Raw genomic sequence first — 114,491 nt, forward strand, 5'->3', positions numbered from 1 at the left:
ACTCGGTGGCGCAGCATCGCAGCCACGTGCAGCGCGACCTGCTGGTACGGCATACCGCCGGGCGCGGTGCCCTCGACGGAATCGACTGGGCAGCGGTCGATGCCGATGTGCTCGCGCGCTTGCCGGTGCTGGAGGAAATGGCAGGGTGAGCGCCAGCTTCCTGTTCTACGACCTCGAGACCTTCGGCGCGGATCCGCGCCGCAGCCGGATCGCGCAGGTCGCGGCCGTGCGTACCACGCCCGCGCTGGAACTGATGGAGGAGCCGGTCAGCTTCTTCGTACAGCCAGCGGATGACCTGCTGCCCTCGCCCATCGCCACGCTGATCACCGGCATCACGCCGCAGCAGGCATTGCGCGACGGCGTCAACGAAGCCGAAGCCTTCGCCCGCATTGCCGACGAGATGGGGCGGCCGGAAACCTGCACGCTGGGCTACAACAGCCTGCGCTTCGATGACGAGTTCGTGCGTCACGGCCTGTTCCGCAATTTCCATGAGCCCTACGAGCGCGAGTGGCGTGGCGGAAACTCGCGCTGGGACCTGCTGGACGTGATGCGGCTGATGCATGCGCTGCGGCCGGACGGCATCGTGTGGCCGAAGCGGGACGACGGTGCAACGTCCTTCAAGCTGGAACACCTGGCGCTGGCCAACCGCGTCCGCGAAGGCGATGCGCACGAGGCTCTGTCGGATGTGTACGCCACCATCGGCCTGGCCCGGCTGATGCGGCAGGCCCAACCCCGCCTGTGGGACTACGCATTGCAACTGCGCGACAAGCGCTTCGCCGCGCGCCTGCTGGATGTGACGGCCATGCAACCGGTACTGCATGTCTCGCAGCGCTATCCCGCCAGCCGCCTCTGTGCGGCGCCGGTGCTGCCGTTGGCGCGGCATCCGCGCATCGACAATCGCGTGGTGGTGTTCGACCTGGAAAGCGATCCGGCCGCGCTGCTGGCCTTGGCGCCCGACGAGATCGCCGACCGTCTCTACACCCCGGCCGCCGATCTGCCGGACGGCGAGCAGCGGATCCCGCTGAAGGAAGTCCATCTGAACCGTGCACCGGCGCTGGTCGCCTGGTCGCATCTGCGCCCCGCCGACATGGACCGGCTCGGCATCGATCCCGTGCGCTGCGAGCGCCATGCGGAAGTCCTGCGCGAGGCCGGCCCGGCGCTTGCGGAGAAGGTGCGGCAGGTGTTTGCCGGCGAGCGGCAGTTCACTCCCGGCGATGTGGATGCCTCGCTTTACGATGCTTTCCTGGCGGACGCGGACAAACGCCGGTTCACCGAGGTACGGACCACGCCGCCTGCGCTGCTGGGCCAACGCGATTTCGGCTTCCGCGATGCCCGCCTGCCCGAATTGCTGTTCCGCTATCGCGCGCGCAACTGGCCCGGCTCGCTGTCTCCCGCCGAGCGCCAGCGTTGGGACGACTATCGCCGGCAGCGCCTCGCGACCGACAGCGGGATGTCCGAATACAGCTTCGCCAGCTTCGACGCCGAACTTGCGGAACTGCGGATGACGCACGCCGCCGATGCGGACCGGCTCGCGCTGCTGGACAGGATCCAGCAATGGCGCCAGGACCTGCAGGCCGGCCTCTAGTACGCCAGGCGACATCGAGGGCAGCCTTGTCGGCCTGATGACGCCGGCTTGTCTAGAATGGCGGCCATGGCCACCTACTTCTCCGATGCCAGCTTCAAGTTCCTGCGCGGGCTGGCCCGCCACAATGACAAGACCTGGTTCAACGACCACAAGGCGCAGTACGAGGATCACGTCCGGCAGCCATTCCTCCGGCTCCTGACGGACCTGCAGCCCGACCTGGCGGCAGTGAGCCTGCACTTCCGCTCCGAACCGAAGACGGTAGGCGGGTCGCTGTTCCGCATCTATCGTGACGCACGCTTTTCCAACGACAAATCCCCGTACAAGTCCTGGCAGGGTGCACGTCTGTTCCACGAGCGCCACAAACAGGTGCCCGCGCCCTCGTTCTACCTTCACCTGCAGCCAGGCGAATGTTTCGTCGGTGCCGGACTCTGGCATCCCGAGCCGGACACGCAGCGGCGGGTGCGGCAGTTCATCCTGGACAACCCGGGCAGTTGGAAGAAGGCGGCGCACGATGCGCCTTTCCGGCGGCGCTTCGAGTTCGAAGAGAGCGAGAAACTGGTCCGCCCTCCGCGCGGGTTTCCCGCCGACTTCGAGTTCATCGAAGACCTGAAGCACCGCAATTTCGTGTTCTGGCGCTCGCTGGACGACGCCACCATGACCGGTCCGAAGCTGCGCCAGACCGTGGCGGCCGATCTCAAGGCGCTTGGCCCGTTCGTCGACTACCTGTGCGCTGCGCTGGACCTGGAGTTCTGACCCGGAGGTTTGCCGATGAAGAAGTGGCTCGTGATCGGAGTGGTGGTCGCCCTCCTGCTGGGGTTGGCGGGCTATGTGGCGGCCGGGCCCTACCTGGCCATCCACGGCATCCGTACGGCGCTGGCGGAGCAGGACACCGGCAAGCTGCAGAAGCATGTCGATTTCGCTTCGTTGCGCGTGAACCTGCGCGCGCAGGTGGAGGACTCGCTCGCACGGCGCGCCGGACCGGAGCTCAGCGGCAACCTGTTCGGTGCCGCGGCGCTTTCGATCGCCAACAGCGTGCTGGGGCGCGGGGTGGATACGATGGTCACGCCAATGGGTATCGCCGCGATCCTGGAAGGCCGCGCCACATGGAAACGCGCCGTCGGCGACACCGTGGGCGGCGACACCTACGCCCCGCCGACGCCGGTAGATCCGCTCAGGCAGGCCAGCCACCGATACGAGTCGTTGTCCCGTTTCACTGCCACCGTGCACGACGATGAGGGCGACCCGGTGGTGTTCGTCTTCACGCGCCAGGGCCTGCACTGGCGGCTCACCGACATCCGCCTGCCGCTTTAGGGCGAGTGAAGGCCCGCCCTACGGGTTCGCCACCCCGTGCGGAACATGACCCGCGGCCACATGGTGGCGCGCGCTGTCGATGTTGTGTTGCGAATCGTCGAAGAAGATGTCGGCGCCGAAGGCTTCCAGGAACGGCCCCTTGTGGCGGCCGCCGAGGAAGAGCGCTTCGTCCAAGCGCACGCCCCACTCGCGCAGCGTACGGATCACCCGCTCGTGCGCCGGCGCGGAACGCGCGGTGACTAGGGCGGTGCGGATAGGCGAACGCTCATCGGGCGGGAATACCTGCTGCAGCTGGTGCAATGCCGACAGGAAGTTGCGGAACGGACCACCGGACAAGGGCTCGCGTGCGCGCTGTTGCTCGTGCCGGCCGAATGCCTCCACGCCCTGTTCGCGGGAAATGCGCTCGCTCTCGTCGCCGAAGATGACCGCGTCGCCATCGAACGCGATGCGCAGCTGATGTTCGTGGCGCTGCTGCGGTGCGCCTGCCGGCAGGATGGTCGCCGCCGCGATGCCGTGCTCCAGTGAGCGCCGCACCGATTCCGGGTTGGCCGACAGGAACAGGTCGGTGCCGAACGGCTTGACGTAGGGCCAGGTGGGCTCGCCGGCCGTGAACGTGGCACGCACGATCCCCAGGCCGTAGTGCTGGATGGAGTTGAAGATGCGCAGGCCGGTATCGGCCGAGTTGCGCGAGAGCAGGATCACTTCGACGCGCGGCGCTTCCGGAGGCGCCCCCACGTTGAGTGCCAGCAGCTTGCGCACGACGGGATAGGCGATGCCCGGCGCCAGCACATCGTCTTCGTGCGTGCGCTGGTAGTCGGAATAGGCCTGTACGCCCTCGCGCTCGTACAGCGCGTGGCTTTCCTCCAGATCGAACAGGGCGCGCGACGTGACCGCGACGGTCAGCAAACGGGGGGTGTTGTCGGCCATGCGCACAGTATCGGCGATCTGTGGCGCATGACGCGAGACGCCGTGCCCCTATCCCCCCGGTGCAGCGGCGATACGCACCTGTGCCGGCGGCCCCCTGCGATTGTCGGGCGTGATGGCGCGCACTTCGACCAACAGGTCGATCGGCGACTGTTCCGAAGGCGGTCCATCGCGCCAGAGGAACACGAACTCGCTGCGACGGCCCTCAACGCGCCCCGCCACCGGCTCGCGGGGAAAGATCGCAAGGGCGTCCTCACCGAGCACGCGGAACTCGAACCCCAGTTCACGCAGCTTGTAATCCGTGCCGCGAGGCCATTCCACGCCCAGCGTCAGCAGGCCGCTGGCATCGCACGAGGCGTGTCCGTCCACGCCGCGCGTCAGGCTGACCACCTCCAGCAAGGGCGGCTTCAGGGTGCCGTCTTCGACCAGCGCCGACGACGCACCGCCGGGCGCGAACGCGGTGGTGCCGGTGGACAGATTGCAGGCCGCCACGTCGGTCGCGGCAAGCATGGCGCACAGCGCCAACGCGCACTTCAACTGCATCGTGACCCCTCCCCGGGCGGATGCGAACCGAATCGCTATGGGGCGCTGGATACCACGCGTGGGATGACCCGGCAAGCCGCAATGCGGCGAAACCACGATGTCCGCCGGGACAATCCTCAGGTCATGAACTGCTCGCTGAGGATGCGTTCCTCGAGATTGTGTTCGCGGTCGAACAGCAGGGTGACCGTGCGGTCACGCGACTCGCGGATGGTCACCTCCACCACGTCCCGCACCTCGTGCGAATCGGCAGTGGCACTGACCGGGCGCTTGTACGGGTCGAGCACGCGGAACCGGATCTCGGTATCGGCCTTGAGGATGGCGCCACGCCAGCGGCGCGGACGGAACGGCGCGATCGGCGTCAGCGCAATGGTGTGCGAACCCAGCGGCAGGATCGGCCCGTGCGCGGAGAAGTTGTAGGCGGTGCTGCCCGCCGGCGTCGCGGTCAGCACGCCATCGCAGATCAGCTCGTCCAGGCGGGTTTCGCCGTTGAGGTCGATCTGGATGTGCGCCGCCTGCCGTGTCTGGCGCAGCAGCGACACTTCGTTGTAGGCCAGGGATGAGGTGGACGTGCCGGACTCGGTCAGTGCCTGCATTTCCAGCGGCCGCAGTTTGGCCGGTTCCGCCGCGGCAATCCGGTCGAACAGGCCGTCCGAGCGATAGTGGTTCATCAGGAAACCCACGGTGCCCAGCTTCATGCCGAACACCGGCTTGCCGAGCGCGCCGTGCCGATGCAGCGTCTGCAGCATGAACCCATCGCCGCCCAGCGCACACAGCACGTCCGCCTGGTCGGGCACATGCGCACCGTGTTCGCGCTGCAGTGTCGCCAGCGCTTCCTGTGCCTCAGGCGTGGGACTGGCGAGGAAGGCGATGCGGGGTGTGGACATCCGTGGCTCCATCGTGGCCTGCACAGCGTACAGAAAAAAACGCCGGGAGCGTTTTTCGACAACGCGCAGCGTTGGCCCACCGGGTGGCTGCCATGGAAGGCGGCCACAAAAAAGGCGGCCCGAAGGCCGCCCCGTTCCACTCACATGACGTGCAATCAGCCCTGGGACGCCAGCTGCCCCAGCCGCTGCACCGCCACCGATGCGGTGGGGTAGTCGAGCGTCTTCTGCGCGGCCAGCTCGTTGAGCATGTTCAGCGTGAAGCGCAGCCCGGCGTCGTCGCGGCCCAGCCAGGCCTTGACCTTGGCGTCGGCGTTGCCGCCCGGCAGCGACAGCAGCTGGTTGGTCAGCGTGCGCTGGTGCGCCGCCAGTTCATCACGCAGCACACCGCGCGCGACGGCATGCCAGCGGCCATCGACCTTCAACGCTTCGATCTGGTCCTGCAGCCACGGCAGGTGCAGCGCCTCGCCCAGGCGGTAGTGCGCCTTCGACACCTCGACCGGCTTCAGCTTGCGCGCCCGGGCCAGTTCGATGATGTCGCAGGAGGGCTCTAGGTACGGCAGCGCCGCGATCTGGCCGGCCAGCGCAGGCGGCAGACCCTTGTCCTTCCATTCCTGCAGGCTGGCGTTGTACGCCGGGCGCAGCGAGTCCGGCAGCACACCGTCGGCCGCACGGATCTCGTTGAAGCCGTCGTGATAACGCTCCACCGCGGTGGCGATGGCCGGGATCGGACCCTGGCGGGTCAACAGCCAGCGGGTGAAGTTGCGCTGCACCTGCCAGATGACCTGCAGGGCGTCGATCTGCACCGATTCCGGCACCTTGCCGTCCAGCGCGTCGATCTGGTTCCACAGCGCCCGCGCGTCCAGCGTCTCGCGGGTGATGGTGAAGGCCTTGGCGACTTCCGCCGGCGAGCGGCCCGTGTCTTCCTGCATGCGCAGCAGGAAGGTGGCCCCCATCCGGTTGATGGTGGTGTTGGTGACCGCCGTGGCGATGATCTCGCGCTTCAGGCGGTGCTTCTCCATCTCCGAGGCGTACTTCTTCTGCAGCGGCTGCGGGAAGTAGCGCTGCAGCTCCTTCGACAGGTAAGGATCCTCGGGGATGTCGGATTCCAGCAATTGCTGGAACGCCACCAGCTTGGAGTACGACAATAGCACCGACAGTTCGGGACGCGTCAGGCCCTGTCCACGCGCCTTGCGCTCGGCCAGTTCGGCGTCGGATGGCAGGAATTCGATCTGCCGGTCCAGCAGGCCCTGCGATTCCAGTGTCTGGATGAAGTGCTGTTTCGAGCCCAGGCGCGAGACGCTCATGCGCTCCATCAGGCTGATCGCCTGGTTCTGGCGGTAGTTGTCCCACAGCACCAGCTCGGCCACTTCGCCGGTCATGTCGGCCAGCAGCTTGTTGCGCGCATCCATGCCCAGTTTCTTGGCCTGCACCACGCCGTTGAGCAGGATCTTGATGTTCACCTCGTGGTCCGAAGTGTCCACGCCGGCCGAGTTGTCGATGAAGTCGGTGTTGAGCAGCACACCATGCTGCGCGGCCTCGATGCGGCCCAGCTGGGTCAGGCCCAGGTTGCCGCCCTCGCCCACCACCTTGCAGCGCAGGTCGCGGCCATCGACGCGCAGCCCGTTGTTCGCACGGTCGCCCACATCAGCGTGGGTCTCGCTGGCGGCCTTGACGTAGGTGCCGATGCCGCCGTTCCACAGCAGGTCGACCGGCGACTTCAGGATGGCGCTCATCAGCTCGTTGGGCGTCATCGACTTCACGCCATCGGCGATGCCGAGTGCGGCGCGCACCTCGGGCGTGATGTCGATCGACTTCGCACTGCGCGGATGGATGCCGCCGCCCTTGGAAATCAGCTTGGCATCGTAGTCGGCCCAGCTGGAGCGCGGCACCTTGAACATGCGGTCGCGTTCCTTGAACGACTTCGCCGCATCGGGGTTCGGGTCCAGGAAGATGTGGCGGTGATCGAACGCGGCCAGCAGGCGGATGTGTTCCGACAGCAGCATGCCGTTGCCGAACACATCGCCCGACATGTCGCCGATGCCGACGCAGGTGAAATCTTCGGTCTGGCTGTCGCGATTCATCGCGCGGAAATGGCGCTTGACCGACTCCCACGCGCCGCGCGCGGTGATGCCCATGCCCTTGTGGTCGTAGCCCACCGAGCCGCCGGACGCGAACGCATCGCCCATCCAGAAACCGTGCGCGATGGCCAGGCCGTTGGCGATGTCGGAGAACGTGGCCGTGCCCTTGTCGGCGGCGACCACCAGGTACGGGTCGTCCTGGTCGTGGCGCACCACGTCCACCGGCGGCACGATCCTGTTGCCGACGATGTTGTCGGTGATGTCCAGCAGGCCCTGGATGAAGAGCTTGTAGCAGGCGATGCCTTCGGCCAACACGGCGTCACGGTCGCCGCCGGCGGGCGGACGCTTGACGAAGAAGCCGCCCTTCGCGCCGACCGGCACGATGACGGTGTTCTTGACCATCTGCGCCTTCACCAGTCCCAGCACCTCGGTGCGGAAGTCCTCGCGGCGGTCCGACCAGCGCAGGCCGCCACGCGCCACCGGGCCGAAGCGCAGGTGCACGCCTTCCACGCGCGGGCCGTACACGAAGATCTCGCGATAGGGACGCGGCTTGGGCAGGTCCGGCACCTTGGCGGAGTCGAACTTGAAGCTGATGGTGTGTGCCGGCTGCCCGTCCTTGCCGCGCTGGTAGAAGCTGGTGCGCAGCGTGGCTTCGATAGCGCCCATGAAACCGCGCAGGATCCGGTCCTCGTCCAGGCTGGACACGCGATCCATCAGCTTGATCAGCGCCCGGTGCGCAGTCTCGACCTGCAGGTCGCGCTTGCCACCGCGCGCGTCGACCAGCATGGTCAGGATCTTCTGCGCGGCGTCGTCATTGCCGGCCAACGCCTTGAGTTCGGCAGCGAAACGGTCCTGGCCCTCCTTGATCTGCGCCTTGCTCTCGCTGCCGGTGGCGGGATCGAAGCGTGCCTCGAACAGTTCCACCAGCAGGCGCGCAAGCAGCGGATAGCGGTTGAGGGTTTCCTCGACGTAGCTCTGCGAGAACGGCACACCGGTCTGCAACAGGTACTTGCAGTAGCCGCGCAGCAGGGCGACCTGGCGCCAGGCCAGGCCGGCGCCCAGCACCAGCCTGTTGAAGCCGTCGTTCTCCGCATCGCCGCGCCACACCCGGGCGAAGGCCTCCTCGAAGGTGGAGGCCAGGCGCGCGATGTCGAACTCGCCGCTGAGCGGTTCCACCTCGAATTCCTGGATGTAACGCGCGCCCTGTCCCGTCTCCAGACGGAACGGATGCTCGGAGATCACGCGCAGTCCCATGTTCTCCATCAGCGGCAGCGCATCGGACAACGGGATGTCGGTTTCCTGGCGATACAGGTTCAGGCGCAGGCGACCCTGTCCTGGGCGCTTGCGGCGCGACTCGTGCAGGCTCAGGCGCAGGTCGTCCGGACCGGTGAGTGCAGCGAGATGCTCCACGTCGCGCGCGGCACCTTCCGGCGACACCACTTCGATGTAGCCCGCCGGCAGCGCACGGCCATAGCCGCCCGCCAGCAACAGGCCCTTCGACTCGCCGTGGCGCGTGATCAGGGTTTCACGCAGGTCGTCCTGCCAGTTGCGCAGCAGGTGGGCGATGTCGCCTTCCAGCGCGGAGGTGTCGACTTCGACCTGCTCGCCCGCCTTCGGGCGAATTGTGATGTGCAGCTGCGCCAGCGGCGACTCGCCGAGCAGCACACTGCTGTCGACGTACTCGCCCCGCATGGCGTCCTTCAGCAGCGATTCGATGCGCAGGCGCACATCCGTGTTGAAGCGCTCGCGGGGGATGTAGACCAAGGCCGAATAGAAGCGGCCATAACGGTCGCGGCGCAGGAACAGCTTGCTGCGCACGCGCTCCTGCAGGCCCAGGATGCCTATCGCCGTGCGGTAGAGCTCTTCGTCGCTGGACTGGAACAGTTCCTCGCGTGGCAGCGTCTCCAGGATGTGGCGCAGCGCCTTGCCGCTGTGGCCGCTGGGCGACAGGCCGGACTTCTGCATCACGTATTCGTGGCGCTCGCGCACCAGCGGGATTTCCCACGGACGGCGGTTGTAGGCGCTGGACGTGTACAGGCCGATGAAGCGCTGCTCGGCGATGGGGTTTCCCTTCGCATCGAACTCGAGCACGCCGATGTAATCCATGTTGCCCGGGCGGTGCACGGTGGAACGGCGATTGGTCTTGGTGAGGATCAGCGCATCCACCGAACCGCCCTGCGGCAGGTAGTGCGCGGCCAGCGTCTTGATGTTGCGCGGCGGCGTGGTATCGCCTTCGCGCAGCAGGCCCAGGCCGCTGTCCTCGACGGCCGCCAGGATGCCGGTGCCCTTCTCGACCCGGTATTCGCGATAGCCGAAGAAGGTGAAATGGTCGGCGGCGGCCCAGCGCATGAACTCCTGCGCTTCGCGACGCCCGTCGTCATCCACCGGCATGCGGCGGGTGGCCATGTCGTCGGCGAGCGACAGCATCTTCTCGCGCATGGCGCTCCAGTCGCGGACGATCGCCCGGACTTCCTCCAGCACGGCACGGATGCGCTTCTCGATGGCCGTCATTTCATCGGGTGGCAGGCGATCGATCTCCAGCAGCATCAGCGATTCGGGCTTGCCCTCTCCCACGGCCTGCACCTTGCCCGCCTTGTCGCGCGTGAAGCGCACCAGCGGATGGCCCAGCACGTGTACACCCACCCCCATCTCGGCCAGCGCCATGCTCACGGAGTCCACCAGGAACGGCATGTCGTCGTTGACGATCTGCAGCACGGTATGCGGCGATTCCCAGCCATGCGATTTCAGCATGGCATTGAAGATCCGCACATTGGCGGTGCCGGGCTTGCGGGTGCGCGCGAACGCCAGGGTGTCGGCGGCGATCGCCGCCCATCCGTCCGCCGTGTGGTGCGGATACTCGTCTTCTTCCATGCGCTTGTAGAACGCTTCGGCGAATGTCTGTGCCTCGGCCTGCGCGGAGGCCCCCGACACCCGCTTGCGGATCGCCGCGAGGATCGGCGACAGGGAGAACGCGTCGGCCGCCGCCTTGCCCTTCTCCACCGCGGCCTTCGCCGCCTTCACCGGTCGGGCGGCCACCTTCTTGGTGGGCGTCGCCTTCGGGGTCACCGATCTGGTGGCCTTGATGGCTTCCGGTTTGGGCGTCTTTTTCGAGGCTTTTTTCGGGCTGCGCACAGCGTTCATGCAGAGAGTGGCTCAACAATTGGTAGTCGAATGGTCATTGTATCCCCCGGCGCCATGACAAAACTTGCTGCGAGGCGTCATAAGCAAGGCTTGCAATCGCGCGGATGATTGTTTAGCTGCACACGCTCCGTGACCTCCGCCGCGTGCGAGCAGTGCCCATCGCAAGACGCACCGTGCGCCGCCGCATGGACGGAGCGCCGGATCGTCACGCGGTCTTTACCGGGCGAGCGGCCTCTTTGTGCACGGAAATGCCACAAATACAAGGCTGTCGTAATTCTAAACTGGACGGTATAGTCTAGCCCGCATGCAACCCGCCACCACTCCCGCGCTCGATCAGCGTCGCAGCCGTGTCCACGACGCTGTGCGCGAGCTCATGGCCGAGCAGGGCTTCCGCATCAGCATGGATGCCGTGGCCGCACGCGCGGGCTGTTCGAAGCAGACGCTATACGCGCACTTCGGCAGCAAGCAGGAACTGCTGCGCAGCGTGATCGCCGAACACCAGGAACCCGCCACGGCCCGCCTGTCGCCCGCGGTCGAAGACCCGCGCCAGGCGCTGCTGGCCTTCGCCGAAGAACACCTGCGGCGCCTGTGCGATCCCTCGGTGGTCGCCACGCGCCGGCTGCTGATGGCAGAAGCGCACCAATTTCCCCAGGAAGCGCAGGCGCTCTACCGTGACGCCTGCGATACTCTCGTGCAGCGCCTTGCCGCCTGGCTGCAGCACGCGATGGACCAGGGCAGGCTGAGGCATGACGACCCGCACTACGCCGCGGAGCTGCTGCTCAGCATGATGACGGGACTCGATTTCGACAGGCAGCATTTCGGCGTACCGCATCGCGCCAGCGCGAAAGCGCGCGGCCGTTGGGCCGGGTTTGCGGTCGATGCCTTCCTGCGCGCCTTCGCTCCCGCCACGCCAGACCACGAAAGCCCCACGCCTGCAGTGCCCGGCCGGCGCCTGCGATCCCTGCCTACCCCTTCCCCGACATCAAGAAAAAGAAACGGAGCTTCCCCATGACCGCCCCCATCCGTTCCCTGGTACTGGCCAGCGCCCTGTTCGCGGCCCTGGCCGCGTGCAGCAAGCCCGAACAGCAGCAGATGCCCCCACCCGAAGTGGTGGTGATGAGTGCGACGCCAAAGGACGTGCCGCTGGAGCGCGAGCTGGTGGGTCGCCTGTCGCCGTTCCGCAGCTCCGATGTCCGCGCCCGCGTGGCGGGCGTGGTGCAGAAGCGCGTGTACCAGGAAGGCAGCGACGTGAAGGAAGGCCAGACCCTCTTCCTGATCGATCCCGCCCCGCTGCAGGCCTCGTTGAGCGCCGCGCAGGCCAATCTCGCGTCGGCCCAGGCCACCTACGCGAATTCGAAGGCGGCCGCTGATCGTGCGCGCCAGCTGGCGCCGCAGAAGTTCGTCTCTAGGTCCGACCTGGACAACGCGGAAGCCGCCGAACGCAGCGCCGCCGCTGCCGTGCAGCAGGCCCGTGCCAACGTGCAGACCGCGCGCATCAACCTGGGCTACGCCAGCGTCACCGCGCCGATCTCCGGCCGCGCGGGCAAGCAGCAGGTCACCGAGGGCGCCCTGGTGGGCCAGGGCGATGCCACGCTGCTGACCACCATCGACCAGATCGATCCGCTGTATGCGAACTTCTCGATGAGCTCGAGCGAGTTGCAGACATTGCGCCAGGCGCAGGGCGCAGGCCAGGTGCAACTGGCCGCCGAAGGCCAGCGCACGGTGCAGGTCCTCCTGCCTAACGGGCAGGCCATCGACCAGACCGGTACGTTGGACTTCTCCGACACCGTCGTCGACCCCGCCACCGGCAGCGTCTCCCTGCGCGCCACCGTCCCCAACCCGGACCGCACCCTGCTGCCGGGCACCTTCGTCACGCTGCGTGCCACGCTGGGCGAACAGAAGGGCGCCTTCCTGATCCCGCAGAGCGCGATCCAGCGCGACACCGTCAGCGCTTACGCGATGATCGTCGGCAAGGATGGCAACGTCGTGCGCAAGAACGTGACCACGCAGCAGGCCGTCGGCAATGACTGGCTCATCACTGACGGCCTGGCCGCCGGCGACCAGGTGATCGTCGAGGGACTGCAGAAGGTCAAGGAAGGCGCGCCCGCCAAGGGCATCACCGCCGAGCAGGCCGCTGCCGCCAAGGCTGCGCAGGCCAAGGCCGCCCCGGCGCAAGGCAAGGCCGAGTAAGAAGGACCCCCCATGCCCAAGTTCTTCATCAACCACCCGATCTTCGCCTGGGTCGTGTCGATCCTGATCTCGCTCGCCGGCGTGATCGCGATCCTCAACCTCGGCGTCGAATCCTATCCTTCCATCGCGCCGCCGCAGGTAACGGTCAGCGCGACCTACCCCGGCGCCAGTGCCCAGACCACCGAACGGTCGGTCACCCAGGTGATCGAGCAGCAGCTGACCGGCATCGACAACCTGCTGTACTTCAGTTCGAGTTCCAGTTCCTCCGGCCAGGCCTCGATCACGCTGACCTTCGAAACCGGCACCGACGCGGACATCGCCCAGGTGCAGGTGCAGAACAAGGTGTCGCTGGCCACGCCGCGACTGCCCAGCGAAGTCACGGCCCAGGGCGTGGTGGTGGCCAAGGCCAACGCCGGCTTCCTGATGGTGGTGGGCCTGCAGTCCGACAACCCCAGCATCGACCGCAATCGCCTGAACGACATCATCGCCTCGCGCGTGCTGGACCAGATCTCGCGCGTGCCCGGCGTCGGCAGCACACAGCACTTCGGCTCCGAGTACGCCATGAACCTGTGGCTGGACCCGGGCAAGCTGCAGGGCTACAACCTGTCGGCCACCGAAGTCCTGGCCGCCGTGCGCGGCCAGAACGTGCAGTTCGCCGCGGGCTCCATCGGTGCGGACCCGGCTCCCGAGGGCCAGGCCTTCACAGCCACGGTGTCGGCGGAGGGCCGCTTCAACTCGCCGGAGCAGTTCGAGCAGATCATCCTGCGCGCCAACAGCGACGGCTCCACCGTGCGCCTGAAGGACGTCGCGCGCGTGGAGTTCGGCGCACAGGGCTATGGCTTCGACACGCAGTACAACGGCAAACCGGTCGGTGCCTTCGCGGTGCAGCTGCTGCCCGGTGCCAACGCGCTGAACGTGGCCGAGGCCGTGCGCGCCAAGCTGGATGAGCTCCAGCCCAGCTTCCCGTCGGGCGTCAGCTGGTTCTCGCCGTACGACACCACCACCTTCGTGAAGATTTCCATCGAGGAAGTGGTCAAGACGCTGATCGAAGCCGTCATCCTGGTGTTCCTGGTGATGCTGGTGTTCCTGCAGAACTTCCGCGCCACCATCATCCCCACCCTGGTCATCCCGGTCGCGCTGCTCGGCACGTTCTGGGGCCTGAGCCTGATCGGCTTCACGATCAACCAGCTGACGATGTTCGCGATGGTGCTCGCCATCGGCATCGTGGTGGACGACGCCATCGTGGTAATCGAGAACGTCGAACGAATCATGGCGGAGGAAAAACTGCCGCCGCGGGAAGCCACGATCAAGGCCATGGACCAGATCACCGGCGCGGTGATCGCGATCACCGTGGTGCTGGCGGCGGTGTTCATCCCGTCCGCGCTGCAGGGTGGCGCCTCGGGCGAGATCTACAAGCAGTTCGCCCTGACCATCGCCATCTCGATGGCCTTCTCGGCCTTCCTGGCGCTGGGCTTCACGCCGGCACTCTGCGCCACTTTCCTGAAGCAGCACGAACACGACAGCCACGAGAAGAAGAATATCGTCTTCCGCGTCTTCGAGAAGTACTACGGAAAGGTCGAGAAGACCTACGTGGGCCACATCGGCTCGGCCATCAAGCACGCGCCGCGCTGGATGGTGGTGTTCGCCCTGCTGACCGTGCTGTGCGGCTTCCTGTTCACGCGCCTGCCGAGCAGCTTCGTGCCCGAGGAAGACCAAGGCTATGCCCTGGCTATCGTGCAATTGCCGCCGGGCAACACCCTGCAGAACACCAAGCAGGTGTTCAACCAGGTGCGTGGCACGCTGCAGCAGATGGACGGGTTCGAAGGCGTGATGGAGATCGCGGGCTTCAGTTTCGTCGGCCGCGGCGAGAACGTCGGCATGGCCTTCATCCGGCTCAAGGCCTGGGACGACCGCGACGTGACCGTGCCGGAGTTCATCCAGCAGGCCAACCAGCGCCTGTACGGGATCAAGGGTGCTCAGATCTTCGTGGTGAACCTGCCGACCATCCAGGGCCTGGGCCAGTTCGGCGGCTTCGACATGTGGCTGCAGGACCGCGCGGGCCTGGGCGAGGAGGCGCTGATGGCCGCCCGCAACCAGTTGCTGGGCGCGGCGGCGCAGGACTCGAGTTTGATGGCGGTGCGTCCCAACACGCTGGAGAACGCGCCGCAGCTGCAGCTGCATGTGGACCGCGTGCAGGCGCAGGCAATGGGGCTGTCGGTCAGCGACATCTACAACGGCATCCAGCTGATGCTGGCGCCGGTGTACGTCAACGACTTCTTCTACGAAGGCCGCATCAAGCGCGTGAACATGCGCGCCGACGCCGCCTACCGCACCGGCGCCGATTCGCTTTCGCGCATCTACACGCCGAGCAGCCAGCAGACCGACGCCAGCGGCGGTCGCGCGATGATCCCGCTGTCCAACGTGGTGCAGTCGCAGTGGGCTTCCGTGCCTCCTTCGCTGTCGCGCTACAACGGGTATTCGGCGGTGAACATCAACGGTTCGGCGGCGCCGGGCGGTTCGTCCGGGCAGGCGATGACCACGATGGAGAACATCGTCACCGACCAGCTGCCGCAGGGCTTCGGTTACGACTGGAGCGGCATGTCCTACCAGGAGATCCTGGCCGGCAACAGCGCCACCCTGCTGATGGTGCTGTCGCTGGTGGTGGTATTCCTCTGCCTGGCGGCGTTGTATGAGAGCTGGTCCATCCCGGTGGCGGTGCTGCTGGTGGTCCCGCTGGGCGCCCTGGGCGCGCTCGCGTTCACGCTGCTGCGTGGCCTGTCCAACGATCTGTTCTTCAAGATCGGCCTGATCACCATCATCGGCCTGGCGGCGAAGAACGCGATCCTGATCGTCGAGTTCGCGGTGATGGAGCGCAAGCAGGGCAAGACGCTGCGCGAAGCGGTGATCTCGGCCTCGCACCTGCGCTTCCGGCCGATCCTGATGACCTCGTTCGCCTTCATCATGGGCGTGGTACCGATGGCGATCTCGACCGGCGCCGGCGCCAACGCGCGCCATGCGATCGGCACCGGTGTCATCGGCGGCATGTTCTTCGCCACGTTCCTGGGCCTGCTGCTGATCCCGGTGTTCTTCATCGCCGTGCGGCGCATGCTGGGCGACAAGATGGACGAGCCCTCGAAGGAGTACCTGCTGGAGCAGGAAAACCCCGCCTCACGCTGAGACGGGTGGAGGTGCAGAAAGCCCCGGCCATGCCGGGGCTTTCCTTTTGCGGGCCACCCCATCGCGGGCACGGAGCTCGCCCTGCTGTCCGCGAAGCCGCTCCATCCCGGGCCTCCGGGGCCGCGGACAAGCGTGCTGGCCAGCGCCCGGCCACGCGCCATGCCCTCCTGCACTATGTGCGCCGGTCTCGATCCGTGATAATCGCGCGCCTGATCATGTCGATCGCGCCATCGCTCGTTCGTCGACCTGACGACTTCCCCCGACTTGACGAAGACCCCTCCATGACACGGAAAGATCCGCACGCAAGGAAAACGCCCTCCACCACCCGCCGCATGATCCTGATGCTGATCGCCGTCGTGGTGATCTTCGGCGGCGTGTTCGCCGTCAAGGCGATCATGGGCAAGGGCATGAACGATTTCTTCGACAACATGCCGCAGCCGGCCGCGGCGGTGACCGACTGGACCGCCAAGCAGGAGGAATGGGTCGACGCCCAGCAGGCGGTCGGTACGTTCGTGGCCATCAACGGCACCGACGTGACCACCGAAGCCGGAGGCGTGGTGCGCAGCCTGTCCATCGACGTCGGCAAGCCGGTCAAGGCCGGCACCGTGCTGGCCCAGCTCAATACCGCCAACGAACTGGCCGTGATGAAGTCGCTCGAAGCCTCTGCCAGACTGGCAGCGGTGCAGCGCGACCGCTGGCAGGCCCTCGCGCGCGACAAGCTGGTCTCGCAGGCCGAGGCCGAAGAGCGCGCCACCGTGGCCGCGACATCGCTCGCACAGGTGGAGGCCCAGCGCGCCCTGATCGCGCAGAAGACCATCCGCGCCCCGTTTGACGGCGTGCTCGGCATCCGCAGGGTCAACCTAGGCCAGTACCTCACGCCCGGCGATGCCATTGTCAGCCTGCAGGCACTGGACCCCATCTACCTCGACTTCACCCTGCCCGAGCAGCGCGTGGGCCAGATGCTGCCGGGGGCGAAGATCCGTGCCACCGTCGACGCCCTGCCCGGCCAGGTGTTCGAAGGCGAAGTCACGGCGGTGGAACCGCAGGTCGACCCGGCCACGCGCAACTTCAAGGTGCAGGCGACGCTGGCCAATCCCGAATACAACCTGCGACCCGGCGCATTCGCGCACGTGGGCTTCGATACCGGCGACAGCCGCAAGGTGGTGGTGGTGCCGCAGACCGCGATCAGCTTCAACCCCTACGGCAACGCGGTGTACGTGATCCAGGAAGTCCAGCGCGCCGAAGGCGAAAAGGACATGCAGGGCAAACCGCTGACGGGCAAGAAGCTGGTGGTACGCCAGCGCTTCGTGAAGACGGGGACCACCCGCGGCGACCTGATCGCCGTCACCGAAGGGCTGAAGCCCGGCGAACGCGTGGCCACCAGTGGCCTGCTGAAGCTGCGCAATGACGCCGAAGTGGTGGTGAACAACAAGGTGCAGCCGGTGACCGAGGCCCAGCCCAAGCCCGAAAACCGTTGACGGAGCGACGGCATGAAATTCACCGACATCTTCATCAACAAACCGGTGCTGGCGATCGTCGTCAGCCTGTTCATCCTGCTGTTCGGCCTGCGCTCGTTCACCGAGTTGAACGTGCGCCAGTATCCCGAGCTGCGCAACGCCGTGGTGAACATCAGCACCACCTACTACGGTGCCGACGCCGACCTGATCCAGGGATTCATCACCACGCCGCTGGAACGCGAGGTGGCGAGTGCCGAAGGCATCGAGTACCTGAGTTCGACCAGTTCGGCCGGTGTCAGCCTGATCCAGGCCTACATCAAGCTGGACCAGGATCCGAACGAGGCACTCACGCAGATCGCCGCCAAGGTCAACAAGATGCGCGGCCAGCTGCCGCCGGAATCCGAGGATCCGGTGATCGACCTGCAACAGGGCCAGCAGATCGCGGCGATGTACGTGTCCTTCGCCAGCGAGACCCTGGACAACAACCAGATCACCGACTACCTGACCCGCGTGGTGCAGCCCAAGCTAGTGACGGTCTCGGGCGTGCAGCGTGCCGACATCCTCGGCGCCGGCACGTTCGCCATGCGCGTATGGTTGAAGCCTGACCGCATGACGGCACTGCAGGTGACCGCCAGCGACGTGGCCACGGCGCTGTCGTCCAACAACGTGCTGGCCGCGGTCGGTTCGACGAAGGGACAGATGGTCGCCATCGACATGACCGCGCGCACCGACCTGCGCAATGCCGACGAGTTCCGCCAGCTGATCATCCGCGAGCAGAACGGCGCCATCGTCCGCCTGGGCGACGTGGCGGACGTGCAGCTGGGCTCGGAGAGCTACGGCACGTCGGTCCGCATCAACGGCGAAGCCGCCACGTTCATGGGCATCTTCGTGTCGCCGGACGCGAACTCGCTGGACGTCATCAAGGACGTGCGCACGCTGTGGGACAACGAGATCGTCCCCCAGCTGCCGGAAGGCATCAAGGCCACGATCCCCTACGACAGTACCGAGCAGATCCAGGATGCCATCGACGAGGTCGTCAGCACCATCGTGGAAGCGGTGATCATCGTGATCGTGGTGATCTTCCTGTTCCTGGGCTCGCTGCGCAGTGTGCTGATTCCCGCGGTGACGGTGCCGTTGTCGCTGGTGGGCGCGCTCTTCCTGATGCTGCTGATGGGTTTCACCATCAACCTGCTGACCCTGCTGGCGATGGTGCTGGCGATCGGCATCGTGGTGGATGACGCGATCATCGTGCTGGAGAACATCCACCGCCACATCGAGGAAGGCATGTCGCCGTACGAGGCGGCGATCAAGGGCGCACGCGAACTGGCCTGGCCGGTCGTGGCGATGACCACCACGCTGGTGGCGGTGTACCTGCCGATCGGCTTCCAGGGCGGCATGACCGGGGTGCTGTTCACCGAGTTCGCCTTCACCCTGGCCGGTTCGGTGCTGCTGTCCGGTGTCATCGCGCTGACGCTGACCCCGATGATGTGCGCCAAGATTCTCAAGCCGCACAGCGAAGGCGGCAAGGGCAAGCTCGAGAAGTGGCTGGACGAGCGCTTCGAGAAGATCAATGCCGGCTACCAGCGCCGCCTGCACGGCACGATGGAAACCAAGTCGGTGATCGGCGTGTTCGGCATCCTGGTGCTGGTGTCGTGCGTGTTCCTGTACATGACCGCGCCCAAGGAGCCGGCGCCGCTGGAGGACGAAGGCTTCATCTTCTCCGTCGCCAGCGCGGACCCCTACTCCACGCTGGACTATGTCGAGCGCTACACCGAGGAAGTGACCGCCATCGCCAAGGGCGTGCCGGAAGTGCAGGACTACTTCCTGTTCAACGGCGGCTTCGGCGGCAGCGGCGGCGGAGCTAGCCCGATGGCAATGGCCGGATTCGTGCTGAAGCCCTGGAGCGAGCGTGATCGTTCGACCAACGCGGTGCTGCAGCAGGAACTGCAGCCCAAGATGAGCCAGGTCAGCGGCCTGAACATCTTCGCCCTGGTGCCGCCCTCCCTGCCCAGCGCGGGCGGCGATGGCGGTGGTGGCGAGTTCGTCATCGGGGGCGTGGGCGACCTGAGCCAGTTGGCGGAACTGGCCGACCAGATCCTGATGAAGGCGATGGAGAGCAAGCGCTTCATCTTCCTGGACAAGGACCTGAAGATCGACAAGCCGCGCATCGAGGTCAACATCGACCGCGACAAGGCGGCCAGCCTGGGCATCGACATGCGCACGCTGGCGGCCGACATGGCGGCGATGCTGTCCGGCGGCTATACCAACCGCTTCGCGATGCAGAACCGCTCGTACCTGGTGATCCCGCAGGTGCAGCGCAGCGATCGCCTCAATGCCAGCGACCTGGAGAACTATTACACGCGCACCCGCGACGGCGAACTGATTCCGCTGTCGACCCTGGTCACGCTGAAGGAAAGCGCGCAGCCGCAATCGCTGAAGCGGTTCCAGCAGCTCAACGCGGTGTCCATCACCTTCGCCCCGCGCCCCGGCGTGAGCAAGGGCGAGGCGCTGGCCATCCTGGAGCAGGCCGCGAAGGAAGTGCTGCCACAGGGATACTCGGTGGACTACGCGGGCGAGTCGCGACAGTACAAGCAGGAAGGCGCGGCGATGCTGGTCACGCTGGCACTGGCGCTGATCGTGATCTTCCTGGTGCTGGCGGCGCAGTTCGAGAGCTTCCGCGATGCGCTGATCATGCTGTTGACCGTGCCGATGGCGATCTGCGGCGCGCTGTTGACGGTGAACGTGCTGGCGATCCTCAGCGGCATCCTGGGCATGATGCAGATCGAAGCCTTCCCCGGCATGAGCATCAACATCTACACCCAGGTGGGTCTGGTGACGCTGGTCGGCGTGATCTCCAAGCACGGCATCCTGATCGTGGAGTTCGCCAACAAGCTGCAGATCGAGCGAGGCCTGTCCAAGCGCGAAGCGATCGAAGAAGCGGCCGCCATCCGCCTGCGCCCGGTGCTGATGACCACCGCCGCGCTCGTGTTCGCGATGATCCCGCTGCTGATTGCCAGCGGCCCGGGTGCGGCGTCGCGCTTCTCGATGGGCGTGGTGATCGCCTCGGGCATGACCATCGGTACGTTGTTCACCCTGTTCGTGCTGCCGGCGTTCTACCTGTACCTGGCCCGCGACCACGCGCACGACCGCAAGGATGCGGATGACGCGTCGCCATCAGTGGATGCTGAGCCCGTGCACGGGCATTGACCAGGCATGCGGTCGATGGAATGAAGAAGCCCCGGCCATGCCGGGGCTTTCTTGTAGGAGGGGCTTCAGCCCCGACAGCCGACGAGACAGGTACACGATCAGGGCTGAAACCCCTCCTACAGAGGGTTACTTGGGCGCGTTGGTCGCCGGCGCCACGTACGCCCTGCGCGCCGCACGCACCTCATCGTGATGGTCCGAAGCCCACTGCGCCAGCATCTCCACCCGCTCGAAGAACGACAGCCCCAGTGACGTCAGCGCGTAATCCACGCGCGGCGGCACCGTCGGGAATACCTCGCGGCTGACCAACCCGTCCTGTTCCAGGTGCCGCAGCGTCTGGGCCAGCATGCGCGGCGAGATGTCGGCGATGCGCTTGCGGATCTCGGAAAAGCGCAGCGTCCCCGCCGACAGCTCGTGCAGGACCAGGACCGTCCAACGGTCGCCCAGCCGGTCCAGCACATCGCGGATAGGGCAGTTTTCGACGAGGATCAGCGATTGGCGATGCAGGGTCATGGTCCGACTCCAGGGCATGGTTACTGACCGGTAACCCGGTTACTTCACGCTCCCTGCTTGTGGGTGCGGCAGCCTTTACTACCATATCGTAACCAACATCCTTTCCGTTACCAAAACAGGAGCCTGTCATGAACGCCCCCGCCCCCACCCTGCTGGTCACCGGCGCTTCCGGACAGCTCGGCAGCGCCGTCGTCCGCCATCTGCTGGATACGCTGCAGATTCCTGCCGACCGGCTTATCGTCACCAGTCGCACTCCGGAATCGCTGGCGGACCTGTCTGCGCGCGGCGTGATCGTGCGTGCCGCCGATTTCGACCAGCCGGCCACGCTGGCGGCCGCCTTCGCCGGGGCCGACCGGCTGCTGCTCGTCAGCACCGATGCCTTGATGGAACCGGGCAAGCGCCTCGCCCAGCACCGCGCCGCCGTGCAGGCCGCTGCGGACGTGGGTGTCGGGCATGTCGTCTATACCTCGCTGCCGTCGGCCGCCACATCGCACGTGTCATTCGCGCCCGATCACTGGGGCACCGAGCAGGCGCTGTCCGCGTCGTCCCTCGGCTGGACGGTACTGCGCAACGCCTGGTACTTCGAGAACCTGGCCTATTCCCTGCCGGGCGCCTTGGCATCCGGAGAGTGGGCGACGGCGGCGGGCGAAGGACGCATCGCCTACATCGCGCGCGAAGATCTGGCGCACGCCGCAGCGGTAGCACTGTCATCCGAGGATACGTCAAACCAGATCCTCACCTTGACCGGTGAACAGGCGTGGTCGGCGCGCGACGTCGCCGCGCGCGCCTCGGCACTCACCGGCAAGCCGCTTGCCGTCGTCGACATCACGCCAGAGAAGTTGATCGAAGGCCTGAAAGCGCACGGCTTTCCGCCGGTGCTGGCAGACATGTTCGCCTCGTTCGACGCCGCGACCGCTGCCGGCGATCTCGGCGAGGTCACGGACGACTACCGCCAGCTCACCGGCCGGTCGCCGACCGCATTGGATGCGTGGCTGCCGGCAAACCTCGACCTGCTGACCAAGGCGCACTGAGTCCGAAAACAAGAACCCCGGCGCAACGCCGGGGTTCTCGGTATCACTGAAGATCGATGATCAGGCCGGCTTGGCCGCCTTCTGCTTCGCGATCCACTGATCAACGCGACGCTCCAGCAACGTCAGCGGAAGCGCGCCCCCGCCGAGCACGGTGTCGTGGAATCCCTTGATGTCGAACTTGTCGCCGAGTTCGGTTTCCGCCTTCCTGCGCAGGTCCTGGATCTTGATCATGCCGATCTTGTAGGCCGTGGCCTGCCCTGGCATGATCAGGTAGCGCTTCACTTCGGACTCGATCGCCGCCCGCGGCACCGCGCTGTTGGCATCGAAGTATTCCACCGCCTGCTGCTCGGTCCAGCCCTTGGCGTGCAGTCCGGTATCCACCACCAGGCGGATCGCGCGCCACATCTCGGAACTCAGGCGACCGAACTCGGAGTACGGGTCCTTGTAGGTTCCCGGCATTTCCTTCGCCAGCCACTCCGAATACAGGCCCCAGCCTTCCGCATACGCGGTGACGCCGTACTGCGTGCGGAACTTCGGCACGCCGGTCAGCTCCTGCGCGATGGCGATCTGCATGTGGTGGCCCGGCAGGCCCTCGTGGTAGGCGATCACCTCCAGCTCGGGCTTGGGCATCGCGCCCATGTCCGACAGATGCGCGTAGTACACGCCCGGGCGCGAACCATCCGGCGTCCCCGGGTAGTAGTGCTGGGCGGCGCCGTCCTGCTCACGGAACGGCTCCACGCGCTTGACCACCAGGTCGGCCTTCGGCAGCAGGCCGAAGTAGTCCGGGAGCACCTTCTTGATGTTGTCGATGGCCGCCGTGGCGTCATCGATGTAGGCCTGGCGGCCGGCGTCGGTATTGGGGTACTTGAACTGCGCATCGCTGTCGATGAAGGCGAAGAAGGCATCCAGGTCACCCTTGAAACCCACCTTGTCCTTCAGCGCCGTCATCTCGCCCTTGATGCGCTCCACTTCCTTCAGTCCCAGCGCATGGATCTCGTCCGCGGTCATGCCGGTGGTGGTCATCTGGCGCAACTGGTACTCGTAGTACGCCTTGCCGTTCGGATGCGTCGCGCCCACGCCGGTGGCGTTGACGGCAGCCTTCGGAAGCTCCTCCTCGCTCCACGCGATCAGGCGGTCGTACGCAGGCTTGAACTGCTCCAGCAACGCCTTGCGCGCCTCGTCCTTCAGCGCGGTGGCGCGGGCGGCATCGATCTTGCCGGCCTTGACCAGCGCATCGGCCTTGGCCTGCGCGTCAGCCCAGATCGCGGAATCCTTGCCGGCCGAGAACGGCGCACCGGCGATGACCTTCCTGGCCTGTTCCATCACGCCTTCATAGGCGAACTTGGGCGGACGGATACCCTGCCCGGCCGATGCGCGCGCGCGCTCCAGCAACTGGTCGAAGGCGCGGCTGGTCGCCTTCAGGCGGGCGATGTAGGCGGTGTAGTCCGCTTCCTCGTCGACCTTGTGGAAACTGATCAGGAAGGTCGGCCAGAAACCCTGGGCACCATTCATCTGGTCGAAGGCGTAGCCGTCCTGCAGGAAGGCCAGTCCGTCCCTCGCGTTTTCGTACTGGAGCTTCCACAGGTCGTAGGAGAACTTGGCCTCATCGTCGAGCTTGGCGTAGTCGAAGGTCTTCTCCATCTCCTCGACGCTGGCCTTGGCCCAGGCCACCTGATCGCGCTGCGACTGTTCGGACATGTCGTCCACCTGGTCGTACAGGTCCTTGCGACCCTGGAAGGTCAGCTGGATCGGGCTGAACTTCAACTGTTCCTCGTACTTCGTCTCGAACCAGGCATTCAGCCGCTGGCTTTCGGCGGCGATGTCGGCGGCGGACGCAGCGACCGCCGGGGCGCCGGCGGCGCCGGTCTCCGGCGTGGCGGCGCGGTCGCAAGCGGTCAGGGCAAGTGCGAGGGCACAGGCAATCAGGGTTTTGCGCATCGGGGTCTCCAGGAAGGATACGGAGGACAGACCCCCGCATTCGGACACTCTACCCAACCCGCCCCGCCCCGTCCCATGACCAAAGATGGGGGTCGTGATGTGGCCTCGCTCACGGATCTGCGGACAAAAAAACGCCGCCCGTAGGCGGCGCTCGTTTTCCGGAGGCGCTGGATTCAGCGCAGGCCGGTCTCATTGCGGGCGATGACCAGGCGCTGGATCTCGCTGGTGCCTTCGTAGATCTCGGTGATCTTGGCATCGCGGAAATAGCGCTCGATCGGCATTTCCTTGGAATAGCCCATGCCACCATGGATCTGCAGGGCCTGGTGGGTGATCCACATGGCGGCCTCGGACGCGGTCAGCTTGGCGATCGCCGCCTCGTTGCTGAAACGCTGGTCCTGGCCCTTCACCCACGCCGCGCGCAGCGTCAGAAGCGTGGCCGCGTCCAGCTTGCACTTCATGTCGGCGATCTTGGCCTGGGTCATCTGGAACGTGCCGATCGGCGCGCCGAACGCCTTGCGCTCCTTCACGTAGGCGATGGTGGCCTCGTAGGCGGCGCGGGCGATGCCGATGGCCTGGGACGCGATGCCGATGCGGCCGGCATCCAGCACGCCCATGGCGATCTTGAAGCCCTCGCCTTCCTTGCCCAGCACGTCGTCCGCCGTAGCCACGTAGTCGGTGAACTCGATCTCGCAGGTGGCCGAGGCACGGATGCCGAGCTTGGGCTCGGTCTTGCCGCGGTGGAAACCGGCCTTGGCGGTATCGATCAGGAAGGCCGTGATGCCGCGCGCGCCCTTGTCGGGTTCGCTCATCGCGAACAGCACGATGTACTTGGCCACGGGGCCGGAGGTGATCCAGCTCTTCTTGCCATTGATGACGAAGCTGCCATCGGCCTGCTTCACCGCGCGGCAACGCATCGCGGTGGCATCGGAACCCGACTGCGGCTCGGTCAACGCGAACGCACCGATCTCGCGGCCTTCGGCGATGGCGCGCACGCAGGTCTGCTTCTGCTCCTCGGTACCGAACTTCAGGATGCCGTTGCAGAACAGCGAATTGTTGACCGACATGATGGTCGAATGGGCCGCATCGCCTGCGGCGATCTCGATCATCGCCAGCACGTAGGCGATCGGATCCATGCCCGCCCCGCCGTACTCGGCCGGCACCTCGATGCCCATCAGGCCGTTCTCGCCCAGCAGGCGGATGTTGTCCAGCGGGAACTCGCCGGTCCTGTCGTGGTGCTCCGCGCTGGGCGCGATCTTTTCCTGGGCGATCCGGCGCGCGACGTCCTGGATCATCAACTGCTCTTCGGTGAATGCGAAATCCACGGGTACCCCTCGGCATACGTACTTGAATACCAATTGTAACCCGCGACCATCCGCGGGCGTATGCCACTGGTTGACCTTGGCGCCGCCGCAGGGGCAGAATATCTCTATATCGCGATAGGAAGATATTTATGGATCTGGAGGCTTGGTCGACCCGACTGAAAGTCTTCGCCGACGCCACCCGCGTGCGCCTGCTGGCGCTGCTGTCGCGCGAAGAGCTGACTGTCGCCGAGTTGTCGGCAATCACCCAGTTGGCCCAGCCGCGCGTCTCGACCCACCTAGCAAAATTGAAGGAGGCCGGGCTGGTACGCGACCGTCGCGCAGGCGTGTCGGCCTACTACCGTTTCGACGAAGACAACTTGGACACGGTGCAGCGTGAACTGTGGCGCAGCCTGCGCGATGGCAGTGACGATCCGCTTCTGCGACAGGACGCCGAGCGCGTGGCCAGCGTGCTGGCCAACCGTGCCGCCGACCAGAACTGGGCCGACAGCGTGGCCGGCGACATGGAGCGCCACTATTCGCCCGGCCGCACCTGGGAGGCCCTGGCCCGGACCGCCCTGCCGCTGCTCGAGACCGGCGACGTGCTGGACATCGCATCCGGCGACGGCGTGCTGGCCGAGTTGCTCTCGCCACATGCGAGCCGCTACGTCTGCATCGACACCAGCACGCGCGTGGTGGCTGCCGCCGGAGAACGCCTGCGCCGCTTCCCGAACGTGGAAGTGCGCGAGGGCGACATGCACGCATTGCCGTTCAAGGACGGCAGTTTCGACCTGGTCGTGCTGATGCATGCGTTGACCTATTCAAGCAAACCCACACAGGCCGTGGCCGAGGCCGCACGCGTGCTGCGCAAGGGAGGCCGCCTGCTGCTCAGCAGCCTGGGCAAGCACGAGCACCGCTCGGTCGTGGAAGCCTACGGGCACGTCAATCTCGGGTTCTCGGACAGGGAGCTCCGCAAGTTCGCCGAGAAGGCCGGGCTGGAGATCGCCAATGCGGAAACCGTCACCCGTGAACGCCGGCCACCGCATTTCGAAGTCCTTTCCCTCACGGCGGTAAAGCCATGAACGTCCTGCCCTGGTTGAATCCCGCCCGCGTGTCCCTGCTGCTCAAGGCGCTGGAAGAACGCATCCTGATCATCGATGGCGCGATGGGCACCATGATCCAGCGTCATGGCCTGCAGGAAGCCGACTACCGCGGTACCCGTTTCGCCGAGGGTTGCGATGCGCAGCACACGCATGAGCACGGCGCGGGCTGCGGCCACGACCTCAAGGGCAACAACGATCTCCTGCTGCTCACCCGGCCTGAAGTCATCGCCGGCGTGCACAGCGCCTACCTGGAGGCAGGTGCCGACCTGGTCGAAACCAACACCTTCAACGCAACCTCGATAAGCCAGGCCGACTACCACCTGGAACACCTGGTCTACGAGTTGAACAAGGAGGGGGCGCACGTCGCGCGCCAGTGCTGCGACGCCATCGAGGCGACCACGCCGGACAAGCCCCGCTTCGTCATCGGCGTGCTGGGACCGACCAGCCGCACTGCTTCGATCAGCCCGGACGTGAACGACCCCGGCTACCGCAACACCAGCTTCGACGCGTTGCGCGCCACCTATCGCGAGGCCATTGAAGGCTTGATCGATGGTGGCTCGGATACGTTGATGGTGGAAACCATCTTCGACACGCTCAATGCCAAAGCCGCCCTGTACGCCATCGAGGAAGTCTTCGATGCGCGCGGTGGACGATTGCCGGTGATGATCTCGGGCACGATCACCGACGCCTCCGGCCGTACGCTGTCGGGACAGACCGCCGAAGCGTTCTACACGTCGGTCGCGCATGGTCGCCCGCTGTCCGTCGGGCTCAACTGCGCGCTGGGTGCGAAAGACCTCCGCGAACACGTCGAAACCCTCTCGACCGTCGCCGACGCGTATGTCAGCGCACACCCCAACGCCGGTTTGCCGAATGCGTTCGGCGAGTACGACGAGACACCCGAGGAAATGGCGGCCACGTTGAAGGAGTTCGCACAGTCCGGCCTGCTCAATCTCGTCGGCGGCTGCTGCGGCACCACGCCCGCACACATCCGGGCCATCGCCGACGCCGTCGCGGGCGTCGCGCCCCGCCGCCTGCCTGCCCTGCTGGAGGCCGCCGCGTGAATACCCGCGTCCGCCACACCCGCCTGTCCGGCCTTGAACCGCTGGTCATCACCCCGGACCTGCTGTTCGTCAACGTGGGCGAGCGCACCAACGTCACCGGCAGCGCCCAGTTCCGCAAGCTGATCAAGGAAGAGCGCTACGAGGAAGCGGTCGAGGTCGCGCGCCAGCAGGTCGCCAGCGGCGCCCAGATCCTCGACGTCAACATGGACGAAGGCCTGATCGATTCCGAGAAAGCGATGGCCCGCTTCCTCAACCTGATCATGTCCGAACCCGACATCGCCCGCATTCCGGTGATGGTCGATTCATCCAAGTGGAGCGTCATCGAAGCGGGCCTGAAGTGCCTCCAGGGCAAGAGCGTAGTCAATTCGATCTCGCTGAAGGAAGGCGAGGAAGCCTTTGTCGAGCATGCCCGCAAGGTGCTGCGCTACGGCGCGGCCGCCGTGGTGATGGCCTTCGACGAAACCGGCCAGGCCGACACCTGCGCGCGCAAGGTGGAAATCTGCACCCGCGCCTACCGGATACTGACCAAGGAAGTCGGCTTCCCGCCCGAAGACATCATCTTCGACCCCAACATCTTCGCGGTCGCCACCGGCATCGAGGAACACGACAACTACGCCGTCGACTTCATCGAAGCCACCCGGATCATCAAGCAGACGCTGCCGCATTGCCATGTCTCGGGCGGCGTGTCGAACGTGTCGTTCTCGTTCCGCGGCAACGAGCCCGTGCGTGCTGCGATCCACTCGGTGTTCCTGTACCACGCCATCCAGGCCGGCATGGACATGGGTATCGTCAATGCGGGCGGCCTGCCCGTCTACGACGACCTCGACGCCGAGCTCCGCGAACGCGTGGAGGACGTGATCCTCAACCGCCGCAAGGATTCGACGGAACGGCTGCTGGAGATCGCCGAGCGCTACAAGGGCAGGAAAGGCGAAGCGCCGGTGGAGAACCTGGCCTGGCGCGAGAAGCCGGTGCGCGAGCGCCTGGCGCACGCGCTGGTGCACGGCATCGACGCCTTCGTCGACCAGGACACCGAGGAGGCACGCGCGCAGGCTGCGCGCCCGCTGGACGTGATCGAAGGCCCGCTGATGGACGGCATGAACGTGGTCGGCGACCTGTTCGGCGCCGGCAAGATGTTCCTGCCGCAGGTGGTGAAGTCCGCCCGCGTGATGAAGAAGGCGGTGGCCTACCTGCTGCCCTACATCGAAGCCGAAAAGCTGCGCACCGGCGACGTGGGCAAGTCGAACGGCAAGATCGTCATGGCCACCGTCAAGGGCGACGTGCACGACATCGGCAAGAACATCGTCGGCGTGGTGCTGGCCTGCAACAACTTCGACGTGGTGGACCTGGGCGTGATGGTGCCCACGCAGAAGATCCTGGACAGCGCAAAGGCCGAGAACGCGGACCTGATCGGCCTGTCCGGCCTGATCACGCCGTCGCTGGAGGAAATGACCCACGTGGCGCGCGAGATGCAGCGGCAAGGCTTCTCCATGCCCCTGCTGATCGGGGGCGCGACCACCTCCCGTGCGCACACTGCGCTGAAGATCGATCCGCACTACGATGCGCCCACCGTGTGGGTGAAGGATGCCTCGCGTGCCGTGGGTGTGGCGCAATCGCTGATCTCGCGCGACATGCGCGCGGCGTTCGTGGCCGCCAACGATGCCGACTACGCGGAAATCCGCGAACGCCACCGCAACCGTGGCGATGCGAAACGGCTGGTCTCGCTGGAAAAGGCGCGCGGCCAGAAGTTCAACGGCGGTTGGGGCGACTATTCACCGCCCGCGCCCAACCAGCCCGGCCTGCACGTCTTCGAGGACTACCCGCTGGCGGAACTGGTCGAGTTCATCGACTGGACGCCTTTCTTCCAGGCATGGGAGCTGGCGGGCAAATATCCCGCCATCCTGACCGACGACGTGGTGGGTGCGCAGGCCAGCGAGCTGTACCAGGACGCGCGGACAATGCTGGGGCGCATCGTTGCCGAGAAATGGTTGACGGCGAAAGCGGTATTCGGCCTGTGGCCGGCCAACAGCGTCGGCGATGATGTCGAACTCCAGCACGCGGGCACCACCGAGCGCCTGTGTTTCCTGCGCCAGCAAGTGGACAAGCCTGCCGAGCGTCCGGACTTCTGCCTTGCGGACTTCATCGCACCGAAGGATTCAGGCAGGCAGGACTGGATCGGCGCCTTTGCCGTCACCGCCGGCATCGGCATCGATGAACATGTCGCCCGGTTCGAGGCCGACCACGATGACTACAACGCCATCCTGCTGAAAGCCCTCGCCGACCGGCTTGCCGAGGCCCTCGCCGAGCGGCTGCACCAGCGCGTGCGCAAGGAGTTCTGGGGGTTCGCGTCCGACGAAGCATTGGGCAACGAGGCCTTGATCGCCGAGCAGTACCGCGGGATCCGTCCGGCACCGGGTTATCCCGCCTGCCCGGAACACAGCGAGAAAGCCACCCTGTTCCGCCTGCTGGATGCGCCTGGCAATGCCGGCATGTCGCTGACGGAGAGTTTCGCGATGCTGCCGACGGCGGCGGTGTCCGGCTACTATTTCAGCCACCCGCAGAGCCAGTACTTCGTCGTAGGTCGAGTATCGAAGGAGCAGGCGGCCGACTACGCGAAACGCAAGGGCGTGGAGCTGGCGCAGGTGGAAAGATGGCTGGCGTCCAACCTGGACTACGACCCGGAATAAGCGCCATCGCGCGCAGCGGCGCGTTCACCCCCTTTCGAGAGGCCCGGCAGAGCGGAGCGCAATGCGCGCTCCGCTAGAATGTGCATCCCGCCCGCGCCTGCGTCCCTCATGCCACCCTCGCCCGCTGCCGAAGGCCGGACGTCATCCGTCGCCGCATATCGAGCAGCGACATGAGGGATGCCATCCCGCCGACCGCGTATCCCGCGGTCCGCCTGTCGAGCTTCTACTTTTCGTACTACGCGGTACTGGGCGCCTTCACACCGTACTGGAGCCTGTACCTGGAATCGCGCGGCCTCAGCGTGGCCGCGATCAGTGTGCTGATGAGCCTGTGGTACGCCACGCGTATCGTTTCGCCCAGCCTGTGGACCACGCTGGCCGCGCGCTCGCCGAATCCCATCCGCTGGCTGCACCTGGGCTGCGCGCTGGCATTCGGCTGCTTTGCGCTGTTCCTGCTGCCCCTGGAACACGCAGGCCTGTTCGCGGTGATGCTCGGCTTCTGCTTTGCCTACAACGCCGTGATGCCGCAGTTCGAGTCGATCACGATGTCGCATCTCGGTGCGCGCAGCGACCGCTATGGCCTGATCCGCGTGTGGGGCTCGATCGGCTTCATCCTAGTGGTATCGCTGTTCGGCTGGCTGATCGACGCACGCCGGCTGGGCGTGGGTGCGTTGCCATGGCTGATGCTGCCGGTGCTGGCGGCCGTCTTCGCATCTGCGTTGTCGAACCGCTACGCACGCGAGCCGGAACACCACCCGATCGATCCGCAGGACGGCTTCCGCGCGCGATTGCGCAGGCCACGGGTGATCGCGTTCTTCGTGGCGGCGTTCCTTACCCAGATCTCGTTCGGCCCGTTCTACACGTTCTTCTCGATCTACCTCTCGGAACACGGCTACACGACCGCGACACAGGGCGTGCTGTGGACGGTCGGCGTACTGGCCGAGATCGGCGTGTTCTTCCTGGCCAGCCGCATCTTCCGGCGCTGGGATGCCAGTCGCGTCCTCATGGTCGCGCTGCTCAGTGCGTCGGTGCGCTGGCTGGTTACCGCCCTGTTTCCCGATAACACGCCGGTGATGGTGCTGGCGCAGCTGACGCATGCGCTCAACTTCGGCGCGTTCTTCGCGGCCGCCATGCAGTTGCTGGTGCGCTTCTTTCCCGGCCGCATGAACGGCCACGGCCAGGGCGTCTTCTATGGCCTGTCGTCGGGCGTCGGCGGCGTGTGCGGCGCCTTGCTCGCGGGCCAGTTGTGGCGTGCTGGTGGCGAAGCCGCCTTCCTGTGTTCGTCGGTCATCGCGCTGGTGGCCGCTTTCATCGTATGGCGGTGGCTGGTGCGGAGTCCCGCAACGGCCTAGCCGCGTGCACCGTCGTGCAGTGGGGCGAGCAGCCGGCAGATTTCGGCGGCGGCAGGTACCGGCGCCATCTGGAACAGGAAATGCGGCGCATCGATCACCGCATGACGCGCGTTGCGTGCCAACCGCAGGACGTGTACGGCCCTATCAACCTGTCGTGTCTGGCCTGCAGATACAACACCGGCATGTCCAACGCCACCAGTTCCCCGGTGACGTCCACGTGCAGCGCCGCCTGGGCGCGCTGTCGCAACACGTCGAGCGGGATGCTGTCCATGATCGCCTCGAACTCCGCGCGCAACGGTGCCGGCAACCCACTGCCCGCAAGCACGTGTTCGAGCGCGAACATGGGTGGGGCAATCGCGGGGAGCCGCTGCAGAAGCGCTGCTCCCATCACGCTGAAGGGCAACGGAGCACGGACGAAGCTCACCGCCATCACCAGGGCACGAACACGCCCGGGATGGCGATGGGCGAGCAGTACGCCGAGTGGACCGGCGAAGGATTCCGCCACGAGGACCACTTCGCCGTGACGTTGCAGTGCCGGGGACAGCGCATCGGCGAGGGCAGGATAGCCATGGAAACGTGTGCTGTCGTAAGCCAGCACCTCGACATCGCCCATCCCGGCCAGCGCCGAAGCCGGCAGCCCATAAAGGCGTCCCGTTCCGTCCAGACCCGGCAGCAGGCAAAGCCGTGGCCGGTCGGGCGTTGTCACCACACCAGGTCGTCTGCTTCCATAACCAACGGTCTCTTCGCCCTCACCTGCGCCATGATCACCTGTATCAGATATCACCACGACGCTATGCGAGGTGGCCACTCGTGTCAGCGGGAATGACTAGGATGCTGGTCCCGTAGACGCCAAATGGGTACGGAACGACGGCAGGAGATGACGGTTGGCGTAACCGCTCAAATGGTCGCCATCGAAAAACAGCGGATGTCCATCCCGGCTGGGCAAACACTCAGAGCCCGAGCACAACAGTGGCAGCGGATCCCAGATGCTGGCACTCGGCAGCGCTGCGGCCACCTCTTGCAGGGCCGCCAGGGCCGGCGCCCGCAAATGTTCGATCTGCGCACGCGGCGTGGACATGCCCCGTGCACAGATCGGGTTGGACCGATTGAATACGTCCGAACAACGATAGGGTGGCGCCTGCAACAGCGGCTTCGGGGCTTCCAGTACAACATGTACACCACGTTCGGCCAGCGGCATCAATTCGGCGATGGCCTGAGCAACCTCGGCCTGACGCGCCGCTCTGGCTTCCTCGCTGTAAGGAACGGCCATTACCTGCGCCGTATCAAACAGCATGTATTGCTCAGCCAGACGCGGCGTGCGCAGACCGGGCAGAAACAGCACATCACCCGGCTTTGCATGGCGAGCAATGTCCTCAAGCGTGTTGCGGCTGTAGGCCTCACACGGCGGGTTGGCCCTCCGCATGCCTTGGAGCCCCACTAGGGCACAGCCACCGAAGCCATACAAACGCACCTGCCCGCCTTCTGCCAGCACATAGCGGCGCAGCATCTCTGTGTAGTTCAGTGCATGCGAGTCGCCGGCGACGAAGACTTGCCTCGAAACGTGCGGTGCCCCAGGACAATGACCACGTTCGAACAACTGCGCACGGGCGCCGGCAACCTGCAGCTTTCCGATACTCAAGCTGCAATCCGGATACTCCCGCTCCAACCCTTTGGCGTAGGGATACCAGTCTTGAGGATGACGGCTGACGCTACTGAGCGAGACATGCGGTGACAGCTTGTCCATCTGTGACTGCAGGAACGCGCCTGCAATTAGCACAGCTACGCCACAGACCACCCAACGCGTATCGCTGGTCCGCCAGCGCGCGCCGAAACGAAACGGCTGTTCAATGAAGCGCCATGACAGCCACGCCAGAATCACGGTGCAAACGACCGCGGCAGCGCGGCCAAGAGCGCCGTCCAGACCGATACTCCAACGGAATAGCACGAACACTGGCCAGTGCCAGAGGTACAAGGAGTAGGACAGACGCCCGATCATGACCAAGGGCGGACTCGACAATCCGCGCCCGGTCCAGCCACCCGATGCCCAGTGCAGCAGGCCCAACAATCCCAATGTTGCGATCACCGGCCATAGCCCGTCGATCCAAGGCGAGTGACCGGGCCGGGCCGTGACCATCGCGTAGCCCAGAAGTGCAGAGCTCGCCAACAACAACGGGGACCACCAACCCCAGCCCCGCGACATCCGCTGCATGGCGCCCGACACGCCAGCCAACGCCAACACCTGGAACAGCAGCACGCCCGCCCCAAGCTGCCAGAAGCGCGTCGCGGTCAGATAGAAGGCATCGATCTCCTGCTCGCCCTGGCGCGCCCGCAACACCGCGTACACCAATGATGCCCCTGTCGCCAGACCTAACAGCACCAATGACAACCAACGACTACTGCGGCTCTTCGCCCACGCAAGGAACAGCAGCGGGAACACCAGATAGAACTGCTCCTCCACGCCCAGTGACCACGTATGTGCGTAAGGATTGAAGTCCGTCCTAGGTGAGAAATAGTCCGAACCGGTCTTGACCAGCACCCAGTTGCTCAGTCCGACAAAAGCCATTCGCCCGGTCTTGCTGCTGGCATCGCTTAGCCAGGACTCCGGGATTAGCAATGTGCTCAGGACGGCAGTTGTGAGCAGGGTGGTGACCAACGCCGGCATGATCCGGCGGAGCCGACGGGCGTAGAACCGCATCATCGAGGGCCAAACGCCAACGTCCGGAGAACGCGCGAGGGAAGCACTCACCACGAAACCGGAGATGACGAAGAACACGTCGACGCCTACGAAGCCCCCAGGCAACCAACTCGCGTCTAGGTGGTAAACGATGACAGCGATGACCGCAATCGCGCGCAAGCCATCGATATGGGGCGAATACTCGCCTGAGTTCACGTCCGTGCGCATCACCGCTCCTTGTGTACTGCGGACGCCAATGGGCGCCGATGGAATGCCCCAGAAACAGTCCTCACCACACCAGGTCGTCGGGCACCTGGTATTGCGGATCGGCATAGGGGTCCTGATCGGCCGGGGCATCCGGATCGACTTTCAGCGCGACGGCGGGTGCGAAGATCGCTTCGGCTTCGGCGAGCACCGCGGCGGTGACCAGCAGGTAGCGGCCGTTCTGCTGCACCACGCCCAACTCGCCGGCATTCAGGGCCTTCAACTGTTCGGCGTTGACATAGATGCGCTTGATCTTGCCGCCATACGGGAAATGGCGTGCGATGTCGGCTTCCGCGTCATTGAGGCCCTTGTCCTGCAGGAACGCATCGAGTTTCGCCCTCGCTTCGCGGCGCAGGCGTGCTTCCTCCTGCTTCACACGCTCGGCTTCGATGCGCTCGTCCTTCTCGCGCTGGGCGCGGATGGCGTAGGCCTTGGCGAGGTCGATGTCTTCCTGGCTGCGCTTGGGCCTGGGCTTGCCTCCACCCTGCGGCGGGCGCGGCTTGCCGCCGTGGCCCGGTTTCGGGTGCGCGGCACCCTTGCCGGTCGGCTTCTGCGCGTCGCGCCGCTGATCGGGCCGACGGTCGGGTTTGCGCTCGGGCTTCGGTGCGGGCTTGAAGCCCAGGCCCAACAACTGGTCGCGGAGTGAATCGGTCATCGGTCTTTCGTGGGGACTGCTGTGTCCCAAGCGTATCAATAATGCGGCGGCGGCGGTTCGTTGGCAGGGTCCTCGAACAGCGAGGTACGTACCTTTCCGAGCTCCTCCACCATGTGCCGGAGCAGCAGCGCGGTGCGCTGGTTCTCGGCCCGTGCGTCCGCCAGCGCCTCGCTCAGCTCGTTGAGCGAATGCTCCTGGAACGCCAGTCGGGTTTCCATTTCCACCAGGCGGCGCTCGAGCGTGTCGCCCTGCAACGGCAGGTCAGTCTGCATGCACGGACCTCCCGCGCCCGATGCCGTAATACGCAATGCCCGCGGCTTCCACTTCGCCGGGGTCGTACAGGTTGCGGCCGTCAAAGACCACCGCATCGCCGAGGGTGTCGCGCAGGCGCGCGAAATCCGGGCTGCGGAACTGCTTCCACTCGGTCACCACCACCAGCGCATCGGCACCCTCAACGGCCGTGCGTGCGTCATCGCAAAGCACCAGGTCGTCGCGCTCACCGAAGATCCGGGCGGCTTCCTCGCGGGCCTCCGGGTCGTAGGCGCGGACCTTCGCACCGGCGTCCCACAACTCCGCGAGCAGCCTGCGGCTGCTGGCTTCGCGCATGTCGTCGGTGTTGGGCTTGAACGACAGCCCCCAGACCGCGAACGTCCTGCCACGGATGCCCTCGTCCTCGCCGCGGTCATAGTGGCGCTGGATCAATTCGAACAGATGGGCCTTCTGGCGGTGGTTGACGGCCTCCACGGCCTGCAGCAGTTCGGCCTGGTAACCGTGCTGCTGCGCGGTGCGTGCCAGTGCCTGCACATCCTTGGGGAAGCAGGAGCCGCCGTAGCCTGCGCCGGGATAGATGAAATGCCAGCCGATGCGCGGGTCGGAACCGATGCCCTGCCGCACATGCTCCACGTCGGCACCGACGCGTTCGGCGATGTTCGCGATCTCGTTCATGAAGCTGATCTTGGTGGCCAGCATCGCGTTGGCGGCGTACTTGGTCAGCTCGGCAGAGCGCACGTCCATGACGACAATGCGCTCATGGTTGCGATTGAACGGCGCGTAGAGACGACGCAGTTTCTCCACGGCCTGCGGATCCGACGCGCCGATGACGATGCGGTCAGGGCGCATGCAGTCGTTGACCGCATCGCCTTCCTTGAGGAACTCGGGATTGGAGACGACATCGAACGCGATCTCCACGCCGCGCGCCGCGAGTTCGGCGTCGATGGCCGCCCTCACCTTGTCGGCGGTGCCGACCGGCACCGTGGACTTGTTGACCACGATGCAAGGCTGCTGGAGGTTGCGGCCGATGGTGTGGGCCACCGACAGGACGTACTGCAGGTCGGCGCTGCCGTCCTCGTCGGGAGGGGTACCCACGGCGATGAACACCACGTCACCGTGCGCGATGGCCTCTTCCGCAACGGTGGTGAACCGCAGGCGCCCCGCGGCATGGTTGGCCTTCACCATCGGCGACAGGCCGGGCTCGTAGATGGGGACGACGCCGTGATTGAGGCCATCGACCTTCGCGGGGTCGATGTCCATGCAGACCACGTCATGCCCGACCTCGGCCAGGCAGGTGCCTGTCACCAGCCCGACGTAACCGGTACCGAAGATCGCAACGCGCATGAAAGCACTTCCTGGCCGGGGGAGCCGCGATTACACCAACGACTTATTGCAGCACGCCCATCAATTCGACGTCGAAGGTCAGCGTCGCATCCGGGCCGATCTTGCCGCCGGGTGCACCATTGGGACCATAGGCCAGGTTGGACGGGATCCAGAAGCGGTACTTGGCGCCCACGGGCATCAGGGCCACGCCTTCGGTCCAGCCCGCGATGACCTGGTTCAGGCCGAACTCGGCCGGCTCACCCCGCGCATACGAACTGTCGAAGACTTCGCCGTTGAGCAGCTTGCCTTCGTAGTTCACGCGCACGCGGCTGGTGGACATCGGCCGCTGTCCGTTGCCCTGGCGCAGCACCATGTACTGCAGCCCCGACGGGGTGGTGACCACGCCGGGCTTGGTCTTGTTGGCGGTGAGGAACTTGGCGCCCTCGTCGCGATTGCGCTGCGACGCCCCGGCCTGGCGCTTGGCGATGTAGGCCTGCATCTCGGCCTGCGCCTGCTCCACGCTCAGCAGGGGCGTGCCGCTCTTGCTGGTCAGCGTCCGCACGGCCTGGGCGAGCACGGCCGTGTCCAGCTCATCCTTGAACGGCATCAGCGAGGGGCCCACCACATAGGTGCCCAGGAACAGGCCGACCTTGGTCTTGTCGACCGCCGGCGGCGTGCTGCCCGGCGGCATGCCGGGGACCGGCTGGCCTTCGGCCACGGCGAGGTTCACCCGCAGCAACTGGTCGGTCGCCTGCGCTTCCTGCTCGGAGATCAGCGCGGGCTTGCCGGCGAACGTGTTGGTGATCGCGCGCTCGAATGCGGCCACATCGAGGAATGGCCCCACCGGCTGCAGCGAATTGCCCACATCCACGCCAATCGCGTAGCTCACCTTGTCGCGCTCGGTGACCAGCGCGGTTTTTTCCTGTGCAGACACGCTGCCTCCCAGCATCGAAAACGAGATTGCCAACAACACGGCTGCGCCGCGGACCGACCGCTTCATCCTTTCTGCTCCTGGAACCTGCGCCACGATGGCGGCGCCAAACCCGTATTGTGGCATGCCAGCCACCCGCGAAGGCACTGCATCAACGCGCGGCGCGCGAGGCCTTCAATTCGCGCTCGATCGCTTCCACCACGGCGGGGTCTTCGGGCGAGACCTTGCTGGGGAAATTCGCGACCACGCGACCGTCGCGGCTGATCAGGTACTTGTGGAAGTTCCATCCCGGGGCAGTGCCCGTGGCCTGCGCCAGCGAACGGTAAAGCGGCGTCGCTTTCTCGCCCGTCACCACCACTTTCTCGAACATCGGGAACTTCACGCCATAGGTCAGCGTGCAGAACTCCTGGATCTCCTTCTCGCTGCCCGGCTCCTGACCCTTGAAGTCGTTGGAGGGGAAACCGAGTACCGCGAATCCCTGACCGGCATAGCGCTTGTGCAGCGCCTCCAGCCCTTCGTACTGCGGCGTGTAACCGCATTTGCTGGCAGTGTTCACCACCAGCAACACCTGGCCCGCATACTTTTCCTTCAGGTTGACGGGTGCCTTGCCGGCCAGTGGGCGGTAGGCGACGTCCAGCAAACCGGCTGCCAGCACGGTCGCGGAGACGCTCACGAGCGCAAGAAATGACAGCATTTTCAACGACTTGAACTTCATGACCTCACCCCGCTATTACGAACATGACAAGTATGCCTTCAGTTGGGTGACAAAACCCGGTCACCCCGTTGACGCCCTGTGTTTTGGTGTTATAGTTGAATACAACACCACTCACCCAACTCACGGGGGGATGCCATGAACCAGAAATTGACCCACGCCCTGCCCAGCATCGCCGTCGGCGGCCTGCTGCTGGCGGTGGGCGCGCTGGCGGCCGTCACCGGCGCACGCACGGCCGAGGTGGAGTCCGCCGCGCTGGTGGGCGCGCTGGAATCCGAAGCCCTCGAGATCGTAGGCGACGACGGCAAGCCCGAAGCCCGGCAGCACAAGCGCCGCACCCGGGCATCGCTGGCCATGCCCTATTTCTCCTTTGGCCAATCACTGCGTCCGAGGAGCTGAGCCATGACATCCATCCAATGGAGCGACGGCGCTCCCATCTACCGCCAGCTGAAGGATCGCGTGATCGCGATGATGCTGGACGGCATCCTGAAGCCGGGTGACGCGCTGCCCTCCGTCCGCCAGGTGGCGGCGGAGTACCAGCTCAACCCGATCACCGTTTCGCGTGCCTACCAGGAGCTGGCGGATGAAGCCCTGGTGGAGAAGCGCCGCGGCCTGGGCATGTTCGTCACCGACGAGGCGGCCAAGAAGCTGCGCGGCACCGAGCGCGAGCGGTTCCTGACCGAGGAATGGCCCGCTGTCGCCGAGCGCATCGAGCGCCTGGGCCTGTCCATCGAAGATCTGCTGCAATCCAAGGGGAATAAGTGATGAATGCCGCAATCGCCAACGCCGTGGTGTCGGCCCACGGCCTGCGCAAGGCCTACAGGAACAAGCTTGCGCTGGACAACACGAGCTTCGAGATCGAAGCGGGCAAGATCATCGGTCTGATCGGTCCCAACGGGGCCGGCAAGACCACCGCGCTGAAGGCCATCCTGGGCCTGACGCCATTCGAAGGCCAGCTGAAGGTGCTGGGCATGGATCCGCGCAAGGACCGCGACGAGTTGATGAAGGATGTCTGCTTCATCGCCGATGTGGCGGTGCTGCCGCGCTGGATGAAGGTCAAGGAGGCCATCGACTTCGTGGGCGGCGTGCATCCGCGCTTCGACCGCGCCAAATGCGAGCGATTCCTCGCCAATACCCAGTTGAAGCCCAACCTGCGCGTGCGCGAAATGTCCAAGGGCATGATCGTGCAGCTGCACCTGGCGCTGGTGATGGCCATCGACGCGAAGCTGCTGGTGCTGGACGAACCCACGCTGGGCCTGGACATCCTGTACCGCAAGCAGTTCTACCAGCGCCTGCTGGAGGACTACTTCGACGAACAGAAGACGATCATCGTCACCACCCACCAGGTGGAAGAGATCGAGCACATCCTCACCGACGTCATGTTCATCCGCGACGGCAAGATCGTGCTCACGTCGCAAATGGAGGACATGGCCGAGCGCTACACCGAAGTGCTGGTCAGTGGCGAGGCGGTCGACCAGGCCCGCGCCCTGAAACCCATCGACGAACGCGCCCTGCCCTTCGGCAAGACCGTGCTGCTGTTCGACGGCGTGCCGAAAGGACATCTCGCCGCCCTCGGCGAAACCCGTACCCCTGGTCTGGCTGACCTGTTCGTCGCCATCATGAAAGGAACCTACGCATGAACGCCGTGACTTCGACGTTGGGCAAATCCTCCAAGCCGGGCGCGTTCACGTGGCTGCTGAAGCGCGAATTCTGGGAGAACCGTGGCGGCTTCTTCTGGGCACCCGTCATCACCGGCGGCATCTTCGTGGTGCTCAACCTGATCCTGGCCATCATTGGCAGCATCGCCGCACGTGGCCAGATGAACGGCGGTGGCTTCAGCGTTGAGGAGGCGCCGGAAAAGGCCCACCAGATCGTCGGCGGCATCGGCGACGGCATGCTGCTGGGCGGCGTGATCCTGGCCTGCGTGGTCCTCGCCTTCGTAGTGTTCTTCTATGCGCTGGGCACGCTGTACGACGACCGCCGCGACCGTAGCGTGCTGTTCTGGAAGTCCTTGCCCATCTCCGACACGCACATGGTGCTGTCCAAGCTGGCGTGGGCACTGCTGCTGGCGCCGTTGCTGGCGGTGGGCGTGGGCATCCTGATCGGCGTGGCGATGTGGCTGATCTCGGCGCTGACCATTTCGATCAACGGCTTGCCGGCCGGCGGCGCGGTGTTCACCCACTCGCATCCGCTGCGCATCATCGGCGGCGTGCTTGCCTCCCTGCCCGTCTACGTGTTCTGGGCGTTGCCGGCGGTGGGCTGGCTGATGTTCTGCTCGGCCTGGTCGCGCAGCAAGCCGTTCCTCTGGGCGGTGCTGGTGCCGGTGCTGGCGTGCGTCATCATCAGCATGACCGACATCCTGCCGGGCCTGGAGGTCCGCCACGATCTGATCTGGTACACGGTGGTCTACCGCGGGCTGGCGAGCGTGATCCCGGGCGCGTGGTTCCCCACCCTGCCGGGCGGAGCCACCAACCCGCATGCCGACTTCAACTCCCCGGACGAGCTGGCCAATGCCATCGACCTGACCCGCAGCTGGCAGGCCTTCGCCACGGCCGATCTGTGGATCGGCGCGGTGATCGGCGTGGCCCTGATCATCGGTGCCATCTACCTGCGTCGCTGGCGCGAAAGCGAATAAGCCTCCCCGGGGCGGCGCTCCCCACCGCCGCCCGCTTTGATCCGACACGACAAGGGACATCCCATGCGCAAGAACGCTCTACTGGCCCGCAGCGCCTCCATCGCCGCCGTCCTGCTGCTGGCGGCCTGCCAGCCGGCACAGGACAAGCAGGACAACGCGCCCACCGGCATCGCCGCTGAAGCGATGGGCGAAGTGGCCAAGGGCCTGGGCGAGGCCAGCCAGGAAATGGAGAAGGCCCGCGAGGAAATCGCCACCGCGCGAGAACGCCTGGCGCGCGAGAACCTGTCGCTCAACCGCAACGAAAACGAATCCCTGCCCAAGGCCGAGATAACCCCGACCGGCGATCTGTTGATCGAAGGCAAGGCGGTCGTGACCACGCCGGAACAGAAGGCGCTGGTGCTGGCCTATCGCGGCGAACTGCTGGGCGTGGTCGGCGACGGCATGGCCATCGGCATGGAAGGCGCCCGCGTAGGCATCGATGCTGCGGCCTCGGCCTTGAAGGGTGTGCTGGCTGGCCAGTCCGGCGACGAGATCGGCCAGCAGGTCGGTGAACAGGCCAAGGCGAAGATCAAGCCCATGGTGGCGCAGCTGTGCACACGCCTGCCTGGACTGCTCAACGCGCAGCAGGCGCTGGCCGCCGCACTGCCCGAGTTCAAGCCTTACGCGGGCATGGACCAGTCCGACGTGGATGACTGCGGCGATGCCAACGGCGACGGCAACTGGAGCTTCTGAGTTTTCTGCCGTCGGCCGCATCATGCGCGGCACGCAAGCCCCGGGGGATTCGCGCAAGACGCGCACAGATCCCCCATACGAAGGAGATCCGACATGCATTCCACACGCATCCACCGCGCCCTGATGCCCCTGCTGCTGGCGAGTCTGCTGCCGCTCGCCGCGCAGGCCGCGAACACGAAGGAAGGCAGCATCGACCGCGAGATCAGTGCCGACCTGGCGAGCGCGCGCAACGAGGTGCGGGCAGAACTGGCCGTTGCCCGCCGTGAGCTGGAAACCGGCAACCTGCAGCTGGGCGATAACATGCGCTTCGGGGCATCGTCCGGCAACCGCGCCGACGACAAGGACACATCACTTCCGAAGGCGGAGATAACTCCCCTTGGTGACTTCCTGATCGAAGGCAGGCCGGTCGCCATCGACGGCCGCCAGCGGCAGGAACTGCTGCTTTATCGCGGCCAGATGATCGACATCGCCAAGGCCGGCATCGATATCGGCGAGCGCAGCGCGCAAGCGGCGTTGGATGTGGTGGACCGGGGCATCTTCAGCCTGGTGTTCGGCGCCATGACCGGCAGCCTGGAGCGCCGCGTGGAAAAGACCGTGAGGGAAACCATCGAACCGGGCGTTCGGCAGATCTGCCACAGCCTGCCTGCGTTGCTGGACAGCCAGGAACGCCTGTCCGCCAGCCTGCCGCCATTCCGTCCCTATGCCACGCTGGAAGCGGACGATGTCGAAGACTGCGAGAAGGAAGTCCGCCGCGAGTTTGCCAAGCGGTAACCCCCATTGAGTCCGCCGGGCGCGCCGCCCCTCGCCGCCGGCAGCTTCCGCATGACTGACCTGATTCCGGAGACCCGCCGATGCGTACCGCCCTTATCGCTTCCCCGCTGCTCGCCCTGCTCTCCCTGTCCGCACCCGCGCTGGCGTCGGACAGGTACTGCAAGCACGAAGCGCCACGCCAGCTGACGCTCGACATCGGCGACGCAAAGACCGTGGTGTTCGAGGTCGGCCCGCACGATCTGACGGTGGAGTCGCGCGCCGGTGCGCCTGCCGCGATGGATGGCAGGGCCTGCAGCAGTCACGCCGACCGGCTCGCTCGCCTGAAGATCGAACAGCGGCGTGCCGGCGACAAGCTGATCGTGAGGATGTACCAGGAAGGCAGCTTCAGCGGTCTTTCGTTCGGCAGCAACTACGCCTACATGAACCTGACGGCGACCCTGCCCGACCACCTGCCCGTGCAGGTGAAGGTCGGCTCGGGCGAAGCCGAGGTCATGGGCGCGCCGGTGTTCAGCGCCGATGTCGGCTCCGGCCACGCCGTGGGCCGCGACATCCGCGGACTCGCCGCCACCTCGGTGGGCTCGGGCGATATCGATATCCAGGGTGCCGGCAGCCTGAAAGTGGTGTCGATCGGCTCGGGCGATGTGGAGGCGCACAAGGTGCGTGGCACGACCCATGTCGGCAGTATCGGATCGGGCGGCTTCAGCCTGGCGGGCAGCGGTGACGTCGAGATCGGCTCGATCGGCTCCGGCGGCGCGGATCTGCGCGACATCACCGGTGACGTGGTAGTCGGCTCGGTTGGCTCCGGTGGCGTGGAGGTCCGCAACGTCAGCGGTGGCCTGACCGTCCGCTCCGTCGGCAGTGGCGACATTGACCACGAAGGCGTCAAGGGCGCGCTCGACATTCCCAAGCATCACTGACTTTCAAGGAACGACATGAACCGCATCATTCCGATCGCGTCGGCACTCTCCCTCCTGTTGCTGGCCGCGTGTTCCCGGGGCCCGCAGTCCGGCGACAGCGCCGAAGTATCCGGTGCCTTGTGGGGCCAGAACCTCAAGCTCAACGCCACCGGTCACCCGAAGGCGGAGATCTCGGCCAAGGGCGACTTCATCATCGACGGCAAGACGGTCGAGGTGACCGATGCCCAGCGCACGCTGCTGGTGGCGTACCACCGTGAACTCGGCGGCATCGCCGATGCGGGCATCGCGACGGGCAAGGAAGGTGCCAAGCTGGCGGGCAAGGCCGTCGGTGCTGCAGTGAAAGGCATCTTCAGCGGCAATCCCGACCAGATCGAGCAGCAGATCGAGTCTGAAGCGAAGAAGGTGGAAGCCGAGGCCATGAAGATCTGCGAGCGCCTGCCCGGCCTGTACAAGGCGCAGCAGGATCTCGCCGCGTCACTGCCCGCGTTCCAGCCGTACGCGACGATGGACCTGGATGACGCCGAGGATTGTCGCAGCAGCCAGAGCAGCAGCTATGCCGCAGGTGAAGACGTCGGACGCGCGATCGGCGAAACCATCCACGGTGATACGAAGGACGGCTCGAACGTGAACGCGGCGGCGGAAGCCGATGCGGCCGCAGCCGCTGAGCCGGCGGAATCCCCCTCCCGTTGACGCCTCCCGCGCCGCCCGGGCGGCGCGCCAGCGCCCTAGTGCGCATACCAACCCTGCGGGAAACGACATGAAGACCCTATTGCCCATCGCCCTGGCTGTCGCCCTGGGTATCTCCACCGCGCATGCGGCGGATGCTGCCGATCCAGTGCGCGAACGCGCGTTCCAGGACCATATCGCCTACGTCGCGACGTTCGCGATGCCGGTGTTGATCGAGAAGTGTGTCGCGACCGATGCCACCTACCTGCAGCGCGCCGCGCCGGCGTACTTCCGCTACGTCAACACCCATCAGGACCAGATTGAACGAGGACGGCTGCTGACACTGGCCGAATTCGAACCCGGCGACACGCTGGCCGGATACCGGGAGCGCACCCTGGCCCAGCGACTGGGCCGGCTGGACACCGGCACGCCCGAGCAGAAGCAGCAGATGTGCGAAGGCGCGCTGGCGATGCTGTCGGGGACGAAGATCCCGGGCGAGTGGCCGCCGCGCGACTGACGCGCGGCGACACCCTCAACCGCCCCCGCCACCCGGCTTGCCATGGATGCCCCCCTTGGCCAGCACGGCCGGGTCCAGCAGCGGCCTGAGCGTCTTTTCCGGCAGCCCGGTGACTTCGCGCGCCACATCCAGCACCGGCCGGTTCTGCTTGTAGGCCTGCTTGGCGATGGCGGCGCCCTTCTCGTAGCCGATCACCGGGTTCAATGCCGTCACCAAGATCGGATTGCGGTCCAGCGCTTCCTGCACACGGTCGCCACGCACCTTGAGGCCGGCGATGCAGTCATCCGCCAGCAGCCGCGTCACGTTCGACAGCAGTTGGATGCCGTCCAGCAGGTTGTTCGCGATCAGCGGCAGGGTGACGTTCAACTGGAAGTTGCCGGTCTGGCCGGCCACCGTCACGGCGGTGTGGTAGCCCATCACCTGCGCGCACACCATCACCGTGGCCTCCGGGATCACCGGATTCACCTTGCCCGGCATGATGGAACTGCCCGGTTGCAGCGCCGGCAGTTCCACTTCGCCCAGGCCCGCCAACGGCCCTGAGTTCATCCAGCGCAGGTCGTTGGCGATCTTGGTCAGCGCGACGGCCAGCACGCTGAGCTGGCCGGACAGTTCGACCGCGTCGTCCTGCGCCGCCAACCCCTCGAACTTGTTCTGCGCACTTTCGAAGCGCGTACCGGTCCGCGTGGACAACACCTTTGCCACGCGTGTGCCGAAGCGCGGATCGGCGTTGATGCCGGTCCCGATCGCCGTGCCGCCCAGCGGCAGCCGGCGCACGCGCGTGAGCGTGTCCTCGATGCGCGCCTGGGCCGAGGACAGCTGCGCCGACCACGCGGAGAACTCCTGGCCGAAGGTCAGCGGCATCGCATCCATCAGGTGCGTGCGGCCGGTCTTGACCACTTTCGCCAGCGCCTTGCCACGCGCATCGATGGTCTTGCGCAGGTGCCTGATGGCCGGCAGCAGGTCCTCCATCACCGCCAGTTGCGCCGCGACGCGCAAGGCGGTCGGGATGACATCGTTGGAGCTCTGCCCCAGATTGACGTGGTCGTTCGGATGCACCGCCGCCTTGCCCGTACGCGTCGCCAGCGTGGCGATCACCTCGTTGGCGTTCATGTTCGACGAGGTGCCCGATCCCGTCTGGTAGACATCGATCGGGAAATGCGCGTCGTGCGCTCCGGAAGCAACCTCCTGCGCAGCCGCCTGCACGGCCTTGGCGATACCCTTGGGCAGCAGGCCGAGGGCGGCGTTGACGTCGGCGGCGGCGGCCTTCACCAGCCCGAGCGCACGGATGAACCCGCGCGGCATCGGCCGCCCGGAAATCGGGAAGTTCTGCACGGCACGCTGGGTCTGCGCACCCCATAGCGCGTCCACGGGCACCTGCAGTTCGCCCATGCTGTCGTGCTCGATACGGGTGCGTGCGGCGCGGGGCTTGCCTGCGGTCTTCTTCTGGGTCATCACCGTCTCCTGGAGGGATTCACGGCTTGCGCGACGGCAAGGAAGCCGGCGGCTGGCGGGGGCCACAGGATACGCCAGGCCGGATCGCCGCTTTCCCGGGGTAAAATGGAACGCTCCCTTTCAGCTCCCTCCCCCGCGCCCATGTCGGATTCGTCCCTGCTCGCCCTGTCCCCCCTCGATGGCCGCTACGCCGGCAAGGTCGATGCGCTGCGTCCGATCTTCTCGGAATACGGCCTGATCCGCGCCCGCGTGAAGGTGGAGGTCGAGTGGCTGCTGGCGCTGGCCGCCGAACCTGGCATCGTGGAGCTGCCCGCCTTTTCCGCGGCGGCGACGGCGAAGCTGCGCGCGCTGGCCGACGGCTTCAGCGTTGCCGACGCCGCACGCGTGAAGGAAATCGAGCGCACCACGAACCACGACGTCAAGGCGGTGGAGTACTTCATCAAGGAACAGCTGAAGGACGATGCCGGACTGGCGCCGGCGCTGGAATTCGTCCACTTCGCCTGCACGAGCGAGGACATCAACAACCTGTCCTACGGCCTGATGCTGGAACAGGCGCGCCGCGAAGTGCTGCTCCCCGCACTGGACGGCGTCGCCGCGACGCTGCGCACGCTGGCCCATGCGCAGGCCGCACAACCGATGCTGTCCCGCACGCACGGCCAGACGGCATCGCCCACCACGCTGGGCAAGGAGATCGCCAATGTGGTGGCGCGCCTGGAGCGCCAGCGCGCGCAGATCGCCGCAGTCGAGCTGACCGGCAAGATCAATGGCGCGGTGGGCAACTACAACGCCCACGTGGCCAGTTACCCCGACGTGGACTGGCCCGCCTTCGCGCAGCGCTTCGTCGAAGGCCTGGGCCTGGTGTTCAACCCCTACACGACCCAGATCGAGCCGCATGACAACGTGGCCGAAATCGGCGACGCCGCGCGCCGCGCCAATACCATCCTGATCGACCTGGCCCGCGACATCTGGGGCTACATCTCGCTGGGCTACTTCAAGCAGCGCCTGAAGGAAGGCGAAGTCGGTTCGTCGACGATGCCGCACAAGGTCAATCCGATCGACTTCGAGAATGCGGAAGGCAACTTCGGCATCGCCAACGCGCTGTTCGAGCATTTCAGCGCCAAGCTGCCGATCAGCCGCTGGCAGCGCGACCTGACCGACTCCACCGTGTTGCGCGCATTGGGTACGGCCTTCGGTCACACGCAGGTGGCGCTGGATTCGCTGGCCAAGGGCCTGGGCAAGCTGGAAGTGAACCCGCAGCGCCTGGACGCCGACCTCGACGCCGCCTGGGAAGTGCTGGCCGAAGCCGTGCAGACGGTGATGCGTCGCCACGGCCTGCCGAACCCGTACGAACAGCTCAAGGCGCTGACCCGCGGCCAGGGCATCACGGCCGATTCGATGCGTGCGTTCATCGAAACGCTGGAGCTGCCTGAAGATGCCAAGCAGCGCCTGCGCAAGATGACACCCGGCAGCTACACCGGCCTGGCGGAACGACTGGCGCGCGGCATCTGACCGGGGCCGAGCCGGACGGGACGACGATGCACCTGCTGATCAACATCGACGTACCCGATCTGGCCGCAGCGGAAGCGCTCTACACGCACGCATTCGGCCTGGCCGCCGCGCGCCGTTTCGGCGATGGTGGCGTGGAACTGCTGGGTGCGCAGGCACCCATCTACGTGCTGCAGAACGCCGCGGGTTCCGTCGCGACGACGGACGCGCAGCGCGACTACACCCGCCACTGGACGCCCGTGCACCTGGACGTGGTGGTGGAATCCCTTGAACCTGCCCTCGACCGCGCCCTGCAGGCGGGTCTGGTACAGGAAACCTCCATCCGCGAGACGCACTGGGGCCGCATCGTCCGCCTGGCCGACCCTTGGGGCCATGGCTGGTGCCTGCTGCAGTTCGTCAATCGCGGCTACGACGAGATTGCCACATGATGCTTCGCGCCACGCTGCTCTGCGGTTTGCTTGCCCTCGCCCTTCCGACCGCCGCGCTCGCCTCCGACACGCCTGCCGCCAAGGCCTGCACCGATGACGCCGGCTGGAACGACCCTGCCACGCCGCTGCGGGTCTACGGCAACACGTGGTACGTCGGCACCTGCGGCATCAGCGCACTGCTGGTGACCTCCGACGAAGGCCACATCCTGGTCGACGCCGCCACGCCGCAGGCCGGCGCGCAGATCCTTGCCAACATCCGTACGCTCGGCTTCAAGCCGGAGGATGTGCGCGCCATCGTGTTCTCGCATGAGCACTACGACCATGCCGGCAGCCTGGCGGAGTTGCAGCGTGCCACCGGCGCGCCCGTGTATGCGCGCGCACCCGCCGTGGACACGTTGAAACGCGGCATGCCGGACCGCCGTGACCCGCAGCTGGAGGTGGCGGAACCCATCACTCCGGTCGGGCATGTCATCACGCTCGCCGATGACGGCGTGGTGCGCGTCGGCCCGCTGGCGCTGCAAGCGGTCGCGTCGCCCGGGCATACACCCGGCGGCACCAGTTGGACCTGGCGCTCCTGTGAAGGCGACGCCTGCCACCCGATGGTCTACGCCGACAGCCTGACCGCGATCTCCGACGATGTGTATCGCTATAGCGACGACGCCGCGCATCCAGGCTACGTCGCGGCCTTCCGCGACACGCTGGCACGCATCGCCGCGCTCGATTGCGGCATTCTCGTCACGCCCCACCCGTCCGCGAGCCGCCTATGGACGCGGATCGGCCCCCGTGCGGACAGTCCGCTCGTGGACGCCGCCGCCTGCCGCGCGTATGCGCAGTCCGCCACCGTGCGCCTGGACAAACGGCTCGCCGATGAAGCCGCCACGCCATCGCCCTGACGAGTGCGCTGCCTTGATCGGCATCAATGCCCGGCGCCTCGTCCTTCGCGACGCTGGCCACCCTCTCCCATGCCCGGTTTGCCGCCGCGCGAATCCGAACCCATGAACAAGAAAAAGTCCTCGCGGTCCTCCTCCCTTCCCTTCGAGATCGATGCGACCCGCGATTTCCCGCTCGGCATGCCTGCCGAACGCTTCCTGCGCGATTACTGGCACAAGCGGCCACTGCTGATCCGCAATGCGTTCCCGGATTTCGAGACCCCGGTGCAGCCTGAAGACCTCGCCGGGCTGGCCTGCGAGGAAGGCGTCCTGGCCCGGCTGATCAGCCTGGACCGCGACACCGGCACGTGGAATGTACGCACCGGCCCCTTCCAGGAAGAGGATTTCCCCGGCCTGCCGCACCATGACTGGACCCTGCTGGTGCAGGACGTGGACAAGTGGGACCCCGACGTACGCGCGCTGCTGGAGCAGTTCCGCTTCCTCCCGCGCTGGCGTGTGGACGACATCATGATCAGCTTCGCCGCCACCGGCGGTTCGGTCGGCGCGCACGTGGACCACTACGACGTGTTCCTGCTGCAGGCACAGGGCGAACGGCGCTGGATGATCGATGCGAGCGTGGCGATGGGAAATGCCGCCCCCAACCTGGCATTCCAGGACGATGTGGCGATCAAGCTGCTCCGCGACTTCAATGCCACGCACGAGTGGGTGTTGTCGCCAGGCGACATGCTCTACCTGCCGCCGCTGGTGCCCCACCACGGCGTGGCGGAAAACGCCTGCCTGACGTTCTCGGTAGGCATGCGCGCGCCCTCGTCGGCGGAACTGATCGGCGACTACCTGGACACGCTCATCGCCGATGCCGACGAGGCCGTGCGTTATCACGACGAAGACCTGACGGCTCCGCAGGACCCCAACGAAATCGACGCCCGTGCGATGGAGCGCGTGGTCGAGGCGCTGAATGCCCTGCGCATGAACGACCCCGACCTCGTGGGGGACTGGTTCGGCCGCTTCATCACCACGTATCGGGCGTCCGGCGATGTCATGCCCGCGCCGGAGACGCCGTCCCGCATCGAAATGGAATGGGACCTGCAACAGGGAGCACGCCTGTTGCGTCATCCTTTCTCGCGTTTCGCATGGCGCCGCCGCCGCCAGGGCGCCAGCCTGTTCTGCAATGGCCTGGACTATGCCCTGCCGGTGAAGGACGCCCAGCAGTTGGCGGCGCTGGAAGGACTGGACAGCACCACGTACGGCACGCTCAGCGATGCCGGCCGCGACGCGGTGATGGCGCTCGCCGCGCAGGGCCACTATCAGCTGGCGTTCGACGACGACGATCCCGACCCGCAGGACGAAGACGCATGAAGGCCGCGCAGGACTATCACGTCGAAGCCGTCGACTACGCCACCACTTCCTCGCCGCTGCACGAGGTGCGGGATGCCGTATTCGTGCAGGAACAGCAGGTCCCCCGCGATCTGGAACGCGATGCGCTGGACCCGCTCAGCCATCACGTGCTCGCCCGCGACGGCGCCGGTCATGCCATCGGGACTGCGCGCCTGACGCCCGACCACCGGATCGGTCGCATGGCGGTGCTCCCGGCCTGGCGTGGCCGCGGTGTCGGCGCGGCCATGCTGGGCGCGCTGCTGGAGGAAGCGCGCCGTCGCCACTGGCCCGACGTGTCACTGCACGCACAGGTCGATGCCGAAGGCTTCTATGCCCGCCTGGGTTTCCTGCCCGAAGGCGAGCGCTTCTTCGAAGCCGGCATCGAGCACCAGGGCCTGCGCCGCACATTGTCCGGACCCGCCACCATCGCCCATCGCGCCGAAGCGGTCGCCATCACCACGGCCATCGTGGCCCAGGCCCGGCGGACGCTGGTGATCTGCAGCCGCGCGCTGGACCCGGGCCTGTGGGATGCTCCCTCCGTAGTGGATGCAGTCCGCCATTTCGCCACCCGCCAGACAGGCGCACAGATCCAGGTGCTGCTGCAGGATGCCGGCACGCCCCAGCGCATGCTGGCTCCCCTGATCGGGCTCGGGCAGCGCCTGCCCAGCGTGTTCGCCTTCCGCGAAGTGCAGGACCCGGTCGACCTGTCTTATACGGCCGCCTTCGTCGCCAACGATGATCACGGCTACTATCACCGCCCGCTGGGCCATCGCTTCGACGGCGAAGCCGGCCTGACGCATGCCGGCCGTGCCCGCCAGCTGAGCGACGAGTTCACCCGGATGTGGGAGCGTGCGCGTCCCGTGACGGAATACCGTGCGCTGGGCATCTGATCAGGCACCGCCGTCGCCACGCCCGGCCGCATCGCCTGCCCGCAACCTGCGCCTTTAGTCCAATCCGGTTACGCCCCCCTCCCGGCATGGGGGTATAATTTCCGGGTTTTCGTCCATGCGCGTGAGACACAGCGCGATATGGGCCGCAAGCGCCCCCTCGACTACCCACAGCACGCCATCGCCATCGTGGACAATCTCCTGAAGCAGTTCGCGCAATCCTCGCAGCTCAACGGGGGCAACGCCTCCTACGTCGAAGACCTGTACGAGCAATACCTCGTCGCCCCGGACAGCGTGGGCCCCAAGTGGAAGGCCTACTTCGACGGATTCAAGGGCCACGAGGCGGGTGATGTCCCGCATTCGGTGGTGATCCAGCAGATCACCGACGCCGCCCGCCAGGCCGCCAACAACGGCCATGTCGTGGCCGCCGGCGGCGACGAGCGCGAGCGTAACGTCGGTCGCCTGATCACCGCCTATCGTTCGCGCGGGCACCTGGGGGCGCAGCTCGACCCGTTGGGCCTGACCCCGCCGGTCAATCCGCCGGACCTGGACCTGGCCTTCCACAACCTGTCCGAGCGCGATCTCGACAGCGAGTTCAGCACCGGCAATGTCGGCGGCAACACGCGCATGAAGCTGCGTGACCTGCTGGCTCGGCTGAAGGCGGCCTACACCGGCCCCATCGGCGTCGAGTTCATGCATATCCCGGAAGTCGACCAGCGCCAGTGGCTGTACCAGCGCCTGGAAACCGCCGGTGGCCAGTTCGGCCTGTCCGCGGAGGCCAAGCGCCGCACGCTGGAGCGCCTGACGGCGGCCGAGGGCCTGGAACGCTACCTGCATACCAAATACGTGGGCCAGAAGCGCTTCTCGCTGGAAGGCGGCGACGCGCTGATCCCGCTGCTCGACACCATGATTCGCAGCGCGGGCGAAGGCGGGGTCAAGGACATCGTGGTCGGCATGGCCCACCGCGGCCGCCTCAACGTGCTGGTCAACACCCTGGGCAAGAGTCCGCGCAAGCTGTTCGACGAGTTCGAAGGCAAGTTCGAACATGACAACAGCCTGGCCCACGCCGGTGACGTGAAGTACCACATGGGCTTCTCCGCCGACATCGCCACGCCCGGCGGCCCGGTCCACCTGGCGCTTGCCTTCAACCCGTCGCACCTGGAAATCGTCGACCCGGTCGTGGCCGGCAGCGTGCGTTCGCGCCAGGAGCGCCGCACCGACGCCGCGCGCCAGACCGTGCTGCCGATCATCATGCATGGCGACGCCGCGTTCGCGGGCCAGGGCGTGGTGATGGAGCTGTTCCAGATGTCGCAGGCGCGCGGCTTCGCCGTCGGCGGCACGCTGCATGTCGTGATCAACAACCAGATCGGCTTCACCACCAGCAACAAGGAAGACGCCCGTTCCACCATGTACTGCACGGATGTCGCCAAGATGGTCGGCGCCCCCGTGTTCCATGTGAACGGTGACGATCCGGAAGCGGTGGTCTTCGTGGCGCAGATGGCGTACGACTTCCGCCAGCAGTTCAAGAAGGACGTGGTGATCGATCTGGTGTGCTACCGCCGCCACGGCCACAACGAGGCGGACGAACCCGCTGCGACGCAGCCGGTGATGTACCAGACCATCCGCAAGCACGCGACCACCCGCGAGATGTATGCCGCCAAGCTGGAAAGCGCGGGCATCATCCCCACCGAGGGCGGCAAGGCGCTGGTGGACGAGTACCGCAACAAGCTGGATTCGGGCGAGTACACCACCGAATTGGCCAAGCAGAAGGGCGACGAGCTGGCGATCGACTGGTCGCGCTACCTGTCCGGCAAGCTCAGCGATCCGGTCGACACCAAAGTCAAGCGCACGTCGCTGGATTCGCTGGCGAAGATCATCACCACGATCCCGGCCGGCGTGGTGCTGCATCCGCGCGTGGCGAAGATCTACGAAGACCGCGTGAAGATGGCCGCCGGCCAACAGCCGGCCGACTGGGGCTTTGCCGAGAACCTGGCCTACGCCACGTTGCTGGCCGAAGGCCACGGTCTGCGCCTGGTCGGCCAGGATGCGGGGCGCGGCACGTTCTTCCACCGCCACGCGATCCTGCACGACCAGAAGACCGACAGCTACTACCTTCCGCTGCGCCAGTTGGTGGAGCAGCCGGAACAGGCGACCGTCATCGACTCGCTGCTCAGCGAGGAAGCGGTAATGGCATTCGAGTACGGCTTCTCGACCACGGATCCCAACACGCTGTGCATCTGGGAAGCGCAGTTCGGCGACTTCGCCAACGGCGCGCAGGTGGTGATCGACCAGTTCATCGCCGCCGGCGAAGCCAAGTGGGGCCGCATCAGCGGCCTGACCCTGCTGCTGCCGCACGGCTACGAAGGCCAGGGCCCCGAACACAGTTCCGCGCGCCTGGAGCGCTTCCTGCAACTGTGCGCGCTGGAGAACATGCTGGTCTGCGTGCCGACCACGCCGGCCCAGTGCTACCACATGCTGCGCCGCCAGATGCGCATGACCACGCGCAAGCCGCTGGTGGTGATGACGCCGAAGTCGCTGCTGCGCCACAAGCTGGCCGTGTCCACCCTGGACGAACTGGCCAATGGCGAATTCCAGCACCTGATCCCCGACGCCGGCGCCGATGCCAAGAAGGTCAAGCGCGTCGTCGCGTGCTCGGGCAAGGTCTACTACGACCTGGTGGAAGACCAGCAGAAGCGAGGTCAGGACGACGTCGCCCTCCTGCGCATCGAGCAGCTCTACCCGTTCCCGCGCGAGCAGCTGGCTGCCGAACTCATGCGCTACGGCAAGGCCACCGAAGTGGTCTGGTGCCAGGAAGAACCGCAGAACCAGGGCGCGTGGTACCAGATCAAGCATCACCTGCAGGCATGCCTGGCGGACAAGCAGTCGCTGCACTATGCCGGCCGCCCGCGCTCACCCTCGCCTGCCGCCGGCCATTTCGCCGAGCATGTCGAGGAACAGCTGAAGCTGGTCGCCGATGCGCTGGTCAACAAGCTCGGCAACGACAACGTTGCCGAATAAACCCCAAAATTCCTAGAACAACACCACCAGGACGTCCCATCCCATGGCCACTGAAGTCAAAGTTCCGGTTCTGCCCGAGTCCGTCTCCGATGCCACCATCGCCGCCTGGCACAAGAAGGTGGGCGACGCGGTCAAGCGCGACGAGAACCTGATGGACCTGGAAACCGACAAGGTCGTGCTGGAAGTGCCCTCGCCCGTCGATGGCGTGCTGAAGGAAATCAAGTTCAAGGAAGGCGACACGGTGACCAGCCAGCAGTTGCTGGCCATCATCGAAGAAGGTGCCGTGGCCGCCGCCGCGCCCGCTGCCGCCGAAGAGAAGAAGCCTGCCGCCGGTGCGCAGGAAGTGCAGCCGAAGGCCGAAGCCGCCAAGGCCGACGCGGCCGCGCCGTCCAGCACCAAGCCGTCTCCGGCTGCCGCCAGCACCGACGGCCTGCCGCCGGGCGCCCGCTTCACCGCCGTCACCCAGGGCATCGACCCGGCCAACGTCGAAGGCACCGGCCGCAAGGGCGCCGTGACCAAGGAAGACCTCATCAACTACGCCAGCGGCAAGACCGCCGGCGTCAGTGGTGGCGCGCGTCCGGAAGAACGCGTGCCGATGACCCGCATCCGTACGCGCATCGCCGAGCGCCTGATGCAGTCCAAGAACTCCATCGCCATGCTCACCTCGTTCAACGAGGTCAACCTGGCCAAGGTCATGGAGATGCGCAAGGAGCTGCAGGACGACTTCGTGAAGGCCAATGGCATCAAGCTGGGCTTCATGAGCTTCTTCGCCAAGGCCGCCGCCAATGCGCTCCAGCGCCACCCGATCGTCAACGCCTCGGTCGACGGCAACGACATCATCTATCACGGCTACGCCGACATCTCGATCGCGGTATCCACCGAGAAGGGCCTGGTGACGCCGGTGCTCCGCAACGTCGAGCGCATGGGCTTCGGCGACATCGAGAAGGGCATCGCCGAATACGCCAAGAAGGCGCGCGACGGCAAGCTGGGCCTGGACGACCTGCAGGGCGGCACCTTCACGATCACGAACGGCGGCACCTTCGGTTCGCTGATGTCCACGCCCATCGTCAACCCGCCGCAGAGCGCCATCCTGGGCATGCACGCCATCAAGGATCGCGCGATCGTCGAGAACGGCCAGGTCATCGCCGCGCCGATGATGTACATCGCGCTGAGCTACGACCACCGCATCATCGACGGCAAGGACGCGGTGCTGTTCCTGGTGGATATCAAGAACCAGCTGGAAAACCCGCACCGCATGCTGCTCGGCATGTGATGCACCGAGCCCCTCTCCCTCCGGGAGAGGGGTTGGGATGAGGGTACGACCGCGGCCGCGTCGTCCGGCATCCCTGCTCCGCCACACCCTCATCCGGCGCTTCGCGCCACCTTCTCCCGGCGGGAGAAGGGACAAGCAAAGGACTTCCAAATGGCTGAACAATTCGACGTCGTCGTCATCGGTGCCGGCCCGGCCGGCTACCACGCCGCCATCCGCGCCGCGCAGCTGGGCATGAAGGTCGCGTGCATCGACGCCGCGCTGGGCAAGGACGGCAAGCCCGCGTTGGGCGGCACTTGCCTGCGCGTGGGCTGCGTGCCTTCCAAGGCGCTGCTGGATTCCTCGCGCCAGTTCTGGAACATGGGCCACCTGTTCGGCGACCACGGCATCAGCTTCAAGGACGCGAAGATCGACGTCGAAGCGATGGTTGGCCGCAAGGACAAGATCGTGAAGCAGTTCACCGGCGGCATCGCGATGCTGTTCAAGGCGAACAAGATCACCCCGTACTACGGCTTCGGCCAGCTGCAGCCGGGCAACGTGGTCAAGGTGAAGCAGCACGACGGCAGCGAAGTCGAGCTGAAGGGCACCAACGTCATCATCGCCGCCGGTTCGGATTCCATCGAACTGCCGTTCGCCAAGTTCGACAACGAGACCATCGTCGACAACGTCGGCGCGCTCGACTTCACCGAAGTGCCGAAGCGCCTGGCCGTGATCGGCGCCGGCGTGATCGGCCTGGAACTGGGCAGCGTGTGGAAGCGCCTGGGCGCCGAGGTCGTGATCCTTGAAGCCCTGCCCGACTTCCTGGCCGCCGCCGACGCTGAAGTCGCCAGGACCGCCGCCAAGGAATTCAAGAAGCAGGGCCTGGACATCCGCCTGGGTGCCAAGGTCAGCAAGACCGAAGTCACCGGCAAGGGCAAGAAGAAGGAAGTCGTGGTCACCTACGCCGATGCCGAAGGCGAGAAGACCCTGACGGTCGACAAGCTGCTGGTCGCGGTCGGCCGCAAGGCCGCCAGCAAGGGCCTGCTGGCCGACGGTACCGGCGTGAAGCTCAACGAGCGCGGCCAGATCGAAGTGGACGACCACTGCCACACCGGCGTGGATGGCGTGTGGGCCGTCGGCGACTGCGTGCGTGGCCCGATGCTGGCGCACAAGGGCTTCGAAGAAGGCATCGCGGTGGCCGAACTGATCGCCGGCCTGCCCGGCCACGTCAACCTCGACACCGTGCCGTGGGTCATCTACACCGAGCCGGAAATTGCGTGGGTCGGCAAGACCGAGAAGCAGCTCAAGGACGAAGGCATTCCGTACAAGGCGGGCAGCTTCCCGTTCGCGGCGATCGCACGCGCCGTTGCCATGGGCGAACCGGCCGGCTTCGTGAAAGTGCTCGCGCATGCCGAGACCGACCGCATCCTCGGCCTGCACCTGGTCGGCGTGGGTGTATCGGAGCTTGTGCACGAAGGCGTCATCACGATGGAGTTCAACGGCTCCGCGGACGACCTGGCCCGCATCTGCCACGCGCACCCCACCCTGTCCGAAGCGATCCACGATGCGGCCATGGCGGTGGACAAGCGCGCGATCCACAAGGCCAACTGATCCTGATGCTCCGCACCAACGGCCCGGTCTTCCGGGCCGTTCTGCTTCCGGGACTCCACCGCCGACGGAAAACCATGTTCTCCTTGCTGCTCCTGATTCCCCTGACGACATCGGCCACCCCCATGACATCTCCCGACGGGCACGATGATCCGCACGCAAGATGCACGCTGGTGGACGTGGGCATGAACCTTCGAGAAGCGCTGGCAATCATGCGACGCCCACCCGACAGCACGCTCAGTGGCCACAGCGCCGCCGGCGCGGCCGGTGATCCACCCGCAGGCAGCTTCGCGATCGACTTCTGGCAGACCACCGATGCACAGGGCGTCCGCCGCACGTCCGCATTGCGTTACAGCGGCGGCACCATCGAAAGCGTGGACTGCGGCCGCGTCGACGTCGCGTCCGCCGTCCCCTCGCCCTTGAAGGAAGACTGACCCATGCGTTCCCTCTGCGTTTACTGCGGCTCCAATGCGGGCAACAAGCCCGCCTACACCGAACGCGCCATCGCCTTGGGCGACCGCATCGCGAAGGAAGGCCTGCAGCTGGTCTACGGTGGCGGCAACGTCGGCCTGATGGGCATCGTCGCCGACGCGGTGCTCGCTGCTGGCGGTGAAGTCATCGGGGTGATTCCCGAACAACTGGTGGGCTGGGAAGTCGCGCACAAGGGCGTCACCCGGCTGGAAGTGGTCGCCAACATGCACGAACGCAAGAAGCGCATGTTCGACCTGTCCGACGCTTTCGTTGCTCTCCCCGGCGGTTTCGGCACGCTCGACGAGATGTTCGAGATGCTGACTTGGCGCCAGCTCGGCATCGGCGACAAGCCCTGCGCGTTCCTCGACGTGGAAGGCTTCTACGCGCCGCTGATGGGCATGATCGACCGCATGGTGGAGGAGCGCTTCCTGCACCCCGAGCAACGCAACGACCTCTGGCATGGCGACGACCTCGATGCGATGGTCGCCTGGATGCGCGCCTACTCCCCGGCGCAGGCCGACAAGTGGATGGACGAGAAGCGGCGCAAGTCGTTGCGCTGAGCTGCGTCTCCGTCGTCCCAGTGAACGCCGGGACCGATCTTGCTCTTGCGGCGACCACCACGGCGCTCACGACCAATGGATTCCAGCGTTCGCTGGAATGACGGTTCGGGCGGATCATGCGCCAGCACTCCTCCTTCGTCGTCCCAGCGAACGCTGGGACCCATCTTGCTCTTGCGGCATTCACCACGACACTCACGGCCAATGGATTCCAGCGTTCGCTGGAATGACGGCTTCGGGCGGATCACGCGCCAGCACTCCTCCTTCGTCGTCCCAGCGAAGGCTGGGACCCATCTTGCTCTTGCGGCGATCACCACGACACTCACGGCCATTGGATTCCAGCGTTCGCTGGAATGACGGGGTCGGTCTATAGTCCACTGACGAAACCAAGGACAGGCAAAGGAGAGCCTGCATGCCACGGGAACGGATTCCCTGCGTCTACCTGCTGTCCAGCCAACCACGAGGCACCCTCTACGTCGGTGTAGCGTCCGACCTTCCAGCACGTATCTGGCAGCACAAGCATGATCAGGTCGATGGCTTCACCCGACGCTATGGCATCCATACTTTGGTCTGGTATGAGGTCCACGCGCAGATGGAATCTGCGATCCTGCGCGAAAAGACACTGAAAGCCTGGAAGCGGATGTGGAAAATCCAACTGATCGAGGATGTGAATCCGACGTGGCGCGATCTTTACCAGGACATCCTTTGAGACGATAGAGACACAACAACGATGACCCTCACCACCTTCAACGCCTTCCGCATCCACAACGACGCCGCCGGCTATCGCAGCGGCATCGAGGCGCTGACGCTCAGTGCGCTCAACCCGGGCGAAGTGGTCATCAAGACCGCGTACTCGTCGGTCAACTACAAGGACGCGCTCGCCGGCACCGGCGAAGGCAAGATCCTCCGCAAGTTTCCGCTGGTGGGGGGGATCGACGTGGCCGGGCATGTCGTGGCCTCCACCGATCCCGCTTTCCGGGAGGGCGATGCCGTACTCGTCACGGGTTGCGGCCTGAGCGAGACGCGCGATGGCGGCTATGCCGAGTACGCCCGGCTGGAGGCGAAGTGGGTCATTCCCCTGCCCGCCGGCCTCAGCCTGCGCGAGAGCATGATCCTGGGCACCGCAGGGTTCACCGCCGCGTTGGCGCTGTTCCGCATGCGCGAGAACCGGCAGACCCCCGACCTCGGTCCGCTCGCCGTAACCGGTGCCACCGGCGGCGTGGGCTCCCTGGCGGTGGACATCTTCAGCAAGGCGGGCTTCGACGTGCATGCGATAAGCGGCAAGCCTGAGAACACGGACTATCTGAAAGCCATCGGTGCCCGCGAAGTGCTGGGGCGCGACGCGTTGGCGACGGCGCGACCGATGGAGACCGCGCGCTTCGGTGGCGGGCTGGACAACGTGGGTGGGACGATGCTGGCCAGCCTGCTGGCCCAGACCGTGCCCTATGGCAATGTGGCCACGGCCGGGCTGGCCGCCAGTGCCGAGCTGCCGACCACCGTCATGCCCTTCATCATCCGCGGAGTATCCCTCCTGGGGGTGGCCTCGGCCGGCACCGCGCGCGACATCCGGGACGCGGTCTGGCAGCACCTGGCGAGCGACTGGAAGCCCGCCCACCTGGAGACCATCTGCACCCGCGAGACCCGCCTGGACGAGCTGCCCGACGTATTCCGCACCATGTTGGCCGGCGGCTCCTTCGGCCGCACGCTCGTGCGAATGGGATGAACGGCAGTGGCGGTACGACGGGCGTCATGTGCTGGCCGCGTTCCCCATTTGTCTTGTCTCGAACACGCTCTACAATCGACGGCGGGGACAATCTGGGGAACTCCATGGCAAAAATTCTGATCGTCGACGATTCACCGTCGCAACTGCTGGGCATCCAGCGCATCGTCGAGAAGCTGGGGCACGAATCCATCACCGCCGAGGACGGCGCGGCCGGCGTGGAAGTCGCCAAGCGCGAGCTCCCGGACATGGTCCTGATGGACGTGGTGATGCCCAACCTCAACGGGTTCCAGGCCACGCGCACGCTCAGCCGCGAAGCCACGACCAAGCACATCCCCGTCATCCTGGTGACCACCAAGGACCAGGACACCGACCGCATGTGGGGCCTGCGCCAGGGCGCCAAGGCCTACCTGACCAAGCCGTTCTCGGAAGACGAACTGGCCGAGGTGATCGAGCGCATCTTCAACGCCCGCGAGCTGCCGTCGCCGCCCTCCGCCTGAACCGGCAGGACATCCACCGACATGCGAAGAGCAGGCCCCGGCCTGCTCTTTCCGTTCCAGCGCTTCATCTTGGCGCCACGTAGCCTCCGGGGACGCCGCGCGGTGACAGCACGACCTGCCAGAGCTGGGACCGGCGACTGCGGAAGGTGGCCATCGACACTGCAAGATAGAACCGCCACATCCGCCGGAAGCGCTCGTCGTAGCGCGCATCCAGTGCATCCCACGCCGACTCGACGTTCTCGCGCCACGCCTGCAGTGTGCGGTCGTAGTCCGTTCCGAAGTTGTGCCAGTCCTCCAGTACGAAGCGTCCTTCGATGGCCTGCGTGATCTGCAGCGCGGATGGCAACATCGAATTGGGGAAGATATAGCGCGCTATCCAGGGATCGGTGCGGTTGACCGACCGGATTCCGCCGATGGTATGCAGCAGGAACAGGCCTTCCGCCGGCAGGCAACGGCGCACCACATCGAAATAGCCGGCGTAGTTCTTCATGCCGACATGTTCGAACATGCCCAGCGAGAACGCGGCGTCGAACGACTCGTCCACCTCCCGGTAGTCCTGCAACCGGATCTCGATCGGCAACCCCGCGCAGAGTGCGGTGGCGTACTCCGCCTGTTCGCGGGAAATGGTGATGCCGACACCGCTTGCGCCGTAACGCTCGGCCGCGAACTTCAGCGCCTCGCCCCAACCGCAGCCGATGTCGAGCACGCGCATGCCTGGCTGCAGGCGAAGCTTGCGGCAGACAAGATCCAGCTTGGCTTCCTGGGCGGCATCCAGGTCCTTCGCCCCACGCCAGTAGCCGCAGCTGTAGACCAGCCGGCGGCCCAGCATCGCGCGGTACAGATCGTTGCCCAGATCGTAGTGGCGTCGCCCGACTTCGCGACTGCGGCGTGGCGATTGCAGGTTGGTCAGGCGCGCACGCAGCGCATCGAAGACCTCGCCTGCGCGGTGCACGCGTTCGTCCAGGCGGGCCGCCAGCAGGCGGAACAGCAGACCGTCCAGCGAGGCCGTGTCCCACCAGCCTTCCATGTAGCTTTCACCCAGGCCCAGCGAACCCTGCCCCAGCACGCGCGCATGGAAGCGCGCATCGTGCACCTGCAGGTCCCACGGCCGGTCCCCTCCGATCAGCACATCCGCTTCGGCCAACAGGTCCGTGATCCTGCGCTGGAAGCGGTGATGTGGCATTGCGGCATCAGCGGGCGAACAGCCCCGCGTACTCAGGTGCCACGTGCGGCAGCAGCACGGCGGCCGGCACATCGACCGCCTGGGTACCGTCCGCGTAAGGGCCCACTTGGTAAGGGGGGAAGACGAAACGCAGCGCCGTGATGCGGCCCGCAGCGTCCAGCACGGGTACGAACTCGCTGAAATTCCCGGCGTCGGGCTCGGTGCCTTCGTCGATCATCCGCGCGGTGCTCTTGATCAGCGCGGCCCGATCCGTCGGCGCCAGTTCGTCCTCATCGGCCCGGGTCACCACCGCCGTGTGCAGCTGCTCCCGCACGTAGTCGCTGATGGCACGCCACCCTGCAGAACCCGGCACCAGCGCCGCTGCCGTCAGCCGCGTGTCCTGCTGCGGCAGCCAGACGAAGCGCGCGATCAGCGGCTGACCATGTGCGCCCCCGGTATAACGGCTGCCGTCCGCAGCGACCGCCACGATCTGCGGTGTATCCACCACCTGCTCGAACGCCAGCGACAACTCGTACGGTGCGGTGGGCTTGTCGTTGCCGAAGGCCTCCACCGCTTCCATCAGTTCGGCGCGTTCTGCCGTCGCATAGTCCGACAGTGCCTTGGCCAGGCCGGGATACCGGTTGACCGAGGCCGGATAACTGATTCCCACCACATAGCGGTCCGTACTTTCGATGACATCCTTCAGCTCGACCGGCGGGGCAGGCGCGTCAGCGGGCGCCGCGCCAGGCGGGGCAGGATCACCGGAGGCGGTGGGCGGTACGGCGGCCTCGCGCTTGCAGGCGGACAAGGCCAGGACCGCCATCAACAGCAAGGCGGTCCGGAGGAAGGGGGGTGGGGAAATGTTGGGGGACACGTTCGGGCTCCTTCCGGGTGTGTGATGGCCGTCATTCTAGGCCGCGCCATTGCCTTCCTCCAGATACATCAGGCATCCACCAGATCGACGTACTCGGGATGCCGCTGAACGTATGCGGCGGAGTACGAGCACGCGGGCACGACACGCCAACCCTGCGATCGCGCATGGTCCAGCGCGGCCTTGACCAGGGCAGCGGCGACGCCGCGCCCGCCGATGGCGTCGGGCACGCCGGTATGGTCGATCACCATGCGGCCATCGCGCAGCGAGTACAGCAATTCGGCTTCCCGTCCGTCCAGCCGGGCGGCAAAGCGGCGGGCGGCCGGGTCGTGATGCAGGTCGAGGGAGGGCTGGTCACCGGTCATGGCGTCTCCGTGGCAGGGGGCTCAGGGGCATTGTGACCCAATGCCCAGACGTTGCTGTGGCAGAACTGGACGCATCGCGTCACATTCATGCTTGTGAAGGATTCGATGTCCGGGATAAACGTGACGGACACCTCATAACGCATGTTGGCACGATTGCTGCGTGGTACGGCTCAAACGAACTGCAATCCGGAGCCCGCCATGAGCCTGATCGAAGAACTGCCCGACGTCTCCAGCGCCAGCGATTTCACCCTGCTGGAAGGCCTGTACCAGCTCACCGTCACCGGCCACACCAAGGACTGGGAGTTCGAGCGTCTCAACAACGCCGTGTACGAGCGCCTGATGTCCACCTACTCAAGCAGCGACAACGCCGGCGTGCACGCCGTCCACTCGCTGGTGGATTGATCGCACGACCTTTCTACCGGGTGCTCCGGCGCGGCGCAGGGGTCCGCCTTCGGGTGTGACTGCCGCGCCGGAGTCCCGTCCCGGCCGCATCGCCTGACGCGGCCAGCACGCAGTTCCACCTCCCCTTTCTCCAGGGCGTCGCAAGTCACTCGCCGCGATGGTCGCGCTTGCCCTGGTTGCGCCGGTCCTGTGTTCCCGCGCTGCCCTGGATGGCTTTCATCCTGCTTTCGGCAGCATGCAGCTCCAGCGCCTTGCCTGCGGCTTCCGAAGAGACGAATCCCGCACCCGTCGCCGCCCCCTGATCGTGGTGATCGAGCTGTTGCCACGGCGCAGGTTGCCGATCCAGTTCGTGCTTCTGTTCCAGTAACGCGCGTGCTGTTTCAAGCGCCTGCGTCGGCGTGATCCTGCGCGGCGCGCGTTTGCGGGCCGGCGTCTTGCGTGCTGCAGGCTTCCCAGCGGTCCGGGATCCTGCCGCGCTGCCCACCGTCTTCTTCACGGGTGTCGCCGCGGACTTCCTCGCGATCTTCTTCGCGACACCCTTGCGCGCGGGCTGGGGGCCGCCAACCTTGCCTATCGTCTTCTTCGCCGAGACCTTCCTGGTTGCTACCTTCGTTGTCGCTGCCTTCTTTGTCGCGATCTTCTTCGGGGCGGCGCCCGCCTTCCGGGTGCCGACGCGCGGAGTCGCCTGCTTCGTGGCCGCCTTGCCGGTCGCGGTCTTGCGCGTGGCCTTCGTCGTACTCTTCGCGACCTTCCTGGCCACCTTCTTCGCGGCTGCTTTCTTCGCGACCTTCCTGGCGGGCGCTTTCTTCGTGGCGGGCTTGCTCGCGGTCTTGCGGGTTGCCTTGCGTGTCTTTGCAGTTGCCATGCGCTGCTCCACGTGTGAGACGTGGCACCGGGATAACACGCAGGACCTTCAGCGCAGGTGAGCGCTACTGCAATGACGGCTTAACCGAAGCTTGGCTGTGACAGTGCTTCCAGGAAATGGCCCAGCACGCGAGGCTCCATCGCCGCGAGGAACAGCACGCCGTAAGCGGCCCCCGCCAGATGCGCGCCGTGGTTGATGTTGTCGCCGCCACGACGGTCCATCCAGATGCTGTAGGCGATGTAGAGCACGGCAAACACGATGGCGGGCATGGGGATGAAGAACACGCCTATCCGCGCCCACGGGTCGATCAGGATGTAGGAGAACAGCACCGCCGATACTGCACCGGACGCACCCAGGCTGCGGTAGTTGGGGTCGTTCTGGTGCTTCAGGTAGGTCGGCAGGATCGACACCACCAGCGCGGAGAAATAGAACGCCACGAAGGTCAGCCGACTGCCGCTGATCTGGGTGATCACCTGTTCCATCAGTCGCCCGAAGAAGAACAGCGTGAACATGTTGAACAGCAGGTGCCAGAAATCCGCGTGGATGAACCCGTAGGTGACCAGCCGGTCGTACTGTCGGTGGCGATGGATCGCGGGCGGCCACAGGATAAGCCGCATCAGCAATGACGGTGTGCGGAATGCGATGAAGCTGACTACGCAGGTCACTGCGATCAGCAGCAGGGTAATGGGTGCGCTCATCCCTCGTCCTTACGCCGCGGTGCGGTAGTTGTCCTGCATGGGATACGTACGCGCGTACAGCGCGAATGCCAATGCCGCCACGAAAGCGAAACCGGCGAAGAAGAACATCAGGAACGCGTTCTCGGTCCAGCCCTGCGTCTGGATCCAGCCGATCACCGCCGGGTCGCGCACGCTGGCGTTGGTCAGCAAGACCCACAACCCGCCGAAGGTGCTCGTCAGGTACCAGAACGCCATGATCACGCCCTTCATGGCCATCGGCGCCTGGCTGTAGGCGAACTCAAGCGCGGTCGCAGATACCAGCACTTCACCGAACGTCAGCAGCAGGTACGGCAGGGTCTGCCAGGCCAGGGACACCTGCTGACCATCGTCCATCTGCAACTGCAGCAGGCCGGCCACGACCCACGACAGCGCGGAGATGGCGATGCCCCATCCCATCCGCCGCAGCGCGGTGACGTTGAAGCCCATCCGGCGCAGCGCCGGATACAGCACGAGGTTGTTGAACGGAATCAGCAGCATGACCATCAGCGGATTCAGCGCCTGCATCTGCGTAGCGTCCTTCACCAGCCGGCTCGGCCACCACCATGCGTCATGCGGGATCACCATATCCTTGCCCTGGATGACCCAGGTCGAGGCCTTCTGATCGAACAGCGACCAGAACGGCGTCACCAGCGCGAAGACGATCAGGATACGGAGCACGGAGCGAACGCCTTCGATGGCGGCATCCGGATGCAGGCCACGGGCGCGCTCCAGTTGCAGCGATGCGCCGAAGCCGACGCCGGCGATGATGGCACCCAACGCCAGACACGCCGTAATGACGAACCCCCACGCCTCCGGCCATGCTGCGACCTCGGCGAACTTCAGCGCCCACAACGCAAGCATCACCACGGCGCCTATCATCCCGATCGCGGCGACCAACGTGCCGATGCCCACCCCTTTGCCCAACAACGCGCTACGCACGATGTTGAGGAACGAATCCGGGTCGGTCCCGCGCGACGGCGGCACGTTGACGTACTTCTTGCGCCCCGCCCAGAAGATCAGCGTGGCGATGAACATCAGGATGCCCGGAATGCCGAACGCCCACGCTGGCCCCCAACTGGCCAGCACCAGCGGCATCAGCAGGGAGGCGAAGAACGAACCGAAGTTGATGATCCAGTAGAAAGCGTCGAAGACAATCTTCGCCTTGCTCTTGTTCGTCTGGTCGAACTGGTCGCCACAGAACGTCACGACCAGCGGCTTGATGCCGCCCGACCCCAGCGCGATCAGGAACAAGCCGGTATAGAAACCGGTGGCGTTGCTCTCGAACAGCGCCAGGCAGGCGTGGCCGGCGCAGTAGATCAGCGAGAACCACAGGACGGTGTTGTACTTGCCGAAGTAGCGGTCCGACAGCCAGCCGCCCAGCAGCGGGAAGAAATACACACCGATGACGAAACTATGGAAGATGTCCTTGGCCGCACCATTGCGCGACGCTTCGTCCGGTAGGTAGGCCAACAGCACCGAACTGATCAGGAACGGCACCAGGATGTTGCGCATCCCGTAGAAGCTGAACCGTTCGCACGCCTCGTTGCCGATGATGTAGGGAATCTGGCGGGGCATGCGGCCCTGGCTGGCTTCTGCGGTCGTGCTCATCCGATCTTCCGGTGAAAAAGTCCCGGAAGGGTACCGTATCCGCCCGCGCAGGGTCGAACCACCCGCGTGCCGGGCACGCGGACAACGGGGACTGGGACTGACCGCGATTGCGCGGCATCATTCGCCCCTGCCCTGTTCAGGATTTTTCCATGCTGCGTCCCCTCTATGCCGTGTTGTTGCTGGTCCTCGCACCAGTGACGCATGCCACGCCTTCCCTCGCTACCGTCTCAGAGCGCTCTGGGTTCGTTGAAACCGGGCGTTACGACGAGGTCATCGCGTTGTGCGACGCGTTTGCGCGCCAGTACCCCAAGGCGGTGCGCTGCCATACCTTCGGCACCTCGCCGGAGGGACGCCCGATGAAGATGCTGGTGGCCTCGACCAGTGGCGCGCTGACGCCGGACCTGGCACGCAAGCACGGACTTCCCGTCGTGCTGGTGCAAGGCGGCATCCATGCCGGCGAGATCGACGGCAAGGACGCCGGTTTCGTGGCGCTGCGCGAGGTGCTCGAAGGCAAGGCAGCGAGCGGTGCGCTGGAGAAGCAGGTGTGGCTGTTCGTGCCGGTGTTCAACGTGGACGGCCACGAGCGCTTCGGCGCATGGAACCGGCCCAACCAGCGCGGCCCGAAAGAGATGGGCTGGCGCACCACCGCGCAGAACTTCAACCTCAACCGCGACTACCTGAAAGCCGACACTCCGGAGATGCGGGCGATGCTGCAGCTCGTACAGCGTTGGGATCCACTGGTCACGGTGGACCTGCACGCGACCAACGGCGCGCAGTTCGAGCACGACATCTCGATCCAGGTGGAGCCCGTGCATGCCGGCGATGCGGGGCTGCGGCAGGCAGGCCTGGCCCTCCGGACGTCGGTGATCGGCGATCTCGCCGCGCAGGGTTCACTGCCCCTCCCCTACTACCCGTCCTTCGTCGTCAGTGACGATCCGACTTCGGGCTTCGAGGACAGCGTGGCACCGCCCCGCTTCTCGCATGGCTACTTCCTGCTCCGCAACCGGATCGCGATGCTGGTCGAAACGCATTCCTGGAAGGAGTACCCGGTACGGGTGAAGATCACCCGCAACACGGTGGTGTCGGTACTCGAACAGGTGGCGGCGCACGGCCGCGACTGGCTCGCAAGTGCACGGGAAGCCGATGCCGCCGCCGCGCAACTCGCCGGCCACCCCGAGCCACTGACCTATGTGGCCGCGCCCGCCGCGCGTACCGTGGATTTTCGCGGATACGCCTACACGCGCACCCGCTCGGACGTCTCCGGCGCACTGATGACACGCTACGACGAGACAACACCGCAGCTCTGGAAGGTGCCGCTGAAGGATGACATCCGACCCGCCCTCGTCGTCGATGCGCCCGGAGCGGGCTACCTGGTGCCCGCCGCGGAAGCGTCCTGGGTTGCCGATGTACTGAAGACGCATGGCGTGGAATATCGCCTCCTGGGCAAGCCCTGGAAGGGTGACGTGGCCGCGTTTCGCGCCACGAAATCCAGCTTCGGCAGCAGCCCGGTGGAAGCCCGCCAGCGCCTGACAGTGGAAGGCGACTGGAGGCAGGAAGCGCGCAGCGTGCCGGCCGGCACGCTGTTCGTGCCCATCGCGCAGGCGAAGTCGCGCCTGGTCATGGCGCTGCTTGAACCGCTGGCGCCCGATTCGTTGCTCGCCTGGGGCCGCTTCAACAATGCGTTCGAGCGCAAGGAGTACATGGAAGACTACGTGGCCGAGAGCGTGGCACGCGAGATGTTGCGCGACCCCGCCGTGAAGGCCGAGTTCGAACGCCGGCTGCGTGAAGACAAAGTCTTTTCCGACGATCCCGCTGCACGGCTCGAATTCTTCTACCGCCGACACCCGTCATGGGACGAACGCTATCGGCTCTATCCGGTATTGCGCGTCGACACCAACCCGTGATGCCCCGATGGGATTGCAGGAGCGGGCCGTCACTCCTTGCACCGCTGCTGCAGAAGTTGCTGACCGGAATCCCTCACCCCAGCCGCATCACGCCATAGCGCGGCGCCGCATTGCCGCAGGTCGTGTCGGTGAGGGGCGCTCCCATCTCCGCAAGTACCGCACGCTGCTCCGGGAGCGGCGTGCGCAGGGTCCGCTCTTCGTAGCCCGCCAGTGCCTGGAACGGCGGCAACGCCCAGGCACGCGCAAGGAAGGCGGCGGTACGCGGCCATCGCTGCGCGTCGACGTGGTACTTCACGAACACCGCATTGCGGAATAAAGCGGCGATGCTGATGTCGGCGATGGAAATGTCACCGAACAGCCAACCGGCGACGGGCATCCGTGCTTCCAGATAGTCCAGCGCAACCGGCAGCTCTTCGTCCCGGGCCCTGCGCACCACGTCTTCGTCGGTGCCTTCGTTGAACAGGAACCGGCGCACGCCTTTCTGGAAGAACATGCGCCAGACGATCACATCACCCAGGTAGGAATCCGCGTATTCCTCCAGCCAGCGTGCCTGTGCCCGCTGCACGGGATCGGCCGGATACAGCGATGGCTGGGGGAACCTGTCCTGCAGGTATTCGCAGATCACCGTGGAGTCGTTGAGCACCAGGTCACCGTCGCGCAGTACGGGGATGCGGCGCAGGGGGCTGATGCGGCTGAACTCCGCGTCCCCCACGAAGGGGGCGATCGGATCGATCCGGTACGGAATGCCTTTCAGCTCCAGACAGACCAGCACCTTGCGCACGTAAGGCGAGATGTAATTGCCGATGATCGTCAACGGTTCGGACATGCCATTCTCCAGCGAGGACAACGGCAGCGTGGGCACGCCGCGCCTTGGGGTCAACCCAATGCCGTGTCCAGCGCCATCATCAGGCAGAAGCCCAGCGCAAGCCCGAACGATGCGATGCCGCCGTGGCCGTGCCGGTTCGACTCGGGGATCACGCTGTGGCCCACGGCGATCAGCATGGCTCCCGCCGCGAACGCCAGCCCCCACGGCAGCAGCACCGACGAAATGCCGACTGCCCACGCGCTGGGAATCGCGGCCAGGGGTTCGGCCACGCCCGACAGCGCGCCCAGGAAGACCGCCTTGCTCCGCGCCATGCCCGCCGTCGCCAGCACAAGGGCAACCACCAGGCCTTCCGGTATGTCCTGCAGGGCGATCCCGATCGCCAGCCCGGCCGCGCCGCTGAGCACGCCGCCGGCCGCCACGCCCACCGCCATGCCTTCCGGGATGTTGTGCAGCACGATGGCCAGCACGAAGAGCATCACCCGCGAGGGTACGAGGCGACGCTGTGCGTCCAGTGGGTCGTCGACCAGGCCACGGTCGAGTGCGAGCAGCGCGCATGCGCCCAGCAGGGTCCCGGCACTCACGAGGCCCGCCGCACCCCAAGGCGAGAAACCCTGCGTTTCCGCCGCCGCCAAGCCCGGCAGCACCAACGAGAACGCCGTGGCCGCCAACATCACACCGGCCCCGAAGCCGAGCAACCCGTCTGCCAGTCGCTGCGGAATCGTCCGCATCACCAGCACCGGCAACGCACCGATCGCCGTGGCAGCGGCGCACAACGCACCGCCGCGCAGCGCGAGTCGCATGCCGCTTTCCTGCCCGGGCGGCGCGAGCCACAGCACCCACAACGACGCACCCACAAGCGCGATGACGGCCGCGATGTAGGGCCAGGCCACCGCGGCACGGGTGTAGGCAAAGGGTCGCAGGACGCGATTCATGCCAGGGGTCTCCGGCGCGCGCAGGGGCGCGCGCAGTGCGATGACGGGGGTTCGGTGGCTTGCGACCGATACTACCCGTCCGCAAACCACATCGTCATCGCAATACTGAATCGCCCCGATGGGCGCGGCCTATGTCGCCCGATGCGGACTCAGCGTGCCCGGTACTTCCAGTGGCGCATCTTGCCTTCCGCCATCCACGCGACCGCCTGCGTCAGTCTTCGCTCACGCGTATCCGTCCGTTTGGCCCCGATGATCCATTCGATGTACTCGTGCCGGGCACTGGGGCTGAAGCCATCGAATGTCGCCTTCGCTTCCGGGTTGCCGGCAAGCGCATCGCGGAGATCCGCCGGCGTGCGCAGCACGGGACGCGCAGCGGCCCTGGTTGAGACGGGCGCCGATGAAGCCGCAGGAGTATCGATCAGCGCCATCGCCTTGCGCACCAGTGCAATCAGTTCCCCCCTGGGCGGCAGATCTTCCAGCGACACCAGTTTGCCCAGGCTCCCCATGCCGTCGCGCGCCTTGCCGTCCGTGACCTGCGTGTGCTGCCAGAAGCCGAACGATGCGTGCCGCTTGAATGCGGCCATGTTGCACAGGATGCGTCCGCCGTACTGGAACGACGGCATGCTCCACTTGATGGTCTCTTCCACCTGCGGACATGCTTCGTGCACCACGCTCCGCAAGCGTTCGAGGACCGGGCGCGCGAACTCGGCAGCCATCGCGATGTAGGCATCCACTCTCGGATCGTGCAACGGCATCCCGGCGGCCTCCGTGTCCCGGCGCGACTGTAGCGCGACGGCCGCGTGGGCGCGAACCGGGACCGCACCACGACCCTTTCCGCGTTGACGAACCATTACACCGGCCACCGCTAAGCTGGCGGCCAGCCACGATCACCCCAAGGAGCGCGCGCGATGTTCCGTCCGCTGTTGACCACCGCCTACCTGCTGACACTCGCTGCCTGCCAGTCGCCGCCCACCGGCAGCGGAGCCCCGGCACAGCCTGTCGCGGCGATCCATGGGCGGGCCATCTATCTCGAACGCATCGCGCCACCGCCAGGCGCGACACTCAGCGTGCAACTCGTGGACAACCAGCTTGCCGATACACCGGCTGCCGTGGTCGCCAGCGCCGACTTCAGCGACCTGAAGGGCCCGCCGTTCGCTTTCACCCTTCCCTATGACCCGGCCAAGGTGCGCCCGAACGGCATGTACGGCCTGCACGCGGGCCTGCGCGACGCGCAGGGCAAGCTCTGGTTCGTCACCGATACGCGCGTCCCTGTGACGCCGGGTGCGTCTGCGCCGGTCGAGTTCAGGATGGTGCGGGCCGGCGGAAAGCCCTCTCCCCCAGCGGCAGGGACACCCTGGGAGCAGGCCAAGGCACGCGGCAGCATTTTCCGCGGGATCGGCACCGAACCCGGCTGGTCCGTAGAGGTCGGTAGTGGCGCGACGCCCCGCCTGAGTGCCGACCTGGATTACGGCGAGCGCAAGGTCGACGTCGCCCGGGCCCGCAAGACGGGAGAGGGTTATGTGGGCAGCACCGCCGATGGCCTGGCCGTGTCGCTGACGACGAAGAAGGAAGTCTGCAGCGACGGCATGAGCGACAACGAGTATCCCGCCTCCGCGACCCTGACGGTGGGTGGCAAGGTCTACCGCGGCTGCGGCCGCTTCCTGACGGAATGATCCACGCATGAGTCGACGTTCCCGCGCCCGCCGGCAGAGCCGGCAGCGTCTCCCCCTGATCGCATTCCTCGCCCTGCTGGTCCTGGGTGCAGGCGCATGGTGGTGGTCACAGCGCGACGATGCCCCCGCGCCGGCTGCCGAAACGCAGGAAGCCACCCATCCTCAGCGCACGAACGCCGAACTCGCGCTTCCGCCGGTGGAACAGACGCGCCCCGACGGACCCGTGGGAGATCCGCCTGCCGCTGCCCTGCCGACGCCGGGTGCGGACCTTCCGGCCTTCCTGCCGGCGGAGGCACGACAGACACTGGCGCTGATACGCAGCGGAGGCCCGTTCCCGCATCGGCAGGACGGCTCAGTCTTCCAGAATCGCGAGGGCCGGCTGCCACGTCAGTCGCGCGGCTATTACCGCGAGTACACGGTCGACACGCCCGGGCTCGACCATCGCGGTACACGCCGCATCGTCACCGGCGGCCAACCACCGCGCGAGTACTACTACACCGACGACCACTACGAGAGCTTCCGCCGGTTCGAGATCGGCAACGGAACCCTGCAATGAGCGAATCCGGTTTCGATCCCGGCCTGGCCGATCCCACGCGCGCGGGCGTCTTCTTCGTGACCGAGGATGATCTCGATCCGCTGGCAGCGGTCGGCCGCGATGCCGGGCTGCTGTCGCGCCGGATAGACCTGTCAGGCTGCGACAGCAAGGGCGCCCTGCTGCTGCGCATCGCCACGGTGCTGGACTTCCCGCAGTCCTCCGGGCGCAACTGGGATGCGCTGTCCGACAGCCTGCGCGACCTGTCGTGGCTGGAGGCGCCCGGCTACGTCCTGCTCTTCGAACAGGCCCACGAACTGCGCGAACGCACCGAGGCCGATTTCGACACCCTGCTCGACATCCTGGACGAAGTCTCGCAGTTCTGGACGTCCAACGAGGTCCCGTTCTGGTCGTTCATCGCGCTGCCCGAGGAAGATTTCCCCGACCTGCAATAGGTTTTCCGGCGGCAACCGCGCCAATCTGCGAAAATGCCGCATGCTCGATTTCACTTCTCTTCCGCTGGCACCCGGCCTGCAGCAGGGTGTCCAGGCGCTGGGTTACGCCCGGCCGACCCCCATCCAGGCCCGCAGCCTGCCCGCCATCCTCGATGGCCGCGATGTCATCGCGCAGGCACCCACCGGCAGCGGCAAGACTGCTGCCTTCGGCCTGGGCCTGTTGCACCGGCTCGATGTCGCCACGGGGCGCACGCAGGCCCTGGTGCTGTGCCCGACCCGCGAACTCGCCGACCAGGTGGCGCAGCAGTTGCGCAAACTGGCCGTGGGCATCCCCAACCTCAAGGTCCTGACGCTGTGTGGCGGCATGCCGCTGGAGCCGCAGCTGCGCTCGCTCGAAGCGCACGACCCGCACGTGGTCGTCGGCACGCCTGGGCGCATCCAGGAACTGTTGCGCAAGAAGGCGCTGCACCTGGGTGGCATCCGCACGCTGGTGCTGGACGAGGCCGACCGCATGCTCGACATGGGCTTCGAGGAGCCGATCCGCGAGATCACCGGCAAGACACCGAAGGATCGCCAGAGCCTGCTGTTCTCGGCCACCTTCACCGACGCCATCCGCGGGATTGCCCGCAACACCCTGCGCGATCCGCTCGAAGTCACGGTGGATGCGCCACAGGAACAGGCGGTCATCGAGCAACGCTTCGTGCGCGTGGATCCGGAACGCAAGCAGACCGCGCTGGCGGGCCTGCTGGCGCAACGCGGCGTGGAGTCGTGCGTGGTGTTCTGCAACATGCGCAAGGACGTGGACGAAGTCGCTGGTTCGTTGCAGCACTTCGGCTTCTCCGCGCTCGCCCTGCACGGCGACATGGAACAGCGGGACCGCGACGAAGTGCTGGTGCGCTTCGCCAACCGCAGCTGCAACGTGCTGGTCGCCAGCGACGTGGCCGCGCGCGGACTGGACATCGAGGACCTCGTGCTGGTGGTCAACTACGACATGCCCAGCGACGCGGATACCTACGTGCACCGCATCGGCCGCACCGGCCGCGCGGGTCGCGATGGCCTGGCGATCAGCCTGTGCACGCCGCGCGAACTGCCGCGCGCCGCCGTGATCGAGGAACGCCTGGGCGCGCCGCTGTTGTGGGACCGCAATGTCCCCACACCCCCGAAGGCCAATACCGCGCCGCCCGCCGCGATGACCACGCTGCGCATCGACGCCGGCAAGACCGACAAGCTGCGCCCCGGCGACGTGCTCGGCGCACTGACCGGCGACGCCGGCCTGTCCGCTTCCGTGATCGGCAAGATCAGTGTCTTCGCCACGCGTACCTACGTGGCCGTCGCGCGCGACAAGGCCGGCGCGGCACTGGCGCGCTTGAATGCCGGCAAGATCAAGGGCCGAAGCTTCCGCGTACGGAAACTCTGAACCGTCGTCCCAGCGAAAGCCGGGACCCATCTTGCTGTTGTCTCCCCTGCCGGGCGGCAAGAACTGTCGTGTTGACGGCCAATGGATTCCAGCGTGCGCTGGAATGACGGCATGAACCCAGCTGGCATGACCGTAGACGTCGTCCCAGCGAACGCTGGGACCCATTTAGCCGTTGCCTTCCCCGCCGAGTTGGCAAGAACTGTCGTGCTGACGGTCAATGGATTCCCGCTTGCGCTGGAATGACGGCAGCGGTTGCGAGTGCGCTCCGCGCTCCGTCTCGCGCACCACGTCATCCTCTGGCCAGCCCACAAACAAAAACGCCGGCGCTTGCGCACCGGCGTTTTCTTGAACCGTAGGGTTCAGCGCTGGATTACAGCGGCTGCACCTGGTCGGCCTGCATGCCCTTCTGGCCCTGCACGGCGACGAAGGAGACCGCCTGGCCTTCCTTCAGCGACTTGAAGCCATTGCCCTGGATCGAGCGGAAGTGCACGAACAGGTCGGGGCCGCTCTGCGGGGTGATGAAGCCGAAGCCCTTGGCGTCGTTGAACCACTTGACGGTACCGGTCTGACGATCAGACATCTTTACTAACTCCTGAAACATGGATGAAAGGACCACAACCCCGGGGAAACCGGGACGGGACTGGGTTTGCAGGCGTTGGTAAAGCGGGAAGATGTAGCAGATGTATCTACCGCATCAGGCTCACGATTCACGGTGACCCTGGCAAGCACAGTGCCGGCACTCTACCGGGGTTTCCGGAGAAAAGCGAATCCTTCCCGCTCGCAAGCTGAACAGGGAGGTCCGAGCGGTCCGGTTGACCGGTTGCCGGCATTCGGGGGGCGCCCCTCCATGCGGCGTATCATGACGCCCCCTTGCCCGAACCCCCACCATGGCCCTCAAGTCCACCGTCGTCAAAGCCGAACTCCAGATCAGCGACATGGACCGTCATTACTACGGTGCCCACGGCCTGACCCTGGCCCAGCACCCGTCGGAGACCGACGAGCGGCTGATGGTGCGCCTGCTCGCCTTCGCGCTGCTGGCCGAGGACCGGCTGGAGTTCGGCAAGGGCCTGAGCAACGAAGAAGAACCCGACCTCTGGCGCAAGGATTACACCGGCCTGATCGAGCAGTGGATCGACCTGGGCCAACCGGACGAATCCCGGATCCGCAAGGCCTGCGGACGTGCCCGCGAGGTCGTCGTGGTCAACTACGGCGGCCGCGCGGCCGACCTCTGGTGGGACAGGAACGCGGCGCTGCTGGCACGTCATCGCAACCTGACCGTGCTCGACATCGCGCCGGAGGCGGTAGATGCCCTCACCGCGCTGATGGTGCGCAGCATGCGGTTCAACGTGATGATCCAGGACGGCGAAATGCAGTGGATGACCGACGATCGCGTGGTCAGCGTCATCCCCGTGGTCCGCCAGACGGGGCTCGCGCGGGCTGCCTGAGCGCATGGCGCCCACTCACGACGTACTGGTGATCGGCGGCGGCGCGGCCGGTCTCATGACCGCACTCACGGCGGGCCAGCGCGGCCTGCGCGTGCTTGTCATCGAACATGCCAACAAGGCCGGCAAGAAGATCCTGATGTCCGGCGGCGGGCGCTGCAACTTCACCAACACCGGCACCACGCCTGCCAACTTCCTGTCGGCCAATCCGCATTTCTGCAAGTCGGCGCTGGCGCGCTACACGCCGGGCGATTTCATCGAAATGGTCCAGCGCCATCGCATTGCCTTCCACGAGAAGGAGCTGGGGCAGCTGTTCTGCGACGTGTCGTCCAAGCTCATCGTGAAGATGCTGGTGGACGAATGCGTCGCCGCAGGCGTACGCATCGAGACGGGCTGCAGCGTGCAGCAGGTCCACCACGACAGCGGCGTGTTCCGCGTCGATACGCCACTGGGCCGTTTTGCCGCACCATCGCTGGTGGTGGCCACCGGCGGCCTGTCGATCCCCAGCATGGGCGCCACCGGCTTCGGCTACGAACTGGCGAAGCAGTTCGGACATGCCCTGCTGCCCACGCGTGCGGGACTGGTGCCGCTGACGCTCAGCGGCAAACACCAGGAGCGGCTGGCTGACCTGAGCGGCGTCGCTCTCCCGGTGGAAGCCCGATGCGGCAAGGCGCGTTTCCGCAACTTCATGCTGCTGACCCACCGCGGTGTCAGCGGTCCGTCGATCCTGCAGATCTCCTCGTACTGGCAGCCGGGCGATGACCTGCGACTGGACCTGCTGCCCGACCACGACGCGCTGGACTGGCTGCAGTCGCAACGGGCGCAGCGGCCGGATGCGGAACTGAAGACCGTGCTGTCGGACGTACTGCCGCGCCGCTTCGCGCAACGCCTGTGCGAGGTCTGGCTGCCGAACCGGCCGATGAGGCAGTTCAACCCGCCCCAGCTGAAGGACGCCGCCGGCCTGCTGGCCAACTGGCCACTGGTCGCCAGCGGCACCGAGGGCTACCGCACCGCCGAGGTGACGCTGGGTGGCGTGGACACCGACGGGGTCTCGAGCAGCACGATGATGTCGAAGCACGTGGCTGGCCTGTTCTTCGTCGGTGAGGTACTCGACGTCACCGGGTGGTTGGGCGGCTACAACTTCCAGTGGGCCTGGGCTTCGGGCCATGCGGCAGGCATGGCGGTCTGACGCACTGCGGCGTTCCTGTCCAGAACGCCTTTGCTAGCCTTTGGAAACCGGTGTCATCACAGGCATTCCATGCGTCCGTTCCGACCCGTTCCCTCCTCGCGCCGCGACTTCCTGCGGCAGCTCACCGCCACCTCCGCGATGGCGGGCCTGCTCGGCCCCGGACTGTTCACCGCGCAGGCGGGCTCGCGGTCTCCGCTTGCCGCCACGCGGAGCGGACGCATTGCCGGGACCGTGGATCGCGGCATCCACGTCTTCCGCGGCGTGCCCTACGGGGCCGACACCGCTACCCGCCGTTTCCAGCGCTCGGTGCGCGAAACCGCCTGGACCGGTGCGCGCGATGCCACCCGCTTCGGCGCATCCGCACCCCAGCGCGGCGATGCTGACGGCCAGTCCGTCAGCGAGGACTGCCTGTTCCTCAACGTCTACACCCCTGCCCTGCGCGATGATGGCAAGCGTCCGATCCTGTTCTACATCCATGGTGGGGGCTACAACAACGGTTCCGGCTCCCACCCGCTGTACGACGGGGTGAGCCTGTGCCGCCGCGGCGATGTGGTCGTGGTGACCGTCAACCACCGGCTCAACGCGTTCGGCTACCTCTACCTGGGCGAGAGCGGCGACGAGCGCCTGCGTGACGCCGGCAACGTGGGCCAGCTCGACCTGATCGACGCCCTGCGCTGGGTGCGCGAACACGCGCACGAGTTCGGCGGCGATGCGGGCAACGTCACCGTGTTCGGCCAGTCCGGGGGTGGCGCCAAGATCGCCACGCTGATGGCGATGCCGGAGGCCGACGGCCTGTTCCACAAGGCGATGACGATGAGCGGCCAGCAGGTCACCGCTGCGGGTCCGCGTGCGGCGGCGCAGCGCACCGCACTGTTCCTCGCCGACCTGGACCTCGGCCTACGCGACACCGATGCGCTGCTGGCGATGCCGATGGCGCGACTGCTGGATGCCACGCGCGTGCGCGACCCGTCGCGCGTGGAGAACGCCGCGCTCTACTTCGGGCCCGTGCTGGACACGTACAACCTGCCCCGTCACCCCTTCTACCCCGATGCGCCGGCGCAGTCGGCGCGCATTCCGATGATCATCGGCAACACGCGCGACGAGACGCGCGCGTTCCTCGGCAACGACGAAGCGAACTTGGCGCTGACCTGGGACCAGTTGCCGCAGAAGCTGCGCGAGCAGCAGTACGTGGACCTGTCGCCGGACGTGGTGATCGCCGAGTACCGCCGGTTGTATCCGGACTACACGCCGTCCGAGGTGTTCTTCGCTGCGACCACCGCGGGCCGTTCCTGGCGCGGCGCCGTCATCGAAGCAGAGGAGCGTGCGAAGCAGGGATCGCCTGCGTGGGTCTACCAGTTGGACTGGCGTTCGCCGGCCGAAGGCGGACGCCTCCGAGCCTTCCACACGCTCGACATCCCGCTGGTGTTCGACAACGTGGCGGCCGAGGGATCGAAGACCGGCGATGATCAACGCGCACGCACGATGGCCTCGCGCATGAGCGAGGCGCTAATCGCCCTCGCCCGCCGTGGCGACCCGAACCACGCGGGCCTTCCGGCGTGGTCGCCCTACACGCTGCCACAGCGGCAGACGATGGTGTTCGACGACAGATCCAGCATGCAGGACGATCCGCGCGGCGGAGAGCGCCGGCTGTACGAGCGCGTGCCGTTTCTCCAACGAGGCACCTCGTAGGGTGGGCCTTGGCCCACCATCGTGTCGCATCTGCTCGCGCGGAGGATGATCGGCGGCTCGACGCACGCCGCCCCCGACCCCGTGCGACGGTGGGCCGAGGCCCACCCTACGATTGCATGACCTCGGCGGCGATCTCGAACGAGCGCAAGCGCTTGTCGTGGTCGAAGATGTTGGCGGTCAGCATCAGCTCGTCGGGGCGATGCCGCTGGATGAAGTCCACGATGCCCTTGCGCACGGTATCGCGGCTGCCGATGACGGCACAGGCCAGCGCCTGTGCCACACCCGCTTTCTCGTGCGGCTCCCAGAACGTTTCGATGTCGTCGATCGGCGGCGGCACCAGGCCGGCGCGCCCGCGACGCAGGTTGACGAAGGCCTGCTGCTGCGTGGTGAACAGGTGTTTCGCCTCGGCATCGGTCTCGGCCGCCACCACGTTCAAGGCGAGCATCGCGTGCGGCTTGGCCTGCCGCTTCGATGGACGGAAGTCGCGGTGGTACACCAGCAGCGCCTGGTCCATGGCATCGGGTGCGAAGTGGGACGCGAACGCATACGGCAGGCCGAGCGCGGCGGAGAGCTGTGCACCGAACAGGCTGGAGCCCAGCAGCCATACCGGCACGTCGAGGCCCGCGCCCGGCACGGCGCGCACCGCCTGGCCCTCCTGTACCGGCTCGAAGTAACGCAGCAGCTCCTGCACGTCCTGCGGGAACTGTTCCGCGCTGTCGAAATAGCGGCGCAGCGCACGCGCCGTCGCCTGGTCGGTGCCCGGTGCACGGCCCAGGCCAAGATCGATGCGGTCCGGATACAGCGATGCCAGCGTGCCGAACTGCTCGGCCACCTGCAGCGGCGAGTGATTCGGCAGCATGATGCCGCCAGCACCCACGCGGATGGTGGATGTCGCGCCGGCCACGTGTCCGATCAGCACCGCCGTTGCAGCGCTGGCGATGCCCGGCATGTTGTGGTGCTCGGCCAGCCAGTAGCGCGTGTAACCCCAGCGCTCGGCATGCTGCGCGAGGTCGCGCATGTGGACGAAAGCCCGGGTTGTATCGCTGCCCTCGCAGACAGGCGCGAGGTCGAGGAGCGAGTAAGGGATCATGGGGACACCGGCAATGACGATGTCATCGTCATGGGGCCGCAGGCGATCCGATTCCACCCTGCGGCATGGGACGCTGCATCCCGCCTAGCCGAGCAGGTCGAACGGCCCGCCCTGCTCCAGCGCACGCTGGTAGGCCGGCCTGGCGTGGATGCGCTGCAGGAATCCGGCCAGGTTCGGACAGGCGTCCAGTCCGGCGCGTACCGCCGCCGCTTCGACCGGGAAGCTCATCTGGATGTCGGCTGCGCTGAACTGGTCACCGGCGAACCACGGCGCCTTGCCCAGTTCGCTTTCCATGTAGCCCAGATGGAGCTTCACCTGCGGTCCGACGAACGTCCGCATCGCCTTGTCGGCGATGCCGCGCGCGATGGGCCGGGCGAAGAACGGCATGGGCGCTTTCTTCAGGCGGGAGAACACCAGGCTGAGCAGCATCGGCGGCATCGCCGAGCCTTCCGCGTAGTGCAGCCAGTATCGGTAGCGCAGATGCTCGGCGGTGCCCGGCGAGGGCGCGAACCGGCGCGCGGTGTCGTAACGCTCCACGAGGTACTCGAGGATCGCGCCGGATTCGGCCAGCACGTGTTCTCCATCCACCACCACGGGCGACTTGCCCAGCGGATGGATCTTCCTCAGCGCCGGCGGCGCGAGCATGGTCTGCGGGTCGCGCTGGTAACGCACCACCGTGTAGTCCAGCCCCAGTTCCTCGAGCAGCCAGAGCACGCGCTGGGAACGGGAGTTGTTGAGATGGTGGACGGTGATCATGGGGAGCTCCGTGGGAGACGGCCATGCTACCGCGATGTCCGCCGTTGTAGGAGCGACGTCAGTCGCGACCGTGCGGCAACAACGCACCGGAACTCTGCTCACCCGAAATTCGGTGCACAACGAGCGAGGTCGAGATCGAACCGTGCGGTCGCGACTGACGTCGCTCCTGCAAGGAAGCGATGCGACTCAGGAACTGCACGACAGCATCGAACAACCCGCGCGGTCGCGTGCCCAGTCGGGGCGACGCCCGGCATAGCGTTCACGACCCGGCTGGTCGTCGTACGGCCGGCGCATGACGTCCAGCAGCGCATGCACGCCGGACAGGTCGCCCGCCTCCGCCGCATCGATGGCCTGCTGCGCCAGGTAGTTGCGCGGCACGTAGCGGGGATTGGCCAGGCGCATCCGTTCACGGCGCGCCGCCGGCGTCAGCGTTTCGTCATCGAGGCGGCGCGCGTACTCGACCAGCCAATGGCGCAACGCCGGCGCGACGGCGTCGCGACGGGCCGGGTCATAGAACGCATCATCGAATGCGGACAGCGATGCATCCGCCGGATCCGCATCCATCAAGGCCCGGAAGAACAGGGTCATGTCGATCTCGCCCTGTGCCAGCAGCTGCTGCAACGTGTCCATCCGGTCGATGTCGTCATCCCGGCAGTCCGCCAACCCCAGCTTGCGTGCGGTGGTGTCGCGGTGCGCGCGTGCATGGGCATCGGCGAACCGCTGCAGGCCGGCCTGCAAGGGCTCCACGCCATCGAACAGCGGCGACAGCGCCTGCGCGAAGCGGCTCAGGTTCCATCCCGCCACCTGCGGTTGCCAACCGAAGCGATAGCGACGGCCGTGGGCATCGGTGGTGTTGGGCGTCCAGTCCGGGTCGTAGGCGTCGATCCAGCCATAGGGGCCGTAATCGATCGTCAACCCGAGCACCGACATGTTGTCGGTGTTCATCACGCCATGGACGAAGCCCACCCGCATCCAGTGCGCCACCATCACCGCGGTGCGCTCGCAGACCTCTGCAAACCAGGCCGCGTGCAGCGCTTCGCCTTCGCCGGACAGGTGCGGGAAATCGCGACGGATGGTGAAGTCCACCAGCGCGCGCAGCAGGCCGGTGTCGCCACGCGATGCGGGCAACTGGTAATGACCGAAGCGGAGGAACGAGGGCGCCACCCGGCAGACCACCGCACCGGCCTCAGGCTTCGGATGACCGTCGTAGAACATGTCGCGCACCACCTGCTCGCCCGTGCCTACCAGGCTGAGGGCGCGTGTCGTGGGCACGCCCAGGTGATGCATCGCTTCGCTGCACAGGAATTCGCGGATCGACGACCGCAGGACGGCGCGACCGTCGGCGGTACGCGAATAGGGCGTGGGCCCTGCGCCTTTCAGCTGCAGTTCCCAGCGCTCGCCGGCCGCGTTGACCACCTCGCCCAGCGTGATCGCGCGACCGTCACCCAACTGGCCCGCCCAGTTGCCGAACTGGTGCCCACCGTAGTTGCCCGCATAGGGCTGCATGCCCGGCAGCACGGCATTGCCGCCGAAGACCTGGGCGAATGCGGGGGATGCCACGTCGCGCTCGTCCAGCCCCAGCAGCGCAGCAACCTCGGTCGCGTACGCCAGCACCTGCGGCTCGGCGACCGGCGTCGGGTCGATGGCCGACCAGAGAGCGCCGCGGACTTCGCGGCGGCGCGTGCCCTGCTCGGGATCGCCAGGCAGTTCCCGGATGAAGCGGTTGTCGAAGTGCAGTGCCTGCAGGCCGGCGCTCACGCCACGCCCACCGTCTCATCGTCCACCAGCGGGCTCAGGTCCGGGCGCAGGGCGACGCGCTCATCGAAGACGAAGCACGCACCGTCATAGCCGAAGCCCCCGACCTGCTCGAAGTAGCCCAGGATGCCGTCGTCCAGCTGCAGCACGTTCTCCATGCCATCGGCCTGCATCCACAGCGCGGCCTTCTCGCAACGGATGCCACCGGTGCAGAAGCTGACCACGGTGGCGTCCTTCAGCGCACCGCGATGCGGTTCCAGCGCCGCGGGCAGGTCGGTGAACTTGTCGATCGGCAGCGTCAGCGCGCCGCTGAACGTGCCGTATGCGATTTCCTGCTGGTTGCGGGTATCCAGCATCACCACGCGGCGGCCGGCATCGTCATGACCCTGCTCCAGCCAGCGGGCGAGCGTCCGGGATTCGACGACGGGCGCGCGCACGTCTTCCGGTGTGGTGCCGGGGCGGCGGAAGCTGATGATCTCCGGTTTCACCTTGACCTTGAGGCGCGCGAACGGCACCCGGCGACTGGTGCTGTACTTCACCCGCAGGCCAGCGAAGCGCTGGTCCGCGCGCAGCGGCGCCAGGAAGGACTCGATCGCGTCTGCGCCACCGGCCAGGAACAGGTTCATGCCCTCGCCCGCCACCAGCACCGAACCCCGCAGCGAGAGCGCCTCGGCGCGCGCGCGCAGCGTCGAGGCGAATGCCTCGGGAGCGTCGATGGGCGTGAAATGGTAGGCCGCAATGTTGGTGATCATGCGCTGATTTTACCGGCCGCGGGCGGCTCGCGCCTCAGAGCAGCATCCAGGGCAGCGCGAGGGTCAGCGCGATGATCGCGACCATCGCCGCCAATACTCCGACCACGTACAGGGGCCGCGCGCGCAGCTGGCCCGCAAACGTCTCCGCACGCCCTTCGCGCTCGGCCGCCGTGCGGTCCTCGCGTGCCTGCGTCCGGCGCCGGGCCTGGTAGTCCGCCATCAGGACCTTGGCCCGCGCCAGCTGGTCGACATCTTCGATCCACAGTCCGCCAGCGGAAATTCCCCACGGACTGGGTTGCGTCTCATAGAAGTCGATCGCGTTCGCCCGCAGCAGGTCGCGCACATCGTCGGCCTCGTCGCCGGGCACGTTGCGCAGATTCAGGAAGAGTTTCGCCATGCTGCCAGTGTAACCGCTGCGATCCAGGCCACCGGGCAGCCGGATGCGTTACCCTGCGCGCCTTTCGCCCCATGGATGAACCCCATGCGTTCCCTGCTGCTCGCCGTTTCGCTGCTCCTGCTCGCTGCCTGCAACGCTCCCGTCCCGCCGCCAAGCGGCAGCGTCGCCGAACTGGAACGCATCGACACCCGCGCCGGTACCGGTGCCGTGGCGACCAGCGGCAGTGATGTCACCGTGCACTACACCGGCTGGCTGTACGACGAGAACGCCCCGCAGCAGCGCGGCTTGAAGTTCGACAGCTCCGTGGACCGCGGCCAGCCCTTCACCTTCCTGCTCGGTGCCGGCCAGGTCATCCGCGGCTGGGACGAGGGCGTGGCCGGCATGAAGACCGGGGGCAAGCGCACGCTGCGGATCCCCGCCGACCTCGGCTACGGCAGCAATGGTGCCGGTGGCGTGATTCCACCCGGCGCATCGCTGGTATTCGACGTGGAATTGCTGGAAGTGAAGCCGCACCAGTGAGGGGTGCGCTTCCCCTGTAGGAGCGACGCGAGTCGCGACCGCACGGCTTGAAAATCATGGCGTGTCATCCCCGCGCGAACCCGCAGGATTCCGTGCGCGGCGTACTCGCGGTCGCGACTCACGTCGCTCCTACGGAAAGCACGGACTACTCCACCGGCGCCAGCCGCAGGTCGTGGAAATCGAAGCTGAAATCCGTCAGCGGTGAAATCGCCTCCATACGCGCCTCCCGGATGGAGCCATCCGGTTCCAGCGAGAACGTCAGGAAGGCGTCGGCGTTGAGCCAGCGCTCGCGCCAGCGCACGACGAACGTATCGTGCTGCCAGGGCTGCAGATCGCCGACCAGCTCCTGCGTGCGGCTGAAGCGCAGCACCAACCCGCCGCCTTCCTGCGCCACCACGACATCGCCATACCAGGGGTCGCGCAGTGTGCCGGCATATTCCGCGATCGGCAGCGAAGGCCTGGAGCCCGCATCGCGCGCCGCCTGCAGCTTCTGCCAGTGCTCATCGGCATTGCCCTTCGCCTGCGCGACCTGTGCCTGGTAGGCCGCGAGCCAGTCGGTGCCGGTGTTGGCCAGGTAGGCATCCAGCACCTTCAGCGTGACGGCATTGAATGCCGCACCGATCTCCTGGTTGGTCAGCACCACGATGCCCAGTTTCTGCTCCGGCACCAGCGTCACCCGCGAAACCATGCCGGGCCATCCACCGGTATGCCAAACCAGCTTGCGGCCCTGGAAGTCGGACACCATCCAGCCTTCACCGTAACCGAGGAAATTGGGCTTCGCCGCCTTCAATGCTTCGATCTTCGGTTCGGTGATCGGGATCGGCGTGACCGGCGACCACATCGATTTCTGGCGCTCGGGCTTGAAAAGCGCTTGCTCGCGGCCTTTCGCGTCGCGATAGGTTCCGCCGGCCAGCTGCGCGTTCATCCACTTCGCCATGTCGTTCACGCTGGAATAGAGGCCGCCCGCCCCGGCGACGTTGCGCCATGTCATCCGCGGTGCCGGTTGCAGGGTGGTGAAGTCGGCCTTGGCATGGCCCGTGGCGACGTTGTCGCCCGGCCGCAACGCATCGCTGTTGTAGCGCGTCTCGCGCATGCCCAACGGCTGCAGGATGCGTGCACGCAGGAACTGGTCATATGACTGCCCGCTGGCCTGCTCGATGACCAGTTGCGCCACGCCGTACAGGATGTTGTCGTACGCGTAGCGCTCGCGGAAGCCGCCGCTCAGCGGCACGTCGCGCAGGCGCTCGGCGACTTCACGGTTGCTGTAGGTCGTGGTGGGCCAGAACAGCAGGTCCCCCGCGCCCAACCCCAGTCCGCTGCGGTGGACCAGCAGGTCGCGGATGCGCATCTCGCGGGTGACGTAGGGGTCCGCCATGCGGAACCATGGCAGGTGGTCGATGACACGGTCCTCCAGCTTCAGCTTGCCCTCGTCGGCCAGCATGGACAGCGAAGCCGCCGTGAACGCCTTGGTATTGGAGGCGATGGCGAACATGGTGTGCGCGTCGACCTTGCCGGCCTTGCCGATCTCGCGCTCGCCCCACCCCTTCGCCAGCACCACCTCGCCATCCTTCACCACGGCCACCGCGATACCCGGGACATCGAAGGTCTGGCGTACGGATTCGACGTAGGCGTCCAGGTCCTGCAGCGCGGGCGGCGGCGTGGCGTCCTTGGCGACAGCGCTGGTGGCGAACAGGCCGAGCAGGCAGAGTGCGCGGCCCGTAGCCGCCATCAGGTTCGAACGCATCATGTGATCCATGTCCGGAGTCCCGCGCGACGATACCGCAGGCAGCGCATGCGATGTGCCTGCCGGAAGCGTCGTGCCGGCGCGGCATACTATGCGGATGCCCGCACCAAGCTCCGATGACACGCTCTCCACCCCCACCGTCGCCGTCATCGGTGGCGGGCCCGCCGGGCTGATGGCCGCCGAAACCCTGCGAGCCGCTGGCCTGCAGGTGGACCTGTACGACGCCAAGGGTTCGGTGGGGCGCAAGTTCCTGATCGCCGGCAAGGGCGGCATGAACCTGACCCATTCCGATCCGCGCGACGTCTTCGTTACGCGCTACGGCGAGCGGCAGCACGACGTAGCCGCATGGCTGCGGGGCTTCGACGCGGATGCCCTGCGCGGCTGGGCGCGCGGACTGGGCGTGGAGACATTCGTCGGCACGTCGGGCCGCGTGTTTCCGTCAGACCTCAAGGCAGCGCCGCTGCTGCGCGGCTGGGTGCGGCGGTTGCGCGAACAGGGTGTGCGTTTCCATGTGCACCACCGATGGTCGGGATGGACCGGCGAAGGCGCCCTCCGCTTCGCGACCCCCGACGGCGAGATCCTCGTATCTCCCGACGCCAGCGTGCTGGCGATGGGCGGCGGAAGCTGGCCGGAACTGGGTTCGGACGGCGCCTGGGTCGATGCACTGCAAACAAAGGGCATCACCATCGCCCCCTTGCAACCTTCCAACTGCGGTTTCGACATCGCGTGGAGCGAACATCTGGCGTCACGATTTGCTGGCGAACCCCTCAAGCCGGTCATCGCGCATTGGCAGGAGGCCGATGGCAGCACCCGCCAGCGACAGGGCGAGTGCGTCATCACCGCCACCGGCATCGAAGGAAGCCTGGTCTACGCGCTGTCGCCGATGCTGCGGGATGCCATCGCGCGGGACGGCAGCGCCACGCTGGTGCTGGACCTGCTGCCAGGACGCGATGAGCGTGAACTGGCGCAACGGCTGGCCAAGCCGCGCGGCTCACGCAGCCTGAGCGAACACCTCCGCCGCGAGGCCGGCGTGACGGGCGTGCGCGCGGCGTTGCTGTACGAGGTGCTGGACAAGACAGCGCTGGCCGACCCCGCCAGGATCGCGCGCACGCTGAAACGTTTTCCGTTCCGGCTGTTGCGTCCCCGCCCCATCGCCGAAGCCATCAGCAGTGCCGGCGGCGTGCCCCTGGAGGCAATGGACGAGCGCCTGATGCTGCGCGGAGTACCGGGCGTGTTTGCTGCCGGCGAGATGCTGGACTGGGAAGCACCCACCGGTGGCTATCTGCTGACAGCGTGCTTCGCCAGCGGTCGCCATGCCGCGCACGGCGTGGTCGACTGGCTGGCGCAGCGCAACGCCTGAGTGGTCGTCCGCAGGGGCTGCGGCGCGCACCCCGGGAAGTGCGTGCCGCAGCGGCTGCGGAACGTGCGCGCACGATACGCGAGCCATTGTTGAGGTCCGGTTAGCGTTTCGAAGCAGTTTTATTACAGACATTTACGGCCGGATGTGCATCCTCGCTCTCACGCCGTGTACCGGGCTCACTCCGCCTCGTCACGCGGTCCTTCCGCCATCGCCCTTTCGCGCTTCGCCTTCGCGGCCACGTACATGTTGTCCACCAGGTTCGGGTAGCGCCGGCCTGCCGCCAATGCACGTGCCCTGGCTTCCTGCACCTGGTCGGGCGTGAGTTTCTGGCCGCCGTCGCGACGCTTCGGCGCCGGACGATGCCAGGGACCGGGCATGCGCGTCGCCATCGTTCAGACCGCGGCGGTGACCACGATCTCGATCAGCCAGCCCACGCGTGCGAGATGCGCCTGCACGGTCGCGCGCGGCGGCGCGTTGCCTTCCGGCACCCAACTGTCCCAGACGCGGTTCATGCCCTCGAAGTCCTGCAGGTCCTTCAGGAAGATCTCTGCGCGCAGGATCTTCGACTTGTCCGTGCCCGCGCGCGCCAGCAGGGCATCGATCTCGTCGAGCACCTGCTGCGTCTGTCCGGCGATACCCTGCGTCGCATCCTCCGCGATCTGGCCGGCGAGGTACACCACGCCGTTGTGGATGGCCATCTCGGACAAGCGCGTACCCACGTCGAACCGCTGGATCATGATGCTTTTCTCCCTGTTGGAAGCCGCAGCTTAGCGCCGGGCTTGCGTCATCGCACCCGGCTCGTTCGCCAGAGCCATGTTGCGGCGAGCAGCATGGCGGTGACGATCAGCGCGATCAGCAGTTTCTGCACCCAACCCTGCCCGGCCGGCGCCCACAGGGCATGCAGCCACAGCAATGCATGGCAGCCGAGGGACCATCCGGCCGCGAGGGGGAAGTACGGCTGCCAGGCCGCGTCGAGCCGGAATCGCCACGCCTGCAGCACCATGCCGCTGGTGACGCAAAGGAATGCGGTGATCGCGCAGGTGTGGTGGAACCAGCGATGGAAGTCGGGCGCGACGGACGGCAGCCACGAGTCCCCGATCGCCACGCCCGCCAGCGCGACGGCGCCCGTGCAGAGCAGCAGGAGCGGCGCCGCACTGCGCGCATGTGCCGACAACTGCCGGTAGATGCCGATCGCCAGCACCGTGATGGCAATGGCCAGCACGCAGTAGGCAACGCGCAGCAGCAATCCGCCGGGGCCCAGCAGGTACTGGCTCAAGGTGGCCTGCTGCCAAGCGAGATCGGCCCGGAGAAACTGCAGCGCGGCGCCCACCATCAGGAACAGCGACGCACCTGCCATCGCGGCGAGCGCCGCGATGCGAGCGCGTAGGCGCGGGTCCGGGGAAACGGGACGGCATGGGGAGTCGGGCATCGAGGCGCGCAGCGGAAACCGGCCCCGATTATCCGGCACCACCTCAAGATTTCCCGGCCGGGGCCGCTGTCGTTGGCAGGGCTGCGTGACGTGCCCAGCGTCACGGTTTGGCCTACACTCCGCCTGCCCCCGGCGCACCGGGGATGGCCGTCACGAGCAAGGGGACTCCACGCGCCAATGCCGTTCACCGCACCGCTTCCCGGCGCCGATCCGGCGCGCCAGAGCCAGCGATTGCCTCGCCGGATCTACCGGCTTCGCATGCTGGGGATGGGTCTGGCTGCGCTGCCGGTGGGAACCGTCCTGCTCGAGGGCAACGCCGGCCTGGGTACGTGGGCGTGGCTGGTCTTCACGGCGGTACTGTGGCCGCAACTCGCGCTATGGCTGTCGCTGCGCCACCCCAAGCCTTATCGGGGCGAGATCCGCAACCTGCTGTTCGATTCGGTGCTCGCCGGCATGTGGGTGCCGTTGATGGCGTTCAACCTGCTGCCCAGCGTGCTGCTGGTGACACTGGCCACGGTCGACAAGATCAGCACCGGCATCGATCGGCTCTGGTACTGGTCGCTACCGTTGATGCTGGCCGGCGCGTTGATGGCCGGGTTGGTGACGGGGTTCGAATTGCGTCCCGTCACCAGCATGCCGGTGATGCTGGCGTGCCTGCCGATGCTGCTCATCCATTCCATCGCCGTCAGCCAGGCCAGCTACCACCTGGTCCGCAAGGTCAAGCGGCAGAACCGCCTGCTGGACGAACTGAGCCGGCGCGACACGTTGACCGCCCTGCACAGCCGTCGGCATTGGCAGGAGCAGGCCACGTTGCTGCTGGACCAGTGCGCCGCGACGGGCGAACCGGCCACGCTGATGATGATCGACATCGATCACTTCAAGGCGATCAACGACCGTCACGGCCACACGGTGGGCGACGACGTGCTGCGCGCGACCGCCGACGTGATCCGCCACAGCATCCGCGCGCAGGACTGCGCGGGCCGGTTGGGTGGCGACGAGTTCGCCGTGCTGTTGCGCGGGACCGATCTGGTGGCGGCGGAGATCGTCGCCCAGCGCATCCGGGCTGGCGTCGAAGCCTTGCGGGTCCAGTCAGCGCCCGACCTGCGGCACACGGTGAGCCTGGGGTTGGCGAAGGCGGACGCTGCGGCAGGCGGCTTGCGGGCCTGGCTGGAAACGGCCGACCGGGCGCTCTATCGGGCGAAGAGCAGTGGGCGCAACCAGCTGGCCATCCACGAAGGACCGCAGCCAGCCCTCGCCACACGCTGAGCCAGGCGATGCGGCGCTGCCGCGTCAGGCGCCCAGGTGTTCCGTGCGACCTTCGCGCTGCGGCAGTTCCAGCACGTTGCTGCCGGCGGCGCGCACGCTTTCCTGTTCGTTCTCGTGCACGCAGACGCGGTTGCGGCCCAGGTGCTTGGCCCGGTACAGCTGCTTGTCGGCATGCGACAGCAGCTTGGCCAGGCTGTAGCCGGACTGCATGCTGGAGGTCACACCGAAGCTGCCGGTGATGGCGAAGACATGCCCGGTCTCGCGGGTCTCGATCTGCGCCAGGCGCACGCGGCAGTCTTCGGCCACGCGGGCGGCGGCGCGCAGGTCGCAACCGTACATGAGGATGGCGAATTCCTCGCCACCCAGGCGGCCGAGTACGTCGATGCGGCGGCAAAAGCCCTTGCTGGCTTCGGCCACTTCCTTGAGCGCCCAGTCGCCGGTGCCATGGCCGAAACGGTCGTTGATGTTCTTGAAGTGGTCGAGGTCGAACATGATCAGCGCGGCCTGTTCGCCATTGCGGGCGCACTCGGCCAGCGCGCGCTCGGCACGCAGCGTGAAGTGGTGGCGGTTGCAGATACCGGTCAGCGCGTCGGTTTCGGCCATCTTCTTCAGCGACAGCTGCACGCGCTTGATCTTGAACGCCCAGTAGCCGATGGAGGCGACCAGCAGCACCAGCAGGATGACGATCAGCCGCGTATTCTGCGCGGCCTGCTGATCGACCTTGCGCTGCAGCTGCAGGACCTGGTTCTCTTGGTCGAGCACACTGATCTGCTGGGATTTCTGCAGGGTTTCCTGACGGACGATCTGGTAGGCCAACTCGCGGGCTTTTACCTCGTTGAGGTATGCCTTGTCGGCTTCGGCATAGCTCTGATAAGCACTCAACGCTTCTCTTATATCGCCATTGCGCTCTGCGACATCGTAAAGCGTCCGGTATGCCTTAACCAATGGAAGCGCACTGGTAACACTCGCGCTCTGGCTCAGGACCCCGCGTGCGTAGCTCTCAGCAGCAGAAAGATCTCCTTTCTCCAACGCCTGCTCCGCGAGAAACGCCTTTGCCTCGGCGATCAGGTGCGGATACTTGGCTCGTTCGATCTCATTGAGATGCCTCTCAATGAGATTGATCGCACGCTCAGCTTCTCCTGCCTCCACCCACTTCCGCGCTAGCGCAATGCGGATAAAGTTCGCAGCCGCGAACTCCTTTTGCCTAATGCAATGATCGATTTCGTCATTGATCTGACCGTCATCGGACGACAGAAGGCCAAGGAACTGACGACTCTCAATCTGTACCTGAGAGGCCAGGCAGCGGGTGCGGCCATCGGGCGAATCTTTCTGGATGCGATCAGCATAGTCCAGCGCCTGCCGATATTGACCAATCTGTTGGTTCAGCACTGCCGCCACACCCAGTCCCTGATGACGAATCTCCCTGGAGTGAACTGCAGGGAGCTGCTGCATCGCTTTCTCGAGCTGGCGCAAGCCTTCAGTAAACTGCCTGTCCAATGCATAAGCGTTGACAGTAAGGAGCGTTGCGCGCAAGCCTAGCTCAGAGTCCTTGGTCTTCTCTCCCAAGGCTTTGGCTACTCCGATGCCGGCTTCCGCCCTGCCTTCAAAGATCAGACCGTACGCTTTCAAATAAGCGATACGGTCCTTTTGATACTCGTCTGCAGCTTCGGCCTGCGCCTCAAGCTGCCCAAGGATTCGTTGGAAGGATTTTGGATCGGAACTGCGAGCCGCCTCAGCCTTCGCGATGAGCGTGTCTAGCGATCCTGCGGCATAAGCCGAGCCAACAGAGAGCGACGCCACCAAAGCGCCGAGCAACCAGTAACCCTTCCAATGCGCAGACATAGCCCTACTCCCTTGATCTACTGCCTCCAGCGAAAGTTCACTCTTCCGCCGGGTTGTCTTCCTCAGGTACGTCGCCTTCCAGCGGCTGATCGTCTTCCTTGCTGGGCTGCTGATCCGGTGCCCAGATCATGCACATCATTTTGCTTCGACCACCCAGCACGCCCGAGATTGCAGCGCTATCCATGCCTCTCAGCGCAACAGCCTGTTCTTCCCCAATTCCCAACGCCCTGATAGCGGCGTCGTAATCTGAAGCAGTCATGTGGCGCGCCGACGAGTTCTGACCAATGGATTCAATGAAACGAATAACTGCTGACACGACTCCCCCTAGAAATTGGCATTGACGAGCTCCCGCTCCCCAAGCGGGGCAACCCATTGCCGCAAGATAACCTCTTTTCAAGTCACGCTCTACAAGTTTACGGGCTTGAAATCGTTTTCAGGCCTCCAGCTCCTTGAGCCTGGACGCCACCTCGGGATTTAGCTCCATCGGGCGGGATGGGGGAACGACCAACGTTGTCTGGCCCCCTAAATCGGCGTCAACCAGCTCATTGAGGGGGATCGACTCAATCCGGGGAGGAGCAAGTGGCAGAGTAGCGGCCTCATACATCGTAACGAGATGATCGCTTGGGTAATCGCTCGACAGGATCTCGAGCAGGATTTTGCGATGGGCGGCGCCAGTGCCTAGGCGTGACAGCGTGGAGTCCCCTGCGACCCCTACCTGCCAAAGCACCAGAAATGCCGTCGGATCAATCTTCCGGCGATACATCATGAACTGGCTGGCTTCGTAGTGCTGGCAACCATACGTTCCGGGATCGATCCCCAGGTCGGCGTACAGGCAGTCCTCGGCCGATACAGCTGCTTCCATGACGGCGTCGAACCCTTCGCTGCGCGCTCGATCAATGGCGCGGTGCGGGACACAAGCGAAAACGCCTGGGTGGCCATAAAACGCACCACAGACCCGACGCCCTGCACGCACGAGCTCCAACATGGCATCAACCATCTGCTCGTAGGATTCGTTGCGGGACTTACCCTCGGCGTAGTAGGGCTGCAAGCTGCGCACGTCATCGTGCATCTGCTGCACCCACAGTTCTACGAGCGGATCAGAAGCAGCAACAAACACCGTGTCCGCCTCTTCAATGAAACTCCTCGCCCTGGGAGCCAGGTGAGCCCCCATCGTCATCCCAAGCCCCACACACGCCAAGCTGCCTGACTTCACTTCAGCATCCCCTGTATTCCAATCTTCAATCGCGATCGCGCCGCCACCTAATCCAATCCTGGGAGATGATCCCTCCCTGGACCCGCATGAAGCCACTACGTTCCATCAATCGCTCCCATCCGACATTCCGTGCGCGTTGACGAGCCTCTACTCGGGCGACACCCAGCGTACAGAAACCGTACTCCGTGATTGCCTGTATCACGTGTTTTCCCACGCCTCGTCCCTGCCATTCCGGCAACAACATCATTCCGACCTCGGCGCTTGAGGCGCTTGCCATAAGCGAAGCGATGCCTACATCCCGCGCCTGGTTGGACAGGGAAACACTCCATATCCAATAGGTTGGATCAGAGGACTCGGTCAACCTGCATACAGCGCTAAAGCGCAAGCGCGCAGTGTCCGCATCCACCACTGCGGACACATGCCGCATCGTCTCAACCGAAGCATGAAGGCGGAGATACAGATCTTCGTCTTGGACGCAAATAGGGTGCAGTCGGACCGGTCCTGCGGTCAGAATCGGGGCCGTCATTTCTACCCATTCACAGCTGGGCGCGGAGACGCAGCGCGCCTACACCCCATCGAAGTTCGGTACAAACGTCTCACCCCACCAGCCCCCGCGCCCACCTCACGATCGCCTCCGCCGACATCGCCCCGCTCTGCCGGGCGAGTTCGCGGCCGCCCTGCAGCAGCACCATCGTCGGGATGCTGCGGATGCCGAAGCGGTTGCCCAGTCCCGGGCAGGCTTCCGTGTCCACCTTGGCCAGCCGCATCGCGGGCTCCAGCACGCCCGCCGCCTGCTGGAAGTGTGGGGCCATCTGCAGGCAGGGCCCGCACCACGGCGCCCAGAAATCCACCAGCAACGGCAGCGTGCTGCGCAGGGCGTGGCGGTCGAAGTCCGCCTCGCCCAGCGCCAGCGGCAGGCCGGTGAACAAGGGATGGTGGCAGCGCCCGCAGTTGGGTGTCTCGACCAGCCGCGCCGGCGGCACACGGTTCATCGCCGCGCAGTGCGGGCAGGCGATCAGGTGGGCGTCGGCGCTCATGCAGGCATCCTAACGCCCGCGCGTCCGGCGCGTCACCGCACCACGTGCCAGACCACCTGCCGCCCCGCCAGATAGACCACCCTCCGGCCATCGAACACGGCCATCTGCTCCAGCTTGACCTGCACGTCCTGCCCGCCCCACTCCGGGACGCGCGCCTTCACGTTGCCCTCGATGGCGTAGACCGTATCGGCATGCAGCGGCCAGTCGCCCTGCCCCGCGGTGGATCCCTGGTTGTCCCACATGCCGATGGTCGGCCCCGGCGCGTGGCCCACGAACCCCACCGGATGCGAGTAGGTCGCCGCGCGCAGTCCCAGGCGGGCGACCTCGCGCTGCGTCGCCGCCAGGATTTCGTTGCCCGTGCGGCCGGCGACGAACTGGCTGGTCAGCGCGTCCTGCCAGCGGTTGCCCTGTGCCAGCGCCGCAAGAAGCCCAGCGGGCGCCCCCGCTTCCCCCGCACGCGCCACGTAGGCCATTTCCTGCGTATCGGTGCAGAGCTTGAGGTAGCACAGCCCCACATCGGTGTGCAGCACATCGCCGGGCTGGATCACGCCTTCTTCGCCACAGAACGGCGCATCGTCGGCGCACGCCGTGCCCGCCCGCTGCAGGTTCACGTCCGGCATGAACCACGGCACCAGCCCCAACGACTCGAAGCGTTCCCGGATGTACCAGGCCACATCGTCCGTGGTGGTGACACCGGGCGTGATGACCCGGCCCGAGAACGCCTCGGCGATGACGCCGCGTGCGAGCGACACGATATGCGGGTAGGCGGCCAGCTCTGCCGCGGTGCGGGTCTCCATCCAGCGCACCACCAGCGTCTCCGCCGGCACGAGCCTGGCCTGCAGCGTGGCCGGCAGCACCGACAGCAGGCGTTCGTGCAGCGCATGCGTCAGGCCATCGGCGACCGCCCACTCGCCAGAAACGTTGATGCCGATCCTGCGCGGATCGCGCGCGGTGATCAGCGTGCCCAGCGCGCGCCACTGCGCGTCGAGGTCCCCGCCGGACCACGCCGTTTCGTAGGGTGCGCCGAACGGATACCGGTTGATGGACAGCCGCTGCACGCTGCCATCCGGCTGCCGGTGGAACACCAGCATCGTGGTCCGGCGCGCCGCATGGGCCGGCTGCGGCACCAGCGTGAAGTACACCGGGTCTTCCGCGTACTCGCGCGCGATCACCACCCACATGTCGAGGTCGGCGTCACGCATCAAGCGGGGCAGCAGGGTGTCGAGCCGCTCGCGGAGCATGCGGTTCTCCGGCTCCACGCGGTCCCGCAGCGGCAGCACTGCCCCCACGCCGATCCCGTCCCGTCCCTGCTCCGGCATCGATGCGGCATGTCCGCAGGGCGCCGACGCCAGACCGGCCAGCAGCAGGAGCAGGAAGATCGCAGCGCGCATGCAGGAAGCCTCCGACGGAAGGGCCATGACGCTAGCCGCCCCACGATGATCGCGTCAACGCTGCCCGGGCGGTTCATGCCGCACTGCGATGCGGGACTACACTCCGGTCACGCGGACGCGTCCCGATGCGGGACCCGGAGGTGGGCGATGTGGACGAAGTGGCTCGGCACCCTGCTGCTGGCGTCGTCGGCCCTGTCCGCGCTGGCCCAAGCCGCCCCACCCCCTGCTCCCGCCGACGTGCTGGCGCTACCGGAGCCGCTGAAGCGGCAGTTCCGCGAACAGGTCCTCGATCACACCCGCCTGCCGCATGCCCGGCTCGAGCGGATGGTCGACTTCCTCTTCAGCCCCGGGGGGCTGGGCATGAGCTACCACGCCGACGCCAACCACACCGTGGCCGAGGCCTACGCCACGCGCCAGGCCAACTGCATGAGCTTCACCCTGCTGACGGTGGCGCTGGCGCGGGAGGCCGGGCTCGATGCCTACGCGCAGCAGGTGGACGAAACCCTGGCATGGCGGCAGGACCACAACATTCTCTACCGCACCCAGCACGTCAATGCCGGCGTACGCATCCGCGAACGACGCTTCACGGTGGATGTCGCCTGGAACGAGGTGATCACCCGCAAGCCACCGGAACCGATCCGCGACAACCGCCTCATCGCCCACTACTACAACAACCGCGCGGCGGCGCTGCTCGAACATGGCGCGCTGGACGATGCCCTGCGCCATGCGGAGATCGCCCTGACCCTGGACCCCGGTTACGCCACCAGTTGGAGCAACATCGGCGTGATGTACCTGCGCGACGGCGATGGAGCGCGCGCGGAGCGGGCCTACCGGCACGCACTCGACCTCGACGCCGACAACCCTGGCGCGCTGTTCAACCTGGTCACGTTCTACCAGCGTGCGGGCAACGTGGAAGCCGCACGTCCTTTGCAGAAGCGACTGGATGCCGCGCAGGCCCGCGACCCGTTCCACCATTTCCTGCTGGCCGCGGGCTTCGAGCGCGACGGCAACCTGGTGCGCGCTGCCGCGCACTACCGCAAGGCCATCCAGTTGTACGACGGCGAGCACCGCTTCCACTTCGGCCTCGCCCGCGTGTATTTCCTGCAGGGCGACCACCGGCGCGCAGGAAAGGCGCTGGCGCGCGCAGGCGAACTCAGCCAGGGCGATACCCGTGCGCTTTACCAGGCCAAGCTGGACACGCTGCGCAGGCAGGGCGATACCCGTGCGCTTTACCAGGCCAAGCTGGACACGCTGCGCAGGCAGGGCGACTAGGCTGCGGCGCAGCGGCGAGGGACCACGCCCGGAAGCATGGCCCCGTGCATCGGGCTTATTTCAACTTCAATTCGCGGATCAGATTGCTGCCCAGGATCTGGCGCATCTTGCCGCGGTCGGCGTAGGCCGTGTTGGCCTGCGCGGTGTTCTGCCCGGTCACCTTGCTGGAAACCGCTTCGGAGCGGTCGCGCAGGCCATCGAAGGCCGCCATGTCGGGGTAGACCACGGTCAGGTAGACGTCCGGGTCTTCCGGCCGGCGCGCCTGTGTCGAATAGATCGCATAGCCGAGGATGATGCCGGCCTCCTTCTGCGCTTCCATGACCCGCTTGTACTGGCCCTGCAGGTGCTTCATGTAGTTGTCGAACTGGCCATCCATGATCTTCACCGCCGTGACCTCCATGACCGGCCCTTCGGTATAGCTGCGCTCCTGCGCCAACAGCGGGAAGGACAGCGCGCACAGCACCAGCGCGCACAGCACCAGCGCCCACAGCAACGGCAAGCGTTTCATGTCGGATTCCTCGTTCGATGATCGCCGGATGATTCCGGGTGCCCACCTGAACGCGTCACGGTGCGGCACTACGGCCATGCAGGGGCGGGAATACGCGCCCGACCGACGAACGCACGACATGGCGACCCCGTATTACACACGCTGCTGTCGAAGCACCGGCCTGCCCCGGCGCGCGGGAAGGCTAGCCCGCGAGCGACCACTCACCCAGGCGCGCGTAGTCGGCCTCCCCCTCGATGCTCTGCAGGAGGTGCACGCCCTGCGGGTGCAGCACCATCGGCGGCACGTCCACCGGGGCGGTGCGCGGCGGCACGTAGGCCAGCGTCAGGTGCGGCACGAAGCTGCGCCCGACGTGCTGCTTGAAGCCCGCACGCAGCAGCCGCTGCTGAAGGTTGCGCCAGAACGCGACCGTCGCGGGCGACGGGTGCAATGCCGCCAGCGTCAGCGCCGGATTCTTCGGATTGCCCAGGCACAGCAGGTGGTCGAGGGTGATGCCGAGGGGTTCCGGCTGCCAATCCTGCATGGCGTTGCGCGCGGTGGCGATCATGTCCTCGCGCGGCCCATCGCTCTCGCAAAGGAAATGCAGGGTCAGGTGGTAGCGCTCCGGTCGTACCCAGTGCGCCTGCGGATACGCCGCCTTCAGGTCCTCGGCACGGTGCCGCAGCGCTTCGCATTCGCCCGCGGAAGGCACCAGAGCAAAGAACAGGCGATGCAGCCGACCCGGTTGCGGGCCGCCGAACAGGTCGCCTTGCGGAGTGGAAGCGGAGCGGGATGACATGGCGCGCGGGCGTGGAACAACCGCCTCATCATCGGCGCGAGGACCGGATGATGCAAGCCTGCAACGCCCTGCCAGGGAAGGCAGGAGCGCTGGCTCCTGCCTTCCTGCAACGTCACCGGATCACCAGATCCGCACGCGCTCCTGCGGCGCGATGTACAGCGGGTCGCCCTGCTTGACGCCGAAGGCGTCGTACCACGCGTCGATGTTGCGCAGCGGGGCGAAGGCGCGGATGTGGCCCGGCGAATGCGTGCCGTTGACCAGTTGCTGGCGCAGGGCATCGTCGCGCCACAGCGTGCGCCACACCTGGCCCCAGCCCATGAAGAAACGCTGGTCGCCGGTGAAGCCGTCGATCACCGGCGCCGGCTTGCCGTCCAGTGAACGGTGATAGGCCTCCAGCGCAATGGTCAGGCCGCCCAGGTCACCGATGTTCTCGCCCATCGCCACCCGGCCGTTGATGTGCATGCCGGGCAGTTGCGGGAACGTGTAGGCCTCGTACTGTGCGCCCAGCCTGGCGGCCTGCACCTCGAACTTGGCCGCGTCCTCGGCTGTCCACCAGTCGCGCAGCACGCCCTTGCCATCCGACTTGCGGCCCTGGTCGTCGAAGCCGTGGATGATCTCGTGGCCGATCACGCCACCGATGCCGCCGTAGTTCACCGCCGGATCGGCGTCCGGATCGAAGAACGGCGGTTGCAGGATGGCCGCCGGGAACACGATCTCGTTCTTCACCGAGTTGTAGTAGGCGTTCACCGTCTGCGGGGTCATGCCCCACTCGCCCTTGTCCACCGGCTGGCCCACGCGCTTGCGACGGTAATCCCACTCGAACTGCCCGGCGCGCAGCGCGTTGCCGAACAGGTCGCCGTTCTTCACCACCAGCGCGCTGTAGTCGCGGTACGTGTCAGGGTGGCCGATCTTCAGGCCGAACCCTTGCAGCTTGGCGTGCGCCTCCGCCTTGGTGGCCGGGCTCATCCACGCCAGCGCATCCAGGCGCGCGCCCATCGCCGCCTTCACGTTGGCCACCAGCGCGTCCATCTTCGCCTTCGCATCGGGCGGGAAATACAGCTTCACATAGTCGCGGCCGATCGCCTCGCCCATCGCACTTTCGGAGAACGCGACGCCGCGCTTCCAGCGCTCGCGCTGCTGCGGCTGGCCGGACAGGAACTTGTCGCGGAATTCGTACTGCGCCACCGAGAAGTCGGACGACAGCAACGGAGCCGCGTTGTCGGTCACATGGAACGCCTGCCAGGCCTGCAGCGTGGCGACATCGGCATCGGCGAAGATCGCGGCGATCTTCGGGATGGCGCTGTCCTGGCGGATCACCGCACGGCCCGCGCCGTCCACGCCGGCCGCCTTGAAGAATTCCGCCCACGGGAAGCCGGGTGACTTCGTCGCGAACTCGGCCATCGCCAACGGGTTGTAGGTCTTGTCGCGGTTGCGGCTTTCGGCACGCGTCCAGTGCGCCTCGGCGATGCGGGTTTCAAGCGCCAGGATCGCTTTCGCGTTCTCCTGCGGCCTGTCCCAGCCGGCCAGCTGCAGCATCTGGGCGATATAGGCCTCGTAGCGCTCGCGCTGCGGCTTGAAGGTGTCGCGCAGGTACATCTCGCGGTCTCCCAGGCCCAGGCCGCCCTGGCTCAGGTAGAGCGTGTAGCGGTCGGGATCGCGCTGGTCATCACTGACGCCGAGGTTGAAGAAGCTGTCGAACATCCCACCGCGCTGACCCATCAGCGTGGCCACGGCCGCCTTGTCCTTCGCAGCGCGGATGTCGGCCAGCAGCGGTTGCAGTGGCTTGGCACCCAGTGCATCCACGGTCTTCTCATCCATGAACCCCCGGTACAGCGCGGCGATCTTGGCAGGGTCGCCCTGCGTGGCCGGATCACCCAGCGCATAGCCTTCGATCAACACCCGCAGGCGCGCCTCGGACAGGTCGCGCAGGATCGCGAAGCCACCGTAGCTGGAACGTTCCGCCGGAATCTCGGTGGTGTCGGCCCACGTGCCGCTGACGTAACGGAAGAAGTCCGTGCCCGGCTGTGCCTTGCGGTCCATGCCGTCGGTGTCGATGCCCCATTCGCCGAACCGCCTGGCCGCGATGGTCGAACCGGTGGCGGATGTGCCCGCACTTCCGGATTCGGCGAACAATGCCTGCAGCGTGCAGCCGTCATCCAGGCAGCCATCGTGTTCGTGCGCGGCAAGGGGTCCGGCAAGGGACAGGGCCAGCAAGGTCGCGGTGGTCAGCAGGGTCTTCTTCAAAAGCGTTCTCCGGAAACAGGACAGGTGCCCGCGTCGCGCGCGGGCGTGCCCGGGAGGATACCCACCGCCTCCGGCCCGCCGACCGTGCCAAAAGGTAGTGGCGGGGTCTGGCCGGGGGTTCCGCCCCCGCTCCACGCCGGGAAAAAGACGAAGCCCGGCCAAGGCCGGGCTTCGCGTGAGTGGCGACGATGACGCGCCGGAAAGCGGCGTCAGCGCGGTGCGTCGCCGCTATTGGCGCATCGCCGTCCGCAACGACGGGTGGCATCGCCGGCCACCGTGCCGTCATCCGGCACGAACCCGCCGCTGGAGGGCTGCCCATACGACAGACGCAGGCCAATGCTGCTGCCCTGCGTGCTGTTGCTGGCCTGTTCGTGGCCGAACAGCAGCGACAGCAGCCACCCCTGCCGCAGCTTCACGTCCAGGCCCGCCGACAACGCCAGTGCGTCGTCGTTGTAGCTCTGCATGTCCAGGCGATAGTCGGTGGGATGCGGCCACACGACATAGTTCATCGCCGCCTCGCCCTTGTCCTCCAGCGCCTGGCGATATTCCAGGCTCCAGAACGGACGGTAGCGCCCGTCGTCACCACCGAAGCGGTAGCTGCCTTCCACGCCCAGCGCCACCGTGCTGTTCTCCACCACCTGGCGCCGGTAGGCCAGGTCGTAGATGTCCATCCCGTACTCGCGATACGCCTCCAGCGTGGTGCGGCTGGCATCGAAGCGGCCGTACGTGGTCAGCGCCATGCGTTCACCGTGGTGCTCGTAGCCGAAGGCCAGCGAACCGAACCACTGCTTGCCGTCGCGCACCGCCGTGCCCATCGCCCCGGCATCGTCGCTCCAGCGGCGGATGTCGAAGTCCAGGCGTCCGGCGGCCAGCATGCCGTCCACGAACACATGCTCGCCTGCACGCCACAAGCCATACAGCGCCAGCGAACGCTGGTCGGCTTTCAGGCGCGAGGCGGTGCCGTCCAGATCGCTGTCATTGCGCGCCAGACTGCCGGCCACACCGACCAGCACCTGTTCGCCGATCGCGCGGTCCGCGCCCAGCGTGAGGCCATCGGTCTGGAAGTCGTATCCGCCCACCCGACCGCTCTTGCCGAACGAGGCCGTGCCGGATGCCCATGCGCCCCAACCCTGCGGCAACGCCGGCAGGCTGCCGCCTGTGGCCTGGCCCACGGGCACTGAAAGCCCCTGGCGGTCTTCGGCACCGGCATAGGCCAGCGTGACGTTGTTGCTGGAACCGTTCGCGCCGCTGCGTACCTGGCGCAGGCGGTCGCGGATGTTCGACTGCTGCGCGTTCGCAAAGCGCACGCTCGCATCCACCTGCGCCTGCAGCAGGCCGACCACGCCCGGGTCCCGGGTCGGATCGGGGCGCACGTCCACCTGCAGGCGCATCTCCACGCTGGCCGCGGCATAGCTGCCCGCAGCCGCCTGGGTGGCCGTGATGACGGTCGTGCCTTCCGCATGCAGCGTCACCGTGCGGCCGCTGATGCTGGCCACCTCCGGATCGCTGCTGGTGAAGGTGAAGGCACCGCTGCTGGGGCTCTGCGGATTCACCAGGTCGAAGGCAGGCTCGCCGAACACCTTGCGCAGTTCTTCCGGCCACACGAGCGTCGGCACGGCGGCCGCGATGTCCACGTCCAGCCGCACCTGCGGCGCGGCTTCGTGGTTCGCATCACCGGCCTGGTCGGCGGTCAGGCTGCAGCGCCCGGCCGCCAGCATGGTGACGGTCGCACCAGTCACCTGGCAGACCTGTGCCGTGGTGCTCGCGAACACCACCGGATTGCCGGAGGCGCCACCGCTGGCCACAAGCGCGAACGTACCGTTCGGCGAGAACACCGGCGTGGCCGGATTCGCACTGAAGCCGGTGATCGCCTGCAGCGCCTGCGCCACGACCAGCTCATACGCCTGCGCCCCCGTGAAGCCGTTCGCATCACGCGCCTCCACCGTGAAAGAGAAGCGTCCCGACGCGTTCGGCGTTCCCGACAGCACGCCCGCCGCACTCAACGCGACGCCCTGCGGCAGGCTGCCTGCCGTCACCGCGTAGGTATACGGCGCGGTGCCGCCCGTTACCGCCAGGGTCTGGTTGAACGCACCGGCATGCGTCGCCTGCGGCAACGCGGGCAGCGCGAACGCGATCTGCGGCGCCACCACCTGCAGCGTGTACTGCTGCTGCGCCGTGAAGGGACCGATGCCCGTACTGCTGTCGGTCACCTGCACCGTCAACGTGAAGCTGCCCGCCACCGTCGGCGTGCCGGTGATGCGTCCGTCCGTGCCCAGGCTCAATCCGCTTGGCAACGCACCGCCGACAAGCTGGAACGTGTAAGGCGACGCACCGCCACTGGCGATCAGCGCATGGATGTATCCGCTGCCGCCGACACCGCTGGCCGGGTTCGTCGTATCCAGCGCCAACGTCGGCGGGGTCACGTCGATGGTCACCGTCGCGGGCGCCGTGGTCTGGTACGCATCGCTGGCGGTGTAGGTGAAGCTGTCCGGACCGGCGAAACCCGGCGTCGGCTGGTAAGTGATCGTGGTGCCACTGACGATGGCGGTACCGTGCGCCGGTGCAGTGCCCACGGCCACCGATGTCGCGGTACCCGTGATCGCAAGCGTCACCTGCGTGGCAGGCGCGCCGTAGGGCAGCGACGTACTGACCGGACCCGCGTCGAGCGCCGGCGCAGGCGTCACCGCATTCGATGCCGCCGATGCCGACCCCGTGCCCGCGCCGTTCGTCGCGGTGACAGTGAACGTGTAAGTGGTTCCCGCCGACAGCCCCGTGAAGCGGACAGGACTGGACGCACCGGTCACCGTCGCCCCACCGGGCTGCGCGGTGACCGTATAGCCAGTGATCGCCACTCCCCCTGTGCTGGCGGGTGCGGTGAATGCGATATCCACTTCGCCCGCAGACGCCATCGTGGCTGTACCGATGGTCGGCGCACCCGGCACCACCGGATTGACGGTGAACGAACGGGTGACCTGCGGGGCGGGGAGGTAACTGCCATTGCCCGCCTGGTCGGCGTTGATGGTGCAGGTTCCCGCCGTGACGAACGTCAGTGCGCCGCCCGTCGTGATCGTGCAGACCCCGGTCGTGGACGAGGTGAACGTCGGCGTCAGTCCGGAGTCCGACGTCGCGGTGAACGTCGGCGTGGTGCCGAAATTCTGCGCGCCGGGATTGGCGAACGTGATGGTCTGCGTCGCCGCCGGCGTGATGCTGTTGGACGCCATCGACGCAGGACCGGTACCCGCCACGTTGTCCGCGGTCACCGTGAACGTATAGGGCTGTCCGTTGGTCAGGCCGGTGACGACGATCGGCGACGACGCGCCGTTTATCGGCGCCACATCGGCCGGGCTTACGGTCACCGTGTAACTGGTGATTGCCGATCCGCCGATGTTCAGCGGCGCGGTGAACGCGACACTCGCCTGGGTGTCGCCTGCGATCGCCGTGCCGATCGTCGGTGCACCCGGCACCACGGGAATGACGGTGAACGACCGGCTGACCTGCGGCGCCGGCAGGTAGCTGCTGTCCCCCGCCTGGTCGGCATTGATGGTGCAGGTGCCGGCGGCGATGAAGGTCAGCACACCCCCGGACGTGATCGTGCAGACGCCGGTGGTGGATGACGTGAACGTCACGGCCAGACCCGACGTGGAAGACGCACCGCCCCCCAGGACCGACAGGTTCGGCGATGTCCCGAAGTTCTGCGTGCCCGGATTGCCGAAGGTGATCGTCTGCGGCGACGCAGGCGTGATGCTGTTCGATGCGGCCGAGGCGGCACCGGTGCCGGCGGAATTGGTCGCGGTCACGGTGAACGTGTACGCCACGCCATTGGTCAGGCCGGTCACCGTGATCGGCGAACTCGAGCCGGTACCGGTTGCTCCGCCGGGATTCGCCGTGACCGTATAGCCGCCGGCGATGATCGCGGCACCGCCGATGGAGGCCGGAGCGGTGAACGTCACAGTGGCCTGGGTGTCGCCCGCCGTCGCGGTACCGATGGTCGGCGCCCCGGGCACCACCGCGTTGACCGTGAACGTCCGGGTCACCGTGGTCGCCGCGTTCCACGCGGCGTCGCCCGCCTGGTCGGCGTCGATGGTGCAGCTGCCGGCGGTAACGAAGGTCAGCGTGCCGCCGGACGTGATGGTGCAGACGCCGGTGGTGGACGAACTGAACGTCGGCGTGAGGCCGGAGGTCGCGCTGGCGGTCAACGTCGGCGCGGTGCCGAAGTTCTGCGCACCGGGGTTGGTGAAGGTGATGGTCTGGCTGCCCTTGGGCGTGGCTGCGTTCGAGGCGCCCGACGCCACGCTCGTTCCAATGGCGTTGGTGGCGGTGACCGTGAAGGTATACGCCGTGCCGTTGCTGAGTCCGGTCACGGTGGCCGTGCAGGCAGCCGGACCCGCACAGGTGCCGAACGCGCCACCGGGACTGGCCGTCGCCGTGTACGTGGTGATGGCGGAACCGCCATTGCTGCCCGGTGCGGTGAAGGTCACGCTGACCTGGCCGTCACCCGCCGTGGCGGTGCCGATGGTCGGTGCGGCCGGTGCGGTGGGAATGGCGACGGTATGGGTCGATCCGCTGGTGAACGCCGCCGGCCCGCTGTTGCCGGCCGCATCCGCGATGTTGGTGGAGCCGTTGAGATTCACTTCCAGGGTGCCGTTGCCGGCAATGCCGCTCACGGTGACGTCGATCGAGGTACCGCTGCTGGCGGAGACGGCGCTGATCGTGCCCGTGGCCGAACCGGTCGTGCCCAGGGAGAAGTCGTCGATCGAGACGTTGCTGACCGCTTCGTTGAACGCCACCGTGAAGGTCACGCTGGTGGCGGTGGCTGCGGGCGAACCGCTCACCGTGATGGCCGTGACGACGGGGGGCGCACCATCCACCACCAGCGCCCTGTTGGCCCCCAGTGATCCCGCCGTACCCGGAACGGCCAGCGCCAGCGTGGCGTTGTTGGCGGCGGCATCCTGGATCGTGCCGCCGTTCAGCGCGAGCGAATTCGTCGACACGTAATCGAGGTCGCTGCTGACATCGCCCGATTGCACGGCATAGTTGAACGTCAACGTGCCGGTGCCACTGCCGCTGACGTAGTTGACTGCGCGATCGGTACTGCCCGTCTCCAGCGTCAGCTGCGGCGTACCGGTGACTGTCACCGCTTCGGTGAAGCTGATCTGCAGGCTGATCGTGGACCCGAGTGCGTACGTGCCGTCCGGCGTGGACGAAGTGACCGAGGTGACCGAGGGCACCACGCCATCGATCACCAGGTTCTTGTTCGCGCCAAGCGAGCCGGCCGCACCCGGCGATGGCAGCGTCAAGATGGCGTTGTTGCTGGCCGCATCGCGGATCGTGCCGCCATTCAGCGCAAGCGCCGTGGGCGAGGTGTAGTCCAGGTCAGCCGTGGTGTCGCCGGCCTGCACGGTGTAGATAAAGATCAGCGTGCTGCTGCTGCCGTTGCCGCTGATGTAATTGACGATGCGATCGGTCGAACCGGTCTCGATCGTCAGCTGCGGGGTTCCGGTGACGGTGACGTTTTCGCTGAAAGTCACCTCAAGACTGATGACATCGCCCACGTTGTACGTGCCGTTGGCCGTACTGGAAGTGATCGAGCTGACGGTGGGAGGCGTGGTGTCGGGCGGCACGGCGGGATCGATGACGATGTTGTTCATCGAGTGCCAGCTGCCAACACCCCCGTTCTCGCCGCCCGCGGAGGTGAACATCCTGACGTCGTCCACGTACGAGAACGCTGCCCCCAACGAGACCGTCTGCGGCATGGGGTTGGGATCGTATCCCTGGAAGGTCATGGAGGCCACCTGGACACCGTCCCGGTAGCCCACGACGGTATTCGTCATGGGCGACGTCTCGCCCCAGCTGTAATAGCGGAACGACGTCAGCTTGAATTCACTGCCATCCGCGGAGCGGACCGCCATGCCCTTGGTGATTCCGAGTGCGCCATCATCGAAGGTGAGGGCCGAATACCCCGAGTCTTCACTATTGAGGAAGGCATTCGGTCGCCAGTGGATCACGCCGACATTGCTTCCATTGACGTTGCTGATGTTGTAGATCTGGATGGACAGCCCGACGATATCGCCCGACCCGCCTTCACCGTCGGCGGCAATGCCGTCTCCGAGGCCGGCATCGTTTGTGAACGTCAACGTCTCCGCCATTGCGGCAGGGATCGCCATCGCGCTACTGGCGAACACGCCCAGCAGGAACACGCGCGCGAACAGACGTACACGGCGCGTGGCGCCGGAAAGGATAGGCATGTCGAGTCCCCGGAAACGTGAATGCGTGATGCGTACATCGACCAGCGACACGCCGACAGACGGTCGCCCCCCTCTTGGCCGTGCATGCCAGCCCTCCTCGCGGATGGACTTCCCCGGCATACCCGAATGAGCAGTGTCCCTGGCGACGCCATGGCCAACGCTGATGCGGCATGGTAGCCGCGTAACGCCACTTACTCCAGTGACCGCGACGCCGTCTCCGGTCCCGTCGCCGATGCAAGCCCCGTACCAACGACCCCTAACCCGTCACGCGTGGCAGCGGCCCCTCCGATGGCGGCATCAGGTGGCGTGGCAGCGAGATGGTGAAGACACACCCGATGCCCGGCACGTCGCGCACGCTCAGCTGCCCCTGGTTGGCCTCCACACTGCGCTGCGAGATCGACAACCCCAGCCCCAGGCCGCTCTGGTCCGCGCTCTCCTGCACGAAAGGCTGGAACAGGGCGGCGCCATCGCCGGAAGGCAGCCCGCCGCAGCGGTCCTCCACGTCGATCAGGATGCGGTCGGCGAGCGCGTAGGCGTTCAACGTGATCTCGCTGCCTGGCGCAGAGAACTTGAAGGCGTTCTGCAGCAGATTGCCGGTTGCCGACAGCAACAGGTCGCGGTCGACATCGATGGCCAGCACAGGATCCACCTCGGACACGACCAGTACGCATCCCCGGACCGTGGCCTCCAGCGAGGCCGACAGCCTGATCTCGGCGATGAAATCCGCCAACGAGTACAGCCGCTTCTGCACCGGCGTGCCGGCCGCCATCCGCACCTCGGCCAGCGAACGATCGATCAGGCTTCCCAGCCCGGCCAGGGCGCGATCCAGGATGCCGGCCGTCGCACCGGACATGCCCACGCTGCCTTCCTTGATGATCGACAGCGCCAGCGTCGCCGTGCACAGCTGGTTGCGCAACTCGTGCGCGAAGAATCCCAGCCGCTCGTTCAACGCCAGGGCCTGCCTGTCGGACTGCACGATCTCGTTCTGGTAGCCGAATTCCGTCACCGCGTGCGCGATGGCATTGTCCAGGCAACGGTTGAGCGTGCGGAACTCATCGGTCTCGATCACCGCGCCCCGCTCGAAGGCGAGATCGGAAATCGCCTGGCACAGGTCGCCATAGTCGTGCACCACCTGGTCGACGGTGAACCCGTGCGTCAGCAGTTCGCGGCCATGCAGTGCCGCCGACTCACTGATCTCCGACAGGGCGGGACGACCGCCGCCCGAGGGTCCCGATACCTTGCGGCTGCGCATCGGCTCGGCGCCCTCCTCCACCTGCAGCGTCTTGATCAACTGGTCCAGGAAAACCGTCACGCCGTGATCCAGTTCCTGGCCGGGCACGCCCGTAGCGGATCGCAGCGCGACCTTGCCACGGCAGCGCGCAATCAGTTCGGCGCGGTTGTCACTGAGGAACCGATGCATCATCCCTCGACCTTACGCGCCTTTTGCCGGTACAGAGGGGTCTTTTGCGCGCATTCGCAGCCGTCCATCGGGCAATCCGGCCTTTTCCGGCCTGACGGCCTGCTTTCCCCATAACTACACGCGTTACTCATCCCTCCACGTGCACGGTGCACGTCCGGCCGTCGGCCGGAGGAGACCTGCCATGACATTCCATCCCAAGCCGCCCGCCCGCCACGACACCTCCAGGGCGATACCCGCGCCTGCCACACCATCAACCCCACCCCGCACTCTTCCCAAGGATCATGGGAAGGGCCAATTGCCCAATCCCGGCAAACGCTCCTGATCGCAGGGCACCAAGGGCACGAAGTACGGGAAGGACGGCTCGGCCGCGAATGCGGTCGAGCGAACGCGGAGCCCCCGCCCATCTCCGCTCGAAGCGATGGGCCTCGCCCTCAGTCCGTCCGCAGGCGTTTCTCGAACCAGTGATGCGCGTAAGGGTTGTCGTTATAGGCGGGGATCTCGATGTAGCCGTTGCGGTCATACAACGCCCGTGCTTCCACCAGGCTGCTGTTGGTGTCCAATCGCAACGTGTGCAGTCCCATTGCCACCGCGTGCGCCTCCAGCGCATCCAGCACCCGCTGCGCGATGCCCAGCCCGCGCGCATCCGGTGCCACCCACATGCGCTTGATTTCGCCCATGCCGCCGGCGATCCGCTTCAATCCCCCGCACCCGACCGCCGCGCCCTCCAGCCGCGCGACCACGAAGGCGCCACGGGGCGGCACCAGTTCGCCGGGATCGGCCGACACGCTGCGGGCGGCGTCGAAACCGCCTTCGAAGCGCGCATCGAGTTCATCCAGATAGGCCTGGATGCACGCCTGCGCTTCGACACTGGCCGGATCCTCCAGCGCGATCTCCGCCGCGGACGCACGCATGAGGCGCTCCACTTCATCCATCGCCTCGACCAACCGTTCGCGCTGCCGCGCCGACAAGGGCGCCAGCAGGGAATCCGCCAACGCGCGCGAATCCCGATCGAGCGCATCCACCTCGCGCCGCCCTTTCGCGGTCAGGACCACATGCCGCCTGCGTGCATCGACGGGCGATGCCTGTACCCGCACAAGCCCCTGCGCCTCGAGCGCACGCAACAACCGGCTCGCATAGCCGGAGTCCAATCCGAGGCGTGCACGCAGGTCGCGCACATCCGCCCCCGCATGCCCTGTTTCGAACAGCAGGCGCGACTCGGCCAACGGGCGGCCGTGCCCGAGGTAGTCGTCAGTGAGCACCCCGATGCGGCGGGTGACGGTGCGGTTGAAGCGGCGGACCCGCTGGATCTGGTTCTCGTTCATTGCCTGACTTTAGTCAGGTATTCAAGCGGAAGCAACCGCGGTACGCATGACCGGCTCAGGCCGGCTCCCGCCCCGCCTCGCCGCGCGGATCTTCGCCCAGGGGGTACGCGGTCCGCAGGGGCTGGCCGTTGGCGCTGAAGAACAGGCCCGGCGCTTGCCCGCGCAGCCTTGCCGCCGTGATGCCCATGGCAATGCGGGCTCCGGCCGCCAGGAAAGCAAGCGGCGTGCGACGCACCTCGCCGACGGCACTGTCGGAGTTCAACACCACGTGGCCCGGCGGGCCGAATGCGGCATCGACGTCGGTCTCCGGCACCAGGCATGCGGCAACCACGCCCACGTAGGCGACTTTCCCGTCGCGCGGCGTATTGGCCAGCGGCGTACGGCAACACGCCGCGTACCAGCGCAACAGCCCGCCTTCGCGCAGGCACAGGCCGGCGATGTGCTCCTCGCCCGCCGTGAAACGCACCGCCAGCGGGTTCATCGCCACGATGTCGGTACCGCCCTGCGCATCCATCACGCCGGGTTGCCCGAGGTGACGCGCGTAGGTCCGGCAATCCCCGCAGTAGCACGTTGCACGCGCATACGCCCGACGGGCATCCACCGTGCCCTGCACCTGCCCGCAGCGGCAACGCAGCTCCAGCGCCATCGACGCACCTCCGCTTCAAGACATCTGCGGACAGGGATAACGCACGCGGTATGAGTGCAGCGTCAAACCGGGCGTGCCTGCCTGACCCGCAGGCAAACCGGCGTTGCACGACGCGACATGAAGCGCAGGTGACGTATCTTCGCGCGCGCAGGCCGCTCCTCGCGATGCATGCTGTAGCATGCGTGCCGCGAGCCATCCGCTTGCTTCGCGCGTTCCGCACGGCCCCCGGCCCTCCGCTTCGCTCCCTTTCCCACGCGACGCATTCCCCACGACGGGATGGTTGCCCCCGGGAGCTTCCATGCCCTGCCCGCCACACCCTCGCCCCGTCGTTGCACATGCCATGCCTTTCCCCGCTGCAGCGTGCGCTGCCGGGGACCGGCCGCTGCAGGCCATGCCGTCATGACCTCGTGTTCGCGGTGCGACGCCGTCTGCTGCCGCCTGACCGTGGTCCTGCAACCGGAAGACCAGATTCCCTCGCATCTCACCACCCGTACCCCCGCCGGCCTGCATGTGATGGCGCGCGACGAGGAAGGCTGGTGCGTGGCACTCGATGGCGCGCGGATGAACTGCGGCATCTACCAGACCCGGCCGGACGTGTGTCGCCGCTTCGTCATGAGCGGACCCTACTGCCGTGCCGTGCGTACCGATTACCTGGACATGCGCAAGAAGGGCATCCCGCTGACGGTGGAGTGACGCCCGCTATGCCCGTTACGCGCCCTTGCTAGCGCAACTGGCTGTCCTTGCTGCCCCGCCGGTTGTAGAGGCCGGCACCCTGCTCTTCCTGGTCGGCCGCCTCCTGGCATACCACGCACAGGCGCACGCCCGGCACCGCCTGCTGGCGGGCAACCGGGATCGGCTTTTCGCATTCTTCGCAGTGGGTCAGGCTCGGCCCCTTCGGCAGCGCGCGGCGCGCGCGTTCGATGCCGTCCTTCACGGTCGCATCGATCTGTTCCTGCACGGCGCCATCGCCGGCCCATCCGGTTGCCATGGTCATGTCCTCGCTTCGCACTGCTGCCCGGACAGCTTACGCCCGGCGACCACAGCGGTTTTCACGAACAGGAATGGGGCCGCGACGGGTGGAATTCAATCCTGCGCCAGTGCGTATCCGATCGCCGCCACCACCGCCGCCACCTGCGCATCGTTGCACTGCTGCGGCGTCGCCTTCGGACTGTCGGGATAGACCTCGGTGATGGTGGTATAGCGAGCGTCGGTGATGCCGGTGCACAGGCCCAGCGACTTCACCGGGTACTGGATGACACCCTCGGCCACCACCGGCGAACCGATGATCTCGCCATTGTCGTCGGCCGGGGCGATATGGGTGACGGCTGCCACCGCCGCGATCACGGCGCGCTGGAAATCGGGCTGCGGATTCGCACTGTCGTCCACGAGGTAGAAGCCGTCCGGAATCTCCCCGGGTTCGAACGGCTTCCCGTCGCGCGCGGCAAGTGCAGGACGGAACTCGCTCTCATCGCTGTCGGTGGTTTCGTGAAGGTCGATGTGCATCAATACGCGGTCCTTTACCGGCGCAACCAGCGCGATCAACGCGGCGGATTCCTGCGCAGGACTGTCCGCACGGAACGAACGGTTCGGATCGAGCGCATCGGCGTTCCAGCGATGGATGCGTTCGTAGCCCCACGGGCTGACGCACGGCACCACCAGCAGGTTCGCCTTGCCGGCATAGTCGGCGGCACACTCGTCGAGGAACTGCAGCGCGCCATGCACGCCGCTGGTCTCGTAGCCGTGCACGCCGCCGGTGACCAGCATCGTGGGCAGCGCCTCGCTCCAGTCGCGGCTGCGTACCGCCAACAGCGGATAGACCTCGCCCGGACCGTAGTCCAGCGTGCCGTACTGCTGCACATCGAAGCGTCCGCGCAGCCGATCGATCACCGTCACCACATCATCCGCATGACGGCGTTGCACGCGCTGCTGCGCGCGCCATGCGGCTTTCTCCGCCGCGCCCCAGGGTGTACCGGGTGTGCCGATGGGATGGAAGCGGGCGGGCGTGTTCATGGCGATGGCGGGGCCGGGAATCCGAGGGGTCGGCACTATACCAGCGGGTGCGGCAAGGCTTCCGGAGAGGTCGCGGACTATCGCCCACGGGTCGGCGGGGGCGAAAATCCCGCTCCTGCGATCACAACGCGCTTCAGGACTCCGCTCCATGCCCCACTACACCGGCCCCCTGCTCACCCGCGATACCGCTGCTGCCCTGCTGGCGGCGCGCGACCGCGGCGACACCGTGTGGCATGGTTCGCTGGACCTGGGACGTACGCTGGCGGACGCACGGCTGGAGGCCCGGACATGGCAGTGGCGCGACGCGGCGTATCCCTATCCCGATCGGCTCAAGGACCGCACGCTGTACTACTGGGACGGCGAGGATTTCTCGCCAATCTCGCGCTATACGGGCTCGCTGATCAAGCTGGTGCCCACCGAGTGGGGCGTGCCCACGTTCGAGATCGATGGCATCAAGATGCTGCCGACCTCGAAGGAATCGCCGCTGGACGATGCCCGGCGCAAAGTCGCACTGGTGGAACCTGGGGGCAAGGTGGTGCTGGATACGTGCGGCGGCCTGGGCTACTTCGCGGCGTGCTGCCTGGCCGCCGGCGCCGCACGCATCCTGTCGTTCGAGAAGAACGCCAACGTACTCTGGCTGCGGACCCTCAATCCCTGGTCACCGGATCCGGACGCACCCGGGCACGATGGGCGCCTGCAACTGACCCATGCCGACGTCTCGCAGGCCATCACACAGGTGGCGGATGCCTCCGTCGACGCCGTGCTGCACGACCCGCCGCGTTTCGGTATCGCCGGCGAGCTGTATTCGCAGGCCTTCTACGACCAGCTTGCGCGCGTGCTGCGTCGCGGCGGCAAGCTGTTCCACTACACCGGCACGCCCAACAAGCTCACCAGCGGGCGCGACGTGCCCGGCGAGGTGGCGAAGCGGCTGGAGAAGGCCGGCTTCAAGGCGCAGCGGGCGCTGGACGGCGTGGTCGCCATGCGCCGCTGACCGACCCTCGGCCGACCTTCACGCCGGCTGAGCGCGGCGGGGCGCACAACAGCGCCACCGCCATGCCCGGGAGGGGCCACCATGCAACGCACCACGCTACTGTCCGTCGCCGCATCCGCCCTGCTGCTCGCAGGCCCCGCGCTCGCCCAGGACACGCCGCCGGCGATGACGCCCGAGATGCACGCCATGATGGAGGCCTACCAGAAGGCCGGCACGCCGGGCATGGAACACGGCAGGCTGGCTTCGATGGCCGGCACCTACGACCTGGTCGTGAAGAGCTGGCACGCACCCGGCGCGCCACCCAGCACCGACGCCGGCACTGCGACACGCAGGATGATCCTCGGCAACCGCGTGATGCTGGAGGAGGTGACGTCGCAGATGATGGGACAGCCGTTCTCCGGCCAGGGCCTGCATGGGTTCGACAACGTCACCGGCAAGCACTGGGGCACGTGGAACGACAGCATGAGCACGGGCCTCATGGTCAGCGAAGGTACCTGCGATGCCCAACTGACCTGCACCTACACCGGCACCCACAACGACCCGGTGACGAAGAAACCCCAGAGCAGCCGCATGACCACGCGCTGGACCGACAAGAACACGGAAGTGTTCGAGATGTACGGCCCCGGCCCTGACGGCAAGGAAACGAAGATGATGGAGATCACCTACAAGCGGCGGCCGTAGCCGCTGCGCGCGCGATCAGGCGTGCACAGCCTGGCCGGCATCCGCCAGATTGTTGCGTCGCCACGCCGCTGGGGGCTGCCCGTATTCGCGCCGGAACGCGCGAATGAAGGACGTGTCGTTCTGGTAGCCCACCTCTTCGGCCACCCGTGACAGCGGCGCATTGCTGCGGCGTAGCAGGTTGGCCGCCATCAGCATCCGCCACTGCGTCAGGTACTGCATCGGCGACGTGCCGACCAGGTGCTGGAACCGCTCGGCCAGTACCGAACGCGAGGTGCCGGCGACCCGCGCCAGGTCGGCGAGGGTCCACTCGCGACAGGGCTGCTGGTGCAACGCGTTGAGCGCCTTGCCGACGACGCGGTCGCCAAGGCCCGCCAGCCAGCCCGCATGACCTTCATGCTGGTGCACGTAACGGCGCAGCACTTCGATGAACAGCAATTCCGCGAGCCGGGACAGCAGGCTCGCACCGCCAGGTCGCGGCGTGCGCGCCTCGGCCAGCGCGTAACGCACGGACGATTCGAGCCATGCGCCGGCATCGGAATCACGCAAGCTGATGCGCACGACCGGCGGCAGGCCGTCCAGCAGCAATCGCGCCAGTCGCGTATCGCAGGCCAGGTAGCCGCAGACGATGCGTGTGGGCGCGCCGCCGCCGCCGTAGGCGAGCCGGCGCGGGCGACTGGCGAACAGCTTCTTCAGGTCGGCCGCGCCGCGCGGCGGCGGCAGGCCCGGCGCCGACGTCATGCGGTGCGCGCTGCCGCCCGGGAACATCACCACGTCGCCTTCGTGCACCTCCATCGGTGGCGCACCGTCCATTTCCACCCGGCATCCGCCCTCGGTGATCAGGTGGAAGATCACCACCTGCTCCGCGGTCGGGTCCAGCCAGGGCGCCGCCAGCGAAGCTTTCGGCGACTGGTAGCACCAGGGCGCACTGAAGCGGGCGTTGACGAAGAACGCACCGGACATCTGCACCACGCGCAGGATTTCGGACAGCGCGTCCATGTTCAGTCCGCCGGCCGGCCTGCGACCGACACCGCCACCCGGATCGGCGGCGGGCCGGACAGCGCGCCCTGCATCGGCGAGCGGCGCAGGCCCTCGGCCACGAGCGCGTTCAAGCGCACCGCGTCGACACCCGGTGCGTGCAGCACGACCTCCACCTGCATCGACGCCGGACCCGCGTCGACCGGCATGCCCTCCACATCGCGCATGCCCAGCAACCCGCGCGCATCGGAGCGACTGCCGACTTCCACTTCCAGCCGCTCCAGCGCCACGCCCTGCTCGGCTGCGACCATCGCGATCGCCGTGGTCGCGCACGCGGCGATACCGGCACGGAAGAACCAGCCCGGCGACGGCCGGTCGCCGGTGCCACCGAGTTCCACCGGCATGTCGGATTCGACCGTTGCCCCGGTGGCGTGCGTGGTCACCACCCGCGTGTCGTCCTGCCAGCGCGCACGCGCGCTCACGTCGTCATGCAGCCCCTTGTCGGGACGGCGGGTGAACACGCTGACGGCGCGCTGCATCGCATCGGCGATGTCTCGTGGATTGCTCATGGCCAGGGGGATTCCATCGGACGGCAGGGGCGGCCG

Annotated in this window: 101 protein-coding genes and 1 pseudogene (1 of these 102 cut by a window edge); 52 read left to right on the forward strand and 50 right to left on the reverse strand. The window is 66.6% G+C overall.

Features of this window, described 5'->3' with window-relative positions; genetic code table 11:
* The 4 genes from WBN46_RS00495 to WBN46_RS00510 all read left to right on the forward strand — a co-directional run.
* On the forward strand, positions 1–149 hold the 3' portion of the coding sequence (locus tag WBN46_RS00495; RefSeq protein ID WP_337729853.1) for an NAD(P)/FAD-dependent oxidoreductase. The gene continues 1,222 nt to the left of window position 1, outside the view; 149 of the gene's 1,371 nt are visible here — the last part of the coding sequence; the start codon falls outside the window, past its left edge; its stop codon occupies positions 147–149.
* Positions 146–1,585, forward strand: a complete 1,440-nt coding sequence (gene sbcB, locus WBN46_RS00500; RefSeq protein ID WP_337729854.1) for an exodeoxyribonuclease I — start codon at positions 146–148, stop codon at positions 1,583–1,585. The genes WBN46_RS00495 and sbcB overlap by 4 nt, the downstream gene beginning before the upstream one ends.
* A 66-nt stretch (positions 1,586–1,651) precedes the next feature.
* A complete protein-coding gene (locus tag WBN46_RS00505) occupies positions 1,652–2,338 on the forward strand; it encodes a DUF2461 domain-containing protein (protein ID WP_337729855.1) in 687 nt (228 codons plus the stop codon).
* Between the two features lie 15 nt (positions 2,339–2,353).
* Complete coding sequence (locus tag WBN46_RS00510; RefSeq protein WP_337729856.1) at positions 2,354–2,896, forward strand: DUF2939 domain-containing protein; 543 nt, start codon at positions 2,354–2,356, stop codon at positions 2,894–2,896.
* An 18-nt stretch (positions 2,897–2,914) separates the two neighbouring features.
* Here the strand turns inward: WBN46_RS00510 and WBN46_RS00515 are convergent, their stop codons facing one another.
* The 4 genes from WBN46_RS00515 to WBN46_RS00530 all read right to left on the reverse strand — a co-directional run bounded on the left by WBN46_RS00515 (position 2,915) and on the right by WBN46_RS00530 (position 10,346).
* Entirely contained in the window at positions 2,915–3,823 is a 909-nt protein-coding gene (locus WBN46_RS00515) for a 5'-nucleotidase (protein WP_142125360.1), read from the reverse strand.
* Positions 3,824–3,871: 48 nt separating this feature from the next.
* A complete protein-coding gene (locus WBN46_RS00520; RefSeq protein WP_337729857.1) occupies positions 3,872–4,363 on the reverse strand; it encodes a hypothetical protein in 492 nt (163 codons plus the stop codon).
* 116 nt (positions 4,364–4,479) lie between these two features.
* Positions 4,480–5,247, reverse strand: coding sequence for an NAD kinase (locus tag WBN46_RS00525; protein ID WP_337729858.1), 768 nt, complete (start codon positions 5,245–5,247; stop codon positions 4,480–4,482).
* Between the two features lie 155 nt (positions 5,248–5,402).
* Complete coding sequence (locus WBN46_RS00530) at positions 5,403–10,346, reverse strand: NAD-glutamate dehydrogenase domain-containing protein (protein WP_337730848.1); 4,944 nt, start codon at positions 10,344–10,346, stop codon at positions 5,403–5,405.
* Between the two features lie 424 nt (positions 10,347–10,770).
* Between WBN46_RS00530 and WBN46_RS00535 the strand changes: the two genes are divergently transcribed.
* From WBN46_RS00535 to WBN46_RS00555, 5 genes are all read left to right on the forward strand, one after another.
* Complete coding sequence (locus WBN46_RS00535; protein WP_337729859.1) at positions 10,771–11,478, forward strand: TetR/AcrR family transcriptional regulator; 708 nt, start codon at positions 10,771–10,773, stop codon at positions 11,476–11,478.
* Positions 11,475–12,656: an efflux RND transporter periplasmic adaptor subunit gene (locus WBN46_RS00540; protein WP_337729860.1), complete on the forward strand. Its 1,182-nt coding sequence runs from the start codon at positions 11,475–11,477 to the stop codon at positions 12,654–12,656. Before WBN46_RS00535 ends, WBN46_RS00540 begins: the two co-directional genes overlap by 4 nt.
* A 12-nt stretch (positions 12,657–12,668) precedes the next feature.
* Complete coding sequence (locus WBN46_RS00545) at positions 12,669–15,833, forward strand: multidrug efflux RND transporter permease subunit (RefSeq protein WP_337729861.1); 3,165 nt, start codon at positions 12,669–12,671, stop codon at positions 15,831–15,833.
* A gap of 332 nt (positions 15,834–16,165) precedes the next feature.
* Entirely contained in the window at positions 16,166–17,311 is a 1,146-nt protein-coding gene (locus WBN46_RS00550) for an efflux RND transporter periplasmic adaptor subunit (protein WP_337729862.1), read from the forward strand.
* A gap of 12 nt (positions 17,312–17,323) precedes the next feature.
* A complete protein-coding gene (locus WBN46_RS00555) occupies positions 17,324–20,497 on the forward strand; it encodes an efflux RND transporter permease subunit (RefSeq protein WP_337729863.1) in 3,174 nt (1,057 codons plus the stop codon).
* Positions 20,498–20,623: 126 nt separating this feature from the next.
* On the opposite strand, the gene WBN46_RS00560 is transcribed toward WBN46_RS00555, so the two are convergent.
* Complete coding sequence (locus WBN46_RS00560; protein WP_337729864.1) at positions 20,624–21,007, reverse strand: helix-turn-helix domain-containing protein; 384 nt, start codon at positions 21,005–21,007, stop codon at positions 20,624–20,626.
* 128 nt (positions 21,008–21,135) lie between these two features.
* Here WBN46_RS00560 and WBN46_RS00565 point away from each other — a divergent pair, with 128 nt between their 5' ends.
* Positions 21,136–22,038, forward strand: coding sequence for an SDR family oxidoreductase (locus WBN46_RS00565; protein WP_337729865.1), 903 nt, complete (start codon positions 21,136–21,138; stop codon positions 22,036–22,038).
* Positions 22,039–22,098: 60 nt separating this feature from the next.
* Here the strand turns inward: WBN46_RS00565 and WBN46_RS00570 are convergent, their stop codons facing one another.
* Positions 22,099–23,976 carry a DUF885 domain-containing protein gene (locus WBN46_RS00570; protein ID WP_337729866.1) on the reverse strand — a complete coding sequence of 626 codons (1,878 nt, stop codon included), beginning with the start codon at positions 23,974–23,976 and terminating at the stop codon, positions 22,099–22,101.
* A 173-nt stretch (positions 23,977–24,149) separates the two neighbouring features.
* Positions 24,150–25,298, reverse strand: coding sequence for an acyl-CoA dehydrogenase family protein (locus WBN46_RS00575; protein WP_192201078.1), 1,149 nt, complete (start codon positions 25,296–25,298; stop codon positions 24,150–24,152).
* 128 nt (positions 25,299–25,426) lie between these two features.
* Between WBN46_RS00575 and WBN46_RS00580 the strand changes: the two genes are divergently transcribed.
* The 4 genes from WBN46_RS00580 to WBN46_RS00595 all read left to right on the forward strand — a co-directional run bounded on the left by WBN46_RS00580 (position 25,427) and on the right by WBN46_RS00595 (position 31,471).
* Positions 25,427–26,356 carry a metalloregulator ArsR/SmtB family transcription factor gene (locus WBN46_RS00580; RefSeq protein ID WP_337729867.1) on the forward strand — a complete coding sequence of 310 codons (930 nt, stop codon included), beginning with the start codon at positions 25,427–25,429 and terminating at the stop codon, positions 26,354–26,356.
* Complete coding sequence (locus WBN46_RS00585; protein ID WP_337729868.1) at positions 26,353–27,438, forward strand: homocysteine S-methyltransferase family protein; 1,086 nt, start codon at positions 26,353–26,355, stop codon at positions 27,436–27,438. Before WBN46_RS00580 ends, WBN46_RS00585 begins: the two co-directional genes overlap by 4 nt.
* On the forward strand, positions 27,435–30,122 hold the full coding sequence (metH, locus tag WBN46_RS00590) for a methionine synthase (RefSeq protein WP_337729869.1): 2,688 nt from the start codon (positions 27,435–27,437) through the stop codon (positions 30,120–30,122). The genes WBN46_RS00585 and metH overlap by 4 nt, the downstream gene beginning before the upstream one ends.
* Before the next feature lie 170 nt (positions 30,123–30,292).
* Positions 30,293–31,471, forward strand: a complete 1,179-nt coding sequence (locus tag WBN46_RS00595) for an MFS transporter (protein WP_337729870.1) — start codon at positions 30,293–30,295, stop codon at positions 31,469–31,471.
* A 94-nt stretch (positions 31,472–31,565) separates the two neighbouring features.
* Here the strand turns inward: WBN46_RS00595 and WBN46_RS00600 are convergent, their stop codons facing one another.
* From WBN46_RS00600 to WBN46_RS00630, 7 genes are all read right to left on the reverse strand, one after another.
* Positions 31,566–32,258, reverse strand: a complete 693-nt coding sequence (locus tag WBN46_RS00600) for a hypothetical protein (RefSeq protein ID WP_337729871.1) — start codon at positions 32,256–32,258, stop codon at positions 31,566–31,568.
* Positions 32,259–32,297: 39 nt separating this feature from the next.
* Positions 32,298–34,373 carry an acyltransferase family protein gene (locus tag WBN46_RS00605; RefSeq protein ID WP_337729872.1) on the reverse strand — a complete coding sequence of 692 codons (2,076 nt, stop codon included), beginning with the start codon at positions 34,371–34,373 and terminating at the stop codon, positions 32,298–32,300.
* Between the two features lie 61 nt (positions 34,374–34,434).
* A complete protein-coding gene (locus WBN46_RS00610; protein WP_337729873.1) occupies positions 34,435–35,064 on the reverse strand; it encodes a DUF2058 family protein in 630 nt (209 codons plus the stop codon).
* Positions 35,065–35,099: 35 nt separating this feature from the next.
* On the reverse strand, positions 35,100–35,336 hold the full coding sequence (locus WBN46_RS00615) for a SlyX family protein (RefSeq protein WP_142125341.1): 237 nt from the start codon (positions 35,334–35,336) through the stop codon (positions 35,100–35,102).
* Entirely contained in the window at positions 35,326–36,678 is a 1,353-nt protein-coding gene (locus tag WBN46_RS00620; RefSeq protein ID WP_337729874.1) for a UDP-glucose/GDP-mannose dehydrogenase family protein, read from the reverse strand. The genes WBN46_RS00615 and WBN46_RS00620 overlap by 11 nt, the downstream gene beginning before the upstream one ends.
* A 43-nt stretch (positions 36,679–36,721) precedes the next feature.
* A complete protein-coding gene (locus tag WBN46_RS00625; RefSeq protein WP_337729875.1) occupies positions 36,722–37,657 on the reverse strand; it encodes an FKBP-type peptidyl-prolyl cis-trans isomerase in 936 nt (311 codons plus the stop codon).
* An 82-nt stretch (positions 37,658–37,739) separates the two neighbouring features.
* Positions 37,740–38,282, reverse strand: a complete 543-nt coding sequence (locus WBN46_RS00630) for a glutathione peroxidase (RefSeq protein WP_337730849.1) — start codon at positions 38,280–38,282, stop codon at positions 37,740–37,742.
* Between the two features lie 156 nt (positions 38,283–38,438).
* On the opposite strand from WBN46_RS00630, the gene WBN46_RS00635 reads away from it, so the two are divergent.
* From WBN46_RS00635 to WBN46_RS00675, 9 genes are all read left to right on the forward strand, one after another.
* Positions 38,439–38,699 carry a hypothetical protein gene (locus WBN46_RS00635; RefSeq protein WP_337729876.1) on the forward strand — a complete coding sequence of 87 codons (261 nt, stop codon included), beginning with the start codon at positions 38,439–38,441 and terminating at the stop codon, positions 38,697–38,699.
* 3 nt (positions 38,700–38,702) lie between these two features.
* The gene (locus tag WBN46_RS00640) at positions 38,703–39,065 is read left to right on the forward strand and encodes a GntR family transcriptional regulator (protein WP_192201066.1); all 363 of its coding nucleotides are present in this window, start codon (positions 38,703–38,705) and stop codon (positions 39,063–39,065) included.
* The gene (locus WBN46_RS00645) at positions 39,065–39,940 is read left to right on the forward strand and encodes an ABC transporter ATP-binding protein (RefSeq protein ID WP_192201065.1); all 876 of its coding nucleotides are present in this window, start codon (positions 39,065–39,067) and stop codon (positions 39,938–39,940) included. The genes WBN46_RS00640 and WBN46_RS00645 overlap by 1 nt, the downstream gene beginning before the upstream one ends.
* Complete coding sequence (locus tag WBN46_RS00650; RefSeq protein WP_337729877.1) at positions 39,937–40,935, forward strand: ABC transporter permease; 999 nt, start codon at positions 39,937–39,939, stop codon at positions 40,933–40,935. Before WBN46_RS00645 ends, WBN46_RS00650 begins: the two co-directional genes overlap by 4 nt.
* 63 nt (positions 40,936–40,998) lie before the next feature.
* Positions 40,999–41,667: a hypothetical protein gene (locus WBN46_RS00655; RefSeq protein WP_337729878.1), complete on the forward strand. Its 669-nt coding sequence runs from the start codon at positions 40,999–41,001 to the stop codon at positions 41,665–41,667.
* A 93-nt stretch (positions 41,668–41,760) separates the two neighbouring features.
* Positions 41,761–42,438, forward strand: coding sequence for a hypothetical protein (locus WBN46_RS00660; protein WP_337729879.1), 678 nt, complete (start codon positions 41,761–41,763; stop codon positions 42,436–42,438).
* 80 nt (positions 42,439–42,518) lie between these two features.
* A complete protein-coding gene (locus tag WBN46_RS00665) occupies positions 42,519–43,355 on the forward strand; it encodes a hypothetical protein (RefSeq protein ID WP_337729880.1) in 837 nt (278 codons plus the stop codon).
* Positions 43,356–43,370: 15 nt separating this feature from the next.
* Complete coding sequence (locus tag WBN46_RS00670) at positions 43,371–44,045, forward strand: hypothetical protein (protein WP_337729881.1); 675 nt, start codon at positions 43,371–43,373, stop codon at positions 44,043–44,045.
* Positions 44,046–44,112: 67 nt separating this feature from the next.
* The gene (locus tag WBN46_RS00675) at positions 44,113–44,538 is read left to right on the forward strand and encodes a hypothetical protein (protein WP_337729882.1); all 426 of its coding nucleotides are present in this window, start codon (positions 44,113–44,115) and stop codon (positions 44,536–44,538) included.
* Positions 44,539–44,553: 15 nt separating this feature from the next.
* Here WBN46_RS00675 and WBN46_RS00680 read toward each other — a convergent pair whose 3' ends face one another.
* Complete coding sequence (locus tag WBN46_RS00680; protein ID WP_337729883.1) at positions 44,554–45,990, reverse strand: class II fumarate hydratase; 1,437 nt, start codon at positions 45,988–45,990, stop codon at positions 44,554–44,556.
* 141 nt (positions 45,991–46,131) lie between these two features.
* On the opposite strand from WBN46_RS00680, the gene purB reads away from it, so the two are divergent.
* From purB to pilH, 13 genes and pseudogenes are all read left to right on the forward strand, one after another.
* A complete protein-coding gene (gene purB / locus WBN46_RS00685) occupies positions 46,132–47,499 on the forward strand; it encodes an adenylosuccinate lyase (RefSeq protein WP_337729884.1) in 1,368 nt (455 codons plus the stop codon).
* A gap of 26 nt (positions 47,500–47,525) precedes the next feature.
* Positions 47,526–47,924, forward strand: a complete 399-nt coding sequence (locus WBN46_RS00690) for a VOC family protein (RefSeq protein ID WP_337729885.1) — start codon at positions 47,526–47,528, stop codon at positions 47,922–47,924.
* Positions 47,921–48,817, forward strand: a complete 897-nt coding sequence (gene bla / locus WBN46_RS00695; protein ID WP_337729886.1) for a subclass B3 metallo-beta-lactamase — start codon at positions 47,921–47,923, stop codon at positions 48,815–48,817. The genes WBN46_RS00690 and bla overlap by 4 nt, the downstream gene beginning before the upstream one ends.
* A 102-nt stretch (positions 48,818–48,919) precedes the next feature.
* A pseudogene (locus WBN46_RS00700) lies at positions 48,920–50,164 on the forward strand (cupin domain-containing protein); the annotation flags it as partial.
* A gap of 2 nt (positions 50,165–50,166) precedes the next feature.
* Complete coding sequence (locus tag WBN46_RS00705; protein ID WP_337729887.1) at positions 50,167–51,078, forward strand: GNAT family N-acetyltransferase; 912 nt, start codon at positions 50,167–50,169, stop codon at positions 51,076–51,078.
* A 186-nt stretch (positions 51,079–51,264) separates the two neighbouring features.
* Positions 51,265–54,093 (forward strand): 2-oxoglutarate dehydrogenase E1 component, encoded by a 2,829-nt coding sequence (locus WBN46_RS00710; protein WP_337730850.1) that lies wholly within the window; start codon positions 51,265–51,267, stop codon positions 54,091–54,093.
* A gap of 43 nt (positions 54,094–54,136) precedes the next feature.
* Positions 54,137–55,366 (forward strand): dihydrolipoyllysine-residue succinyltransferase, encoded by a 1,230-nt coding sequence (gene sucB / locus WBN46_RS00715; RefSeq protein ID WP_337729888.1) that lies wholly within the window; start codon positions 54,137–54,139, stop codon positions 55,364–55,366.
* A 150-nt stretch (positions 55,367–55,516) separates the two neighbouring features.
* Positions 55,517–56,953, forward strand: a complete 1,437-nt coding sequence (gene lpdA, locus WBN46_RS00720; protein WP_337729889.1) for a dihydrolipoyl dehydrogenase — start codon at positions 55,517–55,519, stop codon at positions 56,951–56,953.
* Positions 56,954–57,075: 122 nt separating this feature from the next.
* A complete protein-coding gene (locus WBN46_RS00725; protein ID WP_337729890.1) occupies positions 57,076–57,384 on the forward strand; it encodes a hypothetical protein in 309 nt (102 codons plus the stop codon).
* A gap of 3 nt (positions 57,385–57,387) precedes the next feature.
* Positions 57,388–57,981: a TIGR00730 family Rossman fold protein gene (locus tag WBN46_RS00730; RefSeq protein WP_337729891.1), complete on the forward strand. Its 594-nt coding sequence runs from the start codon at positions 57,388–57,390 to the stop codon at positions 57,979–57,981.
* 409 nt (positions 57,982–58,390) lie between these two features.
* Entirely contained in the window at positions 58,391–58,687 is a 297-nt protein-coding gene (locus WBN46_RS00735) for a GIY-YIG nuclease family protein (RefSeq protein WP_337729892.1), read from the forward strand.
* Between the two features lie 21 nt (positions 58,688–58,708).
* The gene (locus tag WBN46_RS00740; RefSeq protein ID WP_337729893.1) at positions 58,709–59,701 is read left to right on the forward strand and encodes a YhdH/YhfP family quinone oxidoreductase; all 993 of its coding nucleotides are present in this window, start codon (positions 58,709–58,711) and stop codon (positions 59,699–59,701) included.
* 104 nt (positions 59,702–59,805) lie between these two features.
* Complete coding sequence (pilH, locus tag WBN46_RS00745) at positions 59,806–60,198, forward strand: twitching motility response regulator PilH (RefSeq protein ID WP_093297747.1); 393 nt, start codon at positions 59,806–59,808, stop codon at positions 60,196–60,198.
* A 64-nt stretch (positions 60,199–60,262) separates the two neighbouring features.
* Here the strand turns inward: pilH and cfa are convergent, their stop codons facing one another.
* From cfa to WBN46_RS00760, 3 genes are all read right to left on the reverse strand, one after another.
* Entirely contained in the window at positions 60,263–61,381 is a 1,119-nt protein-coding gene (cfa, locus tag WBN46_RS00750) for a cyclopropane fatty acyl phospholipid synthase (protein ID WP_337729894.1), read from the reverse strand.
* A 7-nt stretch (positions 61,382–61,388) separates the two neighbouring features.
* On the reverse strand, positions 61,389–62,183 hold the full coding sequence (locus tag WBN46_RS00755; RefSeq protein ID WP_337730851.1) for a DUF3298 and DUF4163 domain-containing protein: 795 nt from the start codon (positions 62,181–62,183) through the stop codon (positions 61,389–61,391).
* A 119-nt stretch (positions 62,184–62,302) separates the two neighbouring features.
* Complete coding sequence (locus WBN46_RS00760) at positions 62,303–62,596, reverse strand: GNAT family N-acetyltransferase (protein ID WP_337729895.1); 294 nt, start codon at positions 62,594–62,596, stop codon at positions 62,303–62,305.
* A 198-nt stretch (positions 62,597–62,794) separates the two neighbouring features.
* Here WBN46_RS00760 and WBN46_RS00765 point away from each other — a divergent pair, with 198 nt between their 5' ends.
* Positions 62,795–62,998 carry a hypothetical protein gene (locus WBN46_RS00765; protein ID WP_192201043.1) on the forward strand — a complete coding sequence of 68 codons (204 nt, stop codon included), beginning with the start codon at positions 62,795–62,797 and terminating at the stop codon, positions 62,996–62,998.
* Positions 62,999–63,143: 145 nt separating this feature from the next.
* Here WBN46_RS00765 and WBN46_RS00770 read toward each other — a convergent pair whose 3' ends face one another.
* The 3 genes from WBN46_RS00770 to WBN46_RS00780 all read right to left on the reverse strand — a co-directional run bounded on the left by WBN46_RS00770 (position 63,144) and on the right by WBN46_RS00780 (position 66,187).
* On the reverse strand, positions 63,144–63,875 hold the full coding sequence (locus tag WBN46_RS00770; protein WP_337729896.1) for a hypothetical protein: 732 nt from the start codon (positions 63,873–63,875) through the stop codon (positions 63,144–63,146).
* Between the two features lie 68 nt (positions 63,876–63,943).
* A complete protein-coding gene (locus tag WBN46_RS00775; protein WP_142125314.1) occupies positions 63,944–64,561 on the reverse strand; it encodes a rhomboid family intramembrane serine protease in 618 nt (205 codons plus the stop codon).
* 9 nt (positions 64,562–64,570) lie between these two features.
* Complete coding sequence (locus tag WBN46_RS00780; protein WP_337729897.1) at positions 64,571–66,187, reverse strand: MFS transporter; 1,617 nt, start codon at positions 66,185–66,187, stop codon at positions 64,571–64,573.
* A gap of 149 nt (positions 66,188–66,336) precedes the next feature.
* Here WBN46_RS00780 and WBN46_RS00785 point away from each other — a divergent pair, with 149 nt between their 5' ends.
* The gene (locus WBN46_RS00785) at positions 66,337–68,091 is read left to right on the forward strand and encodes a M14 family metallopeptidase (protein ID WP_337729898.1); all 1,755 of its coding nucleotides are present in this window, start codon (positions 66,337–66,339) and stop codon (positions 68,089–68,091) included.
* A 73-nt stretch (positions 68,092–68,164) separates the two neighbouring features.
* Here the strand turns inward: WBN46_RS00785 and WBN46_RS00790 are convergent, their stop codons facing one another.
* From WBN46_RS00790 to WBN46_RS00800, 3 genes are all read right to left on the reverse strand, one after another.
* Positions 68,165–68,917, reverse strand: coding sequence for a glutathione S-transferase family protein (locus WBN46_RS00790; protein WP_337729899.1), 753 nt, complete (start codon positions 68,915–68,917; stop codon positions 68,165–68,167).
* A 50-nt stretch (positions 68,918–68,967) separates the two neighbouring features.
* Positions 68,968–69,849 carry a ZIP family metal transporter gene (locus WBN46_RS00795; RefSeq protein WP_337729900.1) on the reverse strand — a complete coding sequence of 294 codons (882 nt, stop codon included), beginning with the start codon at positions 69,847–69,849 and terminating at the stop codon, positions 68,968–68,970.
* Positions 69,850–69,998: 149 nt separating this feature from the next.
* Positions 69,999–70,583: a YdeI/OmpD-associated family protein gene (locus tag WBN46_RS00800; RefSeq protein ID WP_337729901.1), complete on the reverse strand. Its 585-nt coding sequence runs from the start codon at positions 70,581–70,583 to the stop codon at positions 69,999–70,001.
* 174 nt (positions 70,584–70,757) lie between these two features.
* On the opposite strand from WBN46_RS00800, the gene WBN46_RS00805 reads away from it, so the two are divergent.
* From WBN46_RS00805 to dbpA, 4 genes are read left to right on the forward strand one after another with little or no spacing between them, the layout of a single operon-like run.
* The gene (locus WBN46_RS00805) at positions 70,758–71,522 is read left to right on the forward strand and encodes a YbaY family lipoprotein (RefSeq protein WP_337729902.1); all 765 of its coding nucleotides are present in this window, start codon (positions 70,758–70,760) and stop codon (positions 71,520–71,522) included.
* Between the two features lie 7 nt (positions 71,523–71,529).
* Positions 71,530–72,078, forward strand: coding sequence for a ribonuclease domain-containing protein (locus WBN46_RS00810; protein ID WP_337729903.1), 549 nt, complete (start codon positions 71,530–71,532; stop codon positions 72,076–72,078).
* Complete coding sequence (locus WBN46_RS00815) at positions 72,075–72,509, forward strand: barstar family protein (protein WP_142125307.1); 435 nt, start codon at positions 72,075–72,077, stop codon at positions 72,507–72,509. The genes WBN46_RS00810 and WBN46_RS00815 overlap by 4 nt, the downstream gene beginning before the upstream one ends.
* Positions 72,510–72,549: 40 nt before the next feature.
* Positions 72,550–73,926, forward strand: a complete 1,377-nt coding sequence (gene dbpA, locus WBN46_RS00820; RefSeq protein WP_337729904.1) for an ATP-dependent RNA helicase DbpA — start codon at positions 72,550–72,552, stop codon at positions 73,924–73,926.
* A gap of 370 nt (positions 73,927–74,296) precedes the next feature.
* On the opposite strand, the gene WBN46_RS00825 is transcribed toward dbpA, so the two are convergent.
* Positions 74,297–74,506 (reverse strand): cold-shock protein, encoded by a 210-nt coding sequence (locus WBN46_RS00825; RefSeq protein WP_055942770.1) that lies wholly within the window; start codon positions 74,504–74,506, stop codon positions 74,297–74,299.
* A 307-nt stretch (positions 74,507–74,813) separates the two neighbouring features.
* On the opposite strand from WBN46_RS00825, the gene WBN46_RS00830 reads away from it, so the two are divergent.
* From WBN46_RS00830 to WBN46_RS00840, 3 genes are all read left to right on the forward strand, one after another.
* Positions 74,814–75,371: a YaeQ family protein gene (locus WBN46_RS00830; protein WP_337729905.1), complete on the forward strand. Its 558-nt coding sequence runs from the start codon at positions 74,814–74,816 to the stop codon at positions 75,369–75,371.
* 4 nt (positions 75,372–75,375) lie between these two features.
* Entirely contained in the window at positions 75,376–76,557 is a 1,182-nt protein-coding gene (locus tag WBN46_RS00835; RefSeq protein ID WP_337729906.1) for an NAD(P)/FAD-dependent oxidoreductase, read from the forward strand.
* Positions 76,558–76,626: 69 nt separating this feature from the next.
* Positions 76,627–78,246 carry a carboxylesterase/lipase family protein gene (locus WBN46_RS00840; protein WP_337729907.1) on the forward strand — a complete coding sequence of 540 codons (1,620 nt, stop codon included), beginning with the start codon at positions 76,627–76,629 and terminating at the stop codon, positions 78,244–78,246.
* A 106-nt stretch (positions 78,247–78,352) separates the two neighbouring features.
* Here WBN46_RS00840 and WBN46_RS00845 read toward each other — a convergent pair whose 3' ends face one another.
* The 5 genes from WBN46_RS00845 to WBN46_RS00865 form a co-directional block, all read right to left on the reverse strand.
* Positions 78,353–79,336 carry an LLM class flavin-dependent oxidoreductase gene (locus tag WBN46_RS00845; RefSeq protein ID WP_337729908.1) on the reverse strand — a complete coding sequence of 328 codons (984 nt, stop codon included), beginning with the start codon at positions 79,334–79,336 and terminating at the stop codon, positions 78,353–78,355.
* Positions 79,337–79,420: 84 nt separating this feature from the next.
* The gene (locus WBN46_RS00850) at positions 79,421–80,092 is read right to left on the reverse strand and encodes a glutathione S-transferase (protein WP_337729909.1); all 672 of its coding nucleotides are present in this window, start codon (positions 80,090–80,092) and stop codon (positions 79,421–79,423) included.
* Between the two features lie 186 nt (positions 80,093–80,278).
* Entirely contained in the window at positions 80,279–81,838 is a 1,560-nt protein-coding gene (locus WBN46_RS00855; RefSeq protein ID WP_337730852.1) for a protein adenylyltransferase SelO family protein, read from the reverse strand.
* 8 nt (positions 81,839–81,846) lie between these two features.
* Positions 81,847–82,599, reverse strand: a complete 753-nt coding sequence (locus WBN46_RS00860; protein WP_337729910.1) for a sulfurtransferase — start codon at positions 82,597–82,599, stop codon at positions 81,847–81,849.
* Between the two features lie 34 nt (positions 82,600–82,633).
* Positions 82,634–82,996 carry a DUF6164 family protein gene (locus WBN46_RS00865; RefSeq protein ID WP_337729911.1) on the reverse strand — a complete coding sequence of 121 codons (363 nt, stop codon included), beginning with the start codon at positions 82,994–82,996 and terminating at the stop codon, positions 82,634–82,636.
* An 84-nt stretch (positions 82,997–83,080) separates the two neighbouring features.
* On the opposite strand from WBN46_RS00865, the gene WBN46_RS00870 reads away from it, so the two are divergent.
* Entirely contained in the window at positions 83,081–83,515 is a 435-nt protein-coding gene (locus WBN46_RS00870) for an FKBP-type peptidyl-prolyl cis-trans isomerase (protein ID WP_337729912.1), read from the forward strand.
* A gap of 145 nt (positions 83,516–83,660) precedes the next feature.
* Here the strand turns inward: WBN46_RS00870 and WBN46_RS00875 are convergent, their stop codons facing one another.
* On the reverse strand, positions 83,661–85,262 hold the full coding sequence (locus WBN46_RS00875; RefSeq protein WP_337729913.1) for a serine hydrolase: 1,602 nt from the start codon (positions 85,260–85,262) through the stop codon (positions 83,661–83,663).
* A 94-nt stretch (positions 85,263–85,356) separates the two neighbouring features.
* Between WBN46_RS00875 and WBN46_RS00880 the strand changes: the two genes are divergently transcribed.
* Positions 85,357–86,619 (forward strand): TIGR03862 family flavoprotein, encoded by a 1,263-nt coding sequence (locus tag WBN46_RS00880; protein WP_337729914.1) that lies wholly within the window; start codon positions 85,357–85,359, stop codon positions 86,617–86,619.
* A gap of 176 nt (positions 86,620–86,795) precedes the next feature.
* Here WBN46_RS00880 and WBN46_RS00885 read toward each other — a convergent pair whose 3' ends face one another.
* From WBN46_RS00885 to WBN46_RS00895, 3 genes are read right to left on the reverse strand one after another with little or no spacing between them, the layout of a single operon-like run.
* Entirely contained in the window at positions 86,796–86,996 is a 201-nt protein-coding gene (locus WBN46_RS00885) for a hypothetical protein (RefSeq protein ID WP_337729915.1), read from the reverse strand.
* A gap of 15 nt (positions 86,997–87,011) precedes the next feature.
* Positions 87,012–87,356: a RidA family protein gene (locus WBN46_RS00890; RefSeq protein ID WP_192201024.1), complete on the reverse strand. Its 345-nt coding sequence runs from the start codon at positions 87,354–87,356 to the stop codon at positions 87,012–87,014.
* A gap of 47 nt (positions 87,357–87,403) precedes the next feature.
* A complete protein-coding gene (locus tag WBN46_RS00895) occupies positions 87,404–87,976 on the reverse strand; it encodes a DUF998 domain-containing protein (RefSeq protein ID WP_337729916.1) in 573 nt (190 codons plus the stop codon).
* Between the two features lie 249 nt (positions 87,977–88,225).
* Between WBN46_RS00895 and WBN46_RS00900 the strand changes: the two genes are divergently transcribed.
* Positions 88,226–89,314, forward strand: a complete 1,089-nt coding sequence (locus WBN46_RS00900; RefSeq protein WP_337729917.1) for a diguanylate cyclase — start codon at positions 88,226–88,228, stop codon at positions 89,312–89,314.
* 24 nt (positions 89,315–89,338) lie between these two features.
* Here the strand turns inward: WBN46_RS00900 and WBN46_RS00905 are convergent, their stop codons facing one another.
* The 5 genes from WBN46_RS00905 to WBN46_RS00925 form a co-directional block, all read right to left on the reverse strand.
* The gene (locus WBN46_RS00905) at positions 89,339–91,156 is read right to left on the reverse strand and encodes a diguanylate cyclase (protein WP_337729918.1); all 1,818 of its coding nucleotides are present in this window, start codon (positions 91,154–91,156) and stop codon (positions 89,339–89,341) included.
* A gap of 37 nt (positions 91,157–91,193) precedes the next feature.
* Entirely contained in the window at positions 91,194–91,472 is a 279-nt protein-coding gene (locus WBN46_RS00910) for a hypothetical protein (RefSeq protein WP_192201020.1), read from the reverse strand.
* A gap of 117 nt (positions 91,473–91,589) precedes the next feature.
* On the reverse strand, positions 91,590–92,369 hold the full coding sequence (locus WBN46_RS00915; RefSeq protein WP_337729919.1) for an SAM-dependent methyltransferase: 780 nt from the start codon (positions 92,367–92,369) through the stop codon (positions 91,590–91,592).
* A 596-nt stretch (positions 92,370–92,965) separates the two neighbouring features.
* Complete coding sequence (trxC, locus tag WBN46_RS00920) at positions 92,966–93,406, reverse strand: thioredoxin TrxC (protein WP_192201017.1); 441 nt, start codon at positions 93,404–93,406, stop codon at positions 92,966–92,968.
* Positions 93,407–93,438: 32 nt separating this feature from the next.
* The gene (locus tag WBN46_RS00925; RefSeq protein WP_337729920.1) at positions 93,439–94,797 is read right to left on the reverse strand and encodes a M24 family metallopeptidase; all 1,359 of its coding nucleotides are present in this window, start codon (positions 94,795–94,797) and stop codon (positions 93,439–93,441) included.
* Between the two features lie 147 nt (positions 94,798–94,944).
* On the opposite strand from WBN46_RS00925, the gene WBN46_RS00930 reads away from it, so the two are divergent.
* A complete protein-coding gene (locus tag WBN46_RS00930) occupies positions 94,945–96,069 on the forward strand; it encodes a tetratricopeptide repeat protein (protein ID WP_337729921.1) in 1,125 nt (374 codons plus the stop codon).
* Positions 96,070–96,124: 55 nt separating this feature from the next.
* Here WBN46_RS00930 and WBN46_RS00935 read toward each other — a convergent pair whose 3' ends face one another.
* The 7 genes from WBN46_RS00935 to WBN46_RS00965 all read right to left on the reverse strand — a co-directional run bounded on the left by WBN46_RS00935 (position 96,125) and on the right by WBN46_RS00965 (position 109,229).
* On the reverse strand, positions 96,125–96,577 hold the full coding sequence (locus tag WBN46_RS00935) for a hypothetical protein (RefSeq protein ID WP_337729922.1): 453 nt from the start codon (positions 96,575–96,577) through the stop codon (positions 96,125–96,127).
* A gap of 181 nt (positions 96,578–96,758) precedes the next feature.
* On the reverse strand, positions 96,759–97,352 hold the full coding sequence (locus tag WBN46_RS00940) for a 2'-5' RNA ligase family protein (protein WP_337729923.1): 594 nt from the start codon (positions 97,350–97,352) through the stop codon (positions 96,759–96,761).
* Between the two features lie 120 nt (positions 97,353–97,472).
* A complete protein-coding gene (locus WBN46_RS00945; protein WP_337729924.1) occupies positions 97,473–99,596 on the reverse strand; it encodes a M13-type metalloendopeptidase in 2,124 nt (707 codons plus the stop codon).
* Positions 99,597–99,805: 209 nt separating this feature from the next.
* Positions 99,806–105,841, reverse strand: a complete 6,036-nt coding sequence (locus tag WBN46_RS00950; RefSeq protein WP_337729925.1) for an autotransporter domain-containing protein — start codon at positions 105,839–105,841, stop codon at positions 99,806–99,808.
* A gap of 256 nt (positions 105,842–106,097) precedes the next feature.
* A complete protein-coding gene (locus WBN46_RS00955; protein WP_337729926.1) occupies positions 106,098–107,264 on the reverse strand; it encodes a HAMP domain-containing sensor histidine kinase in 1,167 nt (388 codons plus the stop codon).
* 428 nt (positions 107,265–107,692) lie between these two features.
* Positions 107,693–108,583 (reverse strand): helix-turn-helix domain-containing GNAT family N-acetyltransferase, encoded by an 891-nt coding sequence (locus WBN46_RS00960; protein ID WP_337729927.1) that lies wholly within the window; start codon positions 108,581–108,583, stop codon positions 107,693–107,695.
* A gap of 55 nt (positions 108,584–108,638) precedes the next feature.
* Positions 108,639–109,229: a DUF6151 family protein gene (locus WBN46_RS00965; protein ID WP_337729928.1), complete on the reverse strand. Its 591-nt coding sequence runs from the start codon at positions 109,227–109,229 to the stop codon at positions 108,639–108,641.
* 399 nt (positions 109,230–109,628) lie between these two features.
* On the opposite strand from WBN46_RS00965, the gene WBN46_RS00970 reads away from it, so the two are divergent.
* Positions 109,629–109,922 (forward strand): YkgJ family cysteine cluster protein, encoded by a 294-nt coding sequence (locus WBN46_RS00970; RefSeq protein WP_337729929.1) that lies wholly within the window; start codon positions 109,629–109,631, stop codon positions 109,920–109,922.
* A 28-nt stretch (positions 109,923–109,950) separates the two neighbouring features.
* Here WBN46_RS00970 and WBN46_RS00975 read toward each other — a convergent pair whose 3' ends face one another.
* Both WBN46_RS00975 and WBN46_RS00980 read right to left on the reverse strand, forming a co-directional pair.
* Positions 109,951–110,217 carry a DksA/TraR family C4-type zinc finger protein gene (locus tag WBN46_RS00975; protein ID WP_337729930.1) on the reverse strand — a complete coding sequence of 89 codons (267 nt, stop codon included), beginning with the start codon at positions 110,215–110,217 and terminating at the stop codon, positions 109,951–109,953.
* Between the two features lie 95 nt (positions 110,218–110,312).
* Positions 110,313–111,239, reverse strand: a complete 927-nt coding sequence (locus tag WBN46_RS00980; RefSeq protein WP_337729931.1) for a M14 family metallocarboxypeptidase — start codon at positions 111,237–111,239, stop codon at positions 110,313–110,315.
* Positions 111,240–111,387: 148 nt separating this feature from the next.
* Here WBN46_RS00980 and WBN46_RS00985 point away from each other — a divergent pair, with 148 nt between their 5' ends.
* Together WBN46_RS00985 and WBN46_RS00990 are read left to right on the forward strand one after the other, a co-directional pair.
* Positions 111,388–112,230 carry an MnmC family methyltransferase gene (locus tag WBN46_RS00985; RefSeq protein ID WP_337729932.1) on the forward strand — a complete coding sequence of 281 codons (843 nt, stop codon included), beginning with the start codon at positions 111,388–111,390 and terminating at the stop codon, positions 112,228–112,230.
* 81 nt (positions 112,231–112,311) lie between these two features.
* Entirely contained in the window at positions 112,312–112,911 is a 600-nt protein-coding gene (locus tag WBN46_RS00990; RefSeq protein WP_337729933.1) for a DUF1579 domain-containing protein, read from the forward strand.
* 15 nt (positions 112,912–112,926) lie between these two features.
* Here the strand turns inward: WBN46_RS00990 and WBN46_RS00995 are convergent, their stop codons facing one another.
* Both WBN46_RS00995 and WBN46_RS01000 read right to left on the reverse strand, forming a co-directional pair.
* On the reverse strand, positions 112,927–113,907 hold the full coding sequence (locus WBN46_RS00995; RefSeq protein WP_337729934.1) for an AraC family transcriptional regulator: 981 nt from the start codon (positions 113,905–113,907) through the stop codon (positions 112,927–112,929).
* A 2-nt stretch (positions 113,908–113,909) separates the two neighbouring features.
* Entirely contained in the window at positions 113,910–114,455 is a 546-nt protein-coding gene (locus tag WBN46_RS01000; protein WP_337729935.1) for an OsmC family protein, read from the reverse strand.
* Positions 114,456–114,491: the final 36 nt, after the last annotated feature.

This window comes from Pseudoxanthomonas sp. CCNWLW251 (genome assembly GCF_037402255.1).
Classification (GTDB): Bacteria; Pseudomonadota; Gammaproteobacteria; order Xanthomonadales; family Xanthomonadaceae; genus Pseudoxanthomonas_A.

Excerpts from the sequence above, each read along its gene's own strand:
- WBN46_RS00595 (WP_337729870.1), top strand. The coding sequence starts at position 30,293 with ATGAGGGATGCCATCCCGCCGACCGCGTATCCCGCGGTCCGCCTGTCG.
- WBN46_RS00905 (WP_337729918.1), bottom strand. The coding sequence starts at position 91,156 with ATGTCTGCGCATTGGAAGGGTTACTGGTTGCTCGGCGCTTTGGTGGCG.
- WBN46_RS00990 (WP_337729933.1), top strand. The coding sequence starts at position 112,312 with ATGCAACGCACCACGCTACTGTCCGTCGCCGCATCCGCCCTGCTGCTC.
- WBN46_RS00535 (WP_337729859.1), top strand. The coding sequence starts at position 10,771 with ATGCAACCCGCCACCACTCCCGCGCTCGATCAGCGTCGCAGCCGTGTC.
- WBN46_RS00900 (WP_337729917.1), top strand. The coding sequence starts at position 88,226 with ATGCCGTTCACCGCACCGCTTCCCGGCGCCGATCCGGCGCGCCAGAGC.
- WBN46_RS00645 (WP_192201065.1), top strand. The coding sequence starts at position 39,065 with ATGAATGCCGCAATCGCCAACGCCGTGGTGTCGGCCCACGGCCTGCGC.
- WBN46_RS00950 (WP_337729925.1), bottom strand. The coding sequence starts at position 105,841 with ATGCCTATCCTTTCCGGCGCCACGCGCCGTGTACGTCTGTTCGCGCGC.
- cfa (WP_337729894.1), bottom strand. The coding sequence starts at position 61,381 with ATGCCACATCACCGCTTCCAGCGCAGGATCACGGACCTGTTGGCCGAA.
- WBN46_RS00815 (WP_142125307.1), top strand. The coding sequence starts at position 72,075 with ATGAGCGAATCCGGTTTCGATCCCGGCCTGGCCGATCCCACGCGCGCG.
- WBN46_RS00610 (WP_337729873.1), bottom strand. The coding sequence starts at position 35,064 with ATGACCGATTCACTCCGCGACCAGTTGTTGGGCCTGGGCTTCAAGCCC.
- WBN46_RS00665 (WP_337729880.1), top strand. The coding sequence starts at position 42,519 with ATGCGTACCGCCCTTATCGCTTCCCCGCTGCTCGCCCTGCTCTCCCTG.
- WBN46_RS00510 (WP_337729856.1), top strand. The coding sequence starts at position 2,354 with ATGAAGAAGTGGCTCGTGATCGGAGTGGTGGTCGCCCTCCTGCTGGGG.
- WBN46_RS00640 (WP_192201066.1), top strand. The coding sequence starts at position 38,703 with ATGACATCCATCCAATGGAGCGACGGCGCTCCCATCTACCGCCAGCTG.
- WBN46_RS00995 (WP_337729934.1), bottom strand. The coding sequence starts at position 113,907 with ATGGACGCGCTGTCCGAAATCCTGCGCGTGGTGCAGATGTCCGGTGCG.
- WBN46_RS00805 (WP_337729902.1), top strand. The coding sequence starts at position 70,758 with ATGTTCCGTCCGCTGTTGACCACCGCCTACCTGCTGACACTCGCTGCC.
- WBN46_RS00955 (WP_337729926.1), bottom strand. The coding sequence starts at position 107,264 with ATGATGCATCGGTTCCTCAGTGACAACCGCGCCGAACTGATTGCGCGC.
- WBN46_RS00960 (WP_337729927.1), bottom strand. The coding sequence starts at position 108,583 with ATGAACGAGAACCAGATCCAGCGGGTCCGCCGCTTCAACCGCACCGTC.
- WBN46_RS00545 (WP_337729861.1), top strand. The coding sequence starts at position 12,669 with ATGCCCAAGTTCTTCATCAACCACCCGATCTTCGCCTGGGTCGTGTCG.
- WBN46_RS00785 (WP_337729898.1), top strand. The coding sequence starts at position 66,337 with ATGCTGCGTCCCCTCTATGCCGTGTTGTTGCTGGTCCTCGCACCAGTG.
- WBN46_RS00625 (WP_337729875.1), bottom strand. The coding sequence starts at position 37,657 with ATGAAGCGGTCGGTCCGCGGCGCAGCCGTGTTGTTGGCAATCTCGTTT.
- pilH (WP_093297747.1), top strand. The coding sequence starts at position 59,806 with ATGGCAAAAATTCTGATCGTCGACGATTCACCGTCGCAACTGCTGGGC.
- WBN46_RS00565 (WP_337729865.1), top strand. The coding sequence starts at position 21,136 with ATGAACGCCCCCGCCCCCACCCTGCTGGTCACCGGCGCTTCCGGACAG.
- WBN46_RS00555 (WP_337729863.1), top strand. The coding sequence starts at position 17,324 with ATGAAATTCACCGACATCTTCATCAACAAACCGGTGCTGGCGATCGTC.
- WBN46_RS00930 (WP_337729921.1), top strand. The coding sequence starts at position 94,945 with ATGTGGACGAAGTGGCTCGGCACCCTGCTGCTGGCGTCGTCGGCCCTG.
- WBN46_RS00865 (WP_337729911.1), bottom strand. The coding sequence starts at position 82,996 with ATGGCGAAACTCTTCCTGAATCTGCGCAACGTGCCCGGCGACGAGGCC.
- WBN46_RS00730 (WP_337729891.1), top strand. The coding sequence starts at position 57,388 with ATGCGTTCCCTCTGCGTTTACTGCGGCTCCAATGCGGGCAACAAGCCC.
- WBN46_RS00630 (WP_337730849.1), bottom strand. The coding sequence starts at position 38,282 with ATGCTGTCATTTCTTGCGCTCGTGAGCGTCTCCGCGACCGTGCTGGCA.
- trxC (WP_192201017.1), bottom strand. The coding sequence starts at position 93,406 with ATGAGCGCCGACGCCCACCTGATCGCCTGCCCGCACTGCGCGGCGATG.
- WBN46_RS00570 (WP_337729866.1), bottom strand. The coding sequence starts at position 23,976 with ATGCGCAAAACCCTGATTGCCTGTGCCCTCGCACTTGCCCTGACCGCT.
- WBN46_RS00705 (WP_337729887.1), top strand. The coding sequence starts at position 50,167 with ATGAAGGCCGCGCAGGACTATCACGTCGAAGCCGTCGACTACGCCACC.
- WBN46_RS00675 (WP_337729882.1), top strand. The coding sequence starts at position 44,113 with ATGAAGACCCTATTGCCCATCGCCCTGGCTGTCGCCCTGGGTATCTCC.
- WBN46_RS00880 (WP_337729914.1), top strand. The coding sequence starts at position 85,357 with ATGCCCGCACCAAGCTCCGATGACACGCTCTCCACCCCCACCGTCGCC.
- WBN46_RS00840 (WP_337729907.1), top strand. The coding sequence starts at position 76,627 with ATGCGTCCGTTCCGACCCGTTCCCTCCTCGCGCCGCGACTTCCTGCGG.
- WBN46_RS00775 (WP_142125314.1), bottom strand. The coding sequence starts at position 64,561 with ATGAGCGCACCCATTACCCTGCTGCTGATCGCAGTGACCTGCGTAGTC.
- WBN46_RS00505 (WP_337729855.1), top strand. The coding sequence starts at position 1,652 with ATGGCCACCTACTTCTCCGATGCCAGCTTCAAGTTCCTGCGCGGGCTG.
- dbpA (WP_337729904.1), top strand. The coding sequence starts at position 72,550 with ATGCTCGATTTCACTTCTCTTCCGCTGGCACCCGGCCTGCAGCAGGGT.
- WBN46_RS00655 (WP_337729878.1), top strand. The coding sequence starts at position 40,999 with ATGCGCAAGAACGCTCTACTGGCCCGCAGCGCCTCCATCGCCGCCGTC.
- WBN46_RS00925 (WP_337729920.1), bottom strand. The coding sequence starts at position 94,797 with ATGCGCGCTGCGATCTTCCTGCTCCTGCTGCTGGCCGGTCTGGCGTCG.
- WBN46_RS00965 (WP_337729928.1), bottom strand. The coding sequence starts at position 109,229 with ATGGCGCTGGAGCTGCGTTGCCGCTGCGGGCAGGTGCAGGGCACGGTG.
- WBN46_RS00890 (WP_192201024.1), bottom strand. The coding sequence starts at position 87,356 with ATGATCCAGCGGTTCGACGTGGGTACGCGCTTGTCCGAGATGGCCATC.
- WBN46_RS00795 (WP_337729900.1), bottom strand. The coding sequence starts at position 69,849 with ATGAATCGCGTCCTGCGACCCTTTGCCTACACCCGTGCCGCGGTGGCC.
- WBN46_RS00985 (WP_337729932.1), top strand. The coding sequence starts at position 111,388 with ATGCCCCACTACACCGGCCCCCTGCTCACCCGCGATACCGCTGCTGCC.
- WBN46_RS00825 (WP_055942770.1), bottom strand. The coding sequence starts at position 74,506 with ATGTCTGATCGTCAGACCGGTACCGTCAAGTGGTTCAACGACGCCAAG.
- WBN46_RS00740 (WP_337729893.1), top strand. The coding sequence starts at position 58,709 with ATGACCCTCACCACCTTCAACGCCTTCCGCATCCACAACGACGCCGCC.
- WBN46_RS00940 (WP_337729923.1), bottom strand. The coding sequence starts at position 97,352 with ATGTCATCCCGCTCCGCTTCCACTCCGCAAGGCGACCTGTTCGGCGGC.
- WBN46_RS00520 (WP_337729857.1), bottom strand. The coding sequence starts at position 4,363 with ATGCAGTTGAAGTGCGCGTTGGCGCTGTGCGCCATGCTTGCCGCGACC.
- WBN46_RS00790 (WP_337729899.1), bottom strand. The coding sequence starts at position 68,917 with ATGTCCGAACCGTTGACGATCATCGGCAATTACATCTCGCCTTACGTG.
- WBN46_RS00895 (WP_337729916.1), bottom strand. The coding sequence starts at position 87,976 with ATGGCAGGTGCGTCGCTGTTCCTGATGGTGGGCGCCGCGCTGCAGTTT.
- WBN46_RS00580 (WP_337729867.1), top strand. The coding sequence starts at position 25,427 with ATGGATCTGGAGGCTTGGTCGACCCGACTGAAAGTCTTCGCCGACGCC.
- WBN46_RS00620 (WP_337729874.1), bottom strand. The coding sequence starts at position 36,678 with ATGCGCGTTGCGATCTTCGGTACCGGTTACGTCGGGCTGGTGACAGGC.
- WBN46_RS00585 (WP_337729868.1), top strand. The coding sequence starts at position 26,353 with ATGAACGTCCTGCCCTGGTTGAATCCCGCCCGCGTGTCCCTGCTGCTC.
- WBN46_RS00760 (WP_337729895.1), bottom strand. The coding sequence starts at position 62,596 with ATGACCGGTGACCAGCCCTCCCTCGACCTGCATCACGACCCGGCCGCC.
- WBN46_RS00670 (WP_337729881.1), top strand. The coding sequence starts at position 43,371 with ATGAACCGCATCATTCCGATCGCGTCGGCACTCTCCCTCCTGTTGCTG.
- bla (WP_337729886.1), top strand. The coding sequence starts at position 47,921 with ATGATGCTTCGCGCCACGCTGCTCTGCGGTTTGCTTGCCCTCGCCCTT.
- WBN46_RS00870 (WP_337729912.1), top strand. The coding sequence starts at position 83,081 with ATGCGTTCCCTGCTGCTCGCCGTTTCGCTGCTCCTGCTCGCTGCCTGC.
- WBN46_RS00860 (WP_337729910.1), bottom strand. The coding sequence starts at position 82,599 with ATGATCACCAACATTGCGGCCTACCATTTCACGCCCATCGACGCTCCC.
- WBN46_RS00830 (WP_337729905.1), top strand. The coding sequence starts at position 74,814 with ATGGCCCTCAAGTCCACCGTCGTCAAAGCCGAACTCCAGATCAGCGAC.
- WBN46_RS00765 (WP_192201043.1), top strand. The coding sequence starts at position 62,795 with ATGAGCCTGATCGAAGAACTGCCCGACGTCTCCAGCGCCAGCGATTTC.
- WBN46_RS00680 (WP_337729883.1), bottom strand. The coding sequence starts at position 45,990 with ATGACCCAGAAGAAGACCGCAGGCAAGCCCCGCGCCGCACGCACCCGT.
- WBN46_RS00690 (WP_337729885.1), top strand. The coding sequence starts at position 47,526 with ATGCACCTGCTGATCAACATCGACGTACCCGATCTGGCCGCAGCGGAA.
- WBN46_RS00560 (WP_337729864.1), bottom strand. The coding sequence starts at position 21,007 with ATGACCCTGCATCGCCAATCGCTGATCCTCGTCGAAAACTGCCCTATC.
- lpdA (WP_337729889.1), top strand. The coding sequence starts at position 55,517 with ATGGCTGAACAATTCGACGTCGTCGTCATCGGTGCCGGCCCGGCCGGC.
- WBN46_RS00850 (WP_337729909.1), bottom strand. The coding sequence starts at position 80,092 with ATGATCACCGTCCACCATCTCAACAACTCCCGTTCCCAGCGCGTGCTC.
- purB (WP_337729884.1), top strand. The coding sequence starts at position 46,132 with ATGTCGGATTCGTCCCTGCTCGCCCTGTCCCCCCTCGATGGCCGCTAC.
- WBN46_RS01000 (WP_337729935.1), bottom strand. The coding sequence starts at position 114,455 with ATGAGCAATCCACGAGACATCGCCGATGCGATGCAGCGCGCCGTCAGC.
- WBN46_RS00875 (WP_337729913.1), bottom strand. The coding sequence starts at position 85,262 with ATGATGCGTTCGAACCTGATGGCGGCTACGGGCCGCGCACTCTGCCTG.
- WBN46_RS00935 (WP_337729922.1), bottom strand. The coding sequence starts at position 96,577 with ATGAAACGCTTGCCGTTGCTGTGGGCGCTGGTGCTGTGCGCGCTGGTG.
- WBN46_RS00540 (WP_337729860.1), top strand. The coding sequence starts at position 11,475 with ATGACCGCCCCCATCCGTTCCCTGGTACTGGCCAGCGCCCTGTTCGCG.
- WBN46_RS00525 (WP_337729858.1), bottom strand. The coding sequence starts at position 5,247 with ATGTCCACACCCCGCATCGCCTTCCTCGCCAGTCCCACGCCTGAGGCA.
- WBN46_RS00635 (WP_337729876.1), top strand. The coding sequence starts at position 38,439 with ATGAACCAGAAATTGACCCACGCCCTGCCCAGCATCGCCGTCGGCGGC.
- sucB (WP_337729888.1), top strand. The coding sequence starts at position 54,137 with ATGGCCACTGAAGTCAAAGTTCCGGTTCTGCCCGAGTCCGTCTCCGAT.
- WBN46_RS00975 (WP_337729930.1), bottom strand. The coding sequence starts at position 110,217 with ATGGCAACCGGATGGGCCGGCGATGGCGCCGTGCAGGAACAGATCGAT.
- WBN46_RS00780 (WP_337729897.1), bottom strand. The coding sequence starts at position 66,187 with ATGAGCACGACCGCAGAAGCCAGCCAGGGCCGCATGCCCCGCCAGATT.
- WBN46_RS00615 (WP_142125341.1), bottom strand. The coding sequence starts at position 35,336 with ATGCAGACTGACCTGCCGTTGCAGGGCGACACGCTCGAGCGCCGCCTG.
- WBN46_RS00970 (WP_337729929.1), top strand. The coding sequence starts at position 109,629 with ATGACCTCGTGTTCGCGGTGCGACGCCGTCTGCTGCCGCCTGACCGTG.
- WBN46_RS00885 (WP_337729915.1), bottom strand. The coding sequence starts at position 86,996 with ATGCCCGGTCCCTGGCATCGTCCGGCGCCGAAGCGTCGCGACGGCGGC.
- WBN46_RS00650 (WP_337729877.1), top strand. The coding sequence starts at position 39,937 with ATGAACGCCGTGACTTCGACGTTGGGCAAATCCTCCAAGCCGGGCGCG.
- WBN46_RS00810 (WP_337729903.1), top strand. The coding sequence starts at position 71,530 with ATGAGTCGACGTTCCCGCGCCCGCCGGCAGAGCCGGCAGCGTCTCCCC.
- WBN46_RS00515 (WP_142125360.1), bottom strand. The coding sequence starts at position 3,823 with ATGGCCGACAACACCCCCCGTTTGCTGACCGTCGCGGTCACGTCGCGC.
- WBN46_RS00755 (WP_337730851.1), bottom strand. The coding sequence starts at position 62,183 with ATGGCGGTCCTGGCCTTGTCCGCCTGCAAGCGCGAGGCCGCCGTACCG.
- WBN46_RS00980 (WP_337729931.1), bottom strand. The coding sequence starts at position 111,239 with ATGAACACGCCCGCCCGCTTCCATCCCATCGGCACACCCGGTACACCC.
- WBN46_RS00605 (WP_337729872.1), bottom strand. The coding sequence starts at position 34,373 with ATGCGCACGGACGTGAACTCAGGCGAGTATTCGCCCCATATCGATGGC.
- WBN46_RS00550 (WP_337729862.1), top strand. The coding sequence starts at position 16,166 with ATGATCCTGATGCTGATCGCCGTCGTGGTGATCTTCGGCGGCGTGTTC.
- WBN46_RS00845 (WP_337729908.1), bottom strand. The coding sequence starts at position 79,336 with ATGATCCCTTACTCGCTCCTCGACCTCGCGCCTGTCTGCGAGGGCAGC.
- WBN46_RS00835 (WP_337729906.1), top strand. The coding sequence starts at position 75,376 with ATGGCGCCCACTCACGACGTACTGGTGATCGGCGGCGGCGCGGCCGGT.
- WBN46_RS00725 (WP_337729890.1), top strand. The coding sequence starts at position 57,076 with ATGACATCTCCCGACGGGCACGATGATCCGCACGCAAGATGCACGCTG.
- WBN46_RS00735 (WP_337729892.1), top strand. The coding sequence starts at position 58,391 with ATGCCACGGGAACGGATTCCCTGCGTCTACCTGCTGTCCAGCCAACCA.
- WBN46_RS00660 (WP_337729879.1), top strand. The coding sequence starts at position 41,761 with ATGCATTCCACACGCATCCACCGCGCCCTGATGCCCCTGCTGCTGGCG.